The organism is Aureimonas fodinaquatilis (assembly GCF_008369445.1).
In the GTDB taxonomy this organism is placed as follows: Bacteria; Pseudomonadota; Alphaproteobacteria; order Rhizobiales; family Rhizobiaceae; genus Aureimonas; species Aureimonas fodinaquatilis.
This window is the reverse complement of sequence record NZ_VTWH01000003.1, coordinates 287855-400147: the sequence shown is the minus strand read 5'-3', so window position 1 is coordinate 400147 and position 112293 is coordinate 287855. Positions and strand designations below refer to the sequence as shown.

The following is a 112293-nucleotide window of genomic DNA, read 5'->3' as shown; positions in this document are numbered from 1 at the left end:
AAACGCCTTCCGTCAGCGTCAGCTTGCCGATGACAATGCCACCTGCCTGCTCAATGCGGGTAACGACAGTTGCGTTGTGCGGAGCGTGCCAGTCCGTGAAAACCGGGCTGCCAAGGCCGGTTTTGATCTCTGTTGTATAGATCGCATCCTTCAGGCCCAGCGGTATGCCGTGCAGCAATCCCCGCCACTGACCATTACAAATTTCCCGGGTTGCATTATGGGCTTGCACAAGCGCTCGATCGGCAGCAACAGTAGCAAAACTGTGCAGTTGACCATCCAGTTCAGCAATGCGGGACAGGTACGCTTCAACCACGGATACTGGCGTTATTGCTCCTGTTCGAATGGCTTCTGCGGTTTCAGTAAGGCTCATGCTTGCTAGTTGCGACATGCGAACCTCGATATCTGGCATGGTAAAAGCAATATTTTGTCTACCGGTATGTGAAAAGCATATACACAAAATATCATTGTGCATATGCTCACTCATGTAAGTCAGTGCAGCATTCATTCGAAAGTCCTGCCATCAACCCTGACGCCCGTAGAATGGGCGATGGCAGAGAGGAAATTGCAGCCGCATATCAAAACACAGGATCACAACCAGAATAGTGGAGACACGGAATTATGAGCCGACACAAATACTCCGCACTCACCATGGGCCTGACTCTGGCCCTGGGTATATTCGCCACAGATCTTGCTTCAGCCGCCGAAGCAGTCTCCGTCCGTTTGAAGTGGCTTCCGCAAGCCCAGTTTGCCGGGGTCTACATGGCTCAGGAAAAAGGCTTCTACAAAGATGCCGGGCTGGATGTCACCATCAATCCGGGCGGGCCCAACATTGCGCCGGAAACACTTGTGGCATCCGGCTCGGATACATTCGGCATCCTTGGTGGCACGGAAGTCATTCTGTTTTCCCGCGAAAAGGGCCTGCCGCTGGTGGCCGTTGGCATGTTGCAGCAGATTTCTCCGCACGCATTCGTTGCCTATGACGATAGCGGCATTGAATCTGTGCAGGACTTCAAGGGCAAGAGAGTTGCGACCTGGTTTGCAGGGCCGCAATACACGCTGTTTTCCATGCTGGCAGCGGAAGATGTTGATCAGGCCGACGTCGATATCGTTTCGCAACCATTTTCCATGCAGCCCTTTATCGAAAAGCAATTCGATGTGGCCATGGTCACAACCTACAACGAGCTGAACGTGCTGCGTGAAGGTGGTATCAACAATATCAGGCTGTTCTATCCGGGGGATTCCGGCGTCATTTCGCAGCAGGATGCAATAGCAACATCCGAACAGATGATCCGCGACAAGCCGGAAGTTGTGCAGGCGTTTGTTGAGGCAACCTTGAAGGGCTGGAAATATGCCTTTGAGAACAAGGAAGAAACCATCGATACCGTGCTGAAGTCTGGCACCGGGCTTGAGCGTCGCCATCAGGAACTGATGCTGGATGAACTGGAAAAGCTAATGGTGGTGCGCAGGGGCAAGGATGAAGGCCTCGGAGCCATTGACCTGGAAAGCATCTCCGCTGTGCAGGATAACCTTGTCGCGTTTGAAGGGTTGAAAGCCCCGGTAGACCTTTCAGCCGCGTTTGACACCAGCTTCTGGGAAAAAACACCGGCCGAAAGCAAGAAGGTTGCTGAATAAAATCCGCTGATCAATTGGAGAACAGCCGCATGGCTACTATTCACAAGTTGCATCAGCCCGACGAGCGAGGGCAAACGCCCTCGCTCCTGACACTTGAGGGTGTCTGGAAACGCTTCAAGGGCAAGGGGTCGGAAACCGTTGCCGTCAAAGACCTGAACCTGACCATCAGTCAGGGCGAGTTTGTGACGTTGATCGGACCTTCCGGCTGTGGAAAATCCACGCTGTTCAACATTATTGCCGGCCTGACCTCCCCGGACGATGACGGTGTCGTAACGCTGAACGGCAAGGCGCAGCGCGGTGACGACCTGCTGGGCAAGGTGTCTTTCATGCCGCAACGCGACCTGCTGTTTGCATGGCGCACCGTTCTGGACAACGCTGCACTGGCGCTGGAAGTTGAAGGTGTTCGCAAATCGGAAGCGCGCAAAAGGGCGCAGGCGCTGTTTCCGGAATTCGGGCTGGATGGGTTTCAAGACAAATATCCGCATGAATTGTCCGGTGGCATGCGCCAGCGCGTTGCCCTCATGCGCACATTCCTGTTCGAACGCGACCTGATTTTGCTGGACGAGCCGTTCGGCGCGCTGGATGCGCTGACGCGGATGATGATGCAGAAATGGCTGCTCGACATCTGGATGAGGCACAAGCGCACAGTTCTGTTCATCACCCATGACATTGATGAGGCAATTTTTCTGGGGGACAAAGTGGTGGTGATGACCGCCCGGCCCGGTACCGTGAAATCTGTCGAGACGATTTCACTTCCGCGCCCGCGAGACACCGACATTGTCACCACGCCGGAGTTTATGGACATCAAACGCCGCCTCCTGGCCAGCGTTGAAGAAGAAAGCATGAAGACCTTCAATGTTGCAGGTGCAACGTGAACGCGATGTCCACTCGTTATCATGCCATATTGGGTCTTGTGATTACGGCCTTGATCTGGGAGGCGAGTGTTCACCTGTTCCAGATATCTCCGCGCTATCTGCCCTCGCTTTACGCAATTTATCAGGACGGAGCCTCCGTCTCGACAGATCTGGCCCGAGGCCTGTTGCGCACTGCGATTGAAACTCTGCTTGGCTTTGCAACCGGTGCGGTTGTCGGCATTCTGTTCGGCATATTGTTCAATTATGTGCGGCTGGCCGAACGGTTGCTGCTGCCGATTTTCATCGTGTCCCAAACCATTCCGGTCATCGCATTCGGCGCTATTGTCGTCATCTGGTTTGGCAACAGCATCCTGTCGAAAGTCGTCATTTCTTTTTACCTGACGTTTTTTCCAGTGGCGCTCAGCACTTTGCGCGGCCTGCAATCCTGCGACGTTGCCAAAATCGACCTGATGCGCAGTTTCGGCGCATCCTATTGGACATTGTTCATCAAGCTGGCGCTGCCAACCGCGCTTCCTGCCATCATGGTCGGCCTTCGCGTCGGCATTTCCCTCAGTCTGGCCGGAGCTATTGTTGGTGAATGGTTTGGCGACACCGTTGGTCTTGGTGTCATGCTTCTGCAGGCGCTGTTTTTTGAACAGACGGTGCGTGTCTGGCTGCTGATCCTCGTTACCGGCTTTCTGGGCGCTGTTTTCTACGGGGCTATTTCCCTTGTTGAGAGAAAGATGGTCTGGTGGAACACAAACTGAGCCTTGAGCGGATTGTCATGCCGATAGCCTCGCTGCTGCTGGTTTTTGCCATCTGGCAGGCCGCCGTGATTGTGTTTGCTTTTCCGCCCTACATTCTGCCGCGCCCGCTCGACATCCTGTACAATATGGTGACGCGCTTTCATATCTTCTGGAATGCGGCGCTGGTTACGTTCTGGCAAGTGATTGCCGGTTTCGTTGCCGGGTCAATTGCAGGCGTTGCATTGGCACTCGTCATGTCTCTGGCACCGCGCCTGGAACGCACGGCAATGCCGGTTGTGGTGCTGATCAACTGCGTGCCGCCCATGGCCTTCATTCCTTTGGCCCTGATCTGGTTTGGTCTTGGGCCAAATTCCAAAATCGCCATGGCCGCGCTGGCAGTGGTTTTTCCGGTTTTGTACAATTGTCTTGCCGGTTTAAAGCGGGTGGATGAAGGCTCGGTCAATCTGTTGCGCAGCTTCGGGGCAAACCCTCTGACGGTTTTGTGGAAATTGCGGCTTCCCGCCGCTTTGCCATTGCTGGTCACCGGTCTTCGCATTGGCATGACGCGCAGCACCATCGCCGTCATTGTCACCGAGATGGTCGGGGCTTATTCCGGGCTTGGACAAATCATCTACAGGTCAACCGCCTTGCTTGAATATCTGGACGTCTGGTCCGCGGTGTTTGCGGCATCCATTGGCAGCCTGGTCCTTTATGCGCTGCTGACTGCGCTGGACAGCCGCCTGGTCTGGTGGAAGTAAAACGTGAAAAGGGCGGGCCCTCAACAGGCCCGCCCTTTAGCACATTCAGTTGCTGTTGGAGCTTAGCCGCGGCGAATTGCGCCGTTTTCCCAGCCTTCAAACTTGCCGGTGAAGAAATCAACATTCTTGAAACCGAGCAGAGACAGAACGGTGTAGGAATGTGTCAACTGCACGCCACCGCGGGTGAACAGAATGACCTGTTTGTCTGGTGTGATACCGGCTTCTTCATAAAGCTTCTTCAATTCTGACGGGTCTTTCAACACGCGGTTTTCGTCCAGCGTGCTATCCCAGAACACGTTAACGGATCCCGGAATCTGACCTGCATTGTAATCGGAAGGTGAGCGCACATCCAGAACCACGACCTCGGACCCGGCAGCCAGTTCCTTGACCTGATCAGCGGTCAGGAATCTTGGCCCTTCCGGCTCACCGGAGGAAACATCATCACCCGTGAATGTGTAATTGTTCAGGGCAAGAGACTGGCCCGCTTTTGGATCACGGCTCCACTCATCCCAGCTTTCATCGTAAATGCGAACATTCTCATAGCCCAGATTGCGCAGGGCGATGTAGTTGTTGGCCGCAGCAACGCCGCTGCCGCAATAGGAAAGAATTTCCTTCTGCTTGTCGATCCCGCGTGAAGCGAGCAGGCCATTGATCACATCTTCAGGCTTGACCTTTTTGTCTTCGGTCAGCAATTGCGAGGCAACAAGCGACTTGGCCCCGGGAATATGGCCATCCACAAAAGCATCAGACCCGCGACCGTCCACAATAACGGAATCGTCGGAGCGCAGCTTGGTTTCTACATAAGCCTTGTCAACGCGCACATCGTGCTTGTCGGTGATTTTGAAATCGCTTTTGACGATTTCCGCAGCATCGGTGGTCAGGTCGCCGTCATAGGCAGTAACACCGCCATCCAGCACGTGAATGTTTTTGAAGCCAGCATATTCCAGCGCAATGAAGGCGCGGCCCGGCAAGGATGTCGTGTCGTAGATCACAAGCGTTTCGCCATTTTTCAATCCGGCGTCGCTGATCACCTGTTCGATCACATCATCGGCTTGAAATTCGTTGCGAATGCCATCGCGTTCGGAAACGTTCAACCGCGACCATGGCAGATTGGTGGCTCCTGGAACGTGCCCTGCCTCATATGCGGTCTGTGCGCGAACGTCGACAACACGTGCGCCCTTGTCGACCAGCTCCTTGAACTGATCAGCATTGACGATGATGGGGTAGCCAGCCTCTTGAGCTGCCGCCTGAACGCCAATGAACGACATTGGTCCAGCTCCGCCGGAAACCGGCATGGCAAGAGAGAGTGCAAAAATTGAAAGTGCACTGGCTGTGAGCAGTCTGCTGCGTGAGGTGAGAGGCATATTCTACTCCTGAATCTATCTTGTCATAAACTCCCAAAACAGGAGGTTATGAACAATCAAACGGCTGCTAAAATTCAGTCTGGCAGGAGCAAAGAATTACGTTGCTGGCGCGATAGCCGGAAAATCAATTCGCAACGCCATATTCCCAGCCTGTCAAAGCGGCTTCCCAGCCCGGAAAGGCCTTGAACAGCGCAATTTGAATCGTGCGGTCTACGCCAAACCAGATGGCCAGCCCAACAAGCAGAATGGCAATGCCCAGAATTTGCTGGATGCGTGCACTGTTGCGCTTGAGAAAACCGACACGCCCGTACAATTGCTTACCGAATAGAACGAACAGACCCATGGTCAATGCAGACCCGAAGCTGAAGGCCAGGGCTGTGCTGGCAGAAGCAAGGGTGGATTGCTGGTTCAGAGCCAGGGTAATGACAGATGCCATGATTGGTCCGACACAGGGGGTCCAGGCCAGGCCAAGTCCTGCGCCGGTTACCAGACCACCCCAGAAGCCACTGGTAGCAGGCCCGGCAGATGCAAAGCGCCCGGCATGGCCTGACAGCGCCGCTTCAAACCGGATTTTCAATGCGGGCACTGCCAGAAGAATTCCCAGCAGAACGAAAATGATGGCAGCCGCAGTGCGGTGAATGTCTGGCGGAATGGCGAATTGGCGCACCAGAAGGCTCAACAACAGCGTAATACTGGTGAAGAACAGGGCAAAACCAACAATCAACCCCAGAGGGCGCAATCTGCCCGACAAAGCAGAGCTGGCCAGAATGACCGGCAGCAATGGCAGGACACAGGGTGAAAGAATTGTCACCACCCCGGCAACAAAAGCAAACAGAAGGCTCATTGCGCGCGGGTGTTTTCATTCAATCCGGCAACACCGCCGGCATTCCACAATTTTGCTGCGTCACCGGAAGAATCCAGAAGCACGAATGTGTCCTGGTAGGTCACACCATATTTTGCCTTAAGCGCAGTTTCCTGATCGTAGTCGGCGATAACCAGAGTGAGGTCTGGCTCAACCTCGGACCATTTCGTCGACAGCTCTGTCAGGGTGAGAATGCAGTTGGGGCACCATGTGGCGAAAAAGAAAACGACGGTCTTGCCCTCTGACGCCAGCGCGCCCAGGTCCTGGACATCCTCATACTTCACCAGCCTCGCCTGCGGCGCTTCGGCCTCTGCCCGCGCGGGGGCAACTGCGGAAAAGCTGGTGAGGGAGGTTGCCGAAGCAAGCGCTAATGCCAGCGCTGCTGTGCGAAGATGGGTGCGGATCACGGTTTTTCAGCCTTTTGCCGGTGAGTGACGCAACTTAACTTTGGTGGATCGCAAGCTGAAGGAATAAACGTCTACAAATAGTCGTCAGCCCGAATGATAATCTCAGCCCAGCGGCGAATCCGGCACGAATTTTGTTTCGAAAAACAGGCATCACGTGGGATAAGACGGGCTTTGAAAAAACAAAAATGAGCCGCCATGTCTTCCGTCATCGCCGGTACCCCGTCTGTCATAACCAAACCCGACCTTTCACCGCTGATGATCATCACGACGGTGATCATTGCCAGCGTTGCGGTTCTGACAGGGGTCGTCAGCTTTACGCAGTCTTTGTTGTTCTTAACCGGCGGCATGCTGGGCGTTGCGCTTTATCATGCCTCATTCGGCTTTACCGGCGGCTGGAAGCGGTTTGCCACGCAAGGTCGCAGCCGAAGCATGCGAGCGCAGTTCGCCATGATCGGTCTGACTGCGCTGGTGTTTATCCCGTTGATGAGTGGACTTTCCCCGTTTGACCGCAATTTTGCTGGCGCCTTTGCACCGGTCGGTGTCTCCGTTCTGCTTGGCTCCTTCATTTTCGGGCTTGGCATGCAACTGGGTGGCGGTTGTGGTTCCGGCACCCTGTTCACCGTTGGTGGGGGCAGCAGCCGCATGCTGATCACGCTGACCGGTTTTATCATCGGCGCCACTGTTGGCACCGCGCATCTGCCCTTCTGGCTGTCTCTGCCTTCGCTGCCAACGATCCGGCTTGGGCAGGTCTTTGGGCCAATTGGCGGACTGGCCCTTACCCTTGGCCTGATTGCGCTGGTCATCGGCGGTCTGGCCCTTCTGGAAAAGCGGCGGCACGGCAATGTTGAATCCGTATTCACCGGATTGTCAGATTTTCGGTCGGCCAATTTCCTTTATGGGCCGTGGCCGTTGATCATTGCAGCGGTTGTTCTTGCACTTGGCAACATTTTTACACTGTTCCTTGCCGGGCATCCGTGGTCGGTGACCTACGGGTTTGGCCTATGGGGTGCCAAGATTTTTCAGGCTGTGGGCATCGATGTGGCAAGCTGGCAGTTCTGGCAGGTTCCGGCACAGGCCCGCGCCTTAAGTCAGAGCGTTTTGTTTGATGTAACGTCGGTGATGAATTTTGGCATTATCCTCGGCGCAGCCCTGGCGGCGGCGCTGGCTGGCAAGTTTGCCGTGAAGGCAAAGGTGCCCGCGCTTTCCTACGCTGCTGCGATAATGGGTGGTTTGTTGATGGGTTATGGAGCGCGCCTGTCCTTCGGCTGCAACATCGGCGCCCTGTTCAGCGGTGTCGCATCCGGTAGCCTGCATGGTTGGGTCTGGTTCATCATGGCCTATATTGGTAGTCTTGCGGGCATTGGCTTGCGCCCGATATTCGGTCTGGATGGGTTTAAAAAGTCATGAGCAACAGAAACACCGTTTTATTCGGAGCATCATTGCTGGCGGCAATCGGTGCAGTTGCGGTTGACTATTCGGTCAGTGATGCGCCCAGGGCCGTTGCCGCGCAGGTTGAGGATGCAGCGCCATGCGCTGCCGCAACGCCATCCCCGGCCTCCGGCGCGCGAAATTACGACGATATTGCCAATGACTACAGTTCCGGCAGTGCACCTGCTCCGGCTCCTGCACCCATGCCTGCTGAAAATGATGCTAACCCCTGTTCTGCCGGAGTTTTATGAGTGAGCGAAGAGGCCAGACAACGCGCCGCACAGGAAATGGTCTATTGCGAGCAGATTCTGGCCAAGTCCGGGACGGGCATTCTGTTGCGCACATTACCGGCACAAGGACTGGTCACCTGGAAGCACTATCCCGAAAAGGATGTTTACGACGCGGCCAGCGGTGCGCAATGGTATTATCATTGCCATGATGACAGTGCCACGCTGGGAGAACACGGGCATTTTCACTGCTTTGTCCGCCCTGATGGCAAAGACAGCCCCGCCTGCCACCTGATCGCCGTCGGGGTGGATGGCAATGGCCGCCTGAAACGCCTGTTCACTGTAAATCAGTGGGTTACAGGCAGCCAGTGGTTCGATGCAGCAACCACAAATCCATTGCTGGAGCGGTTCAACGTCGAACTCGCAACACCGGACTATCTGGTCAATCGCTGGCTGACCGCGGTGCTGACCCGCTATGAGCCCGAAATCATCACGCTGAACCTGAGCCGCGACGAAGCCTTGCGCGCGACCGGGAAACCGTTGAGCGAAGTTCTGGAAGACCGCTCCCTTGAGGTTCTGTCCGAGCTTGTTCTTTAAAAAACCACTCCCACATTCTGACATCACGTAAAGATATGCACATTTCTTTATGTCATTCTTGACTCTTTGAAAAATCAGTGCGCATTCTGAACGCGTCATGGTTCTTTGCGGCTATCAAGCCGTGGAGCTAAGAGGGAAACCGGTGCGCCTTTGCAATGCCGGTGCTGCCCCCGCAACTGTAAGCGGTGAGCTTTCGTCCACCTGTGTCACTGGGAGTCAAATTCCGGGAAGACGGGCGAAAGTTGCGACCCGTGAGCCAGGAGACCTGCCTTGACAAACAGGTTCAACGGGCGGGGTGTCCCGGCGAGATAGCGTGCGACGGGTCCGACATTCGGGTCGTGCGCCTTTTCGTTTGCGCGCCCCAATGCCCCAACAGCATCGGGGATGCAATGACTGAAACACCTATCACCACCGCAACATTGGGCGTGCCGCGAATTGGTCGGCGCAGAGAGCTGAAGTTTGCGCTTGAAAGCTATTGGTCCGGAAAATCAACCAGCGAGGAATTGCTCGCCATTGCCAGATCGTTGCGCGCCGCCAACTGGCGGGAGCAGCGCGACAGGGGGATAAGCCGGATTCCGTCCAATGATTTCTCGCTCTATGATCATGTGCTGGACACGGCGGTCATGGTTGGGGCGGTTCCGCCGACTTACGGCTGGCATAGCGGGGAAGTTCCACTCGACACATATTTTGCCATGGCGCGGGGCGGTCAAATCGATACGGATCAGCATTGCTGTGGCAAGCCACATGGTCACGGCGTGGCTGCGCTGGAAATGACCAAATGGTTCGACACCAATTATCATTACATGGTGCCCGAATTTTCCGATGATCAGGCCTTTGCACTGACATCTAAAAAGCCGGTGGAGCATTTTCTGGAGGCCCGTGCACTTGGCATCCACACCCGCCCTGTCCTTCTTGGTCCGGTCAGTTTTCTGAAGCTGGGCAAATCCGTGGATGAGGGCTTCACGCCGCTTTCCCTGCTGCCAAAACTGCTTCCGATCTATGTGCAATTGCTGCAAAAACTGGCGGCAGCCGGAGCGGATTGGGTTCAGATTGATGAGCCGGCCCTGGTGCTTGATCTCATTCCCAATGAACGCAGCGCTTTTAGCTATGCTTATGAGGAACTGGCGAAAGCCGCGCCAGAGTTAAAAATCATGCTGGCGACTTATTTCGGCGCACCGGCCGACAATCTTACCACAGCCCTGTCGCTTCCGGTGGCGGGCTTCCATGCGGATCTGGTTCGCGCACCGGAACAGTTGGCTGATCTGTTGGACTGTGCACCGCATGATCTGGTGCTGTCTCTTGGTGTCATTGATGGGCGCAACATCTGGCGTGCAAACCTGAATTCCATTCTCGATCGTATACAGCCGATCATTGCCGAACGCGGCAGGGACAATGTGGAAATTGCCGCCGCCTCATCACTTCTGCATGTTCCAATCGATCTGGAGCTGGAAACCGACCTCGACGCAGATGTGCGCTCATGGCTGTCATTTGCCGTGCAGAAAATGGACGAGCTGACCATTCTGGCCAAGGCTCTTTCGCACGGTCGCCACACCGTATCTGCCGAATTGGCAGAGGCAGATGCGGTTGCGTCGGCTCGCCGCTCATCCTCAAAGACGCACAATCGGCAGGTGCAAGCCCGTTTGCAAAACATCGACCCAGCGCTTTTGAGGCGAAAGCAGAACTTTGCTGAACGCCAGAAGCAGCAAGACGCAAAACTGCAATTGCCGGCTTTTCCCACCACAACAATTGGCTCCTTTCCGCAGACATGGGAGGTCCGTAAGGCGCGCGCAGCGCATGCCAGGGGCGACTGGGATGACGCGGCTTATGAAGAGTTTCTCAAGCAGGAAACAAGAGCGGCGATTGTCTGGCAGGAAGAGATCGGCCTGGACGTTCTGGTGCACGGCGAATTCGAGCGCAACGACATGGTGCAGTATTTCGGCGAGCAGCTTTCCGGCTTTGCGTTCACCCGCCACGCCTGGGTGCAAAGTTATGGCTCGCGCTATGTGCGCCCGCCTGTCATTTTCGGTGATGTCGCCCGGATGCGACCCATGACTGTAAGCTGGTGGCGATATGCGCAATCGCAAACGAGCAAGCCCGTCAAAGGCATGCTGACCGGACCGGTTACAATTCTGAACTGGTCGTTTGTGCGGGACGATCTTCCGCGGAGCGCAGTTTGTCAGCAGATAGGGCTGGCCATTCGGGATGAGGTTGCGGATCTGGAACAGGCCGGCGCCAGCATCATACAGATTGACGAAGCCGCGCTGCGCGAAGGTCTGCCGTTGCGAAAAGCCGAGTGGAAGCCCTATCTCGACTGGGCGGTTGGTGCTTTCCGTCTGTGCTCCAGCGGCGTGGCTGATACAACGCAGATCCACACGCATATGTGCTATTCGGAGTTCAACCAGATCATCGACGCCATTGCGGACATGGACGCTGATGTCATTTCCATTGAAACGTCCCGCTCACGCATGGAACTGCTGGACGCGTTCAAAACCTACAGCTACCCAAATGAAATTGGACCTGGGGTTTATGACATCCACTCCCCGCGCGTGCCGGAAGTGGGAGAAATGACCAGTCTGCTGGAATTGGCACAACAGCACATTGCGCCGGCACAATTATGGGTCAATCCTGATTGCGGCCTGAAAACCCGCAGATGGGAAGAGGTTCGCCCTGCACTGGTCAACATGGTTGCGGCGGCGCGCCAATTGCGCAGCGTCTGCAACGCTTGATGGTGCGAGTGCAGCCGGACTATCTAACCCGGCTGCACAAACTTTTCTGCTGTAGTGGCGCGCAGATAGGCAACTGTTTCTGCCACTGTCACAACGTCCCCGTAACGCAAGTCAATATCGGTCAAATTAGCCTCATGCGCCGTTGGCGAACGATCACCCACTGCTTCCCTTACGATAATGGAGTGCAGATTGCGGTTGATTGCGCTTTCCGCGGTTGCGCGTATGCAACCGCTTGTGCTGCACCCGGTAATGATGAGTGTGTCCACACCACGCGCATTCAGATAGGCATCAAACGGAGTGCCCCAGAAAGCCGAAGCCCGCGCCTTCACAAACAATGGTTCATCGTTCCTTCGTTCCAGGCGTGGGTCCAGTTCCGCCATGCTGGCAGCGGTCGCAAGCGCCCTGGGACTGCTCATCTGCAACATTTTACGGCCAATTGGCCCCCTGACGTCCACCGGGTCCGGCTGCATTGTTGTAAAAAACACCGGGTGCCCGGCTTCTCGCGCTGCGGCTAGCACAGACAGTGTGTGTTCAAGCACGGGCTCAAGCCGGCAGGAACCCTGTTGCGAACTTTCGTCCAGCCATGAACGCGCAAGATCGATCACAACCAAAGCGGGGCGTTGGCCGAACCCGATCCGGCCGCCAAAGCCATGCAGCAAATAGCTGGGCCGCACTTCTGCTTCATAAGTCATGAGAATTGCCTCCTGTGCTGAATGTCACGGTTTGAGTGCGTAGACCTGAATTTCAACCCTGATGGCCGGGTTTGCCAGGCGCGCCTCCACGCAGGCCCGCACCGGCGCCTTGCCTTCCGGCAGCCATTTGTCCCAAACGGCATTCATGGCATCAAAATCTGATATGCTGGGAAGCCAGATATAAGCTGCGACAAGGTTGTTCTTGTCAGTTCCCGCATCGGCCAGCAGCCCGTCAATCTTCGTCAAAACGTCGCGCGTCTGGCCGATAATGTCGGCGGACAGATCGTCGGCCACCTCTCCGGCGGTGACGACCATAGTTCCACTCAGACTATATTCCACACAGCGCGACAAGCGGTGGGAGGTGTGGTGGCGTGTCAGCATGGTCTTTATCCTCTACTCTGTTGTTGGGCTTGCAGATCTATGCGGCGGCAGAGGGCCAGTGCTGCCAGTCTTGAACCACATGGCCCGGCGAAATCTCGGCGTAATGGCGCTGAGGCGGTTGAAAATCCGGGGGCCGGATCGGGCTTTTGATTTCCTCGTCCGAAAGCCCCAAGCGCATACGACGCTGGGTTGGGTCTGGCACAGGCACCGCAGATATAAGCCGCTTGGTGTATGGGTGTTGCGGATTCCCGAACACCGCATCACGTGGCCCGACTTCAACAATTTCACCCAGATACATTACCGCCACCCGGTGACTGACCCGCTCTACAATTGCCATGTCGTGAGAAATGAAAAGATAGGAAAGTCCCAGGCTTTCCTGCAAATCCAGCATCAGATTGATGATCTGCGCTTTGATGGATACGTCCAGAGCTGAAACCGATTCATCTGCCACGATCAATTGCGGATCCAGAACGAGTGAGCGTGCAATGCAGATGCGCTGGCGCTGACCACCGGAAAATTCGTGCGGAAAACGCCGGGCCATTTCTGGCTGCAAACCGACACGTTTCAATGCATCTGCCACTTTCTCCACCGCTTGTCTGGCTGTGCAGATATTATTGACCAGCAGCGGCTCGGCAACGGATTCGCCTACCCGCATGCGCGGGTTCAGGCTGGCCATCGGGTCCTGAAAAATCATTTGCATGGCGCGGCGGCGTTGCCGCAGCTCCTTGCCTTCCAGGCGGACAATTTCCGCGCCATCCATTTTGATGGAGCCGGACACCGGATCAACGAGCCGTACGATAGAACGACCGGTTGTGGACTTGCCGCAGCCGGATTCCCCTACCAGCGACAGGGTTTCGCCAGCACGCAGGTCAAAGGAAACATTCTCAACCGCATGCACCCGGCCGATCACTTTCTGCAAAAGGCCCCGGCGGATGTCGAACCGCGTTGTCAGGTTGCTGACCTGCAGAACTGGCGGTTTGTCATGTGCCACTGTATCAGGCAACGGCACGGCCGTTGAGCTCTTACCGCTCTCCGGGTCCACAATAGGAAAGCGCAGAGGTGAGGGTTTGCCGCTCATTGCCCCTAGCCGCGGAACGGCGGCCATAAGGGCACGTGTATAAGGGTGACTTGCCGCGGAGAATATTTTTTCCGTCGGTCCTGTTTCCACAACATCCCCGCGAAACATGACCACCACCTTGTCGGCGATTTCAGCAACCACCCCCATATCATGGGTGATAAACAGCACCGACATGCCCTCTTCCTCCTGAAGCATTCTGATAAGCTCAAGAATCTGGGCCTGGATAGTTACGTCCAGTGCGGTTGTCGGCTCATCAGCAATGAGCAATTTCGGACGGCAGGCCAGTGCCATTGCAATCATGACCCGTTGGCGCATGCCGCCTGACAGGCGATGCGGAAAATCTGCCAGTCGCTCCTTTGCCGATGGGATGCGCACCCGTTCCAGAAGGCGCAACGCTTCGGCTTCTGCGGCAGCTCGCGACATCCCGCGGTGGCGCACCAGCGCCTCACCAATTTGAAACCCGATCTTCAGCACCGGATTAAGACTGGTCATCGGCTCCTGAAAAATCATCGCCACGTCGCGGCCGCGCACTTGTTGCATGCTCTTATCGGGAAGTGCGAGGAGGTCGCGGCCTTCCAGTTCGACCTGCCCGGACAAGCGCCCCTGCCCTTGCTCAATCAAGCGCATGATCGACAGTGCAGTGACACTTTTGCCAGAGCCGGACTCGCCAACCAGCGCAACAGTTTCACGCGGGTTTACGTCAAAAGAGATTCCCTTGACCACTGACCGCCATTCACCGCCACTTAGAAACGAGGTGCGCAGTTCCCTGACAGCAAGAACCGGGCTTTCTGCCGCTATGGGCGCTTCAAGGTGAACAGACATCCAGATTTCCCTCACGACAGAGCACATTGATTTATGTTGCGGTGCAGCATAAAAATGCTGCACCCTTACGACAGCAGGGAAAGTGCCAATCCTGCATTCACACGCGCGGCCTTGATCAACTCATGAACGGGCACGAATTCACTGTTGGAATGGGCCACACCAATATGTCCCGGACCAAACACAATTGCAGGCGTGCCTTGCATGGCGTTAAAAAGTGCCGCATCTGACCAGTAAGGCACACCCTTTGGCACGGGCGGAATACCGACCTCTTGGGCGGCCAGCCTCAGGCATTCCGTCACCAGCGGGTGGGAAGGGTCTGTATCCAGCGGCGGATGCGAGTAAAGATCTTCACTGCCCGGAGTAAAAAACAGTTTTGCATCCAGGCTGGGATCGGCCGCACGCAACTCGTTCAGCAATGCTTCGAAGCCAGCCTCGATTTCCGCCAGTGTTTCTCCCGGAATTCGGCGCCGGTCCATGTAGATGGTGCAGATATCCGGCACCACTGCGCCAGCAGGCTTGTCGCCGGGTGCGCGGCGCACTGCCGTCACCATTTCATTGCGGGCATAGCCGATAACGGCTGAAACATTGACCGATGCTGCCCCCAACAGTTGGTGCAGGCGCTCATTGGTCCGCGGTATCAACCGCTCCTCAATGGCTGTGATAATGTTGGCAGCCTTGTAAATAGCGCTGACGCCGTTGGTCGGGCGACTGGAATGCGTTGGCACTCCTTCCACCTCGATGCGGTAATAGTCAAAGCCTTTGTGGGCAACGATCACGTCCAGATCACTGGGCTCCGCCACCACAACCATGTCCGCCTTCGGGCCATTGGCTATAACATCCAGGGAGCCTTCACTTGTGCCGTCTTCTTCGCCGACTACGCCGGTAAAGATCAAATCTCCGGCAAGCGGAACTCCAGCGCGCTTCAGCGCAATCATGGCATAATACTGCGCAGCGACACCCGCCTTCATGTCACATGCCCCTCGGGCAAACAAATTGCCACCCACTATGTGAGGTTCAAATGCACGCGGCATATCGCCCGGAGGCACTGTATCGATATGGCCGTTGAACATCAGAGTTGGGCCGCTGCCTGTTCCCGGTAGAACGGCAATGACATTGCAGCGCCCATCGCAGACATCCTTCAACTCAGCGTCGATCCCTTCACTGCGCAGGACATCGCGAATATGTGTGGCCACCGGCGTTTCATGCCCGGGTGCATTGCGGTGCGATTCAATGGCCAGAATATCGCTCGTCAGGCGTAGCAGTTCGTCTGCATCCAGATGCCGGGCAACAGCCTCTGGCAAAGCGCTGCCGGACTCATTTTTATCAGGCGAGAACATCAGACATTACCTTCTTGAAGCTGTGCGGCATTTAGCGGCCGGCAAGATGTGGATCGAAGTAATCGCGCAGCGCATCTCCCAGAATGTTGAAGGCGATGACGGCGAAAACGATGGCAAGGCAGGGGAACAGCACAAGTTCAGGATTGCTGAACATGTTGGGCATGCCATCCGCCACCAGATTGCCCCAGCTTGGCCATGGCAGCGGTACGCCAAGTCCCAGAAAGCTCAGGGTTGCTTCTGCCCGCAACGCCGTGGCTGTCCACAATGCACCGCTGACAATGGCTGTGCCTACGACGTTTGGCAGAATGTGCTTGAACATGATCCAGACATCGCGCGCACCAGCCGCGCGTGACGCTTCGACAAAGCTGCGCTGCATGATGACAAGCGCCTCGGCTTTGGCCAGCCGGATAAACCGGGGCACAAAGGACAAAGCCAGCGCGATGACAACGTTGAACGAGCCAGGCCCAAGCGAAACCAGAACCAGAATGCCAATGACAATTGTTGGAAATGCAAGAAGCAGACTGGCAAGCTCCGACAGAAGCGCATCCAGGATGCCGCCATGATAGGCTGCAAGAATTCCCAGTGCCACGCCAAGCACAAGGCTGATGATGACCGAGCTCAAGGCAATGAAGATCGAGGCGCGGCTGGCATAGAGAATTCGAGACAGCATGTCACGGCCGTACTCATCCGCACCCAGCCAATGAGCTGCAGAAGGTGCAGCGAAGCGGGCAAGAATATTCTGATCTATCGGATCATAAGGGGCCAACATTGGCCCGAACACCGCAACAAGCAAAAGCAAGCCGCAGCCTATGATGCCCACCATGGCAAGCGGATTGCCCAGCGCAGCTCGCAGTGCACTGGCAGTTCCACGAGTTTCAACCGGGGGCGCAACAGGAACATCAACCATGGCGACCCTCACATGCTCAGTTTGATACGAGGGTCTATCCAGACATACAGCAGATCGACCACAAAGTTCACGATAAGCGCTACAATCACGTAGACCAGAAGCACCGATTGCAGCAGCGTGTAGTCCCGCTGGGTGATGCCACCCAAAATCAGCCGACCGAAGCCGGGGCGGGAAAAAACAATTTCAATGGCAATGGAATCGCCAATCATGATGACTGTGTAGAGCCCCAGAAAGGTGACGATTGGCACCAGCGCGTTTCGCAGCACATGGCGGTAAAACACGGTGTTTTCCGAGAGTCCCTTGGCACGAGCCGTGCGGACAAAGTCCTCACTCATGAGATCCAGCACCGAGGCGCGAGTCAGCCGGGTCATATAGGCGGCCATTCCCAAACCTCCGGCAAGCGCCGGCAAAGTCCCATAATAGAGAAGGCTCCAGAAATCGTGGGCATCACCGCCCCCAACCAGCGGAAACCAGCCCAGCCAGACTGCGAACGGTATCATCAGAAGAATGCCGACAATAAAGCCTGGAATGACAAGACCGGTCAGAGACAAGGTCCTGGCAATCATGTCGATCATGGAATTGCGCCGTTTGGCAGCGGAAATACCAAGCGGAATGCCAATGCCGGAACCAATTACCAAAGCACCGATCACCACAACTGCAGTAAAGGGGGCAACCTGCCAGAGCAGTTCTGACACTGGTTTGCCAATAGCCATGGAAAGACCAAGGTCGCCCCGCAAGAGATCGCCCATAAACGAGAGATACTGCGAAATGACCGGCTGATCGAGGCCAAGCTGTCGCCGAATTAGCTCTGCGCCTTCGGCACTCATCTGCTGGCCCATCATGGCATCTGCCGCATCACCCGGGATGGTGCGCAGCGCAAAGAATATTGCGCTGACAGCCACCCACATGGTGATGAGCGCCCGCAATAGCCGACGGAAGAAAAATGAGAATCCACCTTGCATGGCTCAGCGCTTCAACCTTGGACGTCGGCAAGGTGTGAGTAGCGGTATTCAAGCGCCAGCGAGGATTTGAGATCGTAGCCCAGCGAAACTCGCTGGTTGCGCACCAGTGGCTGGCCAGTAAACACCGTTGGCACCAGCACGGCCTGTTCCGCAATATACAATTGCGCATCCTTCAGCAGTTCAGCACGCTCGTCCAGATCAGGGCTGTTGGAAATCTTGTTTAGCAACTCATCCAGTTCCGGGCTGGAAATCCCGGAAAAGTTGCGGGTAGCGCCAGTTTTGAAGGCTCGCTGCAATAATATCTCGGCGTTAGGGTAGGTAATGTCACCAAACAGGATCAGCGGGTTCGTATGCTGCACTATCTGGCTATGGTAAAAAGCGTGATCCACGCGGTTCAACTCAAGGTCAATTCCAACCCGCTTCAACTGATCCTGCATCAGCACCATCATCTGGCGGTAGTCATCGCGCTCGCTGATCACCATTGAAAGCTTGAGGCCATCGCCATGGCCGGCTTCAGCCAACAATTGTCTGCCCGCCTCCGGATCATAGCGGCGCCGCAATTCTTCCGGAAAGTCTTCTGCCGAAAGTGCACCGAAATAGGCCGGACCAACCATTGCAACCGAGGGCGTGGCGACATCCCCCAGAAGCGCCTGGAACTCATCGCCGTTAATGGCAAGACTGATTGCCCGGCGCACGCGTATATCATCCAGCGGAGCCTGCCGCGTGTTGATGTGGAGCCACCAGTTGATTTCCGGGCCTTTGCTGTCAATCAGAAAGCCCTGTTGCCCGAGACGAGCCAGAACCTGGCCGTCCAACGCGGCGCGCATGCTGTCGATTTCACCCGTGCGCATGGCAAGTTCACGTGCCGAGGAGCTGGGCATGAACCGGACGACCACCTCATCCAGCTTGGGCGTACCACCCCAGTAGTCATCATGGCGCACCATGACGATGCGGTCTTTGGGAACATATTCTTTAAACGCGAAAGGTCCGGTGCCTATAGGGTTCAGGCGCATCTCAGCCGCGCCACGCGCGTCAAAGGCTTTTTTGGAAAGCATCAGCCCCACGGATTCCGTGTCGCTTGCCAGATTTGCCAGAAAAAACGGATCCGCCGATTTCAGACTGATCACCACACCATACGGGCCATCAACCTCTACGGATTCCACGTTGTCATAGGCGGAAGCCCAAGGCGAAACATCCTTGTCACTATATCGATCCAGTGTGAACTTCACATCTTCCGAGGTGAATTCACCAAATTCGCCATGCCACTTAACTCCTTCACGGAGCTTGAAAGTATAAACATGGCCATCATCGGACACGGTCCAGCTTTCAGCCAGTGCAGGCACAAATTCGGTTGAAACCGTGCCGGGCGGATAGGCAACCAGCCCCTCCATGATAACCGGGTTGATAGGCGCTTCGGCCGACACCCATGCAAGTGTCGGATCAAGGGAGTTAATGTCACCGGCCGATACTGCGTGCGTAACCCGCTTTACGCCCTGCGCCTGCGCCTCTGAGATCAGGATTTTCAACTCACTGGATGCCCACGCAGCAATTCCCAGGATGCTTGCCCCAATGGCAAACTGACGACGCGTCACATTCGGCATGTCATTCCCCTTCCGTTTACCGCCAGCGATCCCGGCCCCCAAAAACGCTAACACGCTTGTGTAATTTTACAACGCAAAAATTACATTTTGTGCACGGCAATAATTTGGGCATATACAAAAACATATATTATTTCAGTATTTTACGTATTTAATTATGGTGTAAAATTACTAAATTCTTGAGCTTTTTGCCGTCCGTAAACGTATGGAATGATTGACCAACAGCATGTCCGCCAGCTAATACAGGCCAAAGAAAAAGCATGTCGCGGAGAATGAATGAGAGTCCCTGTCAGCATTTTGGATCGCATTCGCGATGGGCTGCGGTCTTTCAGCAAAGCCGAGCACCGCGTAGCTGAGGTCATCCTCCGCGACTCGGATACCGTGTCAAGGCTTGCTATCAAAGACCTGGCCGCGGCAGCCCAGACCAGCGAGCCAACTGTAATGCGCTTTGTACGTCGTCTGGGTTGCGACGGATTTCCCGATTTCAAGCGGCGGCTTTCGCAGGATGTGGCAATTGCCAGCATGTTTGTTTTTTCAGACGATGACGCGCCGCCGCAAAAGCCCGATGACGTTGCCTTCAAGGTTTACGACACCGCCGCACAAGCGTTGGCCTATGCCTATGCACAACGAGATTCCGCTGCGCTGGAAAAGGCCGCCAACGCCATTGACACCGCGGAACGAGTTTTTTGCATGGGGGTGGGCGGCAGCTCGGCCAATCTTGCTGCCGAGGCAGAAAACCGCCTGTTCCGCTATGATGTTCATGTCAGCACGATTGTGGACCCTTATCGCCAGAGAATGGCGGCAGGGCTGTGCACGGCGAAGGATGTGCTCGTAATTTTTTCCGTTACCGGGCGCCCGGCTTCATTGGTTGACAGTGCAGAGGCTGCGCGCGCCAACGGCGCAACGGTCATTACAATAACCCGTCCGCAATCTGACCTCGCGGCAATGTGCACAGTTTTACTTCCACTGGATATTCCAGATCATGAACGGCACGTTCAAATTCCACATCGCAGCCGTTACGGTCAGCTTTTCGTGCTGGATTGTCTTACAACAATGGTGGCGACCAGGAGACTGGAAAAGTCGGCACCCAAGCTGCGCCGCCTCCGGGCAATGCTGATTGCGCACCACGGCCCGACAAGCCAGCAGCCAATTGGCGACTGAGTATATAACGCAAAACGGCGGAGCTGAGCCCCGCCGCCGAAGGTTATGGACAAAAAGCCAGGTCAGGCCTTAGCTGCCGCCTTCCAGGCTGACATCTTCGAAGAAATAGTCCTGAACATTCTGCGGATCGGTTTTCAGACGACCGATCTGGTGCATGAACTGCGCGATCTTCAATGTCTGACGCGGTGTGGTGGTAATGGCCACACGAGGGTCGTCCAGCATCGCCTGAATATCTTCCACCGATTCCTGGCTGTTGGAAACGCGCTTGAAGGTCTCGGCTGCCGCGCGCTTGTCCGCATTGATGATCCCTGCCGCTTCGTTCAGCGCGCCAACAAAGGCTTTGTAAGCATTGGGGTTGGCGTCCCGGAACTGGCTTGTTGTAAAGGCAGCCACGTTGGTTGCCGGACCGCCAAGAATGTCATAGCTGCTGGTTACTGTGTGAACACCGTCAGCCTTTGCCTGTGCAAACTGAAACGGCAAAGCCGAGAAATGCGCCGTTATTACTCCGCCGCCAGACAGAAGCATGGATGTTGCTTCCGGATGCGGCAACGATACGGTCAACGGATCAAGCTGCTCATAATTCTCATCACCAAATTCCGCGGCAGCGGCCATTTGCAGCAGCAGAGCCTGATTTGAAACCTTGATCGTAGTCACTGCAATCTTGTCGTTTTCCTTGAAATCGGCAATCGACTTGACGTCCGGGTTGGTTGTCATCAGGTCCATTGGCATTTCAATAACTGCGCCAATGCCCCGCACCTCCCGCCGGGTTCCCTTTGTCCTGTCCCAAAGCGTCAGCAGTGAGGGCATGCCAGCGGATCCGAAGTCCAGATCGCCCGAAACAATTGCCTCATTCATTGCACCCGGGCCACCCAGTTGCACCCACTCAACCGTCACCGGAGAGCCAAGTGCTTCCGAGTGTTTTTCCACCAGTTTCTGATCTTCCATGATGATCAGCGGCAGGCTGCTGAGCCCATATTGCTGAGCAGCGCGGATTGTGCTGACTTCCGCACTCGCACCATGTGTCATCAGACCCAGCGCAGTTGCCGCCATCAAAATGGCGCGTCGATTCAGTTTCATAAAAATCTCCTCCCTTGCAGTCGTTTTCGTAATATTGCTGATTATTTTTGCATGCCCCAGCGCTGCACCGTCCGCGCCTCGATGAAGCGGAAGATGACGGACTCGACAAACAGGCCAATGAGAATAACGGTGAACAGCCCGGCAAAGACCTGCGAGGTCAAAAGCTCTGCGCGTGCCTCGAAAATATACCAGCCAAGGCCGCCGGAACGCGACGAAGCACCAAAAACCAGCTCCGCGGCGATCAATGTTCTCCAGGCGAAAGCCCAGCCAATTTTCAATCCTGTCAGAATAGCTGGAAAGGCTGCTGGCATGAGTATGTAAACCACGTAACGCACGCCATTCAGGCCGTAGTTGCGACCGGTCATACGTAGTGTTTCAGATACCGAGCGGAACCCGGAATTGGCGTTCAGCGAAACAGCCCACAGAACGGAGTGCACGATAACAAAGACCAGAGACGGCACACCGAGGCCGAACCAGATCAATGCCAGCGGCAAAAGAGCAATGGCAGGCAGTGGGTTGAACATAGCGGTCAGCGTGGACAGAAGGTCGGTTCCAATCCGGCTGGAAACCGCCAGAGTGGTAATGACAACAGCCAGCACCAGGCCGATGCCGTAGCCGATCAACAGAACCCGCAGCGACGTGACTGTGCGCGGAATCAAAACGCCGCCAATCAAGTCCTCCCAGAAGGTGCGGACCGTTTCGGTAAAGGTCGGGAACAAAAGTGGATTGTCCAGCCAGATGGCGTAAAGCTGCCATATAACGGCCAGCCCGACGAGAACCAGGACCCGCCGAAACACCGTGTTGTTCATCAGCCGTTCGGTCAGCGGCAGCGGCCGCGCAACATCGCCGATGCCACCGGCATCCGAGGCTTCAATTTCTATTTCCGGGCGGATGACAAGCCGGCCCTGCGGCGATGATGTCGCGCTCAATGGCCCGCTCCTGCCAGATTTGTCTCGTCTTCAAACAAGAAACCGTTGATTTTCTTCGACAATGCGCCAAACGCCGGGTCATCGCTGTTGGCATGGCTGAACTCATGCGCATTCAGCTCTGCACGCACCTGGCCGGGATGGGGTGAAAGAATGAGGATGCGTGAGCCAATGACGATGGCTTCCTCGATCGAATGGGTGACGAACAGAAGCGTGAACCCTATCTGATCCCAAAGCTCCAGAACCTCGTTTTGCATTTTGCGACGCGTCAAAGCGTCCAGCGCGGCAAATGGCTCATCCATCAGAAGAATGTCTGGCTCCATTGCCAGCGCACGGGCAATGGCAACGCGCATCTTCATGCCGCCTGACAGCATGTGCGGGTAAACATTCATGAATTTTCCGAGATTGACCTTATCGAGCGCTGAGCGTGCCCGATCGACCGATTCCGCCCTCGAATACTTACCGGTCACCCGCATGGGAAACAGAACATTCTGTAGCACCGTTTTCCAGGGCATGAGCTGCTCAAATTCCTGAAAAACCATCATCCGGTCAGAACCCGGACCGACAATTTCCTTGCCGCGGATTTTCATTGAGCCCTGCACTGGCGGGTGAAACCCGCCAACCGACTTGAGAAGCGTGGATTTGCCACAGCCCGACGGGCCCAGAATAACATAGCGGTCGGATTCATAGACATCGAACCCTACCCGATAAGTGGCCGTAACCAGATGTTCCGGCGTCTTGTACTGGATGGTGGCATTTTCAACCTGCAATAAAGGCTGCACTGCTGCTGCGCCATTGGCAGGTGCCGAGAAGCTTCTGGAAGGCACGGCGTTCATTGTTTCACCATGCACGACTGAATGCCTCCATCTGAAAGTAACTCCACGTTTCCCTCCCGTACCACTAGACAAACTCAAGGTGGTAGAGCTATAGACCTATCATACCAGTCGGTCAACCAATTGGCCGATGCATTTTGTGGCAGGTTCGGGAGAGCAGTTATGGGACTGGAAGTCGGCGGACAGGTTTTGGTGACGGAAGCGGAACTGACCGGGTTCTGCACCACCGTGCTGGAAAAACTGAAAGTGCCGCCACATGAAGCGGGCCGTATTGCCAGAAACCTGATTGAAGCGGACCTGCGCGGTGTGGGATCACACGGGGTTGTTCGTTTTCCCATCTATGTGCAGCGCATTGAGGATGGCGGCAGCAACCCCGCGCCGCAAGTTTCGCTTGCAAGGGAAACGCGCACGACTGCCGTTATGGATGGCGACAACGGCATGGGCCAGATTGTTGGCGAATATGCCATGGAACTGGCAATCGAAAAGGCACGTGACGGGGATTGCGCCTTTGTGTCCGTCAGAAACAGCAACCACTATGGCGCAGCGGCGTACTATGTCGAAATGGCAGCACGCCATGACATGATCGGTCTTTCCTTCACCATTGGCGGCATAAACCATATGACACCGTGGGGTGGCGCAGAGGCGATGCTTGGCAACAACCCGTTTGCGATTGCTTTTCCAACCGATCGGGATTTTCCGGTAGTTCTGGACATGGCGTGCAGCGTTGCCGCACGTGGCAAAATCATTGTGGCTGCCAAGGATGGCACGCCCATTCCGGGAGACTGGGCAAGCGACGCAAACGGCGTTCCCACAACGGACGCGGTCGAAGCGCTGAAAGGCTTTGTGCTGCCGATTGCAGGGCCCAAGGGCTATGCATTGACAATGACTGTCGGGCTTTTGAGCTCCATGCTGTCCGGGGCCGCTTTCGGCAGCGAGGTCACCCACATGTATGAACAGACGACAACACCGCAGAATGTCGGTCATTTGTTCGGAGTGCTGCCCATTTCCTCGTTTGAAGATGTTGATATATTCAAACAACGGATGGGCAAGGCAATTGAAGAAATGCACGGAGCGAGACGCGCTACCGGCGTTGACAGGATTTACGTGCCCGGAGAAAGAGAACACCTATCGTTACTTAGCCGACGCTCTTCCGGAATTCCCCTGAGCATGGCGGTCTTTGCCGAGCTCAAGGAGGTTGCGGAACGCTATCAGGTCAATCTGGAAGGCGCAGGCTACAAAGAGATTGCAGCTCAATAATATGACCGCACATCCAGTAGAGCCGATCCGTCGCAAAAAACTGTATGAGGAAATCGTCGAGCGTCTGGAACACCAGATGTTCAGCGGCGAGTTGCAACCTGGCAGCCTGCTGCCTTCCGAGCGCGAATTGATGGAGCGCTTTCAGGTTGGCCGGACGTCGGTGCGGGAGGCTCTGTTCGCGCTTCAGAGAATGGGTCTTATTGCCATTCGCAATGGTGAGCGCGCTTATGTGACGCGGCCATCCGCCATACGCCTTGTCAGCGAGCTTTCAGGCGCAGCGCGCCACATGCTGGCCGATGATGGTGGAGAAAAAGAATTCCAGGACGCCCGTATATTGCTGGAATCCGCCCTTGCCCGTGATGCCGCCCGCAATGCGAGCGCGGAAGACATCGCCATGCTGAAGCAGGCGCTTGAACAGAATGAAAGCGCCATCGGTGACCTTCCGCGTTTTGCAAACACCGATGTGGAGTTTCACCGCGCATTGGTCCGAACGAGCCGGAATTCGATATTCGAGGCGCTGCATGAGGCAGTTGCCGACTGGCTTTCTTCGCAGAGACTGACGTCGCTGAAAGCCGAAGGGTCAATGGCAGACGCATTCACCGCGCATGGGCGAATTTATGACGCCATTGCAAGCCGCGACCCCGACGAAGCCGAAAAGCAAATGGCAGCGCATTTGAAATCCGTTGCCCGATATTACTGGAATGCTAGGACAGGTGAGCAATGAGCCTTTACACAATACTGGTGGAGTTTGACATCAAGCCAGGGCACGAACACGAGTTCGCACAGCTTGTTACTGAAAATGCCCAAAAGTCGGTCGAGGTTGAACCGGGATGTCATCAGTTTGACGTCTGGACGTGCAGCCAGAATCCGCAGACATTCGTACTTTATGAGATCTACGAAAACGAAGCGGCTTTCAGGGACCACATGTCGGTCGAGCACTTCAAACTGTTTGATGCCGCAATAGGAGATATGGTTGCGGACAAGCGCGTCAGGCGCCTGCTGCCAACGGCTGATGCAGCGGCCTGACCCTCTGCCTTAGCCGGTAAAGCAACTGCCGATAGGTATGTCACCCGCCTGTCACACAACCTCTATATGTGCCAAACCAGTTCTTATGATTTGGCACATAAATGTTTTCAGCACCCCCGGCCATTGAGGCTCACAAGCTTTCACTTGCCTATTCCGGCAACACGGTCCTGCATGAAGTTGATGTAAGGCTGCATAAGGGCAAGGTGCTGGCGCTGCTCGGCCCATCCGGCTGCGGGAAAACCACCTTGCTGCGGTTGATTGCCGGGCTCATTGCCCCGACAAAGGGCCGGATTGAACTGGGCGGCAAGGTGGCCGCCGATGCCGCAACTGGCCAATTTATGCCGCCAGAGGCGCGCGGCCTTGGCATGGTGTTTCAGGACTACGCGTTGTGGCCGCATATGAGTGTGGCTGCCAATGTTGCGTTTCCCCTTGAAATGCGTGGTGTGGGCAAGGCCGAGCGCCAGCGCCGTGTTGCCAAAGCTCTGGACATGGTTGGCCTTTCCAGCATGGGCTTGCGCCGTCCGTCCGACATGTCGGGTGGACAGCAGCAACGCGTTGCCATTGCGCGAGCCATTGTTGCAGAACCACCTCTTGTGCTGTTTGACGAGCCACTCTCCAACCTTGACCGCGAGTTGCGGGAATCCATGGTTGGTGAACTGGCATCACTGGTCGCCTCTTTGGGGCTGACGGCGGTTTACGTAACCCATGATCAGGCAGAAGCCTTTGCGCTGGCAGACGAAGTCGCCATTATGCATCAATGCAGGATCGAGCAGATTGCCCCGCCCGAAGAGCTGATTTCCGCACCATCGACAGCCACTGTTGCCGGATTTCTGCGTCTGGGCTGTGTGGCGCCGGTGCGGCGCTGTGCCGATGGCTGGCAGCTTGACGGCACATCTGTGCTTCTGGCTGCAAATGGCGACCATGAACCTGGCGATGCAGCTTTTGCAACTGTTCTACTGGCAGCAAAGGCCATGCGTATTGGCGCAAAGGAAGGTGCCGCGTTGAAAGGGCAGGTCCTGCGTTCGCAGTTTCGTGGCGACGGCCACGCGGTAACGCTTCGCCTGCATGGCACGGATCTCGACATTCAGGTGACAAGCCCGCAACGGCTGCATCCGGGTGAAACCATTGGACTGACCATCAATCATGAAGAACTGCGCTGGTTTCCCGGTGTAGCAGCTTAATTTCACGAGGAGCATGACATGCGTATTCTGCCTTCCCTTCTGACGTTGGGACTGAGCCTTCTTGCCACAACGGCAATGGCTGACATAACCGTGTACACCGCAGGTCCAGGCGGCTTGATCGACAAGCTGGCAAGCGGCTTCACTGAAGAAACCGGCATCAAGGTTGAAGTGTTTCAGGCCACCACCGGCAAGGTCATGGCGCGGGTGGAAGCGGAAGCGGCCAACCCGGTTGTTGATGTGCTGATTTCCGCGTCCTGGGACACGGCGACAGATTTCGCCAATCGCGGCTGGCTTGTGCCTTACGCCAGCCCGAATGCCGCCACTGTTCCGGATTTCCTCAAAACTGAAACTGCTGTGGCACAGGGCGTTTCCGCTCTGGCTATTGCATGGAACCCGACATCCAACACGCCAAAGCCTGCCGAATGGGCAGATCTGGCCAAGCCGGAATATAAGGATCTGGTCAACCTGCCGGACCCTGCACAGTCAGGCGCAACATTTGAGCTGATTGCCGCCCTGCAGGCAGAAACCGGCTGGGAAATGTTTGAAAACCTGTCGGCCAATGGAGCCATTGTTGCCGGTGCCAATGCTGAAGCACTGAACCCTGTGCTGCAGGGTGCGAAAGCCGCGGTGTTCGGTGCGGTTGACTATATTTCATTGAGTGGCAAGGCCAAGGGTGAAACCATCGAGGTTATTTTCCCGGAAAGCGGAACCGTTATTGCGCCCCGCCCCGCCATGATCCTTAACTGGTCAAAGCAACAGGACGAAGCAAAGCAGTTCATCGACTACATGCTTTCCGATGCCGGGCAGAAGATTGTTGCCGACGCCTATCTGATGCCGGCCCGTTCCGACATTGCTGCCAACCGGCCGTTGATCGCCGATCTGAAAATCCTGCCAATTGACGCTGAAGCCGTTTATGGAAAGCGCAGCGAAACCCTGGCTGAATTTTCAAAGGCTTTGGGCAAGTAAAAGCGATGACGGCGAAGGCAGCGGAAGATCGGAACACTCTGGGCTGGCTGGCGATCAGCGGACTTGTTGTGGTTGTGGCAGTTCCATTTGCCTTCATTGTGCTGCAAGCGGTTTTTCCGCAATTGGGGCGCGGCTCGCTCGCCGCACCTTTTTCCCACCTGTTTTCAACGCTGGCCGATCCTGCCCTTCTGCGCATGGCGGGCAACAGCTTGGGGCTGGGCATAGCCGTGGCGGCGCTTTCAGCGCTCATCGCCTTGCCACTCGCTGTTCTGCGCGCGTTTTTCCGCGTGCCGTTTGCGCTGTTCTGGGATGTGGTGCTGCTGGTGCCCTTCATGATTCCGCCCTACATCGCCACTCTGGGCTGGATCATGTCGCTGCAACCGCGCGGCTATATGGAACAGTTGCTTGGCCTGCATCTGGCTTCTTTTCTGTTCTCGGTACCCGGCGTCGTCTTCATCATGGCGATGAACGGCTTTCCGCTGATTTACTTTGCCATGTCACGCACACTGGAAACTGTTGGCGCGCGCTATGCTGATGTTGGAAGGCTTTTCGGAGCGAAACCTCTGCGCGCCTTTTTCCGCATCACGCTGCCGCTTTCCATTCCGGGCCTGACCGCCAGCCTGTTGCTGGTCTTCGCGCTGGCGATTGAGGAATATGGCACCCCCGCCGCCCTTGGCAGCCGGTTCGGTTTCCAGGTGCTGGTCACCGGAATTGATAATCGTATTTCAGACTGGCCGATCGATCTGCCGGGCGCGGCCGTCATGTCTCTTCTGCTTGTGCTGATGTCGCTGGGTGCATTCATGTTGCAAAGGCGCATAGTGGCACGCGGCAATTACCAGACATTGGGCGGCAAACCCCAGGCACAGGCAAAAAAACCATTGGGCGTGTGGGCGGTGCCGGTCACACTGCTGTTCACGTTCATCGCCTTTCTGGCCACTGGCCTGCCGATGCTGGCCATTCTGGCCACCGCACTGTCGCGCACCATTTCCGGCGGACTATCGCCAGACAATTTGTCGTTGAACAACTTCGCCGCCATTCTGGACGACAGCGGTGGAGCGTTGCGCGCCTTGACCAATTCGCTGACGCTGGGCGTTGCCACTGCGCTGATTGCAGGGCTTCTGGGTGCAGTTTCCGCCTATGTGGTTGTGCGGTCGCGCTTCGGCGGGCGTGGTTTTCTGGATATTCTGTCAGCCCTGCCCAATGCCCTGCCCGGTGTCGTCGTCGCTGTCGGGCTGATCCTGGCGTGGAACCAGCCATTTTTGCCAATCACGCCCTACAATACGGCATTGATTTTGCTTTTGGCCTATGTGTGCATCCTGCTGCCGCAGCCGGTGCGGCACGCTACGGCGGCCTTTCAGCAGATTGGCGACAATCTGGATGCGGCGGCGCGGGTGTGCGGAGCAACACCGATTACGGTGTTTCGCCGTATCATGCTGCCTTTGATACTGCCCAGTCTGGCAACATCAATGCTTCTGGTGTTTGCCATAGCCTCGCGCGAGCTGGTGGCGTCACTGCTGGTGGCACCGGTGGGCATGATGACCACGGCCAGCTTTATCTGGCGGCAGTTTGAACAGGGCTCCGTGGGCATTGGCATGGCAATGGCGTTCATCACCATTCTTCTGACAACCATGCTGCCGCTGCTGCTTATGTCTGTTTTGCGACGAATGAGCGCGAATTAGTAAAGCGCTGCAAGCAAAAAATGTGTAACGGTTTTACGTCCGCCAATATCAATCAATAATGCGCGCGTATTCAATCATGAGTTCCATTCTGGACGTTCTTCGTCGTGAAATGCCAAGCCTGACGCGCACCGAGCGAATGATTGCGCTTGAACTCATGCGATCCTACCCTTCTGCCGGGCTGGAAACTGTTGCCGAATTTGCCAGGCGCGCAGGCACCAGCAGCCCATCGATTCTGCGCTTTGTCGCCAAGCTGAAATTCCGCTCTTACGCCGATTTTCAATCGCAACTTCGCGCCGAAGTGTCTCAGGTGCTGCAATCTCCGTTAAGCCGCTCATCGGCGATGCGTGGAAAAGAAAGCGTGGCGGAAGACAGTTTTGGCGCAGCGGCCGTGGGCAATATCTCGCGGGCGGTGGAGTTGCTGGATGCGGTGGATATGGATGCCGTTGTCAGCCTTGTGGCGGATGAGCGTCGGCCACTGTTTTTGATTGGCGGCCGGTTCAGCAAGGCCAATGCCTTATGGACTTATCAGCTGCTGCGCGACATTCGCGGCAATATACGGCTGGTGGAGGAAGAGCCCGCCAATTACGCGCATTCGCTTCTGGCAATCAACCGCACGTCGGTGCTGATTGCTTTCGACTATCGCCGATATCAGGAAGACATTGTTGCCTATGCCGCAGCAGCCAGGCAACGACGCGCCACGCTGATTGCGGTAACAGATGAGTGGCTTTCACCCATTGCTGCCCAGGCCGCGCATGTGTTTACGACACCAGTGGCCGCCCCCTCACTGTTTGACTCGACAATCGGCAGCCTTGTGCAAATGGAGGCTCTGATAGCGCGCACCGCCGAGGCGCTCGGCCAGAAAGCCGCAACGCGTATTGCCGCGGTTGAAGTTGAGCGCGAACGCTTCTCCGGTGATGTGCCCGCGAAGGCCAAGCCAGCCAAACGCAAAATCTGAAGCGTTTCAGGCGATCTTATCGTTCACCTGAACCAGAACTCATTCAGGGGTGCAGCAACTCGCTGACCAGTTCTTCCGTGGTGGCCAGTCGACAATAGCCTTTAAAAGCGGCCAGCGCATTGTCATGACGCGCCTGCGTATCGGTGGTGCAGGCATCGACCGGGCAGATCATGCGAAAGCCCCTGTCGGCCCCGTCGCGCACCGTATGGTCCACGCATTGGTCGGTCAGAAAACCTGTGGTGATGATCGTGTCTATGCCGATATTGCGCATGGCATATTCAAACACCGTGGAGTTAAACAGGCTGGACGAGGTCTTGGGCAGAATGATTTCATCACCCTGCGGTGCAAGAGCCGCAATTACCCTGGCTTCAGCGCTGCCCCGTGCAAAGTTGAAGCCGGTTTCCTTGTAATCAATGCTGCGGTCACGCCCGTCCAGCGTCAGGCTTTCTATGACGGTAAATACAATCTCCGCTCCGCCTGCCCGGCCAGCATCCAGAAGCCGCGAGATGTTCGGGATGACAAGATCACGCGCACTCTGGTGGAAATGCGGCCTTGTCTGAGCGGCGGCGTCGTTGAAAATGCCGTCCTGGACGTCAATGATCAGTATGGCAGTGCGGTGCGGATCAATCGCCGCACCGCGTCGCGGAAATGGCTGCTCCATCACGCCCTCGTCTGTTGATAGACCGACAGCGCCTGTGTCAGGCAGTCGGCCAAACGGGCGGCCCATTCTTCTGCTTCTGCCGGCGTACCGATGTAATCCTGCCGGATCTCGAACTCCACATACGGCAGGCCACGGGCATGCGCGTGCATCGGAATAGAATAGTCATTTTCAAGGCTGACGGCATAAGGCTCGTTCAACCCGACATTCAGATCACCGGCAGCTTCAAGCGCGGCCTGCACCGGCAGGCTGAATGCACCATCATCCGCCCACATCAGGGCGACTTCCCACGGCCGCGCCTGCTCACGCGCGCGCAATTTCGGAGTGTAGCTGTGCACGGAAACCACGATGGGTGGGCGACCGGCAGCCGTTGCCCGCTCAATCGCAGCTTCAATAGCCGCATGATACGGCACGTGAATTTCGTCTCTGCGCATGCGCCGGTCTTCTTCCGACAGATCCTGATTGCGCGGCACCAATGTGCCATCAGAAATTGGCGGAATGGAATCGAGAGCATGATCCTGCCGGTTGGTGTCGATCACCAGCCGTGAATAGCGCTGAAACAGCAAGGGCGCGTTGAGCCGCCCGGCAAGCGACAGCGCCACCGGCAGTGCACCAATATCAATACCGATATGCCGGTTCAGCTCATCATGCGGCAGGCCAAGGCCATCCAGTTTTTGTGGAACGGCATTGCCTGCATGATCGCAGATCAACAAAAATGGCGACTGGCTGTCGGCATTGATCTCGCCATAGGGGAACGGGTCAAGTGGTCCCAGAAGCTGCGGAAAAACCGGGGCGTTCATATCAATAAACCTCCGCATAACGCTGACAGAGCGTTGCAAGATCAAGTCCTTCAAGCATGGCGGCCTCACCGCGCTTATGCATGATGTATGCGGCAAACAAGTCTGCCCCCATCCACTCCCGCATGTCGCCACAACCTTCCATGGCATCCAGCGCCAACGGCAGCGAGCGCGGCAATTCGCGAAAACCCTTGGCTTCGCGCTCGGCTTGCGAAAGGTCGGCCGGGCTTCCCGCCGTTACCTGAGGCGCGCCCAGCTTCTGACGAATGCCGGCCAGCCCGGCATAGACCAGAATACCCAGTTGCAGATAAGGATTGCCCGCCGCATCTGCTGCGCGAAATTCCAGATTGTAGCGTTTGGCAACATCCACTTCGCCATGCTCAGGCACGGGGCACACGCGCAAGGTCGCCTCACGGTCGCGCACGCCCAGATTTGTCCAGTATGCGGACCAGCTGTTGGGCTTCAGCCGCTCGTAGGAAATGACGGCCGGTGCCGTTATGGCCACCAGCTCCGGCGAATATTTCAAAATGCCTGCAGCAAAGGCCGCGGTCACGGCACTCATGCCATGCGGACCGCTGGCATCATAAGTTGCCGGTTTGCCATCCGCATCGCGGAAGGAAAAGTGAATGTGCACGCCATTGCCAACAATTCCCGGCGTAACCACCGGTGAAAAGCTGGCTCGACCACCGAAATGCTCGGCTACAGCGCGGGTAATTTCCTTCAGCTTGACCGCACGGTCAGCGGCGACCAGACCCTCGGCCGGGTCAATGGTGATTTCAAACTGCCGCGGACCAAATTCCGGCAGCAGCGTGTCCGGCTCCAGCCCATTGGCGCGAATGGCCGCCAGCAATGTTTCGAAGAACGCTTCCGAGCCACGGAATGAGCCGATAGAGTAAGCATCGGAAACGCGCTCTTTTGCACCTGTGTAGTGAAATTCATGTTCAAATGCTGCAGTCAACGACAATCCGGTTTCCTGCTTCAGCGCTTCCAGCGCGTGGCGCAGGAAACTGCGCGGGCAGCAAGCCCATGGGGTGCCATCCAGATTGCGCACATCACCCAGAATGAAATGCTCACGCACGCCATTGCCCAGTTCCAGCACAACATCGCCTTGCGGGTCGGGCACCAGCTCCAGATCGCCAACCGCGCCCCAAGGGGTTGCAGGAATGCGCCCGAAGCAGTTGATCATGATGTTGGTTGGGGTCCAGCCGACGCCGTGCGCCCGGCGCTTTTCCAACTCGCCGGCAGGGAAACCCTTGCCACGAATCTGGTTGGCAATATCGGCATAGGCAATGTTGATAAACGGCTCGCGTTCCAGCGGCATGTCGCATACGCTCCTTGGCGCAATTCATAAAGGCCTGGGCAATTGAAGCCGGGCGGAGCGCCAGCGCCCCGCCCGCTCAGATATTGCTTACTGTGTTTCTTCCGGACGCCAGATCGACAGCACCTCGAACTCACCATTCTGCACGGCAATGATCGAGATTGGCTTCGGCGGAACCATGGTTTCGCGGCTGTAGGAAATTTCGCCGGTGACGGCCTTGAACTCACTGGTTGCTGCCAGCGCTTCACGCACGGCGGCATGGTCCACACTGCCAGCCTTTTCCACGGCATTGGCAATCAGCCCAACGGCATCATAACCCAGCGGTGCAAAAGCGTTTTCTGGCGGAGTGCCGAATTCCTGTTCGTAACCGGTAATGAACTCGCCCACTTCCGGGCGGTCATCTGCCAGATAGGTGTGGGTGGAGAAATAGACGTCATTGGCAAGATCGGGACCGGGAACCTCGGCAACCAGTGGCGTGTCGAAACCATCACCGGACAGGATTGGCAGATCCAGACCGGCTTCGCGGATCTGACGAACAGTTACGCCCGCTTCGCTTGGAATGGCCGAGATGAACACGGCGTCCGGCTGCGGATCAAGTGCCTTCAGGCGCGCAATCTGACCGGAAAAGTCGGTATCGCCCATCATGAAGGAAACGTCTTCCACAATGGTTTTGCCGCGATCTTCATAACGCTGCTTGAAAAATGTCGACAAGGCTTTGGTGAAGTCCATCGAGTTGTCGGTCCAGACCATGACATTGTCGAGCTTCAACTCATCAATGGCATAATCAGCAATGGCGAATGACTGATCATCATCGCCAAAGGCAGTCATGAACATGTGGTCGCCAACCCATTCAGGCAGTTTCGGGTGGGTTGCGCCGGAAGTTACGAAGGGAATGCCCGCGCTCTGGAATGTTGGAGCTGCGGCCATGACAAAGGTTGTGTCGCCAAAGCCGATACCAGCAACAACATCTGCCGAAACCGCTTCCTGAGCAGCCGTTGCCGTGGCCTGCTGGTCGGTGCGGGTATCATAGGCAACAATTTCGACCTGACGGCCCAGCAGGCCGCCAGCATCATTGATTTCCTTGGCCTTCAACTTGGCACCGTTTAACGCCGGAGCGTCGATGGACGACATGCCACCCGTCAGGTTGTACAAAGCGGCAATGCGGATGGGTCCATCCTGCGCAGTACCCGTGGTCGGCAGCGTCAGAACCAGCGCGGCGGCCACGGCAGAAAGGGCAACTCCGGATAGGAAGTAACGTCTTTTCATTGCATGCTCCTTGGTCGTTTGGGTTTCAGGAAAGAGAAAGGCTCGCCGCTGCCGAAAAGCCCTTTGGGCCGCAGCAGCATGACGGCAATCAGAATCAGGGCGATGGTGATCTGGATCAGGCCGTAGGCACCCAGCTCGCGCTCAACGGGCCGCATGACCTCGCCGACAACGCTGAGCAGAATGGCCGCAACAGCCGCGCCAATCAGGCTGCCACTGCCGCCAATGACAACCATTGCCACCAGCATGAAGGCCAGCGGAATGCCGAAGGAGGCAGGCGTCAGGTTGGTGACCAGATGCGCCCAGAGCGCGCCGCCGACACCGGCGAAAAAGGCCCCAAGCGCAAAGGCCTTCAACCGATAGCGGGCTCGGTCCACCCCAATGGCGGCGGCGGCCAGTTCATTTTCGCGAATGGCCATCATGGCCCGTCCGGGCGAGGCGGATTTGAGCCGCCACATCAACGCCAGCGCAACCAGCGCCCAGCCGTAAATCCATGGCAGCGTTGAAAGACGCGGAATACCTGAAATGCCGATGGCACCCCGGGTCACGCCATCGGCATTGTTGATGACAACCCGCACGATAACAATCAAACCAATGGTTGCGACCGCAAGATAGTGCCCACGCAAGCGCAGCACCGGAAAGCCGGACACAACCGCCAGCAAAGCGGCAACCAGACCACCGGCCAGCGTCGCCAGCAGAAAAGGCGCCTGCATGTCGGCAATCCAGACCGGCAGATCCGGCATCATCATGGCCTTGCGCGCCACCGGAAAGGTCAGAATGGCTGCCGTGTAGCCGCCCGCCATCATGAATGCCGGATGGCCGAGCGAAAACAGACCGGTCAGCCCGTTGGAAAAACTGAGGCTGGTTGCCAACAGAATATTGATACCGGCAAAGCCGACCATGGTCTGTTGAAACGGTGTCAGGAAAGATCCGGCCATAAAGGCCGCTGTCATGACAACAATGGCCAGTGCCAGAAAGGCCACGCGCACTGCTGGTTGCCCGATCATGCGCGCTCCTCCGTATTATGCCCCATCAGGCCGGAAGGCATAACAAGCAGCACCAGAATCAAAAGACCAAAGACAAAGGCGTCACGGTACGCGCCGTATTCCTGTGGCAGCAGGCCCACCAGCAGAACCTCAAGCAGGCCCAGCAGAAACCCGCCAAGAACCGCGCCCGTCAAGCTGCCAACGCCGCCAATCACCGCCGCAACAAAAGCTTTGAGACCCGGAATGAAACCCATCAGCGGGTCTACCTGACCATAGCGCCCACCCCAAAGCAGGCCCGCCAGCCCGGCCAGTGCGCCACCCACGGCAAAGGCCGACATGATAACGCGGTTGACTGGAATGCCCATCAGGCGCGCAGCCGTCAGGTTTTCCGAAGTGGCCCGCATTGCAATGCCCATTCTGGTGAAACGCACAAACAGCGTCAGCCCGATCAGACTCAAGGCCGTGGCGGCAAAAATGCCCAGATCCAGCGCCGAAACCCGTGCTCCGGCCAGTTCAAATCCGGTGCGCCATTCAGCAGGCAAGCGCAGGGCGCGCGGCTGAGCCGATAGCAGCATGATGCCAATGTTCTGGATGAGGATTGCCACCGCAAGCGAGGTGATGAAACCATTGACCTGCGGTGCGCCCCGTTGCGGGCGAAAAACCGTAACCTCGATCATCGCCGCAATGGCCGCACCTGCCAGCAATGTTGCCAGCACTGTGACCCACAAAGGCAGCCCCAACGCCATCAGGCAGAAAACCGCAGTGAACGCACCGATCATGACCACATCGCCATGGGCAAAATTGATCAACCGGACGATCGAGTAGATCATCGAAAAGCCAACAGCGACCAGCGCATACATGGACCCGAGAACCAGACCATTGACGATCTGCTGTACGACATAGGAGCTCATAGCGCACCCCCGTCATCCATTCCCAGATAGGCGGCCCGCACCTTCGGGTCGTCGATCAAGGCCTGTCCGGTTCCTTGCAGCACAAGTTCGCCATGTTCGATAACATAGGCGCGGTCGGCTATCTCCAGCGCCATCATGGCATTTTGCTCCACCAGCAGCACCGTCACACCCTCGGTCCGGATCGCCTCAATCACATCAAAGATCCGCTCGATCATCTGCGGTGCCAGTCCCAGTGACGGTTCATCCAGCATCAGCAAGCGGGGACACGACATCAATGCCCGGCTGATTGCCAGCATCATTTGTTCACCGCCGGAAAGATTGCCCGCCCGCAAATGTGCCCGCTCTTTCAGAATGGGAAACAGCGTGTGCACCCGCTCAAGATCATCGCGCACCCCGGCAGGGTCGCGCCGCAGAAACGCGCCCATTGCCAGATTTTCGGCAATGGAGAGGCTGGAAAAAATCTGCCGGCCTTCCGGGCAATGTGCCAGCCCCCGCGTAACAATCGCCTCGCTGGAAAGACGCTGAATGGCCTGTCCGTCGAAACGAACTTCGCCGCTGCGCGGGCGCAGCAAACCGCTGATCGTCATCAGGGTGGAGGTTTTGCCTGCACCATTGGCACCGATCAGCGCAACAATTTCGCCCTTGCCCACGCTCAGCGATACATCACTCAGCACCTGGGATGCACCACGCCAGACATTCAAGCCCTGCAACTCAAGCATGGGCGCGCTCCCGCCTTGTGCCCAGATAGGCTGTAACAACAGCTTCATTGGCACGAATGTCCGCCGGTGCGCCTTCGGCAATCAGCTTGCCGCGGTCCAGCACCTGAATCCGCTGGCAAAGCCGCATCACCAGCCGCATGTCATGTTCAACCAGAATGATCGAGATTTTCAGCCGCTCATGCAGCCCGGCGATCATGTCCACCAATGCCGCGGTTTCACTTGGGTTCATGCCCGCGGCAGGCTCGTCCAGCAGCAACACTTTCGGCTCTGTTGCCAAAGCCCTTGCAATCTCCAGTTTGCGCTGGTGGCCATAAGGCAAGGAACCTGCCTTATGGTCGGCGATATCCGCCAGCCCCACCTCGGCAAGCTGTCGGGCGGCAATTTCGTGAATGTCATTCTCGGCGCGGGCAGCAGATGGCAAACCGGCCATGGTTGCCAACCAGCCCGGCCCGCGGCGCATGGCACACCCGGCGGCGGCATTTTCCAGCACGGAAAGCTCTGGAAACAGCCTGATGTTCTGAAATGTCCGCGCAATTCCGGCGCGTGCATACTCTTCAGGCTTTTTGCCGGTCAGTTGGACGCCTTCTGAAAGAACCTGGCCATCTGTTGGCTTCAGCACCCCGGTCAACAGGTTGAAGGCTGTGGTTTTGCCGGCACCATTAGGGCCGATCAGGCCCAGCAATTCCCCGGGACCAACCGTTACGCTGTAATCGGTAAGCGCCGTTACGCCGCCAAAGCGCCGGGTCAGGGAGCGACCTTCCAGCAAAGGAGTTGCACTTGGTTGCAAACAACCTCCAATTAAAAAAATCATTGATTCATTTCTGGATCAATGATTACAAAAAATTACAAACAGTGCAATTCTGTACCAATTGATTTTTTCGGGAAAATGCATCCATGGTTGATCCAGCACAACAGCGGCATGACATAGAAGCAAGTGGCGCCAACTACCGCGAACGCGCGGTGGTGCCGGCCAGAACGGCAGTTCTTTCCATTGACATGCAGCAAATGGAGGTTGGCGTCGCAGAGCGGCAAGAGGCCCGGATTTCCGGCACGCGGCAGAACAGGCACGCTGCTTTTTATGAACGTGTGGAAAACACCGTTATTCCCGCTCAGCAAAAGGTTCTGCAGGCCGCCAGAGCGTCAGGAATCGAAGTCATTTTTACTGTGATTGAAAGCCTGACCGCAGATGGGCGAGACCGCAGCCTTGATCACAAGATCTCGCATCTTCACGCGGCCAAGGGCTCGTTTGATGCACAGGTCATTCCCGAAGTCGGGCCGGCGGCAGATGACATCATCATTCCCAAAACCTCATCGGGCATCTTCAATTCCACCAATATTGATTATGTCCTGCGCAATCTCGGCGTGGAATATCTGGTCATCATGGGCGTCGTGACCGATCAGTGTGTGGAATCCGCCGTGCGCGACGCGGCCGACCGGGGCTTTCTGGTAACCCTGATTGAAGATGGCTGCGCCGCCTATTCCGACAGGAACCACAATGATTGCATGGAGGCCATGGACGGCCACTATTCCCGTGTCCGCAGCGCGGATGAGTTTGTGGCCGAACTGGCTGCGCTGAAGACGTAAATCACTCTGACTGAAGCACCACCAGCGGCTCGTAATGGTGCGGCTGGCGCATCAGCACAAGGTCTTTTCGCCGAACCACATTGGTGGGATAGGGCCCACCAATGTGCCCCGTGTCGATCGTTGCCACGGCCAATGGCGCGTTGGCCGCGGCGATGGATTCCGTGCGTGGAAAGGCAAAGGTGTCCGGACCGAAGATGCCGCTATGCCCGGCAAAACCCTTTTCCTCGTCCAGAACATTGGCGAAGACAAAGTAGCAATTGTTTTCCCCCGCCCGCACCCGGTACTGGTGCCAGTGATAGGGGTCTGCTCCTGTTGGAATGGGAGCCGGCTGCTGCACGGCCGTTCCCGCATGCGCCAGATGAAAGCGCTGACGTATGGCCGATGGGCAGGCAATCAGGTCTGCGCCACGCAGCGCCAATGTGCGCCCCGCTTCGGGAAAGCTGGCGTCAAAGCCAATCAGCAGGCCCACGCGCGCAAAAGGCAGGTCAACAATTTTCCACTCACTGCCTGCTGTTGCCCACCGCTCATCCTCCTCGTTCAGGTGGATCTTGCGATAGATCGCCAATACGCCGGATGGTCCGGTCAAAACCGCACTGTTGTAAAACCTGTCGCCCTCTTTTTCGGCAAAGCCAGCCACAAGATACAGGCCACTGGAAACCGCCAGTTCGGTCAGGCGCACCAGTTCCGGGCCATCCGCTGCCAGCGCCTGTTTTGCAGGGTCCTGCAATCCGGTCAAAGCGCCCTCCGGCAGAACCAGCAGTTCTGCTCCTTTGGTCCGCGCCTGCTCTGCCAGTTCAGTCATGGCTGCCAGATTGTCGTCAAGGTTGGCGGTTGGCGCAAACTGGCCAGCGGCCACTTTGGCCTCCCGCCCCTCCGGCAATGGCTGGTGGTCATAGAGCTTGAAGAAATCACGCGGGTTCCACGCAAAAGTGTTGGTCATCAGCTCGGCATAAAGCTCCGGGCGCCGCCGCTTCTGAATGTTTTCTCCCCAGACTTGTCTCTGCCGGGCTTTCTCAGGGTCAATTTCCGCCAGCGCCATGCCATCGCCGGAATCCACCACAGCCAGAATTTCGGCATCCGGGCCAATCACACAGCTTCCGCCGGAAAACTGCACCCCACGTTCCAGCCCCCAACGGTTGCCTTCCACCAGATAGCAGGAATTTTCGAAGGCCCGGTTGATCCAGTATGGCGCAGGCGTGCGTTCTGCCAGCCAGTTGGAAATATGGCAGATAACATCTGCTCCGCCCAAGGCCACCAGCCGCGCGGTTTCAACGAAGTGAATATCCATGCAGACTAGGAGCGCAATGCGCCCGATAGGCGTTTCAAAAACCTGATGCCCCAAATTGCCACAGGCCGACCATTTCGGTTCGGCAATATAGGGGTGGGTTTTGCGGTGGGTGCCGATAATGCCATCCGGGCCGATCAGCACTGCCGAATTGTAGTAAAGATTGCTTGCGGGATCGACCTCCGGCATGCCGATGACGATGTAGCAGCCATACTTCCTGGCTAGGTCCTGAAACCGGCCCGTGCTCGGCCCCGGCACGGTTTCAACAAAGGGTTCCACCTCTGCCCGGTCGTACCAGCAATAGCCGGTCGTGCCCATTTCCGGAGTAACAATCAGCTTGGCACCTGCCTGCGCCGCCTTTTCACAAAGCGCCAGAAGGCCGGTGATGTTGCGCTCTTTTTCGCCCATCAATGGTTCAAATTGAATGGCAGCCGCTGTGTATTTTTCCAGCATCATGTTCACTCCGAAAATGAAGTCGTTTCTGTTATCGCGGGCTGCCCGCAATGGATTTCAGAATGGATGCACCCAGCGTGTATTTTGGATCCACCATGTTGCCCAGCCGGATGCGCCCACACTGCGTCAGCAGCATGTAGGCGTCGATTTCATCAAAACCGAAATCAGCAGCCAGCCAGCGGATCAGTTCGCGATAGGCCCCGCGCGCGGCATCTTCCATCGGGCGGGAAGAGCCAACCGTCATATAGAACGTGTCATTTTCCAGCCGGGGTGAGCGTATGGTCCAGCCCTTGATCAAATCCACCTGCACCGTGGTAACGGTCGGATGTTCCACCGCCACGCCGCACAATTCGCCATCGCCCTGCGCAGCGTGGCAATCGCCCAGAAACAGGTAGGCTCCTTCGGTGTTGACCGGCAGATAGACGACCGCGCCCGGCGCAACATCCGGCAGATCCATGTTGCCGCCGTAGTAATCCGGAACCAGAGAGGAAATGGCCTCGATCTCCGGCGCAGTGCCAATCGTGCCGATGAATGGTTCGTAAGGCAGGGTGATGCGGTCGTTCCAGACGATGCCTTCGTCCTTGTCCACATTCAGCTTGCGCACTTTTTCAGGCAATGGTGCGGTCAACAGCGCAGTATCCGCGGTTGGCACCAGACCGCCAAATTCCGGCATGATGACGGTGGTACCGCGCGGTTGCGGTCCGCGTGGCACAACACTGTGAATATAAACTGCCAGGCAGTCACCCTTCTGGGCACCGTTGATATAGATCGGGCCGTTCTGCGGATTCAGGTAGGGAAAATTCAGAATCTCGCTCGGCTTGTCGGTTTCATTCTGAATGGCACCCTCAAACGCATCATGCGTTTCAGCCACGATCACCGCACCCGGATCAACCCGCAGCACCGGCTCGGAAAAGGCGCTGTAGACATAGTGATACTTGCCCTGCTCCGCCTCGGTGATGCTGTGGGTCTGGCCTGCCTTGCCGCCCGCTACGCCTTTGCGCGCCATAATGGATTGTTCTAGCCAGCTCACGATAGAGCCTCCCTGCTTGTTGAAAGTAAGTTCAAACCGCCAGAAACCGGCGCACCGCGCTTCGGTCTTCCAGCACATCCGGCATGATTTCCTGGGTGATCCGCCCCTTGTCCATGACATAGCAACGCTGCGCCATTGAGCGGATCATCTCGATATTCTGCTCGACGAAAACCACAGTCACGCCTGTCGTCCGGTTCAGCTCAACCATGATGCGGGAAATGTCCTGCACAATGTTGGGCTGAATGCCTTCTGATGGCTCGTCGAGCAAAATCAGTTCCGGCGACCCCATCAACACCCGGCCTATGGCCAGTTGCTGCTGCTGGCCACCGGACATTGTCCCGGCGCGTTGGTCGCGCCGTTCGGCCAGGATGGGAAAATAGGAAAAGATCTGGTCGATCAGTTGCGCGGATGCCGTCTTGCCGCTGATAGACTGGCCAACCAGAAGATTTTCCATGACTGTCATTCGCGGGAAAACATCCCGGCCCTGCGGCACATAGCCAATGCCCAGACGCGCACGGTGATGTGCCTTCATCTGGTCCATTGCCTTGCCTGAAAACACCACAGAACCCTGAACGGAAGGCAAAAGCCCGATCAGGCATTTCATCAAGGTGGATTTGCCAACGCCGTTGCGGCCGATCACGGCAACAATTTCGCCTTTGCGAATGTCCATGTCGACACCCTGCAAAACCGGTTTTCCACCATAGCCCGACCAGAGGCCAACCGTGTTGAGGTGAACTTCGTTACGCATGTGCCTCTCCCAGATAGATGGCCGTCACGCGTTCATCCGCCACGATCTCGTCGATTGTGCCCTGTGCGAAAATTTTGCCGAAATGCAGAACTGTCACCCGCTGGGCGATCTGCCGAACAAAGGCCATGTCGTGCTCCACCGCCAGAACGGTAACGCCCTGCCGGTTCAGTTCCTGCACCATCTCGCCGGTGGCAAAGGTTTCATCCGGTGTCATGCCGGCTGTTGGTTCATCCAGCAGCAACAAGCGCGGCTTCAGGCCAATTGCCATGCCGATTTCCAGCCATTGCTTCTGGCCATGGCTCAGATTGCCGGCAAGTTGCCGCTGTGCCTCGGTCAGCTTCAGAAACTCAAGCAGCCGATCGATCTCTTCATCCAGCCGGGAAACAGGATAGTGGTCCTGCAGGGCAATTGTCAGGTTGTGGCGCACGCTCAGTGCCTTGAAGATGCCAGGCACCTGAAATTTGACGCTGATACCCTTGCCGATCCGCTGAAATGGCTTGGCATGGGTAATGTCTTCGCCAGCGTAAAGAATGGTGCCGCTGGTCGGCAGGTGCTCACCCAGAATGAGCCGGAAAAACGTGCTTTTTCCCGCCCCGTTGGGGCCGATCAGGCAATGGATTTCGCCCTGTTCCAGCGTGAAATCCACATTGCCGGTCACATGCAGACCACCAAACCATTTGTTGAGTTCGCGTGTTTCCAGAATAGCCATTACAGCCCCTCCCGCGCAGCATTGCGCCGGCGTAACCGGCCGGACATGAGAGATGCCAGCCCGTAGATCAGGCCATTTGGTGCAACCAGAACGGTGATCACCAGCAGAAGACCCATCACGATCAGTGCATACTGGCTGCCATAGACTGTGAGTGCCTGAAAGCCGAACAGAACCACCAGCGTGCCAACCAGGGTTGTGGTCAGGTCGCTGCGCCCGCCTACGGCCACCCACACAATCGGCAAGGCAGCGGCAGTCATGCCCATGGAAGCAGGGGTAATGTAGTTGCCCCATGAGGTGTAGAGAACACCGGAAACACCCGCCAGCGAAGAGCCGATCACAAAAGCGGCGAGTTGATATTTGCGAATGTCATAGCCAAGCATTTCTGCCCGCTCAGGATTTTCGCGAATGGCCACCAGTACGTTGCCAAAGCGGGAATTCACCAGAATGCGCAACGCCAGGTAAACCACCACCAGCAAAGCCAGCGTGAAGTAATAGAGCTGAACATCCGGAAACAACACGATGTCGCCGCCCGGCCATGGAATCGTCAGTGACGGCATGCCGCCCATTCCGTTGAAACCGTTCAGCCGCGCTTCGCCAATTCGCCATTGCGGTCCGGCGGTCTGCGCCATGAAACGCTCCAGCACCAGCGTAACGGACAAAGTAACGATGCCCAGAAACACCCCGCTGATGCGGCCAAAAAACAGGAAGTAGCCAAGTATGGCCGCAAACAATGCCGAAACGCCAACCGCGGCAACAAAGGAAAACAGCGTCAGGCCGTAGGCGTCACCCAGATTGATCGTCAGCACGCCATAGGCATAGGCGGCAACGCCGAAAAACGCGGTCTGGCCAAACGACAATGCACCGCCATAGCCCCAGATCAGGCTCAGACCCAATGCCATGAATATCCAGTTGAAGAAGTAGACATTGTTGCCGACATCATACCCATCGGCAAAAGACGGATAGGCAATGGCTGCGGCGATGACCAACGCAAAGACTGACCAGAACCCCGGACCGCGACCCAATGTCTGCGGCCCTTCCAGCAATGTCAGCCAGCGCGGCTTGGAAGAAGTTGAAGACACGGGTCAGGCCCTTTCACGCAATATCCATCCGGAAATCCCGCGTGGCAGGATGCGGATGACAATAATGACAGAGATCAGCATGCCGATCTGGCCGGCCAGTTGCCCTTGCCATGAGGTCAGGGCGGCTTTGATGATGCCCAGAATGGCGGCAGCAGGCGCAGTACCCAGGAAGATGTCGGCACCGCCAACAACAACAGTCACAAAGGCCTCGACGACAAAAGCACCGCCCATGGTTGGCACCAGCGTCATGGTTGGCGCATAAAGCCCACCGGCCAGTCCGGCCAACGCCGCGCCCAGACCAAATGTCAGGCTGTAGATCAGGCTGGTGTTAACGCCCGTCGCCTCGGCAATATGCGGCACCTGAATTGTCGCGCGGGACAAAAGGCCAAACCGCGTTTTGGTAAAGACCAGCCACAGGGCCGCCAGGGTGGCGAGGGCCGCAACCATCAACACGACGCGGTAGGTGGAATAGGAATAGGCCCCGACGGTAAAGCTTCCCAGCGGTGTTCCCGTGCCGGGCATGGTAGAGCCGAGCAAAATCAGCGTGCCCTGGGTTGCCATCATCGAGATGCCCCACGTGGCAACAATCGTATCCAGCGGCCTGTGGTAGAGATGGCGGATAACCAGCCGCTCCAGCACCATGCCCACCAGACCGGCAACCAGCGCGCCCAGCAGGATGGCCAGCGGCAGCGGCAGGCCCATTCGGGCAGCACTGGCGGAAACATAGGCTCCACACAGAATGAATTCACCATGGGCAAGATTGATGACGCCCATCATGCCGAAAATGACCGCCAGCCCGCAGGCAGACAACACCAGAAAGGCGAAAGCATCACCGGCCTGATATATAAAAGTAAAGGCCGCATAAAGCACTTCCATCGGGAAGCACCTCCTTTGTTCTTGGATTTCTGGCAGGATGAATGGCTGCCGGAACCGTGCCCCGGCAGCCTTCCTTTAGCCGATCAGCGCGCTGGTGGCGGGCTGGAAGGCGTGTATTGTGCGCTCGGGTCGTCCAGCGTCAGGTCGCAGCCAGCCTCACCCAGCCAATAGGGCTTGCTGTCTTCCCACACCGTCGGGAAGCTGATCGAGTGATCGTCATTGACCTTGGCCAGATAAATTGTGTGCGACATGTGCTGGCTTTTCGGATCCAGGCACACATTGCCGGATGGGCCGTCGAAGCAGACATCACCCTCTGCGATTACCTTGCGCAGATCTTCCAGCTTGGTTGACCCATCGGCCCGCTCGACCATCTGCTTGTACAGGTTCAGCGCAATGTAGGAGTTTGCAGCTTCCTGATTGATGTATGGCTCATTGGGGAATTTGGCGCGGAATTTTTCCACAAATGCCTTGCTGGCCGGAGTGTCCACCTCTTCAATATAGTTGGTGGTCACAAACATGTTGGCCAGCGATGGCGGGGTGAAGCGCTTGTGCTCATAACCCTGCCCGACATTGACCGAAGATGCCATTGGCAGGTTCAGGTTGGCGGCGGCAGCCTGCTCATAGTAAGATGCCTGTGCAGTGCCTACCAGCAGAGTGACCACAACATCCGGCTTGGCTTGCTGGATGTTCTGAATGGTTTGGGAAAACTGGGATACACCCAGCGGGATGAACTCTTCACCCACCATTTTGCCGCCGTTTTCCTCGGCAATCTTGCGCACCCACTCGGCAGAAATCTGGCCGAAATTGTAGTCGGCGGCAATCGTGTAGATGTTCGGGCCATATTCCTTGATCATCCAGGGAATCAAGGTCGAAAACTGCTGCTCCGGCACAGCGCCGGTAACAATCATATTGGCATCGCAAACGCCGCCTTCATACTGGTTGTTATAGAAGGCCAGCCCGTCGAACTGGTTGACGATCGGGCGGTATGCTTCACGCGAGGCAGATGAGAAGCCGGCAAAGACCGCGTCCACCTTATCGCGCTGGAACACGCGGCGCATGAACTCCTGATACCGCGTATTGTCGGACTGAGTGTCGTAGACCACCAGCTCCAGAGGCCGCCCGGCAATACCACCGGCGGCATTGATTTCCTCTGCAGCCAGTTCAATGGCGTGGACCTTGACCGCGGTTGCCGCAGCAAAATCTCCCGACTGATCTTCCAGAACACCCAGCTTGATGGCTTCCTGAGCCAGGCCGGCGCTGGACGTAGCCAAAATTAGGGCGAGCGCTGTCATGGCGCTTTTTGCGCAATTCTTCATTGAAGTACCCCTGAATTTGAATGGTTCGGATCTTAGAGCGCCTCACGCGATCTCACGATCGTCTGCAACGCCCTACTGCTTGCTTTGTGCATTGCCCTGGTGTCGAAGCGATCAGGCCTCAACGGGAAATGCGTCAGTCCGCGATGGCCTGCCGGCCTGCAATCAGAGCTTTTCCGCTTTCCTCACAATCGCGAAAAAGTTCACCGCGGTCATGCTTCGCCGTGCTCCGTTGAACGACGTATTCACAGTAGGTTTCCAGACTGACGCGTGATCGCATGCTTTCCCTGCGCAGCAAGGCGAAGGCAGCGTCATCATCAATCCGGTTCATGCGCATTGTATGCGTCACCGCCTTGATGACATGGCGGCGTCTGCGGCGACGGCTTTCAAGCTCGTCGATTGCGGCCAGATAGGCCGACCGCCGGGCATACTCGTTGACACCAAGGTAAAGAGAGGAAAACACCGTACCGGCGTGAACCGGCTTGGAAAGAAACGCAGTTGCCCCGACTTCCATCAATGCACGCAGGCGGCTTGGCGCCTCCACGCCAACCAGCCCGATGACGGGCACGGGCGGGTGGCAGCCAGGGCCGCCGAAGCTGATGTGCCGCAGCATGCTCAGATCGCCATCAACGAACAGAATGTCCCGCGCAACATCAAATTCCGGCAAGCGGCCAGTATCATCCAGCACCAGATGCTGCACCTCCAGCCCAAGCCGAGGCAAGGTGACAGACAGTGTTTCCAGCGCACGGCCATCCAGCGAGGCAATGCACCCGCGCCGTTGGCTGAAATTCTGCACCGGACGGATCAATGTCATGTCACAATCCTCAGAACAGGGCGGCCGGACGTTGGCGCAAGTGTTGGTGTACTGTGAACAAGATAGGGGTCCGGCGCTACCGGTGCCGCCGCTTCAACCAGAATATCAAACTGGCCGTCCATTCGGGAACGGCCGATGCGTGGCGTCAGAAACGCGTGCAATGTCTCCTGATCCAGCCAGACATCACCCTGCGGAGCAGCAATTTTCTGCCCCGATGCGCAGGCGCGCACATGCATGATTTCATCAGTTCCGGCCCGGTGTAAAGCCTCCGCCAGAAGACGTACGGCGATAAAGGCGGCCTCAGCCTCGGCCGAAACACAAGGCTCGCCCGAAAAAGCCAGATTGTAGTCTTCAACAAAGCTCTGGTTGCGGCTGGTCGAAATGGAGGCGAAATAAACACTGGAGCTCAGATGCCCATCAATGGCGCCAGGACCGATGGCGGCCAGTTCGGGTTCAGAAAGATTGCAGCTTGCAACCGGAAAACGGCTGACCTGATCTATCCCCCGCCGCTGGCAGGCACTGCGAAACTGCCGGAAAAAGGCATAAGCGGAATCGCCAATCAGCGAGTTGAGAATGAAATCCGGTTGGGTCTGGAATATGGCATCGATAATCCGATCCATATCCACTTCACCCACCGGCAGATAATGCTCTGCCACCACACAACCGCCCCGCCCGGTCAACTCTTCACGCAGAACGCGGTTGCTTTCCCATGCCCAGATGTAGTTGGAGCCGATGCAAAAGCCGCGATTGCCGACGTGCTGCATCAGGTAATCAACCATCGGCACAATATGATGGTTGGCCACTGCGCCAGTGTAGATAACGTTGGACGCGCTTTCGAACCCCTCATAGTGGGCCGGGTACCACAGAAGCGCATCACGCTTTTCAAGGGTGGGAATAACCTCCTTGCGGCTAGATGACGTGTAGCAGCCGACAATGTGCCGTGCACCGCGTGCCAGAATGGCCTCGACCGCAGGCACATAGGCGGTCAGATCTCCTCCCGGATTTGCCTCGATGGGCTCCAGACGAAAATCGAACTCCTGGCTGCTGTTAATCTGCTCGCACGCCAGAATGGCGCCATTGCGCATAGTCCGGGCAACATCGCCGTACGAGCCGGTCGATGAAAACAATATACCGATAGGATAGCGTTTGGTTGTCATAAACGATCCTGAACGACAAAAACCCTCCATCAGCAGTGACTGCTGGGAGGCCCCGGTGCCCGAATTTGGAATGATTACTGCATGACGCATATTTGAGCATCGTTGCTCCGCGCTTAACAATTAAGCTGAACGGGAATTGGGTTCTTGTCAAGCGGAAACGCACGCACAAATTCACGACAGCCTTGTGACCCGGCAATTGCGTGCGACCATTTCAGCCGCAACCGATAATTTGAAACAAAATCATGAAGATCAACCAGCGTTATGTGGCATTTGCTCTTGACGCGGCACGCCATCATGCTGAATCCAGACACACGGTCGCATCTGCACTGCCCAAGCATTGCCCGGTGAAACGGAATTGTCCAACGGCGCGATAATGTGACGAAACAGTGAGTTAGAGCGTGACAGATGATCGAAGGATTGACTGGATCGGTCTTCAGGAGGAATCATGATTATCTCGGCTCCCACGGATTTTCGTGAAGCAGCGCGACGTCGAATACCGCCATTTCTGTTTCATTATGCCGACGGCGGGGCTTATTCCGAGCATACGCTGCGGCACAATGTTTCGGATCTTTCGGAAATTGCGCTGAAGCAGCGGGTTTTGCGCAATGTCGCCAGTCTGAACCTTGAAACGGAGCTGTTCGGCCGCAAAATGGCAATGCCGGTGGCAATAGCGCCGATCGGGCTGGCCGGAATGTACGCACGCCGGGGCGAGGTGCAGGGCGCAAAGGCCGCGTATAAAAAGGGAATTCCTTTTACGCTTTCGACGGTTTCGCTTTGCCCCATTGAAGAGGTGCAGAAAGAATCGCCCGCGCCTTTATGGTTTCAGCTTTATGTCCTCAAAGATCGCGGCTTCATGAAAAGCGTGCTGGAGCGGGCCAAGGCCGTCGGTATCACAACGCTGATTTTTACGGTGGACATGCCAACGCCCGGCGCGCGCTATCGCGACGCGCATGCAGGTCTTTCCGGCCCCAACTCCAATCTTCGCCGCATGTGGCAAGCTGTTCAGCACCCTGCATGGGCGTGGGATGTCGGCGTCAACGGTCGCCCTCACGACCTGGGCAATGTGTCGAAATATCTTGGAAAGCCAACTGGGCTGGATGATTATATTGGCTGGCTTGCAGCCAATTTTGATGCATCGATCAGCTGGAAGGATCTGGAGTGGATCCGCGATTTCTGGGGTGGGCCGATGATCATCAAGGGCATACTGGACCCGGATGATGCACGCGATGCAGTCAAGTTCGGCGCAGACGGGATCGTCGTTTCCAACCACGGCGGCAGACAACTTGATGGCGTTTTGTCTTCTGCCAGGGCCCTGCCCGCAATTGCAGACGCGGTTAAAGGCGATCTGAAAATTCTGGCTGATTCGGGCATAAGATCCGGCCTGGATGTTGTGCGGATGATTGCGCTGGGTGCCGATGCGGCGCTTCTGGGCCGCGCCTTTGTCTACGCACTTGCCGCCGGTGGAGAAGCAGGCGTTTCGCATCTTCTGGATCTTTTTGAAAAAGAAATGCGGGTGGCAATGACGTTGACGGGTGTTCAGACCATTGGAGAAATCAACTGCGACTGTTTGGTTTGAACCACCTTCAGCATTCTTCGACAGTCGTGCGTCTTCGGCTGTCGAACAGTTTGTCAATCAAAGCGGTCATTGTGACAGGTCACCAGCCACAGATATTTAATCCATGCTTTGGCAAATAACGGAACATCACGATGAACGTCAGTTTTCCCCGCAGTTCTGATCACAATATCGATCCGGACATTCTGGCACGCTGGTCGCCACGATCCTTCGACAATGAGGAAATCAGCGAACAACAGCTTTTCAACATTCTGGAAGCCGGGCGCTGGGCACCATCGGCCTTCAACGCTCAGCCATGGCATTTTATCTATGCTCGGCGTGGCACAGAAAACTGGCAGAGCTTCGTTGACCTGTTGACGCCTTCCAATCAGGGCTGGGCAAAAAATGCTGCCGCACTGGTTTTTCTGGTTTCCAACACCACGCGGCGGGATGCTGCCAGCGGCGAAGACCTGCCACTGTACAGCCACTCGTTCGATGCCGGTGCAGCATGGGGCCTTATTGCCCTTCAGGCGACAAAGCTGGGCTGGCACGCCCATGGCATGACCGGTCTGAATTTTGACAAGGCGCGAGCCGAGCTTGAAATTCCAGATGGTTTTCGTATTGAGGCTGCGTTTGCGATTGGCCGGAAAGCCGACAAGAGCCTTTTGCCGGAAGCTTTGCAGCCACGTGAAGCACCCAGTCCGCGCAAACCGCTTGGTGAAATCATCTCCGAAGGCCGGTTTTCAATTGCTGATTAAAATGTGTTCATAAAACTCACCTTTTGGTTTATCTGCGTTTGATGCAGTGCACATAGCTGCACAGTATTTAAGCGTGGGGATGCAAAATTGGTCACAATTGACGAAAAGCTCGAACCCGTTCTGAACCAGGTGCTGCAAAGAAATGCAGGTGATCTGGAATTTCATCAGGCGGTCCGGGAGGTTCTTGAAAGTCTGGGCCGGGTGATTGCCAAACACCCGAAATATCTCGACAGTTCGCTGATTGAGCGCATTTGCGAGCCGGAACGGCAGATCATCTTCCGCATTCCCTGGGTGGATGATCAGGGAACTGTGCAGATCAATCGTGGCTTTCGGGTGCAGTTCAATTCAGCGCTCGGACCTTACAAAGGCGGCATTCGTTTTCACCCCTCGGTGAACATCGGAATTATCAAGTTTCTGGGCTTTGAACAGATTTTCAAGAATGCGCTGACCGGCATGCCGATCGGTGGCGGCAAAGGCGGGTCGGACTTCAATCCGCGTGGCCGCTCCAATGGCGAAATCATGAGATTCTGCCAGTCCTTCATGACCGAAATGTTCCGGCATATCGGGGAATATACCGACGTGCCTGCCGGGGACATAGGCGTCGGTGGCCGCGAGATCGGTTACATGTTCGGTCAGTACAAGCGGCTGACCAACCGCTATGAGGCAGGCGTCCTGACCGGCAAAGCCCTGTTCTATGGTGGCTCACGCGCACGCACAGAAGCGACGGGCTACGGTGCCACCTATTTTGTCGAGCGAATGCTGGCCACAAAGTCTGATGCATTTGAGGGCAAGCGCGTTGTGGTTTCCGGCTCAGGAAACGTCGCGATTTATACAATGGAAAAAATTCTGGAATTTGGCGGCAAGATCGTGGCCTGCTCGGATTCCAACGGCTATATCGTCGACGAAGACGGCATTGACCTTGCTCTGATCAAGGAGATCAAGGAAATCCGCCGGGACCGGATCAGCACCTATAAGCAGCTGAAAGGCAACGGTGCCCGCTATATCGAACAAGGTTCGATCTGGGATGTGCCGTGCGATGTGGCCATGCCGTCTGCAACGCAGAATGAGTTGACGGGCAAGGATGCGCGCACGCTGGTTAAAAATGGCGTGATTGCAGTGGGCGAAGGGGCGAATATGCCATCAACGCCGGACGCGGTGCGCATTTTCCAGGAATCGCAGGTTCTGTTTGCGCCAAGCAAAGCGGCCAATGCGGGTGGAGTGGCAACCTCTGCGCTTGAAATGCAGCAAAATGCATCCCGTGATAGCTGGACTTTTGAACAGACGGAAAGCCGCCTTGCCACGATCATGCACAATATTCATGACCGTTGCGCCGAAACCGCCGAGGAATATGGCTCCCCCGGCGACTATGTGCTTGGTGCGAATATTGCCGGCTTCGTGCGTGTGGCCGAGGCCATGGACGCGCTGGGCGTGATCTGAGTTTACTGCCGCCACAGACCCGCAATCATGCGGGTCTGTTTCGCACCGGCAGTTTCCAGCGCGGGCGGATGAAATGGCAGGTGTAGCCATTGGGTATCCGCTCCAGATAATCCTGGTGCTCTGGCTCCGCCTGCCAGAACGGCCCATCCGGAGCCAGTTCGGTGACGACCCTTCCGGGCCACAGGCCAGACTCGTTCACATCCGCGATTGTATCTTCTGCAACGGCTTTTTGCTCGTCACTGGTATAGAATATGGCTGAGCGATAGCTGGTGCCAACGTCATTGCCCTGCCGATCCTCTGTTGACGGATCGTGAATCTGGAAAAAGAACTCAAGAATCTGCCGATAGCTGATGCGGGCAGGATCGAACACAATTTCAATCGCTTCCGCGTGCGTGCCGTGGTTGCGATAGGTGGCGTTCGGCACATCACCGCCGGTATAGCCGACACGGGTGGAAACCACGCCATCATAACGGCGAAACAAATCCTGCATGCCCCAGAAACAACCGCCAGCAAGCACAGCCCGTTCGGTGCTCATGTTACGTCCTCGACTTGTGGGAGGTAGTCGCCATAGCCCTCTGCCTGCATGTCATCGCGGTGGACGAAGCGCAGCGAGGCCGAATTGATGCAATAGCGAAGGCCGCCACGGTCCACCGGTCCATCCGGAAACACATGGCCAAGGTGGCTGTCACCATGCACCGAGCGCACTTCGGTGCGGATCATGCCATGGCTGCCATCGCTCAGTTCAGCCACATTTTGTGGCTCAATCGGTTTGGTGAAACTTGGCCAGCCGCAGCCCGACTCATATTTGTCGGACGAGGCAAACAACGGTTCCCCGGACACAATATCAACGTAGATTCCAGGGGCCTTGTTGCTCAGATAGCCGCCAGTGCCCGGCCGTTCGGTGCCACTTTGCTGCGTGACATAAAATTGCTCCGGCGTCAGCCGGGACAGAGCCTCTTGGGTCTTGCGATATGTCGTCATCGGTCCTGCTCCATTGGCTTACAGCTTTGCTGTTTCACACAATTGGTGCCTCCGGGCGCAAAATACCAGTGCAGCCGGTCATGTACCGGTGGTCAAAGTCACCGATCGCAAATGCGCACGCATCGCGGCCTCGGCTGCTTCAGGATCGCGGTCGCTGATTGCCTTGGCTATTTCAAAATGCTGTTCAATAAGTTCGTCGCGCAGGGCTTCCGAATATGTCCGTGCCCGCAGGCCAGTCCACTTCTGGGCCACACGCACCGTCTGTATCAGCTCAAACAGCGAATGGAACAGGCTGTTGTGTACGCTGTCGGCAATCTTGGCATGAAACGCGCTGTCCCAGCGCTCATATTGCATGCTGGTTTTTGCAGAAGCGCCTTTTTCAACCAGCCGCTTCATCTGGTCTATATCGGAGGGTGTAGCGCGCATGGCCGACAGTTTGGCCAGCGCAGGCTCCAGTTCGCGCCGAACCTCCATAATTTCGGCCGGGCTGGTGTGCTGGGAAAGGGAAACGGCCCTGGTTGAAACCGGGCTTGTGGGGCGAATGAACGTACCTTGACCCTGACGACGAAAAACCAGCCCCTCTGCCTGAAGCGCATCAAGCGCCGCGCGCACTGTTCTTCGCCCGACACTGTAGCGTTCCATCAACTCCCGCTCGGGAGGCAGTTGCCCTTCACGCACGAGTGCGCGGTCCTCGCTTTCAATAGCGGTTCGCAAACCCTCCAGAAAATGAAGTTCGTTCTGATCACTCATAGCCAGATCGATTTATAAAGATCGTAGAACATCCGCAATGATGTGATGCCCAGAAAAATGGCAAAACACAATTGCAGGCGTTTGCGTGGAATCGTATGCGCGATACGCGCACCCACAGGCGCCATTGCCATCGTCAGCGGGATAAACGCCAGAAGCGCAGCCAGATTCAGATAACCGAGGGAAAAAGGCGGCAGATCGCTTTGTCCCAGGCCCGTGTAAATATAGCCGAGGGTGCCGGGAATGGCGATGATGAAGCCAATGGCCGCAGCAGTGCCGACCGCCCGTCGGATGTCAAAGCCATAGGCTGTCAGGATCGGCACGCTGAGGGTGCCACCCCCAATGCCCATCAGGGCAGAAATGCCGCCGACGAACAGGCCAAACCCGCTTTTGACCGCCGTATTGGGAAAACCATCGCGCGGCTTGGCGTCATCGCCAACCAGAAACATTCGCAGGGAGACCACAAGAGCCACTGCGGCAAACACTGCCGTCATCAACCGGCCGTCAGCATAACCGCCCAGGGCAGTGCCCAGCACAACGCCGATAAAGATCGGGACGCCCCAGCTTTTCAACAGATCCGTATCAATGGCGCCACGCCGATAGTGGCTGCGCACGGAAACCGCGGAAGTGGCAATGATGGTTGCCAGCGAAGTGGCCACAGCAACTTTCATCCGCAATCCGGGTTCGACATCAAACAGCGCCAGCAACTGATAGAGCACCGGCACAATAATGATGCCGCCGCCAACGCCGAGCAGACCGGCAAGCAACCCGCCGACACTGCTTGCCAGAATGATGGCCGCCACAAAGCCGATAATCGCCGTGGCGTCGCCTTCAAGAACTCCCATAAATCCCCCACGCCCAATCGGGCTAATACGAACCAATTGAGGATTAACACCATATTGGTTCAAATCTCCAGACGGTTTTTTGGATTTTTTTCCATCACTGCAATTTGTTCGGCAAAGGGCCTCCTCACCCGGTGATCGGCAATCGCCATTACCGGACCACGCCAAGGCGAGATTCCGCCGCCGCACGCTTCAACCCCGACAAGTTAAGTTGTTCCGGTTTGATTTTCTCAGTTGACAGCATAGCGATTGCATGAATTATCTACTGATAAATAAATTGACCCGGCTTTGATCCAGACCGGCTCATGAACAATAATTTCGCAGGAAACCATGAACCAATATGTCTTTGGTTCAGAAAAATTTGGCTCTGGGGAGGATAAGTTCTTATGCAATTCGCAAAACTTCTGACCGCAACGGCATTGGTTGCCTCTATCGGCTGGGCTGTCCCGGCCGCCGCAGAACCAGTCAATATTCGCATCGGCTGGTCGACAATGCCGGGCCATATGATCCCGGTGCTGTATCTCAAACCGGAAATTCTCCAACATTATGGCACCAGCTATACTGTAGAGCCGGTACGCTTCCGTGGCTCATCGCCACAGATCACCGCCATGGCGGCTGGCGAAATTGACATGGGCGCCTTTGGCGCACTGGTTCTGGCTCTGGCAGTCAACAATGCCCGCCAGGACGTCAAAGTGGTGGCCGACATTATCCAGGACGGTATTGACGGCAAGCACTCGGAAACATTCATGGTGCGTGCCGACTCCGGCATTGAAACCGTTGAGGATCTGAAGGGCAAGCGCGTCGGTTCCAACGCTATCGGCTCAGCTTCCGACACGGCCATGCGCGCCATGTTTGCCAAACACGATATGCAGGACAAGCGCGATTTCACGATCGTTGAAGTGGCCTTCCCAAACATCCCGCCAATGCTGGATGAAGCCAAGATCGACATGGGCCCTGTTTTGCAGCCAATGTCCAGCGCACTGACGGAATCGGGCAACTACCGCACTCTTTTCACAGCCAAGGACGCTCTTGGGCCATCCCAGTTGGTGTTCCTGGCCGCCAAGACGGACTTTCTGGAAGCGAACCGCGATCAGTTGAATGACTTCTTTGAAGATCACGTCCGCGCTGTGCGTTGGTTCACCGATCCTGAAAACCGCGAGGAAGCAGTTCAGATCATTGCAACCTTCATGCAGCAATCTCCGGACACGCTGACGCATCTGTTCACCGAACGCGATTACTTCCGCGATCCGTTCATGATCCCCAACATCGAAAACCTGCAGAACGGGGTCGACGTTGCGGTTGAACTGGGCCTTGCACCAACCGGCCTGACGGTTTCGCCGGACTATGTAGACCTGAGCTTCGTTGAAGAGGCCAAGCGTCGCATTGAGGCTGACCCTCAATGACCGCAGTTGATAACCTGGCCGGATCGGCCAACACCACAGGGGCTGCATCCGCAAATGCGGCCCCAGGTATCCGCATCGACGATGTTACACACACCTATGGTCGTGGTGACAGTTCGGTTCTGGCGCTCAACCGCATCAATCTCGACATCGCGGAAACGGAGTTCCATGCGCTTCTCGGCCCCTCCGGCTGCGGAAAAAGCACCCTTCTCTACCTGATCGGCGGCTTTATTCCCGTTCAACAGGGCACCATTTCCACCCCGCGCGGTGTGGTGCGTCAGCCCGGCCCGGACCGCGCAATCGTGTTCCAGAACTTTGCGCTGTTTCCCTGGAAAACCGTTCGTGAAAACGTGCTGTATGGTTTGAAGAAAATTGGCCTGAGGCGCGAGGAAGCCGAACAAAGGGCGCAGGAATTCATCTCTCTTGTTCACCTGAACGGATTTGAAAATTCCTATCCCTCGCAGCTTTCCGGCGGCATGCAGCAGCGCGCAGCCATCGCACGCACCCTTGCAGTGGATCCGAAAACGCTGCTGATGGACGAGCCGTTTGGCGCACTGGATGCGCAAACCCGGCGCGTTATGCAGGAAGAGTTGCGGGCAATCTGGGGTCGCACGCGCAAAACCGTGGTTTTTGTAACCCACGATGTGCAGGAAGCTGTGTTTCTGGCAGATCGCATTTCCATCATGAGCTCGCGCCCCGGCCGCATTGAACACGTCATTGATGTGCCACTGCCCAAAGACCGCGGCGAGGAAATACTGGAAAATCGCGAGTTCATTCAATTGAGCGAGCACATCTGGCGGCTGGTGCGAGAGCAGGCCATTGCTGCAACCCGGGGGCACTGACATGTCCGGTATCAACCCCGCCGACCGCAAGGGCTTTCTGCTCTTTGACGCAGCACAAAAGGTTTCCCGGCTGCTGCCTCTGGTTATTCTGGCGGCGGTCTGGGAGTTGTTGGGTGCTACAGGGCTGATCTCGCGCCAGATGCTGCCAAGCCTTGGCCTGATCTTTTCCGAATTTGTTACAATGCTGTTCAACGGCGATCTGCTTTACAACACCTATCGCTCTCTCAGCCGCGCTGGCAGTGGTTTGGTCTGCGCAATTGTCGTGGGCGTTCTGGCGGGCCTGTTGATGGCCAACTTCCGGACAACCCGGCTGCTGCTCAATCCCATTATCCAGATTTTTTACCCCATGCCAAAATCGGCGTTGATCCCGGTGGTGATGATCTGGCTGGGGCTTGGCGACTCGTCCAAAATCCTCTTGATTTTTCTGGGCTGCCTGCTGCCGGTTGTTGTTGGCACCTATAATGGTGCGCGTGGTGTCAACCCATTTCTGATCTGGTCGGCGCGCAGTCTCGGCGCATCGCAATTTCAGGTCCTCTACGAAATCACTCTGCCTGCCGCCATGCCGGAAATTCTCAATGGCTGCCGCACAGCGCTGGCATTCTCGTTCATTCTCATGGTCAGCTCTGAATTCCTCATCGCCACCGACGGCGTCGGTTACATGATCTCATCACTGGGCGACGGTGGAATTTACCCGGCCATGTTCGCTGTTATTCTTTTTGTTGCCGCCATCGGCTTCGTTGCTGACCGCATCTACACGATGTTTGTCAAACGCCAGTTGCGCTGGAGGGACGCGTGATGACCTCACAATCCGCCGTGACATCCGCCCCGGACAAAACGAAACCGCAGGCTCCACGCAAACGCTTTACCACCACCCAGATTGTCGACATCGGCGTTCAGACCAGCGTCATAGTTGTTCTGTGCCTTGCCTGGCAGCTCGGCGCAAAAATGGGTGCCATCAACCCGTTTTTGCTGCCTGCTCTTTCTGATGTGCTGGGCCGCATCTGGTCGGACATGATGTCTGGCGCAGTGTTCGTCGATCTTGCCCTGACGCTCTACCGTACCTTGTCCGGCTTCTTCATCGCCGCCATTCTGGGCATACCCATCGGCATCCTCATGTCTCGGGTCGCTGTCTTCCGCTGGTTTTTTGACCCGCTGATTTCAGTCGGCTTTCCAATGCCCAAAATTGCCTTTCTGCCGATTTTCATTTTGTGGTTCGATATCTACGACACATCGAAAATCATCATGGTCACGTTTTCCTGCTTCTTCCCGATTGTTGCCGCAACCTATGCCGGTGCCGTCGGGCAGGACAAATGGCCATTGTGGTCGGCGCGCTCTTTTGGTGCAACAGAGCTGCAAACGCTTTGGGAAGTGCGGCTTCCGGCTGCCATGCCGCAAATTCTGACAGGTCTGCAGGTTGCATTGCCCGTGGGTATGATCACCACCATTGTCACAGAAATGCTGATGGGCGGGCGCGGCATTGGCGGCTCGATGATCATGGCCGGACGTTTTGCCGACTCTGTCGGGGTTTTTGCCGGAATTCTTGAGATCGTTTTCCTCGGCTTCGTCGTTGTGCGTGGTCTGGAAGCCGTGCGCAGGCGTCTCCTGATCTGGCATCCGGAAACACGCAAATGACGGCATTTTTCGCTTCTGCCGCAGAAATTGAGGTTGCCTTTGGCGCTTCTGAAGGCGGAAGCGGATATGCGGCGCTGGACCATTGCCGGCCCAATCAGCCCTTGCGGCTGAATGAGATGAACGTGGCGCTGCCAAGAGAAGGATCGCCGATTGGCAGCGGTCCATTGGCAGGGCTGATGCTTGCAGCTCTGCAACGCCTTTGCGACCCCTGGGACAAAAACGCGCTACGGTTTCTGGAACGGTATTTCCGGTTTCTGGAGCAGCAGTTGGACATGAACAAAGAGCGTGTTGCGCAGCATCTGGCGCCCTTCGGCGGGCTCTACAGGCCAGAACACGTGCTGTTTTCAGCCCCTGCGCCGCTGCCTCGGGCAAGAATCCGCCTTGGCGGGCTGCAGGATATTCATCTGCCGTTTCTGTTCTGGCAGGGAGCAATGCCGGTTGCGGTGTTTCTGCAACCGTTGCGGGTGACACCGAAACGCGCCCGCGCCGATGCGGAAAGGCTGGATCAGGCTGGTATTCGCCATATCAGCCTGGCGGCAACAGACATGCAGGACGACGAGACGCTGTTCAACACGGTTCTCGGCGCGCCGGTTATGGATTTTTTTGAAAGTGAACCTGTGCCAAACGGCCCGCGATCTCGCAGCTTCGTACCATTTTAAGGGTCATTTGGCTCGTGTTTGGATCATCTACCAGGAGTTCTCAGAGTGTCATCGGAATTGATCTATGGAATGCGTTTGATTGGCCACGACCTTCTCGACGGTTGGGGTGGCATTGGCGAGGGCATGTCAATACAAACCGCTTCTGATGGCCGCCGTATCATGTGGCTGGCACATGAAGGACCACCTAAGAACTTTACCGGCGTGGATGTCACGGATCCATCCAGGCCGCGCGTTGTTGTCCAGACCGATATAGCCAACAATCACACGCGTTCCAACTCTCTGGAAACCTGCGGCAACCTGATGGCGGTTGCCTATCAGACACTGGAGCCCGGCCAGCAGCCGGCAGGCATTGAGATTTTTGACATTACCGTGCCGGAATCTCCCCGTTCCATCAGCTATTTCGACTGCTCCGGGCCATATTCGCGCGGGGTGCACCAGCTTTGGTTTGTTGATGGTGAATATATTCACTTTGCCGGCGGGGCGGCAGATTTCACGCCCAAGAACCAGCTTGATGACCAGCCCTATCGTATTCTGGATGTGCGCGACCCGACCCGCCCGGTCGAAGTCGGACGCTGGTGGATGCCCGGCACCATGGTTGGCGATCCGGAGCCGGAGCCAAAGAGATTGGCGATCGATACCGGCTTTCGCGCGCACAACACCAATGTCTATCCGGAGCGGCCGGACCGCGCCTATTTGGCCTATATTGATGGCGGCGGCATGATCATGGACATTTCAGACATGTCCTCGCCGAAGGTCATTTCTTCCTTCAACCCCAATCCGCCTTTCCCCGGCTTTACGCACACCGTCATGCCGCTGTTCAGCCGTGATCTTCTGGTGTTCACGCATGAATGCGTGCTGGATGATGGCGAAGACTGGCCAAAGCTGACCTGGATCGTTGATGCGCGCGACGAAACCAACCTCGTGCCGCTTTCCATTCTGCCAATGCCGGATGTTGAAGACTACGCAAAGCGCGGCGGGCGCTTTGGCTGCCACAATGTCCATGAAAATCCGCCGCGAGACGAGGCGTTCAAGTCGGATACCCTGCTGTTCTCATCGCTGTTCAACGGCGGTGTGCGCGTGCACGACCTTTCTGATCCGACGCAACCACGCGAAGTTGCAGCTTTCGTACCGGAAGGCCCGGCCGGATCGCGGGTTCCATCCATTCAGATCAACGATGTTTATGTCGATGAAAATGCCATCGTCTATGCAGCCGACCGGCATACCGGCGGCCTGTACATTCTTGAACTTGATATCTGATTTGCATTCTAAAAGGAGGAAATTTCCATGAGCAGTGTCAAAGAAACCAAAAACAAGGGCGCAACCAAGGGCGGCGCGGACGGCTATATTTTTCAGCTTGCCGAATTGGACAAGATTGATGCCGGCACAGGCTACTCCACCGCATTTGGCGCGGTGGTAGAGGGTGAAAGAACCCAGGTTGGCCTGATGAACAAGGCGCGCGGCACCGGTGCACGCCCGCACTCGCACCCCAATGAGCAGTGGAACTACGTGGTCAAGGGTCGCCTGCGGGTGAATATTGAAGGGCAGGAAGAGCGGATCGTTGGTCCGGGCACCCTGCTCTACTTCCCGCCAAACCATGTGCACTCCACCGTGGCATTGCCGGACGAAGACGTGGTGTTTTTCGTGGTGAAGGACCTTTCACACGGCATCGTGGGCAAGGCAGCCGACGGCACCATGGCCGGCCCGCATTACGACAAGGGATTTGAACCAAAAAGCTGATCATTTTCAGCCAGTGCACATGACTTTGCAAAGAAGCATGCGCACTGGCCAACAAGGGAGGACATTGCAATGAATTCGCTGCGCACTTTTACCAAGCTTGCCTTGACGGCAACATTCATGACTGCCGGCCTTGCTCAGGTGTCGGCTCAGGAAACCTACCCCAACAAGCCGGTTGAACTGGTCTGCTCCACATCGCCCGGTTCAACCGCGGCACAATGGTGCCAGATGCTGGCGCAGGTTCTTTCACAGAAAGACGCGCTGGGCGTGCCGGTCAACGTGGCTTTCAAGGGCGCGGGCTCTGGCAATGAAGCCGGCGTTTACGTGGCCGGGCGCGACAATGACGGCTACACAATCCTGCACGCCAATGCGAGCTGGAGCGGCTATATGAACCTGCCGACATTTGAACGTTCGGTGGATGATTTCGAGTTCCTCGCCCGGATTGAAAAGTTCATTTACGCGCTTGGCACACACTCGCAGCAACCTTACCAGACATTCGACGATGTGGTGGCTGCCGCCAAGGAAAAGCCGGGCACCATTGCGGTTGCCGGCAACAAGATCGGCTCGATCCATCATAAGCACATCCTGTCGGTCTTCAGTGCGGCCGACGCAGAAGCCGTTCACATTCCCTATGAGGGATCAGGCGACGCCGTGCGTGACGTTCTGGGTCAGCACGTGCCGGTGGGCCTTGGATCAATCGGCCAGTTGCAGCCGCATGTGGAGGCTGGAACAATTCGTCCTCTGGTGGTTCTGAACGAGGAAAGAGTTGCCGCTTTTCCCGACGTGCCAACACCGGCAGAGCTTGGCTATGACTACCCGATCAGCCACCAGTGGCAGGGCATTTTCATGAAGGCGGGCACACCTGAAGAGGTGAAAGACAAGATTCGCGCGGCTTTGACCATGGTGGTCGAAAGCCCGGAATATGCCGAATATCTGAAGAACAGCCCGCATGTTGAAAAGAACTTCGAGACTGACGGGGCTGCGCTGAAGAGTTCATTCGAAGCCGAGCTTGAAGACTATCAGGAATTCATGAAAGCCAACGGCATTCTCTAACTCGCATCTGACAGCAATCGATATTGCCTGCCCCGAGGAACTCATTCGGGGCGGGCGATATCTCGCCAGCTTTTGTTCCTGAAAGGCATGATCCATGCTGAATATTCGCAGCTCAACAGCGGATCTGATAACATCTGTCATACTGCTCATCGCGGTTGCGCTGTTGATCAATCACACCTTCTCCATGCCGCCGTCCCCCGTTCGCGGATACCCGGGCGCGGCGTTCTTTCCACGTCTGGCGTTGATTGGAACCGGCATATTCACCGTGCTGTGGATCGGCCTTATCATCAGGGCGCGGCTGGGCGGCAAGGATCTGCTCGGCAATGACACGCATTTTGTCTTCGAGTATCGCGACTACATCATCTCGATCGTGTCGGTCGTGGTCTACATGTTCGCGCTGGACATCATTGGTTTCGAGATATCGACCTTTGTCTTCCTGCTGGCCCTGCTGATCACCCGGGTCAGTCCGATCTGGGCATTTGTCTCTGCCTTCATCGCAACATTGGTTCTGTACGGAACATTCGTGCTTCTGCTCAATGTTTCGCTGCCGATGCTGTTCCTACCCCGTTATGTAAGCTTCTAAGGCAAGGACACCGCCCCGATGTCGATGATCCTCGATAATTTCATTCCGGCGATGGCCATTGTCATGAGCCCGACAAACATGTTCATCATGATTGTCGGGGTTATTGTCGGCACTCTGCTTGGCGCACTTCCCGGCTTTGGTGCAGCGCAGGCGCTGGCACTGATGTTTCCTTTCACCTTCGGCATGGACCCGATCTCCGGTGTTCTGTTCTTCATCGCCATTTATGCTGCGGCGGAATATGGCGGCTCCATTCCGGCCATTCTGATACGAACGCCCGGCACCACGGCAGCGGCCATTACCGTTCTGGATGGCTACCCGATGGCGCGTCAGGGGCTGGCTGGCCGAGCTCTGAAAATTTCGCTTTATACCGGCGTTTTTGGCAGCCTGTTCAGCAGTTTTGCCTTTTTGTTCGGCGCATCAGGCCTGGCCTGGGTGGGCCTGCAGTTCGGCCCTACGGAAATGTTTGCGGTTGGAATTTTCGGCCTGGCAATCATTGGCAGCTTTTTCGGCAACGACCCGGTCAAAGGCTTTGTCGCCACCGGCATCGGCTTGTTTCTGGCGACGATCGGCTCCTCCGGCTTCAGCGGAACCCGCTTCACATTTGGTCAGGCATCCTTGCTGGATGGCATGCCGCTGATTGTTGTGATCATCGGCATCATGGCCATGCCGGAGGCTTTCCGGCTGATGATGGCGCGCAAGGGTGATGACCCGGAACTGGACAAGACGTTGAACCAGTCCGCACCCGGCAACAAGGTCAACTGGACGGATATGCGCAATCTTCTGCCGACCATGTGGCGCGGCACAATTGTCGGCACATTGATCGGCGCCATCCCCGGCCCCGGCGCAACAGTTGCCTCGCTGGTTGCCTATAATGAGGAAAAGCGCTGGTCCAAACATCCGCCGGAAAAATTCGGCACCGGCCTTGATGAAGGCGTGGCAGCGCCGGAAACCGCCAACAACGCCATTGTTGCCGGTTCGCTCATTCCATCGCTGGCGCTGGGTATTCCGGGTTCCGGTGCGATTGCCATTCTTCTCGGCCTGTTGATCAGCCGTGGTATCGTTCCCGGTCCATTGCTCTTCACTCAGGGCGGACCACTGGTCATGTCCGTGTTCATCGGCCTGATCATTTCGGCAATTCTGATGCTGTTCGTCGGTATTGCCGGCATTCGCGCCTTCGTGCAGGTGGCGCGCATTCCGCGCTACGTTCTGGCACCCTTTGTCATGATCACGCTGATCATCGGCACCTATTCCTACCAGAACTATTCCGCACATGTGATCATCGCACTGGTGATCGGCGCGGGCGCTTACTGGCTGGAAAAACTGCGTGTACCGGTCATTCCGATTGTTCTGGCCTTTGTTATGGGTCCGATTGTTGAATCGAACCTGAACCGGGCAATGGTGATCAATGGCGGCGACCTGACATTCATCTTCACCCGACCTATCGCAATGGGCATCATCATACTGGCCATTGTAACCGCGGTGTTCAGCTTCCTGCGCTCACGTCCGACAAAGGCTGCTGAAGCATGAAATGGCAGGATGCATCCGCCCGCAACGAAAGCTCGGAAGGGGAACGCCCAAGCATTGGCGTAACCCTTCTGACGGGTTTTCTGGGCAGCGGTAAAACAACCTTGCTCAACCATCTGCTCAAAGATCCGACGCTGACCGATACTGCCGTCATCATCAACGAGTTCGGCGATATCGCCATTGACCACATGCTGGTGGAAAGCTCGATCGAAAATGCGGTTGTGCTGCAGAATGGCTGTATCTGCTGCACAGTGCGCGGCGATCTGGTGGACACACTGACCGATTTGTTCGCCAAGCGCGAACGGGGGCTGGTGCCTCAGTTCACCAGGGTTGCAATTGAAACCACCGGTCTGGCGGACCCTTCGCCGATCATTCGCACCTTCACCTCGGAAAAGCTGGTGCGGGAACGGTTTCATCTCGAAGCGGTGGTAGCCACCGTGGATTGCGTCAACGGTCAGCAGCAGCTTGTCGATTTTGAAGAAGCCCGGCGGCAGGTTGCGCTGGCAGATGTGCTGATACTGACCAAATCCGACATCGCTCCGCCGCAAGCCAGCCGGGCATTGGCAAGCAGCATTGGCGACATCAACCCTGCTGCCACTGTTCTGACCGTAACCAATGGCCAGCTTTCGGCCAGCGAACTTGCGGATGCCGTTCCGCCCAGACCAACCAGCACCGAAACTGTCAGCCGCTGGCTGAAGGCTGAAGCTTTTGACCAGCCTGCGGCTGGCGCAAGCAATCATCGCGGCGAAATTTCCACATTTTCCATTGTGGTGGATGAACCATTGACCATGGAAGCGTTGCGGCGCTGGCTGGCTTCCATAACCTCGCTGCGCGGCGCAGATCTTTTGCGGATGAAAGGGCTGATAGCCATCAGTGGCCAGTCCGGGCCGATGGTGGTTCATGCGGTGCAGCATGTGGTGCACCCGCCCGTGCAACTTCAGCAATGGCCGACAGACGATAAACGCACGAAGATCGTATTCATCACCCGCAACCTGCCGCAGGAAGGACTTCGTCGCAGCTTCCTGGCGCTGACCGGCGGTTAGAGTGTTTCACCACCATCCTGTCATAGTGCAGTGCACATAAAGCCTAGCGGGGGCAATATGTTCGTGATATTCCACCAGTCTCATCTTTGCAATCGGGAGGATTGTCAATGAAACTCTATTCGGACGCGCAATCTGCGCTCGCCGGTCTTTTACACGACGACATGGTCATCATGGCCGGGGGCTTTGGACTCTGCGGAATTCCTGAAGTTCTGATTGGCGCTATTCGCGACTCCGGTGTTAAAGGCCTGACCGTCATTTCCAACAATGCGGGCGTTGACGGCATTGGCCTTGGCATTCTGCTGGAAACCAAGCAGGTTGTGAAAATGGTTTCGTCCTATGTCGGCGAAAACAAGATGTTTGCCCAGCAGTTTCTGGCTGGTGAGCTGGAGGTTGAGTTCAACCCGCAAGGCACACTGGCAGAGCGTATTCGCGCGGGCGGTGCAGGCATTCCGGCATTCTACACCAAGACCGGTTTTGGCACGCTGATTGCAGAGGGTAAGGAAACCCGCCAGTTCAATGGCGAAAACTATGTTATGGAAACCGGACTGTTTGCTGATCTTGCCGTCGTGCACGCCTTCAAGGGCGACGCGGAAGGCAACCTGGTTTACCGCAAAACCGCCCGCAACTTTAACCCGATGATGGCAACAGCGGCCAAGGTTACGGTTGCTCAGGTCGAGAACCTCGTGAATGCAGGCGAGATTGACGGCGACCATGTGCACACCCCGGGCATTTTCGTTAACCGGATGATCCACGTTCCGAATGCGCAGAAGCGTATCGAGCAGCGCACTGTCCGCAAACACCTGGAAACCGCTGGAGAAACAGTCTGATGGCCTGGACACGCGATCAAATGGCCGAACGCGCCGCCAAGGAATTGCGCGATGGCTTTTATGTCAATCTGGGAATTGGCATTCCGACACTGGTTTCAAACTACATTCCGACCGGCATGACTGTGCAGCTGCAAAGCGAAAACGGCATGCTGGGCATGGGGCCGTTTCCCTATGAGGGGGAAGAAGACGCCGACCTGATCAATGCCGGCAAGCAGACCATCACCGAACTGCCGTCCACCAGCTTTTTTTCCTCGGCAGACAGCTTCGGCATGATCCGCGGTGGCCACATGGACCTGTCGATTCTGGGGGCCATGGAAGTGGCGCAGAATGGCGATCTGGCCAACTGGATGATACCGGGCAAAATGGTCAAGGGCATGGGCGGCGCCATGGACCTTGTGGCTGGCGTCAAACGGGTTGTGGTGGTGATGGAGCATGTTGCCAAGGGCAAGGATGGTTCTGTTTCACCCAAGATCCTGAAGGATTGCACTCTGCCGCTGACCGGCGCCAAGGTGGTGGATCTGGTCATCACCGACATGGGTGTGTTTTCAATCGACAAGGCAGGCGGCGGCGGAATGACGCTGATTGAGCTGGCCGATGGCGTGTCCGTAGATGACATTCGTGCTGCAACTCAGGCAGATTTTGCCATTGATTTGAAATAGCCGATCACCGGTGGAGCGATTTGATGTTTTTCGCTCCACCAACGGTTGACCGCGCCGCGGGAACAGTGCAGTTTATCAATCGATAAACTAGTCAGACCGGCGGTTGACGACATGGTTTGAAATCCGGGGAAGCGGTTTTCAGACCGGCTTGGTAAGGCGGCAAATCAAGGCAGTTTCGTTTATCGCAAACTGCGCCGTTTGATATACCAGCCAGCAGCGCATGCGCGCATGTCCGCCGCCACAGCGGAGGCAGAGCATGACGACATCGCGCCTGGAAGATCTGGATGAGGCAAATCTTTCGCCAGCCCAGAAGGTGATCTACGATCAAATTCTTTCCGGCCCCAGAGGCATTGTGGAAGGGCCGTTGCGCGTGTGGCTGAAAAGCCCGAAGCTGGCGGACAAGGCACAGGCGCTTGGCGCGTTCTGTCGATATGATACAAATCTGCCGCCAAGACTGAGCGAGCTGGCCATTATCACCACCGGCGCAGTCTGGAGGGCGGGTTTTGAATGGGCCGTTCACGCCCCTATCGCTATCAAGGCCGGCGTTTCACCGCAGATAGCCGAGGCAATTCGCCTGGGTCAGGAACCGCAGTTCGAAGCGGAAGATGAAGCCGCTGTCTATGCATTCAGCCGGGAGCTGCATGAAAACAGGGGCGTCAGTGACGCGACATACCAGCGCTGCGTTGCGGCTTTGGGCGAAGAGGTGACCGTCGAACTGGTGGGTATTCTGGGTTACTACACGTTCATTTCCATGACCATCAACGCCTTTCACGTGCCGCTGCCAGCAGGGGCAAGCGACCCGTTTCCGGCGAAGTAAATCCGGATTGCGCAGCATTTCTGGCCGGGACAGAACCAAAAACAAAGAGTTAGAGCGTTTCAGTTGATCGGAGGATCTGCTGAAGCTCTCTGGAAAAACAGACAATAAGTGGAGGAACACACTATGGACATCAAGGTTGGCAAAGACGCCGTTGCCAAGGCATCTGAAGACCTATCCAACTGGGGCCGTTGGGGCCCGGAAGACCAGATCGGCACATTAAACCTTGTAGAGCCTCACCACATTGCAGAGGCGGCAAAACTGGCCAAAACCGGCCGAGTTTTTGCGCTGGGCATTCCTCTGGATTCCAACGGGCCGCAGAATGGCCTGTTCGGTGGCCGCTTCAACCCAATTCACCAGATGCTGGCAACCGGCACCGACGCCGTTGCCGGTAATCAGGACTGGAACAAGCTGCGCTATGCCGACGACACGTTGAACCTGTGTGTACAGGGTGCGACTCACTGGGATGCGCTGGGTCACATCTTCTACGAAGACAAAGCCTATAACGGCCATGATGCGAAGAAGATCGACTCTCGCGGACTGTCGGTTCTGGGTATCGAGCATTCCAAAAACAAAATGGTCGGCCGCGGTGTGCTTCTGGACATTGCACGCTTCAGAGGCGTGGATTCCTTGCAGGACGGTGAAAGCATTTCCAATGACGAACTGGATGCGTGCGCGGAAAAGCAGGGTGTGACAATCGGCCGTGGTGACTTTGTCATCATCCGCACCGGCCATATGGAACGCTGCCTTGAGCAGGGCGAATGGGGCGGCTATGCCGGTGGTGATGCGCCGGGCGTTAAGTTCGAAAACTGCTATTGGTGCCACGAAAAGGAAATCGCGGCGATCTGTTCGGACACCTGGGGTGTTGAAGTTCGCCCGAATGAAACAACGGAAATCAATCAGCCCTGGCACTGGGTTGTTATCCCCGCAATGGGCCTTTGCATGGGCGAAATCTTCTATCTCAAGGATCTGGCGGACGATTGCGCCAAGGATGGAATTTATGAATTCTTCTTCTGCGGCCCGCCATTGATCATCAGTGGCGGCACCGGGTCACCGATCAACCCGCAGGCCATCAAGTAGTTTTTCTTGCAGGGCAGTTTCGTCAATGACAGCGGAACTGCCCTTCCCCTTTCTCTGCAATTTTGGAGCCAAACAATGGTGAATGCGGCGATCATAGGGCTCGGCTGGTGGGGGCGCACTCTTGTGCAGTCCGTCCAGGGCGAGAGCAGCGACATACATTTTATTGCAGGAGCCACAGGCCGAAAAGAACGGGCCGTGGATTTCGCGGCGGAACAGAAACTGCAACTTCATGACAGTCTGGAAGAAGTGCTGCAAAACCCGGATGTGGAGGCCGTTGTGTTGGCAACGCCGCATTTGCAGCACGCGGATCAGATCATTGCCGCGGCCAGAGCAGGCAAACATGTGTTTGTGGAAAAACCATTCACCATGGACAAGGAGTCCGCGCAGCGTGCGGTGCAGGCCGTGGAAGAAGCAGGTGTAACACTCGGCCTTGGGCACAATCGCCGGTTTCACCCGCATATGGAAACGCTGAAGAACAAGGTGGACCACCACGAGTTCGGCACCCTGCTTCATTGCGAGGGCACCATGACCTCGCCTTCCGGTCTAGCGCTTCCGAAAGAATCCTGGCGGGTCAACCCCAAGCAATCACCCGCTGGCGGTCTGGCTGGTCTGGGCATTCATATGGTTGACAGCATGATCGCGCTTCTTGGCCCGGTTGAGTCGGTCGTCTGCCAGAGCGTCCACCGTGCCGTTCCATCGGGTGCGGATGATACAACTTCCATATTGCTGCGCTTTCAAAGCGGCGCTACCGGTGTCGTTTCATGCATGACGGCAACGCCGCCAAGCTATCGGTTCACGCTTTATGGCTCGAAAGCCATGGCGGAGATCACCTCGCCGGGGCTGGACAATCTGACGTTCACGCCGCTGGCACCGGATGGCACATTCAAGCCGGAACTGGTGGATCGTTCCAACAAGCCAGGCGTCAACACCTTGCGGCTGGAACTGGAAGAATTTGCCCGCGCTTCGCGTGGGGAAGGAAACTTCCGTATTTCGCATTCCGACATGATTGCCGGCGCCGCAGCGTTCGAAGCCATCGCGCAAGCCGCGGTGGAAGGTGGCCGGGTTCAGGTCAAGTAAGCACCCTGCATCAAGTTAAATAACCGGAGTGCCTTCACAAGCGATATTGGCTGTGAAGGCGCTCCGACTTGAATTTCAGGTCAGGACAGCGACGAATTATCGATCACGAACCGATACTTCACGTCGCCTTTCAGCATTCGATCGTAAGCTTCGTTAACCTCGTCGGCGCGTATCATTTCAATATCGGCAACAATTCCGTGCTCAGCGCAGAAATCAAGCATTTCCTGCGTTTCAGGAATGCCGCCGATCATTGAGCCCGCAATCGAGCGGCGCTTCATGATCAGATTGAAAACGTTGGGTGAAGGGTGAGGAGTCGCCGGAGCGCCAACCAGAGTCAGCGTGCCATCACGCTTCAAAAGCACCAGAAACGCATCAAGATCATGCGGCGCCGCAACAGTGTTGACGATCAGGTCAAAACTCTGCCGATGAGCCGCCATTTCGGCGGAATTTCGCGAGACGACGACTTCGTCAGCGCCGAGTTGCTTGGCTTCCTCGCGCTTGGAGTCAGATGTGGTGAAGGCGACGACATGCGCGCCCATGGCATGCGCCAGCTTGATGCCCATATGGCCAAGGCCGCCGATACCCACGATGCCGACTTTCTTGCCGGGCCCGGCGTTCCAGTGGCGAAGCGGCGAATAGGTTGTGATCCCCGCGCAGAGCAGCGGCGCAACGGCCGCAAGCTGGTCTTCATCGTGTTTGATGTGAAGCACATAGTGCTCATGAACAACAATGGTTTGAGAATAGCCGCCGAGCGTATGTCCGGGCGCATCAGGCGTTGGGCCGTTATAGGTTCCCACCATATGGTCGCAGTAGTTTTCCAGCCCGTCGTCGCACTGGTAGCAATGGCGACAACTGTCTACGATACAGCCGACCCCGACCAGATCGCCTGTCTTGAAACGCGTAACCGCGCCTCCGACCGCGCTGACGCGCCCCACGATTTCATGACCGGGAACGCAGGGATAAAGCGTTCCAGCCCATTCACCGCGTGCCTGATGCAGGTCCGAGTGGCAGACGCCGCAATAGGCTATGTCGATCCGCACATCGTCCGGGCCGGGTTGCCGGCGCTCGATCTCCAGCCGTTTGAGCGGCTCGTCAAAAGCAAGATTGCCAAAAGCTATGGTCATCGGATTTCCTTTGCAGATCTGAACAATTGGCGTTCAAGGAATTGCGAAAGTTCACTAACTATTTTTCGCTGTTGAATTTTCAACCACATGAAGGTTTCACCACCTTCATGCCAGATGCTGGTTGCACAAGCCGGCCAGCCGATAGAATTTGAACGTCTTTATGATCGTAATGATCAACGTGTCAGTGCCTTCAATTATAAGCAGTTCCTCAGGCTCGGCACCAGCAACAAAAATTGCCGGTTGAATGGCGCTGTGTCCTGACCATCGCTCGCCATAGCCAGCTGAAACCTCCGGTCATCGTGGAAACCCTGATTTACACGGTGACCGAGCACAAATCAGCCATCGGAAGGCTCGTGGATCGGGCATCTGTTGAAACCTTCGCGGAACGCTGCCGAATGTTCATACGGCGCTTTGCGCGCGCGATTGATGTTCCCCAATGGCCGGTGGGCTTCAAGCCCTGTCCAGACGCTGAACCGCATTTGCTCGTCCACCTGTAGAACCCTGGCCTCTTCCCATGTGTTCTGTATCGGCGCACGCAGCGTCGCGACCGCAATGAACGGGGCCTCCTCCTCTTTCCACTCTACTGTCGGATCTTCAACCGGCTGCTTTTCAAGGTCGCGACAAAGCTGCACGCAAAACTCCCACTCTGCTGTCAGGTGCCGCATGTCTGCTTGTACAGAGTCCCGGATGGCGTCAGGAATGCCCTTGGTTTCAATTTCCCTTCCCTCAAGATCAATCAGATCTGGTGAAAGCGGCCTCAGGCCGAACTTGGCTATGTAATCGCCATAGCGAAAAGGCGTGACGCTGTAATAAGTTTCGCCAAGCGGATGAACATTCGGAGCGCCACCCATCGACTGGATCGTCGAGTTGGAAATTCCAACTGATTCGAGCGCCTTGTTTACACCCTGCAGCACGGTTGAAACGACCTTCTTCGTGCCTTCCAGTCGGTCAGTCGTTTTGGCAAGCATCTTGAGGCTGCCGAGGAACTTTTTCGCGGTTTTTGCCTGAAAGACCGGTCCGTTGACCATCACGAAATCCTGCGTTGCACCTGCGGCGTCCGGCAGACGCTCTCCAGAAACTCCAACCACTTTCAATGCAAGGCCGCGTGGAAGCGAAATGGCATCTGGAAGAATGTCGCCAGCATTTGTCGAAAGCCGCATGTAGGCATCGTAGACTCCGGGCTTCGCAAACAGACCTTGAGCCAGTTCTGGCGGCAGGTCGCCCCGCACGGTAAACGTGGCTTCCAGAATTCCATGAGCCTTCGCATGTACGGAGCGAACGGCGTGGCCATAATCCATGGCTGTCGTCTGGAGGATGACGTCGAATGCCTCGTTGATTTCAGTGATAGTTTGCTGTTCGTCTGATTGGAGGATTTCGACGTCGGGAGAATATCGGACAGGCGCAATCATCGGCATCGAAAACTCCGCTTTTTCTGGCAATACAGCTCAATGATTGTTCCACCTATAGGTTCCGGCCAAGATTTACTCAGCACGCGAGCAATTGACGTGGTGCTGAAACGACAAGGACCTCCCCTCGCGATGAGAGGAAGTCCCTGGCAAAACTCGTCTTTGGCTGCGGTGCTTAGTCTGCCTTCGCAGCTTCGCGGTACCACTCGGCAATTTGTTCACCCGTCATCCAGGCGACCTTATCGTGCCCCAGAATGTGATCGACAAGCTTTTCAAAATAGCCGATCCGGTGCGGAACGCCGGTCAGGTACGGGTGCAGGCTGATGGCCATGACCCGCACATTGTCCTCCCCATCCGCATAGAGCCGGTCAAACTGGTCGATACAGCGCTTCATGAAAGCATCAGACGGCAATTGCTGCACGGCGTGAACAACAATGTCATTGGTTTCCACGCTGTAGGGAACGGACAGCATTGGCCCGTGTCGCGTGGCAAGCTCGCAAGGCAGGTCGTCCACCACCCAGTTCGCGACATATTCAATGCCAGCCTCACGCAGAAGGTGCAGCGTTTCCTCAGTTTCTGTAAGGCCCGGGCTTTCCCAGCCCACCGGTTGTTTGCCGGTGAAGCCACGAATGGTTTCAACGGTTTTGAAAATCTGCTCCCGCTCATCCTCCAGGTGGTGCATGGGGCGCTGGACAAAGCCATGCCCCATGAACTCCCAGCCAGCCTCCAGCGCCGCCTGTGCAATGCGTGGATATGAGTTGATGATGTTGCCATTCAACGCCATGGTGACCGGCAGCTTGCGCTTTTGCAGTGCCTCGAAAATCCGCCAGAAACCGACCCGCATTCCATATTCATGCCAGGCCCAGTTTGCCAGGTCCGGCATCAATGGTTCGCCCATTGGTGCCGGCAGAACCTTGCGAGGCATCGGCCGCTCGATCGCCCATTCCTCAACATTGACGATGAACCAGACTGCGACACGCGCGCCATTGGGCAGTTGCAGTTTGGGCCTGTCTACGAATGCCTGATAAGGCACGCGCTCACTCATACGCATAAGGGACCTCGTATTTTGGCAGGAAATGGAGCCGCGAAAACGCCTCCCGTTTTCAGGTGACAGCCTTATTTTGAAATGCCGAGCAACTTTGCCGTTGTCAGCCCGGCTACCTTGGACATTTCTTCGCTGGTCAGATTTTCCGAGCTTAGAATATGTCCGACAGGATCATAATCGGCCATGTCGTAGGGATAATCTGTTCCCATCACGATCTTATCGGCACCATACAATTTTACAAGGTATTCAAGCTGATGCGGCGTAAAAACTACGCTGTCAAAATAAACCTTCCGCAGATATTCGCTCGGCGGCTTCGGCAACTTTGCGTGGCTGTCCTGCCGGGCACCCCAGGCATGATCAATACGGCCTGAATATGCCGGAAGAAACCCGCCACCATGCACCGCCAGAATTCGCAAATTCGGATAACGCTCCAGGACACCGTTGAAGATGATGTGATGCAGTGCAATCGTTGTTTCCAGCGGATTGCCGATCACGTTGGAGAAGTAATAATTCCTGAAACGCTCGCCATGTGAAAAGCCGTTCGGGTGAATAATCACCAGACAGCCCAGTTCTTCGGCCTTTTTCCAGAAGGCTTCAAACCTGGCATCACCAATTTCTTCGCCCTGCACATTGGTCAGAACCTGAACGCCCTTCAGGCCCAGCTCTTTGACACAACGCTCCAGTTCTTTCGCCGCTTCTGCGGGGTCCTGCAGCGCCACCGTGCCAATGCCGGCAAACCGGTCCGGGCGGCGCGCAACAAAGGCCGCAACACCGTCATTGACCAGCTGGCTGGCTTTGATCGCATGCTCGACCGGCAATGTGTAATAGCATTGAAACGGCGGCGGCGCGACGACCTGAAAATCGATGCGCATCTTGTCCAGCACCGCAAGGCGATCTTCCAGATCAACCATCGAGTTGCCACGGTCCTGATCCTGCTTGTGATTGATCGACCGGGTTTCATCATTGGAAAATTTGACCATTGCAATGTCAGCAATGTTCAGGTGCGGCGCAGCGTAGGCCGCGGCCTCCGGCACAGAAATATGAGCGTGGATATCGATCGTTATTGTATCTGGCCGGTTGGTTCCCGGGCCGGGCTTGCGGCCTGCGGTTGGGCCGTACCGGTTCAGATCGCTGCCCAGCTCGCTTGTATCGATCACCGAGTGCTTCATTATCTTTTCCTGATTTCATGAAAATGGGAAGAGAGGGAGAGGCGACGAGCGCCTCTCGTTTTGAGTTCGGCAGGCTGGCCAATTACATATTGGCATCTCTCCAGGCCTTGATCTCGGCTTCCACTTCTGCGTGGTCCCAATCATTGGCAGATGCAATGAACCGGTCATCCAGAAAGGTTGCCGGATCAATTTCGGCGTCGATTGCGCCCTGCTTGACCATTGGCGGCTGAACTTTTTTCCAGACTTCCGGCTGCAGATCGCCAGAGAGTTCTGTCACTGAAACGTTCATTGGTATGGACGCATCCAGAAACTCACGCCCGAACTTTTCGTTTTCCCACTCTTCAGGCACTGCGGCTTTTGAAACGGCAGCAACGAAATCCGGGTCCACTTCTGCCGCATACATGCCTTTTGACCAGGCGCGGAAAAAGCCTTCCAGTGGCTTCTGCAGCTCTTCCAGCCGGGCTGTTGCCCCGACAAACGAGTTGGCAGGCGTGTCTTCCACCTCTTCAGGCGTGATCAGCCGTATGGCCAGGCCATGGGCCTGAACAGCCAGCCAATCCGGCACAGCACCGGCAATTGCCGAAACAGTCTGGTTTTGAATGGCATTTGCCAGAGTCGGGCCGCCCTCGCCCACAACAACCGTCGTCACATCATCCAGTGTCAGCCCTACGGCATCAAGCGAAATGCCCAACGTCACACGGTCGCGGTCCGACACCAGGCCCACAGTCGTGCCCTTCAACTCGGCAACGTTCTGATAGGGGCTGTCACCCGCAACGGCAATGCCTTCCGGCGCGCGCTGCATGCCTTCATACAGCACCTTCATGTCCACACCCGCGGCGGCCGCCTGAAAGGTTTGCGGCGCGTCCAGCATGGCAAGATCGGCCTGACCATTCTGAATGAAGGCCACATAGGGAATTGTGGTAGACGATGGCAGAAGGTTGACGGCAACGCCCTCTTCTTCAAAATATCCAAGCGCCTCACCCACCAGAAGCGGGTAAAAGTTGCTGGAGCGCGGCAGCGGCATCAAGATGTTCAGCGTCGTAACATCCTGCGCGACTGCGGTTCCAGCCGGCAAGGCAATGGTGGCGGCAAGCAGGTATTTCACAAGTGTTTTCATTGTTTCCTCCTTATTTGCACAGTGTTGTTGTTTGACGTCACAGCCTGTTTGCGTGCCCAGGCTTTGGCCTTTCGGCGAGCCCGTGCGGCCATACGGCTGTCGCTGCGCCAGAACACGAAACGGTCGTCCAGAAATTCCATCAGAAAGAACAGAAGCAGGCCCATCAGCGACATGCTGAGCAATGTTGCGATGGCGGCTCCCATGTTCAGCGCAAACGAATAGCGCTGCATCAGCACGCCCACACCCTCGGTAGCCTGAGCGAATTCAGCAACAATGGCACCCACCAGCGCTGTCGTCATGCCGATTTTCAAACCGGCAAACACCACGGGCAGAGCATCTGGAATGCGCAGCTTGATAAAGGTCTGGTAGGATGTTGCCCCGAGTGAGCGGAACATCTCGTTGCGATCAGGATCGCTTCGCATCAAACCGGTGAGCGTGTTCACGAACACCGGGAAAAACGAGATAATTGCCGCCAGTGCGATTTTTGAGCTGATGCCGAAGCCAAACCAGGCAATGACGATTGGCGTCAATGCCAGGCCCGGCGTCACATTCAGCACAATGGCATAGGGTGCAACATAGCGCCGAAAATTTTCACTCAGCGCAGATCCGACCGCCAGCGAAATTCCGACCATGGCTCCAATCAGAAACCCGGCAACCGCTTCATAAAGCGTTACGAAGAAATGCCGGTAGATTGAGCCATTGACGAAGTAAAGCGTGATGATCGACTTCAGAACCGTCGACGGCCGCGGCACCAGAAACTCATTCAGCAGACCGAAGGCTCCCGCCGCCTCCCACGCGCCGATGAGTGCGCTGAAGAGCAGTATGTGCGGCAAAAAACCGAAAAACAGCATTGAAACACGCGGCGGCCGGGCAGGAATTCGGCCAGATGTCAGATCACTCATCGTCTTGCCCTCCCTGTTGCTGCACGCTTTTTCCACGCGGCGGCGCGGCGAGCGCTGATCTGGGAAGCGCGGGCATCGTCTCGCCAGAACACGATGGCCCTGTCGATCGCTTCCATGGATCGGAAAATCAGAAAGCCGATGGCCGTCAAAGTCAGCAGGCAGGCAAATGCCGAAGGCATGTTGAGCGAGGCGGTGTAGGTCTTCAGAAGAACACCCATTCCCTCATTTGCGGAAATGAATTCGGCCACCAGTGCGCCGCTCAAGGCGGACGCCATGGCCAGACGCAAGCCGGCCATGATGACCGGCATGGAATCGGGCAACATCAGCTTGGAAAAGATCTGCCATTTGTTTGCTCTCAGGGAGCGGAACATCTGGTGCGCCTCACTATCGACATTCAGCATGCCGCTCAGCGTGTTCATGAAGGGCGCGAAGAAGCAGACCAGCATGACGATGGCGATTTTTGAACCCCAGCCGAAGCCCAGCCAGGCAATGATCAAAGGCCCCATCGCAATGCGTGGAGTGGCCTCGATCAGAATGATGTAAGGCTTGAACAGACGGCGCACCGTTTCGTTCATGCCGACGATGACCGCCAGCCCGATACCCAGCACGGAGCCTGCCAGAAAGCCTGCAAACACCTCGCCCAACGTGATGCCGAGGTGGAAGTAGATATTGCCCTGCGTGATATACAGGCGATAAAATGCTGCCAGAATTGCGGTCGGTGCCGGCAGGGTCAGCGAACCGACAAGCCCGGTGCGGGCGGCCAGTTCCCAGACCACCAGCAGCGTAACGAAAATTGCCAGATGGTTCGGCCATCGCCTGACAGTCGCCTTGTCGGCCGCGCGGGCTGGCCCCACATGCAGGGTGGTTTCAACCGCGGTCATCAGTGCCCTCCCAGAACGTCGCGCACTTGCGAAACCAGCGCGTTGAACTCAGGAGATTGCTGTAAGGAAAGCTCCCGGGGGCGCGCCAGGGGTATGTCAATCATTGCCGCAAGGCGGCCAGGGCGCGGGGTCATGACCATGACCCGGTCTGCCAGAAAAATGGCCTCGGCAATGTTGTGTGTGACGAAGAACGTGGTTTTGCGCACTTCGGCCACCACCCGCAGCAGCTCCACATTCAGCCGCTCGCGGGTGAACTCGTCCAGCGCCCCAAAGGGTTCGTCGAGCAGCAGAATATCGGCGCCAGTGTGCAGCAGCCTTGCCAGTGCCACACGCTGCTGCATGCCGCCCGAAAGCTGCCGGGGGAACGAAAACTCAAAATCACGCAGCCCCACCATGCCTAGAAGGTCCATAGCCTCCTGCCAGTCATGATCATTCGGCTTGCGGTGCATCTCCGTTGGCAGCAGCACATTCTCTACGGCTGTGCGCCATTCCAGAAGCGTTGCCTTCTGGAACATCATGCCAATATCGGTGCGGGGTTTGACGACCTCCTCACCACGCACCTGCAAACTGCCACCGCTTTTGGGTATCAGCCCGGCCAGGATGCGCAAAAGAGTGGATTTGCCGCAGCCGGATGGCCCGACAAGCGATATGAACTCGCCTTCATGGATTTCAAAATCGGCTCCTTCCAGCGCGACAACGGCACCGTCGCCAAAGCTTTTGGAAAGATTTCTCCCCTGTATGAAGGCATTCCGCCCGCTTTGGGCAGAAGTCTCAGGCCGATCAATCAAGATTGCATTCATCCGCAGCCTCCCGGATTAACCGGCACAGCTTTTCCTGCACACGAAAGCGCGTTTCGTGTGGTGTGCCGGCAATGACTGTTTCCTTTTCTGGGCTGCCCTCTCCGGGGCATTGCCCGATGCGCATGACACCCGCTGCGTCCGTATTCCGGTGCTAAGCGGTCATTTCCACATCATTTCAGACCATGAGAACTGGAATATCAGACTCCGAAGGTTTTGCAAAGTTCTGAAACTTACGGTGTATTTCAAACCACAGCCGTTCAGGCGATAATGGCCCGGCTTTCCAATGCCCGCATAACCTGACCGCGGGATTTTTCAACATGCTTGCGAGCCAACCGGGCAGCTTTGCTGGCATTGCGCGCCTGCAGCGCATCAATGATATCGCAATGGTCAGCCAGCGGCTCTCCGAACGTGACTCCGTTGGTCAATGCCGTCAGAGAAACGATACAGATCCGATCGTAAAACTCCATCACCCGCTGGCACTCTTCCGCCAGCCGGTTGTTTTTTGAAAGCTTTGCCAGATAGGTGTGAAACTCGCGATTATACGCCGCAAAGTCGGCCTTTGAGCAGCAGCTTTTCATTTCACGGAACCGGTCAAGTTCCTTCAATTCCTCATCGGTGCAGACTTCAACAATCAACCGCACCGCGCCTGCGTCCAGAATGGCACGCAATTCCAGTATATCCTGGGCGTCCTTCAGCGATATAGGGCGGACGCGATGGCCGCGACGCGGCTCAATTTCCACCAGCCCTTCAAACTCAAGCTTTTGCAGTGCATCGCGGATCGGGGATTTGGAAACCCCGAACCGTTTTGCCAGATTGGCTTCCCGCAGTTCCATGCCTGGCATCAGTGAACAGGAGAGGATTTCCCCCCGCACCTGCTCAAAGACTTTATTTCGGATCAGGCTCATGGAACATCACCTCTGATATTCCAAGACACTGCCTGTAAAATATCACCAGGTCAAGTTTGCTTTTGAAAATATTCGCAAGGCCGAACCTTAAGCTGGCTTGATCGTCACCGGCTGCCCTGAGGCTGCGGAAACGGCGATGGCCTCAAGAATGGCAATATTGCCAACTTTTTCAATGTCAGTGAAGATATAGTCTCCCTGACCCTTAACAGCATCAGCGAAGGAATCCAGATTCTCGCGCACGCTGTCTGTCCAGTCATATTGCGTGATCTTCGGCTCCTCGCCTGTCACCTGTACCGTTAACGTAGACGGGCCGGGTGTGTCGGGGTGGGTATCATTGCGAAATTCCACCCATGCTTTTGTGCCAAAAACGGTGAAGCGCAAATAGAGCGGTGTGTAAAGAACGGCGTTCAAATAGGCGGTGACGCCGTTTTCAAAGCGCAGCAACACAGAAACCACATCGCCATTTTCCGAATTCAGAACACGATTGGCCGTGAGCGCGTAAACTTCCTGTGCCGGCCCAAAAAGATTCACATAGGCATCACTCAGGTGAATGCCCATGGCGGTCATGCCAGCCGCCGGGCTTTCCTTCGAAGAGCGCCGCCAGTCATTTTGCGGGACATTGATCAGCTTGTCGTGGCTGAAATTGGATTCCGCATGCATGATCGTGCCCAGCTCTCCAGAGCGGACCAGTCGCCGCACTTCCTGCATGGCGCGCTCAAACCGCCGCTCATGGCCGATGCCCAGCAGAACGCCGGCCTTCCGGCATGCGTCCACAGAGCGTTGTGCTTCAGCCCGGGTCAATGCCAGCGGTTTTTCACAGAAGACATGCTTGCCAGCCTTTGCAGCAGCTTCAACCTGTGTCGTGTGCAGGCTGTTTGGCGTGCAAAGAATAACGCAGTCAATATTCGGGTCGGCCAGCACACGCTCATAGTCACTGTGCAGCTCCAGGCCGTTTTCTCTTGCATAGTCTTCATGCTTTGCAGGGTCGACGTCCACTGCGGTTACAATCTGCATCCGGTCGGAATGCGCCATGCGCGTTATGATCGTCCGCCCCCACCAGCCCAGTCCGACAATTGCCGCTTTCAACATGGCGCATTTCCTCCCTTTTTTATCACTCAGCTGCCGTGGCGTATTCAACATTGCGTCGGCCATAGCGCCGCACCCGCACATTTGCCTGTTCCGCATGACCGGCAAAGCCTTCCAGCATGCACAGGCGCGAGCAATATTCTCCAACCATTGCGCTGGCTTCGTCGGTCAGCACTTTCTGATAGGTGCAGGTTTTCAGGAATTTTCCGACCCATAAACCGCCGGTATACCGCGCGGCCTTGCGTGTTGGCAGCGTGTGGTTGGTGCCAATCACCTTGTCGCCATAGGCAACATTGGTGCGCGCCCCCAGAAACAAGGCACCGTAATTGGTCATATTGTTCAGGAAAAAGTCCGGGTCACGCGTCATCACCTGCACATGCTCGGATGCGATGCGGTCTGCCTCGCTCAGCATTTCGGCTTCGTCCTTGCAGACAATCACCTCGCCGAAATCTTCCCATGCCTGGCGCGCAATTTCCCGAGTGGGCAGTATTTCCAGGAGACGCTCAATCTCGGCCATGGTTTCGCGTGCCAGCTTTTCCGAGTTGGTCAACAGCACTGCGGGCGAAGTCGGGCCGTGCTCTGCCTGCCCGAGCAGGTCAGTGGCGCAGATTTCTGCATCCACACTGTCATCTGCGATCACCAGCGTTTCCGTGGGACCGGCAAACAGATCTATGCCAACCCGGCCATAAAGCTGGCGCTTGGCCTCGGCCACAAAGGCGTTGCCAGGACCAACCAGCATATCGACACCGGCAATCGTTTCCGTGCCAATGGCCATGGCCGCAATTGCTTGAACACCGCCCAGAACCAGAATTTCGTCGGCTCCGGCAAGATGCATGGCTGCGACAATGGCCGGATGTGGCGCGCCCTTATAGGGCGGGGCGGACGCAACCACGCGCTTGACCCCTGCAACCTTGGCAGTCAGCACGCTCATATGCGCTGAGGCAACCATGGGATATTTGCCGCCGGGCACATAACAGCCAACTGCGTTGACGGGAATGTGGCGGTGACCCAACACCACGCCAGGCAGTGTCTCCACCTCTACATCCTGCATCGACGCGCGCTGTGCCTCTGCAAAGCGGCGCACCTGCGCCTGCGCAAATTTTATGTCTTCCAGATCTCGCGGGGAAACCTGCGACATTGCCTTTTGTATATCCTCATCCGACAGCCGGAAGCTCTCCGGCGACCAGTTGTCGAACTCACGTGACAGGCGGGCTACGGCCTTGTCGCCGTCTCGCTCCACTTCCGCCAGAATTTCTTCCACCTTGCTGCGCACGCCAGCGTCAGCCTCGGCGCGTGCAGCAGCGTCACGACCGTGTTTCAGTTGTATTGCCATCAGCCAGTTCCTCCACAATCCTTAAAATTCTCAGTCGAAACGCGCTCGCCACCCATAACGGGCTGGCGCACAGTCTTCCGCAGCGAAACGAAGAAAAACCTCCCGCGTCGCGGCCGGATCACGAACCACGACACATTCTTGTTTATCGAGTGAAAAACAACGCAATCGCGATGTCAACCCGACTTAGGGCTTGTCACGCGTCAAATAATGATTTTATTTATCACTTGATAATTTTTTGGGAGGAAAATATGCCAGCTACAGGATTGAACCATCTGTCGATACCCACCAGCAACCTGGAAAAAAGCGTTGCGTTCTATCGCGAGTATTTTCAGATGGAGCCGATTCCCACCTACAATTTCGGATTTCGCACGCAGTATATGCGCTGCGGCAACCAGCAGGTTCACGTGTTTGAACTGCCGGAAACCGAAACCCGTTATCAGCACTTTGCCATGAATGTGGATGACTTTATGGCCGTGTATGAGAAGGCCAGCAAGGCAGGTCTTCTGGACACAACCTTCGGCAACCCGGTCAATGAAATGCCCGATGGCTCGGTGCAGATGTATCTGCGCGATCCGGGCGGCAATCTGGTGGAAGTGGACTGGCCAGATGCCAGAACCCTGGACCAGACAAAAATTCCCGAGTGGAAGAAACTGTCCGAACGCCACGAGCAGGTCGGCGAAAACCTTCAGGCCACTCTCTATCACACCGGGCGCTGACAGTTCCGCCGGATTAGCCGGTCTGTGAAGCCAGAATGTGCATCTGCCAGCGGAAAATTATGGGAGGCATGAAATGACAAGCCAAGCAACTGCCCGGTCGCAAGGGTCTAGCAGCCCGCCGGATTACAAGGAATTGCAGGGGCGAGCCAACGAACTCGTTCCCACGCTTATGGAAAGAGCCGCGCATGTTGAAGAATTGCGCCAGCTCTCACCGGAAAATGTGGCCGACCTTCACTCGACCGGTCTTTTCCGAATGCTGCAACCGCGGGCAATTGGCGGCTCGGAAAGCCCCTATCAATCCCTGATCACCATCGGCGCAATTCTGGCGCGCGGATGTGCGTCCACCGCATGGAACCTGACCAATATTTCCAGCCATCACTGGATGCTCGCAATGTTTCCGGAAGCGGCCCAAAACCGCATCTGGGATGAGGATCCGGATGCGCTGATCGGGTCGTCGTTCATATTTCCGGCGGGCAAGGTCAAACGCGCGCCGGGCGGTTATCTGCTTTCGGGTCGCTGGCCGTTCTCCTCCGGGGTGGATGTCTGTGAATGGAACATGCTGAGCGGCATTCTGCGCGAAGAAGGCAAGGCACCGGATTACCGGGTGTTTCTCGTCCACCGCTCAGCCTATGAGATCATCGACACATGGCACACCACGGGGCTTAAAGGCACCGGGTCAAAAGATGTGGCGATCGATGAGGTTTTTGTACCGGAAGAAATGACCGTATCGGCTGCCGACCTGAAAGGTGGCCCGACGCCCGGCTCTCACATCCACGCCTCGCCGCTTTACCGCATCCCGGTTTTTGCATTGTTTCCGGCCATTCTTTCCGGCGTCGGGCTGGGCAATGCCGAGGCCGCACTGGACGAATACACGGATCGCTCTTCCACCCGCTCATCCAGCTATACCGGCCTGAAGCTGGGCGAGTTGCAGAGCACCCATATCCGCATCGGCGTTTCCGGGGCCAGACTGGCCGCCTCGAGACGCACGATGTTGGACATCTGCGACACAGCCACGTACAACGCGGAAAAAGGTTCTATAGAGGATATCCAGACCAAGCTGGCCTATCGCCGAGACCTCGCTTACGCAACCACGCTGTGCACGGATGTGGTGGACGAGGTTGTTACGGCAAGCGGCGGCGCAGCACTTTATCTTTCCAATCCCCTGCAACGGCGCTTTCGTGATGGGCATGGCGTGGCCGCACACATCGCTTTCAGCCTCGACGCGGCCACGGCGGCTTTTGGCCGTGTTGCGGTGGGTATGGACACGGATAATTTCACTGTCTAGAGCATTTTTTGCAGGAACAGCAGAGTCTCAAAGGCAATAAAGAAATAAAAATCATAAAGTTAGCGCGTTTCAGAAGATCGAGAGATCAACTGAAACGCGCTGAAGTCCGGGTGCATGGAGTGGGTATGCGATTGAAGAAAAGCGAGGCGACTGTTCAGCCAATGGCAAAATCCACTGGTAAGGCTCCCCGCGCGCGCGCGCGCATAAAGCCCGAAGAGCGCTATCAGGAGTTTGTGAGAAATGCCGTGGAGCTGTTTGCTGAGGTCGGGTTTGATGCAGGCACACGTGAACTTGCACAACGCCTGCATGTTACCCAACCGCTGCTTTATCGGTATTTTCCTTCCAAGGAGCATTTGATCGCTGCCGTTTACAAGGAGATCTACCTTGATCGCTGGAAAGCAGAATGGGAAACCATGCTCAGCGGCAGGGATCTGCCGCTGAGCGAGAGGCTGCAGAACTTCTACGAAGACTACACCGACACGATTTTCACGCCCGAATGGCTGCGCATCTACATGTTTGCCGGTCTGCGCGGAGTGGACATCAACAGCCGCTACGTTGCCAATGTTGAGAACCTTATTCTTGTGCCAATTGTGCGAGAGGTGCGGCACGAATTGGGGCTGACAACGGACAGCCCGCCTGCCCCGGCAGAGACGGAGCTGTTCTGGACGTTGCATGGCGGGATTTTTTACTATGGCGTGCGCAAAGTGGTTTACGGGCTGCCAATCGCGCTCGACAAATCGCAGGTTATCGCCAATGCGCTCCGAACCTTTCTGGCCGGAGCGCATGAAGTGTTTAACAGTCCTGCGAGCGCTGGACCGGGTCCGGCCTGACTTTTTGTTCTGTCGCATTATCCTGCCGCCGGAAACGGAACCCTTTCAACGAGATGGGCTTTATTGAGCCGTCCAGCCACCATCAATCGCCAGGCTTTCCCCGGTGATCAGCCCGGCCTGCCTTGACGCCAGGAACACCACCGCCGCCGCCACATCCTGCGCGGTTGCCAGCTTGCCCATCGGTATTCGATCCAGCACGAAGCGCGAAAATTCCGGATCGCTGAACATGGTTTTGGTCATTGGCGTTTCAACAAAGGTGGGTGCCACGGAAACCACCCGCACGCCACTGGGTGCAAGTTCCACCGCCATGGCCTTTGTCAGCCCTTCAACCGCGTGCTTTGACAGGCAGTAAACCGTTCTGCGCGGAGAACCAACCCGCCCCATCTGGGAAGACATGTTGATGATGACACCGCTGCCCTGCGCACTCATACGCCGTGCGGCGGCCTGCGCCGTTTTGAAAACCGATCGCACATTCAGATCCAGCATCCAGTCCAGCGTGGCATCATCCACATCCACCATCGGCATTGGCTTGTTGCCGCCAGCATTGTTGACCAGAATATCCAGCCGCTCCATCGCTTCGATCTGCGCGTAAAATGCCGTGTCCAACACGTCGGCAACCAGCGGCTGGATTTGCCCGGCGCCTTCCTGCGCCAGACTTTCCAGATCATCTGCCGTGCGCGCAACGGCAACAACGCTGGCTCCGGCCTCGGCCAATGCCAGTGCAATTGCGCGACCAAGCCCACGGCCCGCCCCGGTGACCAGTGCCGTTTGCCCGTCCAGAGAAATTTTCACAGTTACCCCCCAGTATCCGCCTTCAGTCCGGCTGCAGCAATTGCTTCAACCGCGCATTCCTCGTCCATGTCGGATGTATCACCACTGACGCCAACCGCTCCGATAATGCGCCCTTGCGCATTGCGCACAAGCACCCCGCCCGGAACAGGTATCAACCGCCCTTGCGAGGCGCTGGCGATGGCCGTGAAAAAGCCCTGCGCGCTGGGTGCCCGTTGTGCCAGCACCCGGCTGGGCAGGCCCATGCCCAGCGCACCCCACGCTTTGCCATAAGCAATTTCACATCGCAGAATGCCGCTGCCGTCGCCGCGCTTCATCACGACCACATGGCCACCGGCGTCCAGCACCGCCACAGTCAGCGGCTGGGCGCTCCGGGCTTTGCCCGCTGCAAGCACGCCATCTGCAATCTGATCCGACGTCGACAAATCCAGACTGGTCATTTTTTCCCCTTTGCTGCTGGCTGAGCCATATGCTGAAGAACACCGAACAGCGACGCCGTGTCCTCCTTGTCCCTTCCTTCTGCCAATGCTGCAACATAGTAAGGCAGGCTGGCAGACATCAGCGGTGTCGGGCAGCGTACATCCCGGGCATGGTCAAGAATGAGGGTCAGATCCTTCATATAGACATCCATTTTCATGGTCGCCGGTTCGTAGGTGTCTGCCACCATCAGCGGCCCTCGCACCTCGAACATGCGCGAAGAACCAGCCCCAGACGCGACGGCTTCATAAACCATCTGCAGGTCCAGCCCGGATTTCTGCGCCAGCAGAAATGCCTCCGCCGCGGCAAGATTGTGAATGGTCACCAGAAGATTGGCGATGAACTTCAGTTTGATACCCGCGCCGAATGGACCGACAAAACGCACCTCCCGCGAGAAGCTGTTGAAAACCGGCCGAGCCCGCTCCACTGCCGCTTCGTCACCGCTGGCGTAAATGACCAGATCGCCCTTCGCCGCCTGTGCACCCGTGCCGCTGACCGGGCAATCCAGCACAACCACGCCATTGGGTGCCAGCGCGTCACGCACCTTTTCCTTGGCATCGAGCGGCAATGTGCCCATCTCGCACACAATGGCTCCGGCTTTCAGCCCGGCGACAAGGCCGTCATTGCCCAGCACTGCGGCGTCCAACGCCTTGAGAGACGCCAGAGCCACCAGCACGATGTCGCATTTTGCGCCCAGCTCCGCCGGAGAACTGCAAACAACCCCGCCCATTGCAGAAAATGCCGCCAGAGAGTCCGGCGACACGTCAAATCCATAAACCTCATGCTCTGACCGGCACAGGAAGCTGGCATAGGCCGAACCCATTATGCCCAGGCCGACAATGCCGACCCGAATCTTACCGTTCTGGCTCATGATTGACCTGCAACCTTGGCCGCATCTGTCAGCCAGCCCTGAATGGCCGCATTGAACGCCTGCGGATCTTCCATATTCGGTACATGGGCCAGATCCGGCAGAACGATGAGCCGGCCATTGGGTGTGACATCGGCCATCTGCGCCATGGCCTGACGGGGCGCGCCAGTATCTTCCGCACCAACCAGATACAGAACAGGAGCACGCAGCCCACCGAGATGGCGCAGGTAATCCAGGCCTTTCAGGGCCTTTGCACAACCGGCATAGCCCACCGTGTCAGTCTGCAAAATCATATCTTCTGCAAGCGACACGGCCTGAGGGCGGTTTTTATGTCCCTGCGGCGTAAACCAGCGCTCCAGAGTGCCAGACACAATGCTCTGCATGCCGCCCTTTTCAATTGCGGCAATGCGCTGATCCCAGGAATCGACAAAAGGCTGTGGCGCATCGGCACGAGCGTCGCAAACAATCATCGAGCCAACCCGGTCCGGATGCGCCAGCGCCAGACCCAGCGCGGTCATGCCGCCCAGAGACAACGAAAGAACATCAGCCCGCGCTGCACCATAATGGTCGAGAATTGCGACCATGTCGGAAACGAGCAGGTCAAAACTATATGGGCCAGGCGTAGCCGGGCTGTGGCCGTGGCCGCGAGTGTCATAGCGGATAACACGGTGGGTGCGCGTCAGGGTCGCGATCTGATCGTCCCACATGCGGCTGTCGGCCGCCAGCGAGTTGGACAGGATCAGCCACGGACGGCCTTCCTCACCATCCAGATAGGTTGCCAGATGGGTGTCACCCACATTCACGGGAATTGCCGTCATTGCGCTGCTTCCTCCTGCCGCTCACCCGTTGCCGAATTGACCATCGGCAGAACTTTTTCAGCCAGAAGGCGCATCGATTTCTTCGCCAGCGCCGGGTCTTTCCAGTCGTGTCCCGCATAAAGCAATGTGCCAAACGGCCCCACGGTTTCACGGAATGACAAAAGCTGATCGGCAACCATCTCGGGTGTGCCATGGATAACCAGACGGTCGAGAACATAGTCCAGCGTCACCGCCTCGTCGGGCATGGACTGGTCTTCCTTGAACAGGTTGGAACGGCCGTTTTTCACCAGTTTGGTCAATAGCTGGTTGTAGTAAAACACATAGGGGCTGCCCGGGTCTCTGGCATAGCTGCGCGCAGTCTCTGCATCATCGGCCACAAAGATGCTTTTCGCCACGCGCCAATTGCTGAAATCAACCGGCCGCCCGCCCTGCTTGCAACCTTCCGCATAGGCATCCTTGTGAGTGGCCACCCAGCGCGGCATCAGGAAGTTTGCCGAAATCGGATCCCAGCCGCGTGCAGCGGCCGCTGTCACGCCTTTGGAAAATGGTGCTACCGCCGTGACAACAATGGGCGGGTGTGGCTGCTGCAAAGGCTTGCCGACGATGCCCTGCCCAATGTCCGGGAGAATGGTGCGTTCTGTCGTGACGTTCCAGAACTGCCCCTTGAGGTTGTAGGGCGCCTCCTTGGACCAGATGTCCAGAACCATATTGATGGATTCCAGGAACATGGCGTTGCGATCATTGTCGAGCACCCCGAAAATTTCAGAGTCCGACAACAAACCGCCTGGGCTGATGCCAAAGTTCAGGCGGCCTTCCAGAAGGTGGTCCAGCATGGCAATCTGGCCGGCAACGGCCGCCGGGTGTGTGTTGGGCAGGTTCACTGTGCCGGTGCCCAGGCGCATCTGTTTGACGCGTCCGGCCAGAGTGGCCAGGAACAACATGCAGGATGTGATGTTTTCTGCCTGGTCGGTAACATGTTCACCCACATAAGCTTCGGCAAAGCCCAGCTCATCTGCCAGCAGAAACGCTTCCTGATCCTCCCGAAGAGTTTCGCTCCAGTCCCGATCCAGAGGATGGATCGGCATGGTGAAAAAACCCAGCTTCATTGTCTTTGTTCCTCGAACGGTTTTCGGAACAAGCTACCGGGCCGGCTGGCGTTAGAATAAACGATAGTTTCTGATATGCGCTATCTTGTTTAGTGATTGCCCGGTAATTCACCCAGGTGCTGGCGCCAGAGCTCCTGCCCCTTGCGAAACTCTTCTTCCAGCCGCTCCAGAAACAAAGCCGCAGCCGGGGGCAGTGCTCTTTTTGCCGGCTCAATCGTCATATATTCCACCCGCAAGGGCGGGTTCAGAATGGGGTGCAAGGTTCGATACTGACCATCCAGATCGTTCAGGCATATGGTTGCCGGCAGAATGGTCATCCAGTCCGAATTGGCCGTAAATTCCAGCGTGGCGATCATCGCATCCATATCCATGATCGTCTGGATTTTCAGACCATGCAGCGCTGCAAACTGTTCAAACCTGTCGCGGCGGGCATTACCCGGTGCGGGCAAAGCCAGCTTCAGCGGCCCAAGCGCAGCAAAATCGGCCGGGCTGAGATGCGGCATGCCTTGCGATACGGATGCGACCAGCATCTCTGTTTCGATGCCCAGATACTTGCTCCGCAACCCTTCCCGGTGAGCAGAGCAAGGCACAATGGCAAAATCCACATGGCCCGCGGCCACTTCTTCCATCAACACCGCACTGTAGGATTCCACCACCTGCATTTCCACATTGGGAAAGGAACGCATGAAGTCTGCCAGAACGGGCGCCAGAATGCCGCGTGTGAATGTTGGCATCAGCCCTACGCGAATGTGGCCGCCAATATCGCCTGCCATGGCCTTGAGTTCGGAGCGGGCTTCTTCCAGATCCCGCAGAATGGTGACCGCCCGTGCATACAGCCGCCTGCCGGCCAGAGTGGGCGTAACCCCGCGAACCGAGCGATCAAACAGACTGATACCCACGGAATCTTCAAGGTTCTGGATTTGCATCGACAGGCCGGACTGCGTGGCATTCAGCCGCCGCCCTGCCTTGTTGAACGAGCCTTCTTCATAAACGCCGACAAAGGCGGTAAGCTGGCGCAAATTCATCATATCAGCAAACCTGATCGCAATATTAAAATATTATCGTTACCGCTGAATATCCCGGAAGGCTATTATTTTTTACAAGGTAGACTGAAGCGCGACTGCGTTTCACCAGACAGTGAAAATTCTGTACGGAGATTTGGCTATGGATGCGCGTGAGTACCGTTCAATTCTGGGCCGTTTTGTTACGGGTGTCACGGTGATGACGGTGCAGACAGCCGATGGCCAGCGCGCCGGTGTTACGGCCAATTCCTTCAACACCGTTTCGCTGGACCCGCCGCTGATTTTGTGGAGCCTTGCGCTTAAGGCACCGAGCCTGACGCTGTTTCGCCAGAGTGACCATTTCGGCGTGAACATACTGGCAGAGCATCAACAGGACGTAGCCATGAGCTTTGCCCGGCCAGCAGAAGACAAATTTGCCGGGGTGGATACCCTTCATGGCGACCACGGCATGCCGCTGATTTCCGGCGCGATGGCACATCTGGAATGCCGGGTGGCACACCGCTATCCCGGGGGCGACCATGAAATTATTGTCGGTGAAATTCTGCGCATGACCAGTTCTGAAGCAACACCGCTTGTGTTCCATGCCGGCAATTTTGCCAAAGTTGCCTGATGCTATCTGATTAAGATGGCGATGACCGCCAGAATGGCCGAAAACAGGATCATCGCCCGCACAAACAGCGCCAGTCCTGCTGCCAGATCGGCAGCGTCAGGATCTGGCGCTTTTTCGTTAATCCATGGTTCATCCACCCGATGGCTGGCATAAACACGCGGCCCGGACAGGCGCACATTCAGCGCACCCGCCATGGCAGCCTCCGGCCAACCGGCATTGGGCGAGCGGTGCCCCGGCGCATCGCGCCACATAACGGACAGGCTGGTGCCGGGTCTGCGCGACATGGCAGCGAACAGAAGGCCCGTCAGCCGAGCCGGTATTAGATTCACCAGATCATCCAGCCGCGCCGCCGCCCAGCCAAATTGCTCATGCCGTGGGGTGCGGTGGCCAATCATCGAATCCAGCGTGTTGATGGCCTTATAGGCGGCAATTCCCGGCAGCCCCAGCAATACGCCCCAAAACACCGGTGCAACAATGCCGTCCGAGGTGTTTTCCGCAAGGCTTTCCAGTGCCGCGCGGGCAATGCCCGCCTGATCCAGCCCGGATGGGTCGCGCCCGACAATCATTGCCACAGTGCCGCGCGCCGCGCCCAGATCATCCACCGCCAATGGACGCCACACCGCCGCCACATGTTCGTAGAGCGAGCGGAGCGCCACAAGCGGCCATGCCAGTATGCCCAGAAGCAACACGCCAGCCCAGCCACCGGGCAGCAGTTCCTGCAGCAAAAACCCCGCGGCGGCGCTGGCACCGACAATGGCTATAGTGGCAACAAGCCCGGCCAGACGTCGCCAGTGTCCGTGGCGCGCATGGTTCATATGTTTGTCCGCCAGGGTAACAACCCGCCCCAGCCATGTGACAGGATGGCCGATGGCGGCGAACAGCCGGTTTGGCCAACCCAGCAGCGCATCCACCAACATGGCAACCAGCAGCGACAAAGCAAACATCAGGCCGCACCACCATGATTCACATAGCCTATGGACCAGACAGGCTGGCCCGCAGCATCAAGGCTGGCTCGCAGCAATGTGCAGGACAGAGGCGCAACCTCAAAGCCCATGGCCAATGCGGGTCCGCCAAGCGCCGCGGCCAACGCCGCCCGCACCGTGCCGGCATGCGCAACAATGACCAGCCTGCCCGTGGCTCTGCCGATATGCTCGTGCAGCACCGGTTCCACCCGCAAGCACATGTCAGCAAAGCTTTCCCCGGCCGGCGGGCAGAAACTGGCCAGTTCCGCCGATGACCGCACGCCGATATCCGGCATTTGCGACAGGGCCATGCCCTCCCAGGCACCAAAGCTTTGTTCCCACAGGCGCGCGTCGGTTTGATAAGTGCGATCAGGAAAAAGCGCATCCGCTGTTTGCCTGCAGCGCAAGGCCGGGCTTGCCAAGAGATGTTGCGGGTCGCCGATAAACTGCGCAAGTTGCAACAGACTGGCGGCATCCGGCATTTGCGCCGGACTGTCCAGACGCCCGGTCACGAATCCGGCCTGTTGCACCGGCGCGTGGCGAATGAGCAGAATTTCGGTTGTTGAGGGCAACAGGCGCTTGTCCTTGCGTTTCAATTCAGGGCAGAACAACTTCCTGTACCAAAACCGCCCGGGATAAAAGGCGCAATATGGCAATTACTCTGATTACCGGCGGCGCACGCTCCGGCAAAAGCCTTTATGCAGAAAAGCTGGCGCTTGGCGGCGCTAGCGGGTCGCCGGTCTACATTGCCACCGCGCAGCCTCCGGAGGCTTGGGGCGATAGTGAAATGTCTGCCCGTATTGCCTCACATCAGGCACGGCGAGACACACGGTGGCGCAATTATGAAGAACCGCTGGACCTGACCGGCATATTGCAAAAGACCGATGGCGAAGGCGCAAGGCTGGTCGATTGCCTGACACTTTGGCTGGCCAATCTGATGGAGGCGGAGCGCGATTGGCGGCAGGAGGGGCGAAACTTGGCCGATTGCCTGAAAAATCAGACGTCAGCAGTTGTTCTGGTGACCAATGAGGTGGGTCTTGGCATTGTGCCGGACAACGCACTGGCCCGCCGCTTCTGTGATTCAGCCGGTGCGCTGAACCAGATGATTGCCAGTGCCGCCGACGAAGTTTACCTGATGGTTTCCGGACTGCCACTGAAAGTGAAATAATGCAGAACCAGCTTGCAAACCGGCTGACGCAGATAAGGCTGGCGATTGGCTTTCTATCCCGCCTGCCAGTCGGGCGATTTTCCACCGCACCGGGCGCGCTGCCACCCCTGGGCGCCACTTTGTGGGCTTTTCCGCTGGCCGGGGCTCTGATTGCGCTGCTGCCAGCCGCCATTTTTGCACTGTTTTATGATCTTGCCACGCCGTGGCTGGCAGGGTTGCTGGCCACAGGCCTGTTTATGGCGGTAACGGGCGCATTGCACGAAGACGGGCTGGCCGACACAGCCGACGGTTTCGGTGGTGGCAAAACCACAGAGGCCAAGCTGGACATCATGCATGACAGCCGCATTGGCAGCTATGGCGTGCTGGCTCTGATCATCATAACGGGGCTGCGCATTGCGGGGCCGGCCGCAGCGCCTGATGCAGAGACAGGCGTCTATGCGTTGATTTGCCTGGCTGCAGCCAGCCGCGCGCCCATGGTGTGGATGCTGTATGCCCAGCCAAATGCCCGCGCCGACGGCCTGGCCTCGGCAATAAGCATTGGCAGAAACACCGTGGCCTTTGCTGCGCTGACCGCCTTGATCGCATTGTTGATGCTGCCCGCAACATGGCTGCTTATTCTTGTGCTTCTGGCGGTCACCGTCGGGTTCAGCCTGCTGTCCGGGCAGCAGATCAAAGGCCGCACTGGCGATACGCTCGGTGCCAGTCAGCAGCTTTGCGAGGCCTCTCTCTGGGTGGTGCTTGCCAGCATCTGGGCGGCATAATGCGCGATCATGGCGGCAATATCGATCATGCAACAGAGTTGTATGGTGGCGAGCGGTCGGAGTGGATCGACCTTTCCACCGGAATCAACCGCCTGCCATGGCCTGTACCAACCATATCTCCGCATGCATGGACTGATTTGCCCGCCCGCACAGCCATGAATGGCCTGCATGCGGCTGCCCGCACCGCATGGCAGGTGCCGGAAAGCACCGGAATTCTGGCAGTTGCCGGTGCACAGGCGGCAATTCAACTGATACCTCGCCTGCGTGCGCCCGGCGCGGCGCGCGTGCTTGCCCCCACCTATAACGAACATGCCGCGGCATTGCAGGCCGGTGGCTGGAGGGTTGAAGACGTTGCCAGCCTCGAAACGCTGGCCGGAGCGGATCTGGCCATTGTTGTAAACCCCAACAATCCAGACGGGCGCTGCCACAGCGCGGCGGTTCTTGCACAACTGGCCGATGCTGTTGGCCTGCTGGTGGTCGATGAAAGCTTTGCCGATGCCCGGCTAGAGCACTCGCTGGCGCAGATGGTTGACTGCCCCAACCTGATTGTTCTGCGCTCTTTCGGCAAATTTTACGGCTTGGCAGGGGTGAGGCTGGGCTTTGTGCTAGCATCGCCACCAGACATCAAACTCCTGGCCGGCATGCTTGGTCCATGGCCGGTTTCCGGCATGGCTATTGAAATCGGCACACAGGCGCTGGCCGACAGAGATTGGGCCACGCGCACCATTTCGCGCCTGCAAGAGGATGCGGCAAGGTTGGACAGGCTTGCATCACAAGCGGGCTGGCAGATTGTCGGCGGCACAGAGCTGTTTCGTCTTTACACGATGCCAGATGCCGCTGCGGCCAAAGCCTCCCTGGCGAGACGACACATCTGGACCCGCAGTTTTGCCTATAACCAGACATGGCTGCGCATGGGCCTGCCGGGATGCGAAGGCGAATGGGCAAGAGTGGAAAGTGCGTTCAAGGTGCTTTAACTTCTGCTCGCAGCAAGCGCCAGCAGTGCATCAATGTTCAGATGCTTTTCCAGATGCGCGGCCAGCCGGTCCAACACCGACTCAACTGCCAGTGCATAGGATAGCGTTCCACCCTGCACGCCAAAGCCAGACAGAAAAGCGGCGCGAAACGCATCGCTCGCAAACATGCCGTGCAGATAACTGCCGAAGACAAGCCCATTGGCTGACATAGCTCCCTCACCCCGCCCGTCAACACTGGCAAAAGGCCGTGCGCAATCCGGCCCCTGTGTCTGGCCAATATGAATTTCATAGGCTTGCATATTCGCACCGCTGGCGGCATGCCGCGCCTGCACAAGGCCCAGCCGCTTCTGCGGTTTCATAATGGTTTCAACGTCCAGAAGCCCCAGCCCCGGCGTTTCGCCCGCTGCTCCCTCAATTCCCAACGGGTCGCGCACCACTCGGCCCAGCATCTGGTAGCCGCCGCAAATGCCAAGCACTTTGCCCCCGCGCCGCACATGCGCGGCAATGTCCACGTCCCAGCCCTGTGCCCGCAAAAACGCCAGATCGCCGCGTGTGGACTTGCTGCCGGGAAGGATGATCAGATCGACGTCGCCGGGCACCGCAATGCCGGGACGCACCATAACCAGTTCAACATTGTCTTCCAGCTTGAGCGGATCAAGATCGTCAAAATTGGCAATGCGCGACAGCACAAGACAGGCAATTTTGAAACCGGATTTTCGCGGTGTTCCGGCAATATCCAGCGCATCCTCTGCCGGAAGCTGCGCCGCATCGGCAAAAAACGGAACGGTGCCAAAGCCGCGCCAGCCGGTTTGCTGTTCGATCATTCGATAACCATCATCAAACAAGGCCGGATCCCCCCGGAACTTGTTGACGATGAAGCCACCGATCATTGCTTCATCGGCAGGGTCCAGCACATGGCGTGTGCCCACCATCTGCGCAATGACTCCACCGCGGTCAATGTCGCCCACCAGCACCACCGGCACATTTGCAGCACGCGCAAAGCCCATATTGGCAATATCACCCGCACGCAGGTTAATTTCCGCCGGGCTTCCCGCGCCTTCAACCAAAACCAGATCGGCTTTTTGCGACAGGCGATGGAAACTCTGCTGCACATAGTGCATCAGTTGCGGCTTGAGCGTGGAATATTCACGCGCCCGCACGGTGGCAAACCGTTTGCCTTGCACGATCACCTGCGAACCAGTGTCGGTTTCAGGCTTCAGCAAAACCGGATTCATATCCACCAAAGGCAAGACACCACAGGCCAGTGCCTGTAGCGCCTGTGCCCGGCCAATTTCCCCACCATCCGCGGTCACCGCGGCATTGTTGGACATGTTCTGCGGCTTGAACGGCACAACATGCAGGCCCCGCAGCCGCGCGGCGCGGCACAGCCCGGCCACCAGCACGGACTTGCCAACATTCGAACCTGTGCCCTGAACCATCAATGCCCGCGCCAATGCTTAAAACTCCACACCGGCTTGCGCTTTTACGCCAGCGCGAAACGGGTGTTTGACCAGCGTCATTTCCGTTACCAGATCGGCCAGTTCCAACAGTTCCGGCTTTGCGTTGCGCCCGGTCAGTACAACATGCGTCATTGGCGGCTTTTCCTGCGCCAGAAATTCAACCACTTCCTCCACACTCAGATAGTCGTAACGCAGCGCAATATTGATCTCGTCCAGAACAACCATGCGGTTGCGCTCATCCAGAATCATCGTCCTGGCCATTTCCCAGGCCGCTCTTGCCGCGGCAATGTCCCGTGCCTTGTCCTGCGTTTCCCAGGTGAAACCTTCGCCCATGGCATAAAACCGGCAAAGCTGGCTGAAATTCTGTTCCAGCAAAGTGCGCTCGCCCGTGCTCCACGCGCCTTTGATAAACTGCACCACCGCACAGGGCATTTCATGCGCAATGCACCGCATGACCATACCGAATGCCGACGAGCTTTTGCCCTTGCCATTGCCTGTGTGCACGATAATCAGGCCTTTTTCGCCGGATTTTCCTTCCATCATCCGGTCACGCGCCGCCTTGATTTTCATCATCTTTGCCGTGTGGCGGGCGGCTTCGCTTTCCGAAACAGGCGGATTGCCGGACATTGACTGCTCCATTGCTGGTGGTGGCGCTTGACAACACAACGCCTTCTGGCAGAGGTATCGCACATTGGTTCCTGTTTTTGACAGGCTAAGAGGGAATGCGACAGAGGGAAACCTCAAAGCGCAGCCGCCCCCGCGACCGTGACCGGAAAGGCAGCCCAAGCCACTGGCATAATGCCGGGAAGGTGGGCCCGCCGTTGGAAAGCATTTTTCCTGAATCCGCAAGCCGGGAGACCTGCCAGTGCAATGATTACGGGCGGACGGGGTTCTCCGCGACCGGAACGGGTACACATCTGCCCTTCTGGCGCCTGCCCTCCGCATGGTTTGGAAAGGCGCATCAATGTCCGGGGTAACGCTGTACGTTTGCACGACATGCAGCCGAAGCAATCCGCGCTATGGCGACTCGCCGCGCGCGGGCAAAATTCTGCACGAGCGTCTGTCCGAGGAGCAATTGCCGGAGGGAGTCGCGCTTGTTGGCGTCGAATGCCTTTCCGCCTGCTCCCGAAGCTGCTCTGTCGCGCTGACCGCGCCGGGCCGCTGGACCTATGTTTACGGCGATCTTGACCCGGACATTCACGTTGCTGCCATTCTGGATGGCGCAGCCCGCTACAGTGCCACGGACGATGGGCTGGTGCCCTGGCGTGAACGGCCGGAAATTTTTCGCAAACAATCTGTTGCCCGCATTCCCCCGCAGGAGTCCTGAAATGTCTGATCTGTCCAAAATTCCCGTCACCGTCATTACCGGCTTTCTCGGCTCCGGCAAAACCACGCTGATCCGCCACTTGATGGCTAACCCACAGGGCAAAAGACTGGCGGTGCTGGTCAATGAGTTTGGCTCTGTCGGCGTGGACGGCGATATTCTGAAATCCTGCGCCGATGAAAACTGCCCGGTGGAAAACATTGTTGAACTGGCCAATGGCTGCATCTGCTGCACAGTGGCGGATGATTTTATTCCGACAATCGAGGCATTGATGGCTTTGCCACAGCGCCCGGATCATATCCTGATTGAAACCTCTGGCCTGGCACTGCCCAAGCCCCTGCTGAAAGCTTTTGACTGGCCGGCAATACGCTCCAGAATAACCGTGGACGGGGTGATTGCGCTGGCCGATGCCGAAGCCGTGGCCAATGGCCGGTTTGCACCAGATGTTGCGGCGGTGGATGCTCAGCGTGCGGCAGACGAAAGCCTTGACCACGAAACCCCGCTTTCCGAGGTGTTTGAAGACCAGATAAGCTGCGCCGACATTGTGCTTTTGACCAAGGCTGACCTGGCTGACGTCGGGCAGATGGAAAGCGCCCGTGCCTATATCGAGGCGGAAGCGCCGCGCAAACTGCCAATTCTGGAAATAACCGATGGGCAGATTGATCCACGCGTCATTCTTGGCCTGAACGCAGCGGCCGAAGATGACCTGGAGGCCCGCCCCTCGCACCATGACGGGGCCGACGATCATGAGCATGAAGATTTTGACTCGATGGTCGTGGAACTGCCGGAAATTGCCGATGTTGAAGCCTTGAAAGCCGCCATTGAACGGCTGGCGCGCGAGCAGGATATTCTGCGGGTAAAGGGGTATATTGCGGTTGCCGGAAAGCCCATGCGCCTTCTGGTGCAGGCTGTAGGTGACCGGGTGCGCACCCAGTTTGACCGGCCATGGGGAGAGACACCGCGCGCCAGCCGGCTTGTGGTGATTGCCGAGCATGACGCCATTCAGCCGGAGGCAATTCGCGCCACTCTGGGAGCGTAACAGGAAAAACGATGCACGTCATTTTCCGCGAAAGCCACGGACTGGAAGAGGCCGACACACCGCAGGATCTGGGGCAGGATGCCGCTGATCTGGTGGTGCTTTCGTTTTCCGACAGCGACCTGGGGGCTTTTGCGGCAGGTTGGCAACGGGCGGCGGGTAGCCTGCCAAGTTTGCGGCTGGCCAATCTGGCCAGTCTGCGTCACCCCCTGTCTGTTGACACCTATGTCGAGCGCACACTGCGCGGCGCCAAAGGCGTGTTGGTGCGGGTGATTGGCGGCGAGCAATACTGGTCTTACGGGCTGGCCAGCCTGCATGCGTTGGCGCGTGAAAAGAAAATTGCGCTTGCCTGCTTGCCAGCCGGTGGCAATGACGATTCACGACTGGATGCTTTGTCGACGCTGCCAGTCTCGACACTTCGGCGGCTGACCGCCTTGTGTGATGCCGGTGGCCCGGTTGCGGCACAGGCCGCACTGGCGCAGATGGCACTTGCCTCTGGCCTCTATGCGCAGCCGGTTGCCGGGGCCAAGACCATGCCCGACTGGGGCTGGTACGATCCGGATGCGGGTGTTATGGCGCAAGCGCAACAAAGCACTGCGCCTTTCGTTCCCGTGGTGTTTTACAGATCCTACCTGACCGCCGCTGACCTGGCCCCGATAGATGCATTGATTGCGGCTTTGCGGCAAAGGGGCTTTGCCTGTGCCGGACTTTTTGCGCCCTCGTTGAAATTTGCACAGTCTGGCGAAGTTGCGGCTGTGCTGAAAAATGCCGGCTGCGCCGCCATTGTCAACGCTACAGCATTTTCCGCCCGTTTGGAGAATGGCGCGTCACCGCTGGATAGCGCCGGGTGTCCGGTGTTTCAGGTGGCTCTTTCCACGGCTGGTCGGCAGGAATGGGCCAGATCCGAGCGGGGACTTTCGCCCGCGGATCTGGCCATGCATGTGGTGCTGCCGGAGGTGGATGGACGTGTGTTCACTGGCGTTGTCAGCTTTAAGGCGCAAACCGCGCGTGACGATGATCTGCAGTACAGCCGCCAGATCCATCAGCCCGACCCACAGCAGATTGCCGATGTGGCCACACGCGTCGCTGCCTGGCATCAGTTGCAGTCCACTCCACCAGCCGACAAACGTCTGGCACTGATACTTTCAACCTATCCCGGAAAAGCGCACCAGATTGCCCATGCCGTAGGACTGGATGCGCTGGCGTCTGCCAATGCAATTCTGGGCGATCTGTCGAATGCTGGTTACGCAACAGAACCATATGAGGAGCTGGCCGCCGCGCTGTCAGCCAAAAAAATACACTGGCCGTTGAAGCAGTATCTGGCAGCGCTGGCGACATTGCCGGAAAGCTTGCAGCAGGATTTGCAGCAGGCATGGGGAGCGCCCGAAAACGACCGAGATTGTGCCGATGGCGGCCTTTACTTCCACGCCTGCCAGCAAGGCAATGCGCTTGTAGCCCTGCAGCCGGAGCGCGGCGAGGTTGCATGCCGTGATGCAACCTATCACGACCTTTCACGAACGCCGCGCCATGCCTATGTGGCGTTTTACCTGTGGCTGCGCGCCCGCCAGACCCATGCCTGTGTTCACATTGGCGCACATGGCACGCTGGAGTGGCTGCCCGGCAAAGCTGTGGCCCTGTCGCCCGATTGCTGGCCGCAGGCGCTGACCGGCCCGATGCCGGTGATCTATCCGTTTATCGTCAACGATCCGGGAGAGGCCGCACAGGCACGCCGGCGCATTGGCGCTGTGACACTGGGCCACCTGCCCCCGCCAATGACCCACTCTGCTGTGCCGGATGGCCTGCAGCAGTTGGAAACCCTGCTGGATGAATATTCCACCGCCGACGGGTTGGACCCGGCCAGACGCGACCGGCTGGTGGCGGATATTCGCGCGCAGGCGGCGGAGCAAGGCGTGGAAGCCGACCTTGGCCTTGCGCCGGACAGCTCGGCGGCAGAAGCGATTGTGCGCATTGACCGCTTTGTCTGCGATATCAAGGAAAGCCAGTTTGGTGATGGCCTGCATGTCTATGGGCGCGGCGACTGCGGTGAAGCGGAGCGTGAAGGGCTGATTCAGGCGCTTGACGGCAAGCGCGTTGCCGCCGGGCCTTCCGGCTCACCCTATCGTGGACGAAGCGACGTTTTGCCAACCGGGCGCAACCTGTACACCACAGACCCGCGCGCCGTGCCCTCCCGCGCGGCGCATGCACAAGGTGTCAAGCTGGCGGAAGAACTGCTTCGCCGCCATTTGCAAGACCACGGCGACTGGCCACACGGGCTGGTGGTCGACCTTTGGGGCTCTGCCACCATGCGCACCGCTGGTGAGGAATTTGCCATGGCCCTGCATCTGGCCGGGGCTGCGCCGCGCTGGGATACAGCCAGCAGCCGGGTGAGCGGCTTTGAAATTCTGCCGCTGGCCCTGCTGGGGCGGCCACGCATAGCCGTAACTTTGCGGGTTTCCGGCCTGTTCCGCGATGTGTTTCCCGGCCTTGGTCAATTGTTTGAATCCGTTGCTGCCGCGCTGGCGGCACGAGATGAAGGACCGGATGAAAACCCCTACTCCACTGCCATGCCACGGGTGTTTGGTCCACGCCCCGGGCAATATGGCCTTGGCATGGGTGCTCATCTGGACGATTTTTCACCGCAAGCGCGCCTTGCGGCGGGTGAGGCATGGATCAACAATTCGCAATGGGCTGTTGGGCAGACAGATGCGCAGCCGGACCGTGCCGCGCTTGAAGCACAAATGCGCAGTGCCGACAGCTTTGTGCACGTTCAGGACCTTGCAGAAAGTGATTTGCTGCTGGCCGCCGACTATGCGGCGCACGAAGCCGGTTTTGCCGCAGCCATGCAGACGCTTGGCAAACATGCCCCCGCTCTCTACCACCTTGACAGCCGCGACCCGGAAAAACCCCGCGCGCGCACCCTTACGGAAGAAATTGCCCGGACCGTGCGCGCCAGAGCCGCCAACCCCGAATGGGCCAGTGGCATGATGCGGCATGGCTTTCGTGGCGCAGCGGAAATTGCTGCAACACTGGAGCATCTGGCAGCATTTGCGCATCTTGCCGGTGTGGTGCCGGAGCATTTGTTTGATATCTACCATGATGCAACGCTTGGCCGCGCCGAGCTTTATGCATTTATGGAGCAGGAAAACCCTGTAGCTCTGAACGCGATGAAAGATTGCTTCACACGGCTGATCGCGGCAGGATTGTGGAACAGCCGCCGCAACTCGGTTCTGGCAGGGCTGTCGCAAATGCGGGATTGCCTATGAGCAATTACGAAATCAAGGGCTGGTGTCCCGGTGCCTTGCGGCCCATGCTGTCGGGCGATGGCGCAATTGTGCGCATTCGCCCAAATGCTGGCAGATTAACCGCAGCTCAGCTTGCGGTGATTGCGCGTTTGGCTGAAACCAGCGGCAATGGCACGGCAGAACTTTCCAACCGCGGCAATATTCAACTGCGCGGCATTGCCGACGGGGCTGTGGCCACCGTGCAGGCAGCACTGGCCGCAGCCGGTTTGCTGGACCAGAACCTCGAACAGGAAGCACGCCGCAACATTGTGGTGACACCCTTTGAAGACAGCGCAGCGGATCTGGCCTTGCAGCTTGAGCAGGAATTGCAGCACGCACCCGCCTTGCCGGGCAAATTCGGCTTTGCAATCGACACCGGGCACGTGCGGGTGCTGGCAGATGTCAGCGCGGACATCAGGCTCGAACGGGCAGACACCGGTGAATTGCTGTTGCGGGCGGATGGTTGCGCCCTTGGCGTTCCGGTTGCTGCCGAGCATGCTGCGCAAAGGGCGGTGCAATTGGCCGCCTGGTTTGCGCAAAGTGGCGGCAAGCGCATGAAGCAGCATCTTGCCGAAGGGCATGCGCTGCCACAGGAATTTGCGCCGCAGCGATTGCCGGTCAACAGCGCTGCCGCGTTGCAGCCCGGCCCCGTTGGCAATGGCTTTCTGATCGGCTTTGCCTTTGGCGTCATGGACATGACGGCGCTGAACGCCCTTGTTGCCTGCCAGACCGCCATTCGCACGACACCGTGGCGTATGGTTCTGGTGGAAGGGCCATGCAACGTGCTGGCCATTCCGGGCGCGGTGTTGAATGCGGATGAGCCGTTGATGCGGGTGGATGCGTGTGTCGGTGCACCCGGATGCCAGCAGGCGAATGGCGAAACCCGGCAACTCGCCCGCGCGCTTGCGCCTTATCTGCCAGCAGGCCAGCGTCTGCATGTTTCCGGCTGCGCAAAAGGTTGCGCGCAGACCGGTTATGCCGCACACACGCTGCTGGCGACAAACTCCGGCTATGCGCTGTTTGACGGGCGTGGCTTTTCCACCCCTCCCGACCGGACGCTGACCCGCCAGCAGATTCTTGCCAATCCCTCCCGCCTGTTCGAGAACCGCTAATGCCGCATATTTATGAAACTGACGGAGCGGCCATCTACCGCCAGTCCTTTGCCACGATACGCAGTGAGGCGGAGCTTTCCGGCTTCACCCCGGATGAAGAACCGGTGGTGGTGCGAATGATCCATGCAGCGGGCCTGGTAGGGCTGGAAGCCGATATTCGCTTTACCAGCGGAATGGCCGTTGCCGCACGCGCGGCGCTGCGGGCTGGCGCACCCATTCTGTGCGACGCGCATATGGTGAGTGAGGGCATTACCCGCACCCGGCTGCCCGCCAGCAACCCCGTTATCTGCACCTTGCGCGATGCCAAGGTGCCGGAATTGGCGCGCCAGATGGCAAACACCCGGTCCGCGGCAGCACTGGAGCTATGGCGGCCGCACCTTGCGGGCGCGGTTGTGGCGATTGGCAATGCGCCCACCGCGCTGTTTCATCTGCTTAACATGCTGGAAGACCCTGCCTGTCCACGCCCTGCCGCCATTATTGGCTGTCCGGTTGGCTTTGTCGGCGCGGCGGAATCCAAGGCAGCCCTTATGGCCAATCCGCCAGTGCCGGCATTGGTGGTGCTCGGGCGGCTTGGCGGCAGTGCTATTACCGTGGCCGCTGTCAACGCACTTGCCAGTCTGGAGGAATAGATGAGCCGTATCATCTGTGTCGGGCTTGGCCCCGGCGATCCGGACCTGATGAGTGTCAAGGCCGCGCGGCTTTTGGGCAGCGTTGTGCAAGTGGCCTATTTTCGCAAGGCGGGGCGGCGCGGTCAGGCCCGGCAGATTGTGGAAGGGTTGCTGGCCCCCGGAGCAGCGGAATTCCCGATGGAATACCCCGTCACCACCGAGCTGGATGTTTCCGACCCGGCCTATAATGCGGCCCTGGCGCGGTTCTATGATGAGTGGACCACGAAGCTGGTGCAACTGACCAGAAATGGCGACGTGATCGTGCTGTGCGAGGGTGACCCGTTTCTCTACGGCTCGTTCATGCATTTGCACAGCCGCCTGCAGGGCCTTGTGCCGGTGGAAGTTGTGCCCGGAATTACAGGCATGTCCGGCTGCTGGACGGCCACCGGCCAGCCCGTTGTCTGGGGTGATGATGTTCTGTCGGTTCTGCCCGGCACCCTGCCTGAGCAGGAACTGGCCAAACGCGCCATGGGCAATGATGCGCTGGTTTTCATGAAAATTGGCCGAAACCTTGCCAAAATTCGCCGTGTGTTGGCAGAAAGCGGCAGGGCAGAAGCGGCATGGCTGGTAGAACACGGCACAATGCCCAACCAGAAAATTGCCCGGCTGGTGGATGTGGATGACGAGGCCTGCCCGTATTTCGCAATCATCATCGTGCATGGGCAGGGCCGCCGACCGGAAATTGTGGCATGACCGGCAGTTTGAAAATTGTGGGCCTTGGCCCCGGCAGCGCCGATTTGCTGACGCCGGAGGTGGTTGCCGCCGTGGACAATGCCACCGATGTTCTGGGCTATGTGCCCTATGTTGCGCGCGTTGCCCCAAGGCCAGGCCTGACGTTGCATCCATCCGACAACCGGGTGGAGCTTGACCGGGCAAACCACGCGCTGCAGATCGCCGCCAGTGGCGGGCATTCCGTGCTGGTGTCATCGGGCGATCCGGGCGTTTTTGCCATGGCATCTGCCGTGTTTGAAGCGTTAGAGCATGGTCCGGCGGAATGGCTGAAACTGGATGTGCAGGTGCTGCCCGGCATAACCGCCATGCTGGCCGCTGCCGCACGTCTTGGCGCGCCTTTGGGACATGATTTCTGCGCCATCAACCTGTCAGATAATCTCAAGCCGTGGGAACTGGTCGAACGACGGGTGCGACTTGCAGCCGAGGCGGATTTTGCCATGGCGTTTTACAATCCTCGCTCCGCATCACGCCCGCATCAATTTGCCCGCATTCTTGAGCTGTTGAGCGAATGCTGCGAGCCGGAAAGGCTGATCAGCTTTGCCCGCGCCGTTACCACGCCGGAAGAGCGGCTTGCCACGGTGGCACTGGCGGATGCCACGCCCGATATGGCTGATATGCGCACCGTGGTTCTGGTTGGCAATTCTGCAACCCGGCGCATTGGTCGCTGGGTCTATACGCCAAGATCTGCACTATGAAGCCATTGCAACGCCGCATCAACAGTATTGACGACGGCCCGGTCCGGCAGAATGGGTCGCGCGATCATGATGACCGGCAGGGCCAACTGGCGCGCCGCCAGAACCTTTGCCACAGCACCCGCGCCCCCGGCATTTTTGGCGACAAGGCGGGTTATGCCGTGGCTGCGCAGAAGCGCAGCATCGCCTTCCACATCAAACGGACCACGCGCCACAACCACATGGGCATTTGCCAAGGGCATTTCGCCTGCCCACGGGTCAACCACCCGCAAAAGATAGTGATGCTGCGGGCGACCAGCGAAATCAGCCAGATTCTGCCGCCCGATGGCAAGGAAAACCCGTTCCGCCGGCCCACTCAAGGCGGCAACGGCACCAGCCACATCTTGCACAACCTGCCATTGATCTTCCAGCTCCGGCGCCCACGCAGGCCGTTCCAGCGCCAGCAATGGCACCCCGGTAACCCTGGCCGCAGCAATGGCATTTCTGCTCATCTGAGCGGCAAACGGGTGAGTGGCATCGACAATGCCGCGAATTTTGTTTTCAATCAGAAATTCGACCAGCCCGTCCACGCCGCCAAAGCCGCCAATGCGGGTTGGCAATGGCTGGCTGGCCGGAGCGTCGGTGCGTCCGGCATAGGAAAAAATACCCGGCAGACCGGCTGCCGCCATGGCGCGGGCCAGAGCCGCCGCCTCTGCCGTGCCGCCCAGCACCAGCGTGCCTGCCTGTTTGTAAGAGGTCACGATGCCCACTGATCCCTGGCTTGCCATAATCGGCCTTGGCGAAGATGGACCGGATGGGCTGAATGATGCAAGCCGTAAGGCACTTGCCGGGGCGGAGGTGATTTTCGGCGCGCCCCGCCATCTGGCATTGATTGGAGCGGATGCGCGTGGCCAGGCCTGGCCAGAGCCATTTGCGCTGGAGCCGCTGCTGGCGCTGCGCGGTCGCCCGGTTGCCGCGCTGGTTTCCGGCGACCCGTTCTGGCATGGCGCAGGTGGCAGTCTTGCCGCACATCTGCAACCGCATGAATGGCGGGCCTTTCCAGTCGCGTCCAGCTTTTCACTGGCGGCGGCGAGGTTGGGTTGGCGGCTGGAAGATGTGTGCTGCCTCGGGCTGCACGCCGCGCCCTTTGAGCGACTTGTGCCGCATCTGGCCGACAAGCAGCGCCTCATCTGCCTTGTGCGCGATGGTGCGGCCCCGGCGGCGCTGGCGCAATGGTTGGTGGACCATCAGTTTGGCAATTCCACGCTGCATGTTCTGGAACGGTTGGGCGGGCCAGATGAGCGTATGAGCCGGTGCACGGCCGCCGGTTTCGATGTTTCAAACGTTTCCGCACCGGTCTGCGTCGCCGTTGAGCTGCATGGAGCGAACGGATTTTTGCTTACCCCCGGCAGGCCGGATGACGAGTTTGCGCATGACGGGCAGATCACCCGTAGCGCCATTCGCGCTGTGACGCTGGCCGCACTGGCACCACGTGCCGGACAGGTCCTGTGGGATCTGGGCGCGGGCTCAGGCTCCATTTCAGTGGAATGGTGCCTTGCTCACCAGGCCAACCGCGCCCACGCCGTGGAGCTGAAGCCAGAGCGGATCGTCAATATTGCCGCCAATTCCCGCGCTTTCGCGCTGGAAGAGCGATTGCACATCCACAGCGGTTCAAGCCCATTAATGTTAACAGCCTTACCTCCTGCGGACGCTGTGTTTGTTGGCGGCGGGTTAAGCGAAGAACTGCTGGCGCTTTTGTGGGCCAATACGTCCACCGGCACGCGAATAGTTGTCAATTCGGTCACACTGGAAAGCGACGCCCTGTTGACGCAACAGGCAGGCAGGTTCGGCGGCGGCCTCTGCCGGTTTGCAATGTCCAGCGCCGAACCACTGGGCAATCTGCGCGGCTGGAAGGCCGCACGTCCCATTACGCAATGGATTGTGGTTCGATGATTGCGCTGGGTCTGGGTTTTCGCAGTCAGGCGGATGAAACCGCCCTGTTGGCGGCCTTTGAAGCAGCCGTTTCCAACCGTTGCCAGCCTGACGCCTTGGCCACTGTTGCCAGCAAAGCTTCTGCGCCGGCACTGCTGGCGCTGGCAAACCGGCTGCAATTGCCCGTTCTGGCAATTGACGAGGCGCAACTTTGCGCACAAAACACACCAACACAATCGCCGTTTGTCCGGCAAAGGTTCAACACTGGCAGCGTTGCGGAAGCCGCAGCCCTTGCAGCGGCTGGCCCCGGCGCAAAACTTATTGTCAGGCGCGTGGTTGCTGCAAGCGGCATGGCAACCGCCGCCATTGCGGAAAGCCCATCATGACCGTGCATTTTATTGGCGCTGGCCCCGGCGCACCCGATCTTCTGACATTGCGGGGCCGCGACCTGATAGCGGCTTGCCGGGTTTGCCTTTATGCCGGTTCGCTGGTGCCGGAAGCCGTGCTGGCACATTGCCCGCCCGGCGCAAAAATCATCAACACCGCCTCTATGGATCTGGACCAGATCTGCCTTGAAATTGCCGCCGCTCATGCCGATGGCCATGACATTGCCAGGCTGCATTCGGGCGACCTTTCCGTATGGTCGGCCATGGGCGAGCAATTGCGCCGCCTGCGCACAATGGGCATTCCGTATGATGTGACGCCCGGGGTGCCATCCTTTGCTGCTGCCGCTGCGGCGCTTGGTGCAGAACTGACACTGCCCGGCATTGCGCAGAGCGTGGTGCTGACCCGCACCTCCGGGCGCGCTTCCGCCATGCCGGAAGGCGAAAACCTGGCCGCCTTTGCCGCAACCGGTGCTGTGCTGGCCATTCACCTTTCGGTTCACGTGCTGGACAAGGTGATTGCCGAGCTGATGCCGCATTATGGACCAGACTGCCCGGTGGCCATTGTCTGGCGGGCAAGCTGGCCGGATCAGCGCATCGTGCGGGCAACGCTGGCAACGCTGCAACTGGATGCAGACATGGCAGCGCAGCGCACGGCGCTCATTCTGGTTGGCCGTACGCTGGATGCGGAAGACTTTGCCGAAAGCCGCCTTTATGCCGGAGATTATGACCGGCGCTTTCGCCCGGTTGGCACCAGCCCGCGTTTTCCGGAGGGTGAGTGATGTTGCCACCCGGACTGATGATATCCGCCCCCGCTTCCGGCACGGGAAAAACCACCCTGATGCTGGGTCTGGCACGGGCTTTCACCCGGCAGGGGCTGGTTGTGCAGCCCTTCAAATCCGGGCCGGATTACATTGACCCGGCTTTTCACACGGCCGCCGTTTCCAATGGCCGAACCTCGGTCAATCTGGACAGTTGGGCCATGCAGAGTGGCAGACTGGCGCATTTGTTATCCCGCGCCGGAGGCGCAGACATTGTGCTGGCCGAGGGGTCTATGGGCCTGTTTGACGGTGTGGCGCGAGCGGGAGAAACAGGCGTTGGTGCCAGTGCCGATATCGCCGCACTGACCGGCTGGCCGGTGGTTCTGGTGGTTGATGTTTCCGGGCAGGCGCAAACCGCCGCTGCGGTTGCACGCGGCTTTGCCGGGTTTCGCCCCGGCGTGAAACTGGCAGGCGTGGTTTTGAACCGGGTCGCCAGCCCCCGCCATGAAAAGCTGGCCAGAGCCGGTATGGCAGAGGCAGGCATCCATGTTTTCGGCGCATTGCCGCGTCGCGCTTCCATTGAGGTGCCGGAGCGGCATCTGGGCCTTGTGCAGGCCGAAGAACACGCCGCGCTTTTGCCCCTGATCAACGAGGCTGCGGATTTTGTTGAGGCGCATCTGGATATGGAAGGCATTCGCCAAGCCGCGCAAAGCCTTGGCAACGTTGTTTCACAGACAAAACTCTGCCCGCCGCCGGGGCAGCGGATTGCACTTGCCCGTGATGCCGCATTTTCCTTCACCTATCCGCATATTCTGGAAGACTGGCGCGCGCAGGGGGCGGAGATTATGACGTTCTCTCCCCTCAACGATCAGGCCCCGGACGCGAGCGCAGATTGCTGCTGGCTGCCCGGTGGTTACCCGGAGTTGCATGCAGAAAGACTAGCCAGCGCCTCAGCTTTTCGCAGTGCTTTGCATGAATTCGGCCAGACCCGGCCCGTGCATGGCGAATGTGGAGGCTATATGGTGCTGGGCGCGGGCTTGATTGACGCACAGGGCGTACGCCATGAAATGGTGGGGCTTCTGGGGCTGGTAACATCCTACGAAAAGCGCAAAATGCATCTTGGCTACCGCTCTGCGCAATTGCTGGCAGCAATGCCGGGTTTTGCCGCCGAAACGCGGCTGCGCGGCCATGAATTTCACTATTCCACCATCATCGAACAGCCGGATCTGCCGCTGGCGCATGTGGTGGATGCTGAAGGCACAGCCGTACCGGAAACCGGTTCACGCCGTGGGCATGTATCCGGCACGTTTTTTCACCTGATCGCCGAGGCGTCATGAGCGGATTTGTCAGCTTTGTTTCTGCAGGGCCGGGTGATCCGGAATTGCTGACGCTCAAGGCAGTGGCGCGTCTGGCGGCTGCAGATGCCGTGTTGTTTGATGATCTTGCTTCCGGGCCTATTCTGGCGCATGCGCACAAGGATGCTGATCTGGTGGCCGTGGGAAAGCGGGCGGGTCAGCCTTCGCCCAGGCAAAGCCATGTCAGCCAATTGCTGGTGGATTATGCGCGCACCGGCGCTAAAGTAGTGCGGCTTAAGTCCGGCGATGCGGGGCTGTTCGGCAGGCTGGAAGAAGAAATCATTGCACTGCGCGCTGCCGGAATTGAATTTGAAATCATTCCGGGTGTTACATCGGCACTGGCTGCAGCAGCCGCAGCCGCAATTCCGCTGACAAGGCGCATGACCGCGCGGCGGGTACAGTTTGTCACCGGCCACGACACCAAAGGCACATTGCCGGACGACATGGACATTCAGGCACTGGCAGACCCCACCGCCACCACAGTGGTTTTCATGGGTCAGCGCACATTTGCACAATTTGTGCAGCGGCTTGTTGCTGCAGGTTTGCCGCCGGAAACCCCGGCCATGCTGGCCAAAAATATTTCCCGCCCCGACCAGCACATCAGCCGATGGCAGATATCCGGCTTGGCCACTCACCTGGCGCAGGCCAACAACGCCGACCCGGCATTGATAGTGTATGGCCCGTTAATGGACGCGCAGGATGATTGAGCTGGACCTGATCGGCATTGGCACAGGCAACCCCGACCATTTAACCTTGCAGGCCATCAAGGCGTTGAATGCTGCCGATGTGGTGGTGATACCGCGCAAGGGCAATGACAAGGCCGATCTGGCTGATCTTCGACGGGACATCTGCACATCGGTGCTGAGCGGCAGCACAAGAATTGTTGAGTTCGACATGCCGGTTCGCAATCCGGCCATTGCTGATTATCAGGAGCGGGTAGCTGCGTGGCATGCCGCAATTGCCGCTCTGTGGGCGCAGACGATTGAAACGGCTGTTGGCGCGCAAGGCCGCGTTGCCCTGCTGATCTGGGGTGACCCAGGCCTATATGACAGCAGCCTGCGTATTGCCGCTCAGCTTGATGTCCGCATCAATGTCATCCCCGGCATTACCTCGCTTCAGGCATTGGGCGCAGCGCATGGCATTCCCATCAACGATGTTGGCGCACCGTTTCTGGTGACCACCGGCCGCCAGTTGCGCGACCATGGCTGGCCGCAAGGGGTGGATACGGTGATTGTGATGCTGGATGGCGAATGTTCGTTTCAACACATCGCGCCGGGTGGCATCAGCATATGGTGGGGGGCCTATGTTGGCATGCAGCAGGAGATTACCCTCTCCGGCCCGCTTGCCACCATGGCTGCGACCATTATGACCACAAGGCAGGCAGCCCGTGCGCAACATGGCTGGATTATGGACATTTACCTGATGCGCAGGACCGCAGGTCCAGAGATCGCTTGACCAAGGCAGGCGGTTTGGCGTCAAATCTGTCATGACCTTTCCATTCGACAACAGTTACAGCCGCCTGCCGGACCGCTTCTTTCAGCGCATTGCACCCACTGTCGTGTCCGGCCCGCAATTGATCAGGCTGAACGAGCCCCTGGCGCGCGAGCTTGGCCTTGATCCGGAATTTCTGCGCAGCCCTGCCGGTGTGGAGATTCTGGCTGGCAACCAGATTGCCGAGGGCTCAGACCCGATTGCGCTTGCTTATGCCGGGCATCAATTCGGCAATTTCGTGCCGCAACTGGGCGATGGGCGGGCCATTCTTCTGGGTGAGCTTGTATCGGCAGACGGTCAGCGCCGCGATATCCAGTTGAAAGGTCCCGGGCGCACCGCCTTTTCCCGTCAGGGAGATGGGCGTGCCGCGCTGGGGCCGGTGCTGCGCGAATATATCGTCAGCGAGGCCATGGCCGCACTGGGCATAGCAACCACGCGCTCACTGGCCGCCGTCAGTACCGGGGAAAAGGTGTGGCGCGAAACGGTTCAGCCCGGCGCGGTTCTGACTCGCATTGCCGCAAGCCACGTGCGCATTGGCACATTTCAGTTTTTTGCCGCACGTGGCGATGTGGAAGGGCTGCGCATTCTGACCGATCATGTCATTGCCCGGCATTACCCCGAAGCTGCCCGGTCTGATACGCCGGAACTGGAATTGCTACGCGCGGTGGCCAAAGCACAGGCGCGGTTGATCGCACAATGGATGCTGATCGGCTTTATCCACGGCGTCATGAACACCGATAACGTGACCATTTCAGGTGAAACGCTGGATTATGGGCCATGCGCATTCATGGACCGGTTTAACCCGGCAACCGTGTTCAGCTCGATTGATCACGCAGGGCGCTACGCCTATGGCAACCAGCCGGCAATAGGCCTTTGGAATCTGGTGCGACTGGCGGAATGCCTTCTGCCACTCATCGCGGATGAAACCGAAAGGGCTGTTCCCCTGGCACAGGCAGTGCTGGAAGAATTCGACCGCGAGTTTGAAACCGCGTTTCTGGCTGGAATGCGGAAAAAACTGGGTCTTGCCAGCGAAGAGGCTGAAGACAAGGAACTGGTGAACGGGCTGTTCGCTGCCATGTATCAGGGCAAGGCAGATTTTACCCTGACATTTCGCCGTCTTGGCGAAGGTCTGGATAATCCCGCGGGTGAAATATCGCTGAAGGAATTGTTTTCTGATTCCGCGCCGCTGGAAATCTGGCTGGCACAGTGGCGGCAACGATTGGAACGCGATGCCTTGCCCCCTGCCCACCGGGGTGAGGCAATGCGGCTGACAAACCCGCTCTATATTGCCAGAAACCATCTGGTGGAAGCGGCATTGACCGCTGCGGCAACAGACAACGACTTCAACCGGTTCAACGAACTGGTTGATGTACTTGCACAGCCCTTTACCGAACAGCCGGGCAAGGAAATTTACACCCGCCCGCCTGAGCCGCATGAGCAGGTTTTGCAAACATTCTGCGGCACCTGATCACTAGCCGGCAAATCAAACAGGCGCGTGTCTGTAGCGCATGAGGCGATGTGGATGTAGAACTGCCTCAGTTCAGTCTGGGGCCGGATGCCATGATGCCTGAGTCGCTGGTGCGCCGAAATATTGTTGTGTTAACCGCAGCGCAGTCATTGGGTGCCGCAAGCCCGCCAATTGTCATTTCGCTAGGCGGGCTTGTCGGGCAAAAGCTGACGTCAGACCCGGCTCTGGTTACCTTGCCGGTCAGCCTTTTCAATCTGGGCCTGGCTATCGGTACCTTGCCTGCCGCCTTCCTGATGCGGCAGATTGGCCGACGCAATGCCTATCTTTTCGGTGCCGTGCTGGGTGCGCTCAGCGGTGTGGTGGCCATGGCTGGCATATTTGCCGCCAGCTTCCAGTTGTTTTGCCTTGGCACCTTCGTGGCCGGTTTTTACGCCTCATATGTGCAGAGTTATCGCTTTGCTGCCGCCGACGGTGCGGAAGGGCCAATGAAAGCAAAGGCCATCTCCTGGGTCATGATCGGCGGGCTGATAGCCGCAATCATCGGCCCGCAAATGGTTATCTGGACGCGAGACCTTATTCCAAACGCGGAATTTGCCGCCAGCTTTGCCGGACAGGCGCTTCTGGCCATGCTGGCTTTGCCGGTGCTGCTTCTGCTGCGTGCGCCCCGCCCTGAAAAAGCTGCCACGGCAGCAGCCGATACCGGGCGGCCATTGACTGAGATCATGCGGTCGCCTCGCTTCATGCTGGCGGTTGCCGCAGGCGTCGTTTCCTATGGACTGATGACGTTTGTCATGACGGCGGCACCCATCGCCATGGTGGGGCACGGCCACTCTGTCAGCAGCGCGGCACTGGGCATTCAATGGCACGTGCTGGCCATGTTTGCCCCCAGCTTCTTCACCGGTCACCTGATCACCCGGTTTGGCAAGGAAAAAATCGCCGCCGTGGGCCTGTTGCTGATAGGTTTTTCGGCCATCTGGGCCCTGTCCGGTATGGCGCTCATGAACTTCTGGGCGTCTCTGGTCCTGCTGGGTATCGGCTGGAACTTCGGCTTTATCGGCGCAACGGCCATGATAACCGACTGC

General features: G+C 57.4%; 115 protein-coding genes and 2 riboswitches (2 of these 117 only partly in view). Of the genes, 58 read left to right on the top strand and 57 right to left on the bottom strand.

Annotated elements, in window-relative coordinates; translation table 11 throughout:
* A protein-coding gene (locus tag FPY71_RS14065; protein ID WP_246160553.1) for an amidase crosses the window boundary here: on the bottom strand, positions 1-370 show its beginning. Its footprint begins 1019 nt before the window's first position; 370 of the gene's 1389 nt are visible here — the first part of the coding sequence; it begins with the start codon at positions 368-370; the stop codon falls past the left edge of the window.
* 248 nt (positions 371-618) lie between these two features.
* Between FPY71_RS14065 and FPY71_RS14060 the strand changes: the two genes are divergently transcribed.
* The 4 genes from FPY71_RS14060 to FPY71_RS14045 are packed head-to-tail and all read left to right on the top strand — an operon-like array spanning position 619 to position 3990.
* Positions 619-1632, top strand: coding sequence for an ABC transporter substrate-binding protein (locus FPY71_RS14060; protein ID WP_149300924.1), 1014 nt, complete (start codon positions 619-621; stop codon positions 1630-1632).
* A 29-nt stretch (positions 1633-1661) separates the two neighbouring features.
* On the top strand, positions 1662-2507 hold the full coding sequence (locus FPY71_RS14055) for an ABC transporter ATP-binding protein (protein WP_149300923.1): 846 nt from the start codon (positions 1662-1664) through the stop codon (positions 2505-2507).
* A gap of 5 nt (positions 2508-2512) precedes the next feature.
* The gene (locus FPY71_RS14050; RefSeq protein ID WP_149300922.1) at positions 2513-3253 is read left to right on the top strand and encodes an ABC transporter permease; all 741 of its coding nucleotides are present in this window, start codon (positions 2513-2515) and stop codon (positions 3251-3253) included.
* Entirely contained in the window at positions 3238-3990 is a 753-nt protein-coding gene (locus tag FPY71_RS14045) for an ABC transporter permease (RefSeq protein ID WP_149300921.1), read from the top strand. The genes FPY71_RS14050 and FPY71_RS14045 overlap by 16 nt, the downstream gene beginning before the upstream one ends.
* Before the next feature lie 62 nt (positions 3991-4052).
* On the opposite strand, the gene FPY71_RS14040 is transcribed toward FPY71_RS14045, so the two are convergent.
* The 3 genes from FPY71_RS14040 to FPY71_RS14030 all read right to left on the bottom strand — a co-directional run bounded on the left by FPY71_RS14040 (position 4053) and on the right by FPY71_RS14030 (position 6623).
* Complete coding sequence (locus FPY71_RS14040) at positions 4053-5354, bottom strand: sulfurtransferase (protein ID WP_149300920.1); 1302 nt, start codon at positions 5352-5354, stop codon at positions 4053-4055.
* Between the two features lie 124 nt (positions 5355-5478).
* Positions 5479-6198 (bottom strand): cytochrome c biogenesis CcdA family protein, encoded by a 720-nt coding sequence (locus tag FPY71_RS14035; protein ID WP_149300919.1) that lies wholly within the window; start codon positions 6196-6198, stop codon positions 5479-5481.
* Entirely contained in the window at positions 6195-6623 is a 429-nt protein-coding gene (locus tag FPY71_RS14030; protein ID WP_149300918.1) for a TlpA family protein disulfide reductase, read from the bottom strand. Before FPY71_RS14030 ends, FPY71_RS14035 begins: the two co-directional genes overlap by 4 nt.
* 195 nt (positions 6624-6818) lie before the next feature.
* On the opposite strand from FPY71_RS14030, the gene FPY71_RS14025 reads away from it, so the two are divergent.
* The 4 genes from FPY71_RS14025 (at position 6819) to metE (ending at position 11601) form a co-directional block, all read left to right on the top strand.
* Positions 6819-8030 carry a YeeE/YedE family protein gene (locus FPY71_RS14025; protein WP_149300917.1) on the top strand — a complete coding sequence of 404 codons (1212 nt, stop codon included), beginning with the start codon at positions 6819-6821 and terminating at the stop codon, positions 8028-8030.
* Positions 8027-8302, top strand: coding sequence for a hypothetical protein (locus FPY71_RS14020; protein ID WP_149300916.1), 276 nt, complete (start codon positions 8027-8029; stop codon positions 8300-8302). Before FPY71_RS14025 ends, FPY71_RS14020 begins: the two co-directional genes overlap by 4 nt.
* Positions 8303-8875, top strand: a complete 573-nt coding sequence (locus FPY71_RS14015) for a DUF6969 family protein (protein WP_149300915.1) — start codon at positions 8303-8305, stop codon at positions 8873-8875.
* A gap of 81 nt (positions 8876-8956) precedes the next feature.
* Positions 8957-9162, top strand: a riboswitch (cobalamin riboswitch).
* 102 nt (positions 9163-9264) lie between these two features.
* A complete protein-coding gene (gene metE, locus FPY71_RS14010; RefSeq protein WP_149300914.1) occupies positions 9265-11601 on the top strand; it encodes a 5-methyltetrahydropteroyltriglutamate--homocysteine S-methyltransferase in 2337 nt (778 codons plus the stop codon).
* Positions 11602-11624: 23 nt separating this feature from the next.
* On the opposite strand, the gene FPY71_RS14005 is transcribed toward metE, so the two are convergent.
* The 7 genes from FPY71_RS14005 to FPY71_RS13975 form a co-directional block, all read right to left on the bottom strand.
* On the bottom strand, positions 11625-12293 hold the full coding sequence (locus FPY71_RS14005; RefSeq protein WP_149300913.1) for an isochorismatase family protein: 669 nt from the start codon (positions 12291-12293) through the stop codon (positions 11625-11627).
* A gap of 24 nt (positions 12294-12317) precedes the next feature.
* Entirely contained in the window at positions 12318-12674 is a 357-nt protein-coding gene (locus FPY71_RS14000) for a RidA family protein (protein WP_149300912.1), read from the bottom strand.
* A gap of 37 nt (positions 12675-12711) precedes the next feature.
* Positions 12712-14574 (bottom strand): ABC transporter ATP-binding protein, encoded by a 1863-nt coding sequence (locus FPY71_RS13995; RefSeq protein ID WP_246160551.1) that lies wholly within the window; start codon positions 14572-14574, stop codon positions 12712-12714.
* Between the two features lie 65 nt (positions 14575-14639).
* A complete protein-coding gene (locus FPY71_RS13990) occupies positions 14640-15911 on the bottom strand; it encodes a M20 family metallopeptidase (protein WP_149300910.1) in 1272 nt (423 codons plus the stop codon).
* Positions 15912-15942: 31 nt separating this feature from the next.
* On the bottom strand, positions 15943-16818 hold the full coding sequence (locus FPY71_RS13985; RefSeq protein ID WP_149300909.1) for an ABC transporter permease: 876 nt from the start codon (positions 16816-16818) through the stop codon (positions 15943-15945).
* 8 nt (positions 16819-16826) lie between these two features.
* A complete protein-coding gene (locus FPY71_RS13980) occupies positions 16827-17780 on the bottom strand; it encodes an ABC transporter permease (RefSeq protein ID WP_149300908.1) in 954 nt (317 codons plus the stop codon).
* An 11-nt stretch (positions 17781-17791) separates the two neighbouring features.
* Positions 17792-19381, bottom strand: coding sequence for an ABC transporter substrate-binding protein (locus FPY71_RS13975; RefSeq protein WP_149300907.1), 1590 nt, complete (start codon positions 19379-19381; stop codon positions 17792-17794).
* A gap of 273 nt (positions 19382-19654) precedes the next feature.
* Between FPY71_RS13975 and FPY71_RS13970 the strand changes: the two genes are divergently transcribed.
* Entirely contained in the window at positions 19655-20539 is an 885-nt protein-coding gene (locus FPY71_RS13970; protein WP_149300906.1) for a MurR/RpiR family transcriptional regulator, read from the top strand.
* 69 nt (positions 20540-20608) lie between these two features.
* Here the strand turns inward: FPY71_RS13970 and FPY71_RS13965 are convergent, their stop codons facing one another.
* From FPY71_RS13965 to FPY71_RS13955, 3 genes are read right to left on the bottom strand one after another with little or no spacing between them, the layout of a single operon-like run.
* Positions 20609-21616 (bottom strand): ABC transporter substrate-binding protein, encoded by a 1008-nt coding sequence (locus FPY71_RS13965; protein WP_246160549.1) that lies wholly within the window; start codon positions 21614-21616, stop codon positions 20609-20611.
* A gap of 41 nt (positions 21617-21657) precedes the next feature.
* The gene (locus FPY71_RS13960) at positions 21658-22545 is read right to left on the bottom strand and encodes an ABC transporter permease (protein WP_425457888.1); all 888 of its coding nucleotides are present in this window, start codon (positions 22543-22545) and stop codon (positions 21658-21660) included.
* The gene (locus tag FPY71_RS13955; protein WP_149301118.1) at positions 22542-23378 is read right to left on the bottom strand and encodes an ABC transporter ATP-binding protein; all 837 of its coding nucleotides are present in this window, start codon (positions 23376-23378) and stop codon (positions 22542-22544) included. The genes FPY71_RS13960 and FPY71_RS13955 overlap by 4 nt, the downstream gene beginning before the upstream one ends.
* A 159-nt stretch (positions 23379-23537) precedes the next feature.
* On the opposite strand from FPY71_RS13955, the gene FPY71_RS13950 reads away from it, so the two are divergent.
* The 7 genes from FPY71_RS13950 to FPY71_RS13920 all read left to right on the top strand — a co-directional run bounded on the left by FPY71_RS13950 (position 23538) and on the right by FPY71_RS13920 (position 30439).
* Entirely contained in the window at positions 23538-24632 is a 1095-nt protein-coding gene (locus tag FPY71_RS13950) for an Ldh family oxidoreductase (RefSeq protein ID WP_149300905.1), read from the top strand.
* A gap of 1 nt (position 24633) precedes the next feature.
* Positions 24634-25356, top strand: a complete 723-nt coding sequence (gene nanR / locus FPY71_RS13945; RefSeq protein ID WP_149300904.1) for a transcriptional regulator NanR — start codon at positions 24634-24636, stop codon at positions 25354-25356.
* A complete protein-coding gene (locus FPY71_RS13940) occupies positions 25353-25658 on the top strand; it encodes a putative quinol monooxygenase (RefSeq protein ID WP_149300903.1) in 306 nt (101 codons plus the stop codon). The genes nanR and FPY71_RS13940 overlap by 4 nt, the downstream gene beginning before the upstream one ends.
* A 101-nt stretch (positions 25659-25759) precedes the next feature.
* On the top strand, positions 25760-26839 hold the full coding sequence (locus tag FPY71_RS13935; RefSeq protein WP_149300902.1) for an ABC transporter ATP-binding protein: 1080 nt from the start codon (positions 25760-25762) through the stop codon (positions 26837-26839).
* Positions 26840-26857: 18 nt separating this feature from the next.
* Positions 26858-27805 carry an ABC transporter substrate-binding protein gene (locus FPY71_RS13930; protein WP_149300901.1) on the top strand — a complete coding sequence of 316 codons (948 nt, stop codon included), beginning with the start codon at positions 26858-26860 and terminating at the stop codon, positions 27803-27805.
* A 5-nt stretch (positions 27806-27810) separates the two neighbouring features.
* On the top strand, positions 27811-29484 hold the full coding sequence (locus FPY71_RS13925; protein ID WP_149300900.1) for an ABC transporter permease: 1674 nt from the start codon (positions 27811-27813) through the stop codon (positions 29482-29484).
* 76 nt (positions 29485-29560) lie between these two features.
* Positions 29561-30439, top strand: a complete 879-nt coding sequence (locus FPY71_RS13920) for a MurR/RpiR family transcriptional regulator (RefSeq protein ID WP_188052351.1) — start codon at positions 29561-29563, stop codon at positions 30437-30439.
* A gap of 43 nt (positions 30440-30482) precedes the next feature.
* Here FPY71_RS13920 and FPY71_RS13915 read toward each other — a convergent pair whose 3' ends face one another.
* From FPY71_RS13915 to FPY71_RS13880, 8 genes are all read right to left on the bottom strand, one after another.
* A complete protein-coding gene (locus FPY71_RS13915) occupies positions 30483-31100 on the bottom strand; it encodes a cysteine hydrolase family protein (protein ID WP_149300898.1) in 618 nt (205 codons plus the stop codon).
* A complete protein-coding gene (locus FPY71_RS13910; protein WP_188052350.1) occupies positions 31100-31897 on the bottom strand; it encodes an N-formylglutamate amidohydrolase in 798 nt (265 codons plus the stop codon). The genes FPY71_RS13915 and FPY71_RS13910 overlap by 1 nt, the downstream gene beginning before the upstream one ends.
* A gap of 1 nt (position 31898) precedes the next feature.
* Positions 31899-33215, bottom strand: a complete 1317-nt coding sequence (locus FPY71_RS13905) for a type I glutamate--ammonia ligase (RefSeq protein ID WP_149300896.1) — start codon at positions 33213-33215, stop codon at positions 31899-31901.
* A gap of 87 nt (positions 33216-33302) precedes the next feature.
* Entirely contained in the window at positions 33303-34478 is a 1176-nt protein-coding gene (locus FPY71_RS13900; RefSeq protein WP_149300895.1) for an ABC transporter substrate-binding protein, read from the bottom strand.
* The gene (locus FPY71_RS13895; RefSeq protein WP_149300894.1) at positions 34475-35482 is read right to left on the bottom strand and encodes a branched-chain amino acid ABC transporter permease; all 1008 of its coding nucleotides are present in this window, start codon (positions 35480-35482) and stop codon (positions 34475-34477) included. Before FPY71_RS13895 ends, FPY71_RS13900 begins: the two co-directional genes overlap by 4 nt.
* Positions 35479-36372: a branched-chain amino acid ABC transporter permease gene (locus tag FPY71_RS13890; protein WP_149300893.1), complete on the bottom strand. Its 894-nt coding sequence runs from the start codon at positions 36370-36372 to the stop codon at positions 35479-35481. The genes FPY71_RS13895 and FPY71_RS13890 overlap by 4 nt, the downstream gene beginning before the upstream one ends.
* On the bottom strand, positions 36369-37091 hold the full coding sequence (locus FPY71_RS13885) for an ABC transporter ATP-binding protein (protein WP_149300892.1): 723 nt from the start codon (positions 37089-37091) through the stop codon (positions 36369-36371). Before FPY71_RS13885 ends, FPY71_RS13890 begins: the two co-directional genes overlap by 4 nt.
* On the bottom strand, positions 37084-37878 hold the full coding sequence (locus tag FPY71_RS13880) for an ABC transporter ATP-binding protein (RefSeq protein WP_246160547.1): 795 nt from the start codon (positions 37876-37878) through the stop codon (positions 37084-37086). Before FPY71_RS13880 ends, FPY71_RS13885 begins: the two co-directional genes overlap by 8 nt.
* 107 nt (positions 37879-37985) lie before the next feature.
* Here FPY71_RS13880 and FPY71_RS13875 point away from each other — a divergent pair, with 107 nt between their 5' ends.
* Complete coding sequence (locus FPY71_RS13875) at positions 37986-38675, top strand: cysteine hydrolase family protein (RefSeq protein ID WP_149300890.1); 690 nt, start codon at positions 37986-37988, stop codon at positions 38673-38675.
* 1 nt (position 38676) lies between these two features.
* Here the strand turns inward: FPY71_RS13875 and FPY71_RS13870 are convergent, their stop codons facing one another.
* From FPY71_RS13870 to FPY71_RS13830, 9 genes are all read right to left on the bottom strand, one after another.
* Positions 38677-40413: a nitrilase-related carbon-nitrogen hydrolase gene (locus FPY71_RS13870; protein WP_149300889.1), complete on the bottom strand. Its 1737-nt coding sequence runs from the start codon at positions 40411-40413 to the stop codon at positions 38677-38679.
* Between the two features lie 31 nt (positions 40414-40444).
* Positions 40445-41419: an acetamidase/formamidase family protein gene (locus FPY71_RS13865; RefSeq protein ID WP_425457896.1), complete on the bottom strand. Its 975-nt coding sequence runs from the start codon at positions 41417-41419 to the stop codon at positions 40445-40447.
* A 55-nt stretch (positions 41420-41474) separates the two neighbouring features.
* Complete coding sequence (locus FPY71_RS13860) at positions 41475-42191, bottom strand: ABC transporter ATP-binding protein (protein WP_149300887.1); 717 nt, start codon at positions 42189-42191, stop codon at positions 41475-41477.
* On the bottom strand, positions 42184-42900 hold the full coding sequence (locus FPY71_RS13855) for an ABC transporter ATP-binding protein (RefSeq protein WP_149300886.1): 717 nt from the start codon (positions 42898-42900) through the stop codon (positions 42184-42186). The genes FPY71_RS13860 and FPY71_RS13855 overlap by 8 nt, the downstream gene beginning before the upstream one ends.
* Positions 42900-43979, bottom strand: coding sequence for a branched-chain amino acid ABC transporter permease (locus FPY71_RS13850; protein WP_246160545.1), 1080 nt, complete (start codon positions 43977-43979; stop codon positions 42900-42902). The genes FPY71_RS13855 and FPY71_RS13850 overlap by 1 nt, the downstream gene beginning before the upstream one ends.
* A 3-nt stretch (positions 43980-43982) precedes the next feature.
* Positions 43983-44855 carry an ABC transporter permease subunit gene (locus FPY71_RS13845; RefSeq protein ID WP_149300885.1) on the bottom strand — a complete coding sequence of 291 codons (873 nt, stop codon included), beginning with the start codon at positions 44853-44855 and terminating at the stop codon, positions 43983-43985.
* An 83-nt stretch (positions 44856-44938) separates the two neighbouring features.
* Positions 44939-46147 (bottom strand): urea ABC transporter substrate-binding protein, encoded by a 1209-nt coding sequence (locus FPY71_RS13840; protein ID WP_246160543.1) that lies wholly within the window; start codon positions 46145-46147, stop codon positions 44939-44941.
* Between the two features lie 157 nt (positions 46148-46304).
* The gene (locus FPY71_RS13835; protein WP_149300883.1) at positions 46305-46982 is read right to left on the bottom strand and encodes an ANTAR domain-containing response regulator; all 678 of its coding nucleotides are present in this window, start codon (positions 46980-46982) and stop codon (positions 46305-46307) included.
* Positions 46979-48139, bottom strand: a complete 1161-nt coding sequence (locus FPY71_RS13830) for a transporter substrate-binding domain-containing protein (protein WP_149300882.1) — start codon at positions 48137-48139, stop codon at positions 46979-46981. Before FPY71_RS13830 ends, FPY71_RS13835 begins: the two co-directional genes overlap by 4 nt.
* A gap of 445 nt (positions 48140-48584) precedes the next feature.
* On the opposite strand from FPY71_RS13830, the gene lldD reads away from it, so the two are divergent.
* The 3 genes from lldD (at position 48585) to gdhA (ending at position 51886) form a co-directional block, all read left to right on the top strand.
* A complete protein-coding gene (lldD, locus tag FPY71_RS13825) occupies positions 48585-49715 on the top strand; it encodes an FMN-dependent L-lactate dehydrogenase LldD (protein ID WP_149300881.1) in 1131 nt (376 codons plus the stop codon).
* 131 nt (positions 49716-49846) lie between these two features.
* Positions 49847-50449, top strand: coding sequence for a nitroreductase family protein (locus FPY71_RS13820; RefSeq protein ID WP_149300880.1), 603 nt, complete (start codon positions 49847-49849; stop codon positions 50447-50449).
* A gap of 87 nt (positions 50450-50536) precedes the next feature.
* Entirely contained in the window at positions 50537-51886 is a 1350-nt protein-coding gene (gene gdhA / locus FPY71_RS13815; RefSeq protein ID WP_149300879.1) for an NADP-specific glutamate dehydrogenase, read from the top strand.
* A 25-nt stretch (positions 51887-51911) separates the two neighbouring features.
* Here gdhA and msrA read toward each other — a convergent pair whose 3' ends face one another.
* The 4 genes from msrA to FPY71_RS13795 form a co-directional block, all read right to left on the bottom strand.
* The gene (gene msrA, locus FPY71_RS13810; protein WP_149300878.1) at positions 51912-52421 is read right to left on the bottom strand and encodes a peptide-methionine (S)-S-oxide reductase MsrA; all 510 of its coding nucleotides are present in this window, start codon (positions 52419-52421) and stop codon (positions 51912-51914) included.
* Positions 52418-52867: a peptide-methionine (R)-S-oxide reductase MsrB gene (msrB, locus tag FPY71_RS13805; RefSeq protein WP_149300877.1), complete on the bottom strand. Its 450-nt coding sequence runs from the start codon at positions 52865-52867 to the stop codon at positions 52418-52420. The genes msrA and msrB overlap by 4 nt, the downstream gene beginning before the upstream one ends.
* A gap of 78 nt (positions 52868-52945) precedes the next feature.
* On the bottom strand, positions 52946-53617 hold the full coding sequence (locus FPY71_RS13800; protein WP_149300876.1) for a FadR/GntR family transcriptional regulator: 672 nt from the start codon (positions 53615-53617) through the stop codon (positions 52946-52948).
* Positions 53614-54459, bottom strand: coding sequence for a sulfite exporter TauE/SafE family protein (locus FPY71_RS13795; RefSeq protein ID WP_149300875.1), 846 nt, complete (start codon positions 54457-54459; stop codon positions 53614-53616). The genes FPY71_RS13800 and FPY71_RS13795 overlap by 4 nt, the downstream gene beginning before the upstream one ends.
* Positions 54460-54842: 383 nt before the next feature.
* Between FPY71_RS13795 and FPY71_RS13790 the strand changes: the two genes are divergently transcribed.
* The 16 genes from FPY71_RS13790 (at position 54843) to FPY71_RS13715 (ending at position 69383) form a co-directional block, all read left to right on the top strand.
* Positions 54843-55859, top strand: a complete 1017-nt coding sequence (locus FPY71_RS13790; protein WP_149300874.1) for an ABC transporter substrate-binding protein — start codon at positions 54843-54845, stop codon at positions 55857-55859.
* Entirely contained in the window at positions 55856-56698 is an 843-nt protein-coding gene (locus FPY71_RS13785; protein WP_149300873.1) for an ABC transporter ATP-binding protein, read from the top strand. Before FPY71_RS13790 ends, FPY71_RS13785 begins: the two co-directional genes overlap by 4 nt.
* Position 56699: 1 nt before the next feature.
* A complete protein-coding gene (locus FPY71_RS13780; protein ID WP_149300872.1) occupies positions 56700-57494 on the top strand; it encodes an ABC transporter permease in 795 nt (264 codons plus the stop codon).
* On the top strand, positions 57494-58330 hold the full coding sequence (locus FPY71_RS13775) for an ABC transporter permease (protein WP_149300871.1): 837 nt from the start codon (positions 57494-57496) through the stop codon (positions 58328-58330). Before FPY71_RS13780 ends, FPY71_RS13775 begins: the two co-directional genes overlap by 1 nt.
* A complete protein-coding gene (locus FPY71_RS13770) occupies positions 58327-58989 on the top strand; it encodes a hypothetical protein (protein WP_149300870.1) in 663 nt (220 codons plus the stop codon). Before FPY71_RS13775 ends, FPY71_RS13770 begins: the two co-directional genes overlap by 4 nt.
* Before the next feature lie 45 nt (positions 58990-59034).
* Positions 59035-60246, top strand: coding sequence for an LVIVD repeat-containing protein (locus FPY71_RS13765; RefSeq protein WP_246160541.1), 1212 nt, complete (start codon positions 59035-59037; stop codon positions 60244-60246).
* Positions 60247-60273: 27 nt separating this feature from the next.
* Positions 60274-60726: a cupin domain-containing protein gene (locus FPY71_RS13760; RefSeq protein WP_149300869.1), complete on the top strand. Its 453-nt coding sequence runs from the start codon at positions 60274-60276 to the stop codon at positions 60724-60726.
* Positions 60727-60795: 69 nt separating this feature from the next.
* The gene (locus tag FPY71_RS13755) at positions 60796-61776 is read left to right on the top strand and encodes a Bug family tripartite tricarboxylate transporter substrate binding protein (RefSeq protein WP_149300868.1); all 981 of its coding nucleotides are present in this window, start codon (positions 60796-60798) and stop codon (positions 61774-61776) included.
* 94 nt (positions 61777-61870) lie between these two features.
* Positions 61871-62359, top strand: coding sequence for a tripartite tricarboxylate transporter TctB family protein (locus tag FPY71_RS13750; RefSeq protein ID WP_149300867.1), 489 nt, complete (start codon positions 61871-61873; stop codon positions 62357-62359).
* Between the two features lie 18 nt (positions 62360-62377).
* Positions 62378-63886: a tripartite tricarboxylate transporter permease gene (locus FPY71_RS13745; protein ID WP_149300866.1), complete on the top strand. Its 1509-nt coding sequence runs from the start codon at positions 62378-62380 to the stop codon at positions 63884-63886.
* On the top strand, positions 63883-64926 hold the full coding sequence (locus FPY71_RS13740; RefSeq protein WP_149300865.1) for a CobW family GTP-binding protein: 1044 nt from the start codon (positions 63883-63885) through the stop codon (positions 64924-64926). The genes FPY71_RS13745 and FPY71_RS13740 overlap by 4 nt, the downstream gene beginning before the upstream one ends.
* Positions 64927-65033: 107 nt before the next feature.
* On the top strand, positions 65034-65753 hold the full coding sequence (locus FPY71_RS13735) for a CoA transferase subunit A (protein WP_149300864.1): 720 nt from the start codon (positions 65034-65036) through the stop codon (positions 65751-65753).
* A complete protein-coding gene (locus FPY71_RS13730; RefSeq protein ID WP_149300863.1) occupies positions 65753-66412 on the top strand; it encodes a 3-oxoacid CoA-transferase subunit B in 660 nt (219 codons plus the stop codon). The genes FPY71_RS13735 and FPY71_RS13730 overlap by 1 nt, the downstream gene beginning before the upstream one ends.
* A gap of 256 nt (positions 66413-66668) precedes the next feature.
* Complete coding sequence (locus FPY71_RS13725; RefSeq protein WP_149300862.1) at positions 66669-67229, top strand: carboxymuconolactone decarboxylase family protein; 561 nt, start codon at positions 66669-66671, stop codon at positions 67227-67229.
* Positions 67230-67352: 123 nt separating this feature from the next.
* Positions 67353-68306 carry a cyclase family protein gene (locus FPY71_RS13720; RefSeq protein ID WP_188052349.1) on the top strand — a complete coding sequence of 318 codons (954 nt, stop codon included), beginning with the start codon at positions 67353-67355 and terminating at the stop codon, positions 68304-68306.
* 75 nt (positions 68307-68381) lie between these two features.
* On the top strand, positions 68382-69383 hold the full coding sequence (locus FPY71_RS13715) for a Gfo/Idh/MocA family protein (protein ID WP_149300861.1): 1002 nt from the start codon (positions 68382-68384) through the stop codon (positions 69381-69383).
* A gap of 80 nt (positions 69384-69463) precedes the next feature.
* Here the strand turns inward: FPY71_RS13715 and FPY71_RS13710 are convergent, their stop codons facing one another.
* From FPY71_RS13710 to hisD, 11 genes are all read right to left on the bottom strand, one after another.
* On the bottom strand, positions 69464-70507 hold the full coding sequence (locus FPY71_RS13710; RefSeq protein ID WP_149300860.1) for an NAD(P)-dependent alcohol dehydrogenase: 1044 nt from the start codon (positions 70505-70507) through the stop codon (positions 69464-69466).
* A gap of 335 nt (positions 70508-70842) precedes the next feature.
* Positions 70843-71922, bottom strand: a complete 1080-nt coding sequence (locus FPY71_RS13705; RefSeq protein ID WP_425457887.1) for a catalase family protein — start codon at positions 71920-71922, stop codon at positions 70843-70845.
* Between the two features lie 166 nt (positions 71923-72088).
* Complete coding sequence (locus tag FPY71_RS13700) at positions 72089-72964, bottom strand: polysaccharide deacetylase family protein (protein WP_149300859.1); 876 nt, start codon at positions 72962-72964, stop codon at positions 72089-72091.
* A 65-nt stretch (positions 72965-73029) separates the two neighbouring features.
* Complete coding sequence (locus FPY71_RS13695) at positions 73030-74127, bottom strand: amidohydrolase family protein (protein WP_149300858.1); 1098 nt, start codon at positions 74125-74127, stop codon at positions 73030-73032.
* A gap of 82 nt (positions 74128-74209) precedes the next feature.
* Entirely contained in the window at positions 74210-75244 is a 1035-nt protein-coding gene (locus FPY71_RS13690) for an ABC transporter substrate-binding protein (RefSeq protein ID WP_149300857.1), read from the bottom strand.
* Positions 75241-76146, bottom strand: coding sequence for an ABC transporter permease (locus tag FPY71_RS13685; protein WP_149300856.1), 906 nt, complete (start codon positions 76144-76146; stop codon positions 75241-75243). Before FPY71_RS13685 ends, FPY71_RS13690 begins: the two co-directional genes overlap by 4 nt.
* Positions 76143-77027: an ABC transporter permease gene (locus tag FPY71_RS13680; protein WP_149300855.1), complete on the bottom strand. Its 885-nt coding sequence runs from the start codon at positions 77025-77027 to the stop codon at positions 76143-76145. Before FPY71_RS13680 ends, FPY71_RS13685 begins: the two co-directional genes overlap by 4 nt.
* Positions 77027-77827, bottom strand: a complete 801-nt coding sequence (locus FPY71_RS13675) for an ABC transporter ATP-binding protein (RefSeq protein ID WP_149300854.1) — start codon at positions 77825-77827, stop codon at positions 77027-77029. Before FPY71_RS13675 ends, FPY71_RS13680 begins: the two co-directional genes overlap by 1 nt.
* A gap of 257 nt (positions 77828-78084) precedes the next feature.
* Positions 78085-78732, bottom strand: a complete 648-nt coding sequence (locus FPY71_RS13670; protein WP_149300853.1) for a GntR family transcriptional regulator — start codon at positions 78730-78732, stop codon at positions 78085-78087.
* Between the two features lie 87 nt (positions 78733-78819).
* Positions 78820-79821 carry a Gfo/Idh/MocA family protein gene (locus tag FPY71_RS13665; RefSeq protein ID WP_188052348.1) on the bottom strand — a complete coding sequence of 334 codons (1002 nt, stop codon included), beginning with the start codon at positions 79819-79821 and terminating at the stop codon, positions 78820-78822.
* 22 nt (positions 79822-79843) lie between these two features.
* Entirely contained in the window at positions 79844-81151 is a 1308-nt protein-coding gene (gene hisD / locus FPY71_RS13660) for a histidinol dehydrogenase (protein ID WP_149300851.1), read from the bottom strand.
* 248 nt (positions 81152-81399) lie between these two features.
* Here hisD and FPY71_RS13655 point away from each other — a divergent pair, with 248 nt between their 5' ends.
* The 3 genes from FPY71_RS13655 (at position 81400) to FPY71_RS13645 (ending at position 83982) form a co-directional block, all read left to right on the top strand.
* Complete coding sequence (locus FPY71_RS13655) at positions 81400-81867, top strand: VOC family protein (protein ID WP_149300850.1); 468 nt, start codon at positions 81400-81402, stop codon at positions 81865-81867.
* A gap of 73 nt (positions 81868-81940) precedes the next feature.
* Positions 81941-83152, top strand: coding sequence for an acyl-CoA dehydrogenase family protein (locus FPY71_RS13650; RefSeq protein ID WP_149300849.1), 1212 nt, complete (start codon positions 81941-81943; stop codon positions 83150-83152).
* Positions 83153-83277: 125 nt separating this feature from the next.
* Positions 83278-83982 carry a TetR/AcrR family transcriptional regulator gene (locus tag FPY71_RS13645; RefSeq protein WP_246160540.1) on the top strand — a complete coding sequence of 235 codons (705 nt, stop codon included), beginning with the start codon at positions 83278-83280 and terminating at the stop codon, positions 83980-83982.
* A gap of 60 nt (positions 83983-84042) precedes the next feature.
* Here the strand turns inward: FPY71_RS13645 and FPY71_RS13640 are convergent, their stop codons facing one another.
* The 6 genes from FPY71_RS13640 to FPY71_RS13615 form a co-directional block, all read right to left on the bottom strand.
* On the bottom strand, positions 84043-84774 hold the full coding sequence (locus tag FPY71_RS13640; protein ID WP_149300848.1) for an SDR family NAD(P)-dependent oxidoreductase: 732 nt from the start codon (positions 84772-84774) through the stop codon (positions 84043-84045).
* Positions 84775-84776: 2 nt separating this feature from the next.
* Positions 84777-85211: a GlcG/HbpS family heme-binding protein gene (locus FPY71_RS13635; protein ID WP_149300847.1), complete on the bottom strand. Its 435-nt coding sequence runs from the start codon at positions 85209-85211 to the stop codon at positions 84777-84779.
* Positions 85208-86119, bottom strand: a complete 912-nt coding sequence (locus FPY71_RS13630) for an NAD(P)-dependent oxidoreductase (RefSeq protein ID WP_149300846.1) — start codon at positions 86117-86119, stop codon at positions 85208-85210. The genes FPY71_RS13635 and FPY71_RS13630 overlap by 4 nt, the downstream gene beginning before the upstream one ends.
* Positions 86116-86934: an alpha/beta fold hydrolase gene (locus FPY71_RS13625; RefSeq protein WP_149300845.1), complete on the bottom strand. Its 819-nt coding sequence runs from the start codon at positions 86932-86934 to the stop codon at positions 86116-86118. The genes FPY71_RS13630 and FPY71_RS13625 overlap by 4 nt, the downstream gene beginning before the upstream one ends.
* A complete protein-coding gene (locus FPY71_RS13620) occupies positions 86931-88040 on the bottom strand; it encodes an LLM class flavin-dependent oxidoreductase (protein WP_149300844.1) in 1110 nt (369 codons plus the stop codon). Before FPY71_RS13620 ends, FPY71_RS13625 begins: the two co-directional genes overlap by 4 nt.
* Before the next feature lie 89 nt (positions 88041-88129).
* Positions 88130-89068: a LysR family transcriptional regulator gene (locus FPY71_RS13615; RefSeq protein WP_149300843.1), complete on the bottom strand. Its 939-nt coding sequence runs from the start codon at positions 89066-89068 to the stop codon at positions 88130-88132.
* A 136-nt stretch (positions 89069-89204) separates the two neighbouring features.
* On the opposite strand from FPY71_RS13615, the gene FPY71_RS13610 reads away from it, so the two are divergent.
* Entirely contained in the window at positions 89205-89672 is a 468-nt protein-coding gene (locus tag FPY71_RS13610) for a flavin reductase family protein (protein WP_149300842.1), read from the top strand.
* A gap of 2 nt (positions 89673-89674) precedes the next feature.
* Here the strand turns inward: FPY71_RS13610 and cbiB are convergent, their stop codons facing one another.
* Together cbiB and FPY71_RS13600 are read right to left on the bottom strand one after the other, a co-directional pair.
* A complete protein-coding gene (cbiB, locus tag FPY71_RS13605; protein WP_149300841.1) occupies positions 89675-90619 on the bottom strand; it encodes an adenosylcobinamide-phosphate synthase CbiB in 945 nt (314 codons plus the stop codon).
* A complete protein-coding gene (locus tag FPY71_RS13600) occupies positions 90616-91206 on the bottom strand; it encodes a histidine phosphatase family protein (RefSeq protein WP_210246297.1) in 591 nt (196 codons plus the stop codon). The genes cbiB and FPY71_RS13600 overlap by 4 nt, the downstream gene beginning before the upstream one ends.
* A 77-nt stretch (positions 91207-91283) precedes the next feature.
* Between FPY71_RS13600 and cobU the strand changes: the two genes are divergently transcribed.
* The 3 genes from cobU to cobD are packed head-to-tail and all read left to right on the top strand — an operon-like array spanning position 91284 to position 93537.
* Entirely contained in the window at positions 91284-91802 is a 519-nt protein-coding gene (cobU, locus tag FPY71_RS13595) for a bifunctional adenosylcobinamide kinase/adenosylcobinamide-phosphate guanylyltransferase (RefSeq protein ID WP_149300840.1), read from the top strand.
* Positions 91802-92563, top strand: a complete 762-nt coding sequence (locus tag FPY71_RS13590; RefSeq protein ID WP_149300839.1) for an adenosylcobinamide-GDP ribazoletransferase — start codon at positions 91802-91804, stop codon at positions 92561-92563. Before cobU ends, FPY71_RS13590 begins: the two co-directional genes overlap by 1 nt.
* The gene (gene cobD, locus FPY71_RS13585; protein ID WP_149300838.1) at positions 92563-93537 is read left to right on the top strand and encodes a threonine-phosphate decarboxylase CobD; all 975 of its coding nucleotides are present in this window, start codon (positions 92563-92565) and stop codon (positions 93535-93537) included. Before FPY71_RS13590 ends, cobD begins: the two co-directional genes overlap by 1 nt.
* On the opposite strand, the gene FPY71_RS13580 is transcribed toward cobD, so the two are convergent.
* Both FPY71_RS13580 and cobO read right to left on the bottom strand, forming a co-directional pair.
* A complete protein-coding gene (locus FPY71_RS13580; protein WP_149300837.1) occupies positions 93534-94991 on the bottom strand; it encodes a cobyric acid synthase in 1458 nt (485 codons plus the stop codon). The two genes, cobD and FPY71_RS13580, sit on opposite strands and share 4 nt — an antisense overlap.
* Before the next feature lie 3 nt (positions 94992-94994).
* Entirely contained in the window at positions 94995-95624 is a 630-nt protein-coding gene (gene cobO, locus FPY71_RS13575) for a cob(I)yrinic acid a,c-diamide adenosyltransferase (RefSeq protein WP_149300836.1), read from the bottom strand.
* Positions 95625-95672: 48 nt separating this feature from the next.
* Positions 95673-95878: riboswitch (cobalamin riboswitch) on the top strand.
* 83 nt (positions 95879-95961) lie between these two features.
* Between cobO and FPY71_RS13570 the strand changes: the two genes are divergently transcribed.
* The 7 genes from FPY71_RS13570 to cobJ are packed head-to-tail and all read left to right on the top strand — an operon-like array spanning position 95962 to position 103845.
* Positions 95962-96324: a DUF1636 family protein gene (locus FPY71_RS13570; RefSeq protein WP_149300835.1), complete on the top strand. Its 363-nt coding sequence runs from the start codon at positions 95962-95964 to the stop codon at positions 96322-96324.
* 1 nt (position 96325) lies between these two features.
* The gene (cobW, locus tag FPY71_RS13565) at positions 96326-97360 is read left to right on the top strand and encodes a cobalamin biosynthesis protein CobW (protein ID WP_149300834.1); all 1035 of its coding nucleotides are present in this window, start codon (positions 96326-96328) and stop codon (positions 97358-97360) included.
* Positions 97361-97371: 11 nt separating this feature from the next.
* Entirely contained in the window at positions 97372-100620 is a 3249-nt protein-coding gene (gene cobN / locus FPY71_RS13560; protein WP_149300833.1) for a cobaltochelatase subunit CobN, read from the top strand.
* Entirely contained in the window at positions 100617-101750 is a 1134-nt protein-coding gene (locus FPY71_RS13555; protein WP_210246296.1) for a precorrin-3B synthase, read from the top strand. Before cobN ends, FPY71_RS13555 begins: the two co-directional genes overlap by 4 nt.
* On the top strand, positions 101750-102379 hold the full coding sequence (locus FPY71_RS13550; RefSeq protein ID WP_149300832.1) for a precorrin-8X methylmutase: 630 nt from the start codon (positions 101750-101752) through the stop codon (positions 102377-102379). Before FPY71_RS13555 ends, FPY71_RS13550 begins: the two co-directional genes overlap by 1 nt.
* The gene (locus tag FPY71_RS13545) at positions 102380-103111 is read left to right on the top strand and encodes a precorrin-2 C(20)-methyltransferase (RefSeq protein ID WP_149300831.1); all 732 of its coding nucleotides are present in this window, start codon (positions 102380-102382) and stop codon (positions 103109-103111) included.
* Positions 103108-103845 (top strand): precorrin-3B C(17)-methyltransferase, encoded by a 738-nt coding sequence (cobJ, locus tag FPY71_RS13540; protein ID WP_149300830.1) that lies wholly within the window; start codon positions 103108-103110, stop codon positions 103843-103845. Before FPY71_RS13545 ends, cobJ begins: the two co-directional genes overlap by 4 nt.
* Here the strand turns inward: cobJ and FPY71_RS13535 are convergent.
* Complete coding sequence (locus FPY71_RS13535) at positions 103821-104609, bottom strand: cobalt-precorrin-6A reductase (RefSeq protein WP_149300829.1); 789 nt, start codon at positions 104607-104609, stop codon at positions 103821-103823. The genes cobJ and FPY71_RS13535 overlap by 25 nt on opposite strands.
* Between FPY71_RS13535 and cbiE the strand changes: the two genes are divergently transcribed.
* From cbiE to FPY71_RS13495, 8 genes are all read left to right on the top strand, one after another.
* A complete protein-coding gene (gene cbiE, locus FPY71_RS13530) occupies positions 104584-105774 on the top strand; it encodes a precorrin-6y C5,15-methyltransferase (decarboxylating) subunit CbiE (RefSeq protein ID WP_149300828.1) in 1191 nt (396 codons plus the stop codon). The genes FPY71_RS13535 and cbiE overlap by 26 nt on opposite strands.
* The gene (locus FPY71_RS13525) at positions 105771-106139 is read left to right on the top strand and encodes a cobalamin biosynthesis protein (RefSeq protein WP_149300827.1); all 369 of its coding nucleotides are present in this window, start codon (positions 105771-105773) and stop codon (positions 106137-106139) included. Before cbiE ends, FPY71_RS13525 begins: the two co-directional genes overlap by 4 nt.
* The gene (gene cobM, locus FPY71_RS13520) at positions 106136-106918 is read left to right on the top strand and encodes a precorrin-4 C(11)-methyltransferase (protein ID WP_149300826.1); all 783 of its coding nucleotides are present in this window, start codon (positions 106136-106138) and stop codon (positions 106916-106918) included. The genes FPY71_RS13525 and cobM overlap by 4 nt, the downstream gene beginning before the upstream one ends.
* Positions 106918-108234 (top strand): cobyrinic acid a,c-diamide synthase CobB, encoded by a 1317-nt coding sequence (locus FPY71_RS13515; RefSeq protein ID WP_149300825.1) that lies wholly within the window; start codon positions 106918-106920, stop codon positions 108232-108234. The genes cobM and FPY71_RS13515 overlap by 1 nt, the downstream gene beginning before the upstream one ends.
* Entirely contained in the window at positions 108231-108959 is a 729-nt protein-coding gene (gene cobA / locus FPY71_RS13510; protein ID WP_149300824.1) for a uroporphyrinogen-III C-methyltransferase, read from the top strand. Before FPY71_RS13515 ends, cobA begins: the two co-directional genes overlap by 4 nt.
* Positions 108952-109707, top strand: a complete 756-nt coding sequence (gene cobF / locus FPY71_RS13505) for a precorrin-6A synthase (deacetylating) (RefSeq protein WP_149300823.1) — start codon at positions 108952-108954, stop codon at positions 109705-109707. The genes cobA and cobF overlap by 8 nt, the downstream gene beginning before the upstream one ends.
* Before the next feature lie 31 nt (positions 109708-109738).
* Positions 109739-111211 (top strand): protein adenylyltransferase SelO, encoded by a 1473-nt coding sequence (locus FPY71_RS13500; RefSeq protein WP_149300822.1) that lies wholly within the window; start codon positions 109739-109741, stop codon positions 111209-111211.
* A 92-nt stretch (positions 111212-111303) separates the two neighbouring features.
* Positions 111304-112293 carry the 5' portion of an MFS transporter gene (locus tag FPY71_RS13495; RefSeq protein WP_149301110.1) on the top strand. The gene runs 210 nt beyond the window's last position, so only the first 990 of its 1200 coding nucleotides appear in the window; the start codon lies at positions 111304-111306; its stop codon lies beyond the right edge, outside the window.

Bases quoted from the DNA above. Each gene is read 5' to 3' on its own strand.
- FPY71_RS14060 (WP_149300924.1), top strand. From the start codon at position 619: ATGAGCCGACACAAATACTCCGCACTCACCATGGGCCTGACTCTGGCC.
- FPY71_RS14055 (WP_149300923.1), top strand. From the start codon at position 1,662: ATGGCTACTATTCACAAGTTGCATCAGCCCGACGAGCGAGGGCAAACG.
- FPY71_RS14050 (WP_149300922.1), top strand. From the start codon at position 2,513: ATGTCCACTCGTTATCATGCCATATTGGGTCTTGTGATTACGGCCTTG.
- FPY71_RS14040 (WP_149300920.1), bottom strand. From the start codon at position 5,354: ATGCCTCTCACCTCACGCAGCAGACTGCTCACAGCCAGTGCACTTTCA.
- FPY71_RS14035 (WP_149300919.1), bottom strand. From the start codon at position 6,198: ATGAGCCTTCTGTTTGCTTTTGTTGCCGGGGTGGTGACAATTCTTTCA.
- FPY71_RS14025 (WP_149300917.1), top strand. From the start codon at position 6,819: ATGTCTTCCGTCATCGCCGGTACCCCGTCTGTCATAACCAAACCCGAC.
- FPY71_RS14020 (WP_149300916.1), top strand. From the start codon at position 8,027: ATGAGCAACAGAAACACCGTTTTATTCGGAGCATCATTGCTGGCGGCA.
- metE (WP_149300914.1), top strand. From the start codon at position 9,265: ATGACTGAAACACCTATCACCACCGCAACATTGGGCGTGCCGCGAATT.
- FPY71_RS14005 (WP_149300913.1), bottom strand. From the start codon at position 12,293: ATGACTTATGAAGCAGAAGTGCGGCCCAGCTATTTGCTGCATGGCTTT.
- FPY71_RS14000 (WP_149300912.1), bottom strand. From the start codon at position 12,674: ATGCTGACACGCCACCACACCTCCCACCGCTTGTCGCGCTGTGTGGAA.
- FPY71_RS13995 (WP_246160551.1), bottom strand. From the start codon at position 14,574: ATGTCTGTTCACCTTGAAGCGCCCATAGCGGCAGAAAGCCCGGTTCTT.
- FPY71_RS13990 (WP_149300910.1), bottom strand. From the start codon at position 15,911: ATGTTCTCGCCTGATAAAAATGAGTCCGGCAGCGCTTTGCCAGAGGCT.
- FPY71_RS13985 (WP_149300909.1), bottom strand. From the start codon at position 16,818: ATGGTTGATGTTCCTGTTGCGCCCCCGGTTGAAACTCGTGGAACTGCC.
- FPY71_RS13980 (WP_149300908.1), bottom strand. From the start codon at position 17,780: ATGCAAGGTGGATTCTCATTTTTCTTCCGTCGGCTATTGCGGGCGCTC.
- FPY71_RS13975 (WP_149300907.1), bottom strand. From the start codon at position 19,381: ATGCCGAATGTGACGCGTCGTCAGTTTGCCATTGGGGCAAGCATCCTG.
- FPY71_RS13970 (WP_149300906.1), top strand. From the start codon at position 19,655: ATGAGAGTCCCTGTCAGCATTTTGGATCGCATTCGCGATGGGCTGCGG.
- FPY71_RS13965 (WP_246160549.1), bottom strand. From the start codon at position 21,616: ATGAAACTGAATCGACGCGCCATTTTGATGGCGGCAACTGCGCTGGGT.
- FPY71_RS13955 (WP_149301118.1), bottom strand. From the start codon at position 23,378: ATGAACGCCGTGCCTTCCAGAAGCTTCTCGGCACCTGCCAATGGCGCA.
- FPY71_RS13950 (WP_149300905.1), top strand. From the start codon at position 23,538: ATGGGACTGGAAGTCGGCGGACAGGTTTTGGTGACGGAAGCGGAACTG.
- nanR (WP_149300904.1), top strand. From the start codon at position 24,634: ATGACCGCACATCCAGTAGAGCCGATCCGTCGCAAAAAACTGTATGAG.
- FPY71_RS13940 (WP_149300903.1), top strand. From the start codon at position 25,353: ATGAGCCTTTACACAATACTGGTGGAGTTTGACATCAAGCCAGGGCAC.
- FPY71_RS13935 (WP_149300902.1), top strand. From the start codon at position 25,760: ATGTTTTCAGCACCCCCGGCCATTGAGGCTCACAAGCTTTCACTTGCC.
- FPY71_RS13930 (WP_149300901.1), top strand. From the start codon at position 26,858: ATGCGTATTCTGCCTTCCCTTCTGACGTTGGGACTGAGCCTTCTTGCC.
- FPY71_RS13925 (WP_149300900.1), top strand. From the start codon at position 27,811: ATGACGGCGAAGGCAGCGGAAGATCGGAACACTCTGGGCTGGCTGGCG.
- FPY71_RS13920 (WP_188052351.1), top strand. From the start codon at position 29,561: ATGAGTTCCATTCTGGACGTTCTTCGTCGTGAAATGCCAAGCCTGACG.
- FPY71_RS13915 (WP_149300898.1), bottom strand. From the start codon at position 31,100: ATGGAGCAGCCATTTCCGCGACGCGGTGCGGCGATTGATCCGCACCGC.
- FPY71_RS13910 (WP_188052350.1), bottom strand. From the start codon at position 31,897: ATGAACGCCCCGGTTTTTCCGCAGCTTCTGGGACCACTTGACCCGTTC.
- FPY71_RS13905 (WP_149300896.1), bottom strand. From the start codon at position 33,215: ATGCCGCTGGAACGCGAGCCGTTTATCAACATTGCCTATGCCGATATT.
- FPY71_RS13900 (WP_149300895.1), bottom strand. From the start codon at position 34,478: ATGAAAAGACGTTACTTCCTATCCGGAGTTGCCCTTTCTGCCGTGGCC.
- FPY71_RS13895 (WP_149300894.1), bottom strand. From the start codon at position 35,482: ATGATCGGGCAACCAGCAGTGCGCGTGGCCTTTCTGGCACTGGCCATT.
- FPY71_RS13890 (WP_149300893.1), bottom strand. From the start codon at position 36,372: ATGAGCTCCTATGTCGTACAGCAGATCGTCAATGGTCTGGTTCTCGGG.
- FPY71_RS13885 (WP_149300892.1), bottom strand. From the start codon at position 37,091: ATGCTTGAGTTGCAGGGCTTGAATGTCTGGCGTGGTGCATCCCAGGTG.
- FPY71_RS13875 (WP_149300890.1), top strand. From the start codon at position 37,986: ATGGTTGATCCAGCACAACAGCGGCATGACATAGAAGCAAGTGGCGCC.
- FPY71_RS13870 (WP_149300889.1), bottom strand. From the start codon at position 40,413: ATGCTGGAAAAATACACAGCGGCTGCCATTCAATTTGAACCATTGATG.
- FPY71_RS13865 (WP_425457896.1), bottom strand. From the start codon at position 41,419: ATGGCGCGCAAAGGCGTAGCGGGCGGCAAGGCAGGCCAGACCCACAGC.
- FPY71_RS13860 (WP_149300887.1), bottom strand. From the start codon at position 42,191: ATGCGTAACGAAGTTCACCTCAACACGGTTGGCCTCTGGTCGGGCTAT.
- FPY71_RS13855 (WP_149300886.1), bottom strand. From the start codon at position 42,900: ATGGCTATTCTGGAAACACGCGAACTCAACAAATGGTTTGGTGGTCTG.
- FPY71_RS13845 (WP_149300885.1), bottom strand. From the start codon at position 44,855: ATGGAAGTGCTTTATGCGGCCTTTACTTTTATATATCAGGCCGGTGAT.
- FPY71_RS13840 (WP_246160543.1), bottom strand. From the start codon at position 46,147: ATGACAGCGCTCGCCCTAATTTTGGCTACGTCCAGCGCCGGCCTGGCT.
- FPY71_RS13835 (WP_149300883.1), bottom strand. From the start codon at position 46,982: ATGACATTGATCCGTCCGGTGCAGAATTTCAGCCAACGGCGCGGGTGC.
- FPY71_RS13830 (WP_149300882.1), bottom strand. From the start codon at position 48,139: ATGACAACCAAACGCTATCCTATCGGTATATTGTTTTCATCGACCGGC.
- lldD (WP_149300881.1), top strand. From the start codon at position 48,585: ATGATTATCTCGGCTCCCACGGATTTTCGTGAAGCAGCGCGACGTCGA.
- FPY71_RS13820 (WP_149300880.1), top strand. From the start codon at position 49,847: ATGAACGTCAGTTTTCCCCGCAGTTCTGATCACAATATCGATCCGGAC.
- msrA (WP_149300878.1), bottom strand. From the start codon at position 52,421: ATGAGCACCGAACGGGCTGTGCTTGCTGGCGGTTGTTTCTGGGGCATG.
- msrB (WP_149300877.1), bottom strand. From the start codon at position 52,867: ATGACGACATATCGCAAGACCCAAGAGGCTCTGTCCCGGCTGACGCCG.
- FPY71_RS13800 (WP_149300876.1), bottom strand. From the start codon at position 53,617: ATGAGTGATCAGAACGAACTTCATTTTCTGGAGGGTTTGCGAACCGCT.
- FPY71_RS13795 (WP_149300875.1), bottom strand. From the start codon at position 54,459: ATGGGAGTTCTTGAAGGCGACGCCACGGCGATTATCGGCTTTGTGGCG.
- FPY71_RS13790 (WP_149300874.1), top strand. From the start codon at position 54,843: ATGCAATTCGCAAAACTTCTGACCGCAACGGCATTGGTTGCCTCTATC.
- FPY71_RS13785 (WP_149300873.1), top strand. From the start codon at position 55,856: ATGACCGCAGTTGATAACCTGGCCGGATCGGCCAACACCACAGGGGCT.
- FPY71_RS13780 (WP_149300872.1), top strand. From the start codon at position 56,700: ATGTCCGGTATCAACCCCGCCGACCGCAAGGGCTTTCTGCTCTTTGAC.
- FPY71_RS13775 (WP_149300871.1), top strand. From the start codon at position 57,494: ATGACCTCACAATCCGCCGTGACATCCGCCCCGGACAAAACGAAACCG.
- FPY71_RS13770 (WP_149300870.1), top strand. From the start codon at position 58,327: ATGACGGCATTTTTCGCTTCTGCCGCAGAAATTGAGGTTGCCTTTGGC.
- FPY71_RS13760 (WP_149300869.1), top strand. From the start codon at position 60,274: ATGAGCAGTGTCAAAGAAACCAAAAACAAGGGCGCAACCAAGGGCGGC.
- FPY71_RS13755 (WP_149300868.1), top strand. From the start codon at position 60,796: ATGAATTCGCTGCGCACTTTTACCAAGCTTGCCTTGACGGCAACATTC.
- FPY71_RS13750 (WP_149300867.1), top strand. From the start codon at position 61,871: ATGCTGAATATTCGCAGCTCAACAGCGGATCTGATAACATCTGTCATA.
- FPY71_RS13745 (WP_149300866.1), top strand. From the start codon at position 62,378: ATGTCGATGATCCTCGATAATTTCATTCCGGCGATGGCCATTGTCATG.
- FPY71_RS13740 (WP_149300865.1), top strand. From the start codon at position 63,883: ATGAAATGGCAGGATGCATCCGCCCGCAACGAAAGCTCGGAAGGGGAA.
- FPY71_RS13735 (WP_149300864.1), top strand. From the start codon at position 65,034: ATGAAACTCTATTCGGACGCGCAATCTGCGCTCGCCGGTCTTTTACAC.
- FPY71_RS13730 (WP_149300863.1), top strand. From the start codon at position 65,753: ATGGCCTGGACACGCGATCAAATGGCCGAACGCGCCGCCAAGGAATTG.
- FPY71_RS13725 (WP_149300862.1), top strand. From the start codon at position 66,669: ATGACGACATCGCGCCTGGAAGATCTGGATGAGGCAAATCTTTCGCCA.
- FPY71_RS13720 (WP_188052349.1), top strand. From the start codon at position 67,353: ATGGACATCAAGGTTGGCAAAGACGCCGTTGCCAAGGCATCTGAAGAC.
- FPY71_RS13715 (WP_149300861.1), top strand. From the start codon at position 68,382: ATGGTGAATGCGGCGATCATAGGGCTCGGCTGGTGGGGGCGCACTCTT.
- FPY71_RS13710 (WP_149300860.1), bottom strand. From the start codon at position 70,507: ATGACCATAGCTTTTGGCAATCTTGCTTTTGACGAGCCGCTCAAACGG.
- FPY71_RS13705 (WP_425457887.1), bottom strand. From the start codon at position 71,922: ATGCCGATGATTGCGCCTGTCCGATATTCTCCCGACGTCGAAATCCTC.
- FPY71_RS13700 (WP_149300859.1), bottom strand. From the start codon at position 72,964: ATGCGTATGAGTGAGCGCGTGCCTTATCAGGCATTCGTAGACAGGCCC.
- FPY71_RS13695 (WP_149300858.1), bottom strand. From the start codon at position 74,127: ATGAAGCACTCGGTGATCGATACAAGCGAGCTGGGCAGCGATCTGAAC.
- FPY71_RS13690 (WP_149300857.1), bottom strand. From the start codon at position 75,244: ATGAAAACACTTGTGAAATACCTGCTTGCCGCCACCATTGCCTTGCCG.
- FPY71_RS13685 (WP_149300856.1), bottom strand. From the start codon at position 76,146: ATGAGTGATCTGACATCTGGCCGAATTCCTGCCCGGCCGCCGCGTGTT.
- FPY71_RS13680 (WP_149300855.1), bottom strand. From the start codon at position 77,027: ATGACCGCGGTTGAAACCACCCTGCATGTGGGGCCAGCCCGCGCGGCC.
- FPY71_RS13675 (WP_149300854.1), bottom strand. From the start codon at position 77,827: ATGAATGCAATCTTGATTGATCGGCCTGAGACTTCTGCCCAAAGCGGG.
- FPY71_RS13670 (WP_149300853.1), bottom strand. From the start codon at position 78,732: ATGAGCCTGATCCGAAATAAAGTCTTTGAGCAGGTGCGGGGGGAAATC.
- FPY71_RS13665 (WP_188052348.1), bottom strand. From the start codon at position 79,821: ATGTTGAAAGCGGCAATTGTCGGACTGGGCTGGTGGGGGCGGACGATC.
- hisD (WP_149300851.1), bottom strand. From the start codon at position 81,151: ATGGCAATACAACTGAAACACGGTCGTGACGCTGCTGCACGCGCCGAG.
- FPY71_RS13655 (WP_149300850.1), top strand. From the start codon at position 81,400: ATGCCAGCTACAGGATTGAACCATCTGTCGATACCCACCAGCAACCTG.
- FPY71_RS13650 (WP_149300849.1), top strand. From the start codon at position 81,941: ATGACAAGCCAAGCAACTGCCCGGTCGCAAGGGTCTAGCAGCCCGCCG.
- FPY71_RS13645 (WP_246160540.1), top strand. From the start codon at position 83,278: ATGCGATTGAAGAAAAGCGAGGCGACTGTTCAGCCAATGGCAAAATCC.
- FPY71_RS13635 (WP_149300847.1), bottom strand. From the start codon at position 85,211: ATGACCAGTCTGGATTTGTCGACGTCGGATCAGATTGCAGATGGCGTG.
- FPY71_RS13630 (WP_149300846.1), bottom strand. From the start codon at position 86,119: ATGAGCCAGAACGGTAAGATTCGGGTCGGCATTGTCGGCCTGGGCATA.
- FPY71_RS13625 (WP_149300845.1), bottom strand. From the start codon at position 86,934: ATGACGGCAATTCCCGTGAATGTGGGTGACACCCATCTGGCAACCTAT.
- FPY71_RS13620 (WP_149300844.1), bottom strand. From the start codon at position 88,040: ATGAAGCTGGGTTTTTTCACCATGCCGATCCATCCTCTGGATCGGGAC.
- FPY71_RS13615 (WP_149300843.1), bottom strand. From the start codon at position 89,068: ATGATGAATTTGCGCCAGCTTACCGCCTTTGTCGGCGTTTATGAAGAA.
- FPY71_RS13610 (WP_149300842.1), top strand. From the start codon at position 89,205: ATGGATGCGCGTGAGTACCGTTCAATTCTGGGCCGTTTTGTTACGGGT.
- cobU (WP_149300840.1), top strand. From the start codon at position 91,284: ATGGCAATTACTCTGATTACCGGCGGCGCACGCTCCGGCAAAAGCCTT.
- FPY71_RS13590 (WP_149300839.1), top strand. From the start codon at position 91,802: ATGCAGAACCAGCTTGCAAACCGGCTGACGCAGATAAGGCTGGCGATT.
- cobD (WP_149300838.1), top strand. From the start codon at position 92,563: ATGCGCGATCATGGCGGCAATATCGATCATGCAACAGAGTTGTATGGT.
- cobO (WP_149300836.1), bottom strand. From the start codon at position 95,624: ATGTCCGGCAATCCGCCTGTTTCGGAAAGCGAAGCCGCCCGCCACACG.
- FPY71_RS13570 (WP_149300835.1), top strand. From the start codon at position 95,962: ATGTCCGGGGTAACGCTGTACGTTTGCACGACATGCAGCCGAAGCAAT.
- cobW (WP_149300834.1), top strand. From the start codon at position 96,326: ATGTCTGATCTGTCCAAAATTCCCGTCACCGTCATTACCGGCTTTCTC.
- cobN (WP_149300833.1), top strand. From the start codon at position 97,372: ATGCACGTCATTTTCCGCGAAAGCCACGGACTGGAAGAGGCCGACACA.
- FPY71_RS13555 (WP_210246296.1), top strand. From the start codon at position 100,617: ATGAGCAATTACGAAATCAAGGGCTGGTGTCCCGGTGCCTTGCGGCCC.
- FPY71_RS13550 (WP_149300832.1), top strand. From the start codon at position 101,750: ATGCCGCATATTTATGAAACTGACGGAGCGGCCATCTACCGCCAGTCC.
- FPY71_RS13545 (WP_149300831.1), top strand. From the start codon at position 102,380: ATGAGCCGTATCATCTGTGTCGGGCTTGGCCCCGGCGATCCGGACCTG.
- cobJ (WP_149300830.1), top strand. From the start codon at position 103,108: ATGACCGGCAGTTTGAAAATTGTGGGCCTTGGCCCCGGCAGCGCCGAT.
- cbiE (WP_149300828.1), top strand. From the start codon at position 104,584: ATGCCCACTGATCCCTGGCTTGCCATAATCGGCCTTGGCGAAGATGGA.
- FPY71_RS13535 (WP_149300829.1), bottom strand. From the start codon at position 104,609: ATGGCAAGCCAGGGATCAGTGGGCATCGTGACCTCTTACAAACAGGCA.
- FPY71_RS13525 (WP_149300827.1), top strand. From the start codon at position 105,771: ATGATTGCGCTGGGTCTGGGTTTTCGCAGTCAGGCGGATGAAACCGCC.
- cobM (WP_149300826.1), top strand. From the start codon at position 106,136: ATGACCGTGCATTTTATTGGCGCTGGCCCCGGCGCACCCGATCTTCTG.
- FPY71_RS13515 (WP_149300825.1), top strand. From the start codon at position 106,918: ATGTTGCCACCCGGACTGATGATATCCGCCCCCGCTTCCGGCACGGGA.
- cobA (WP_149300824.1), top strand. From the start codon at position 108,231: ATGAGCGGATTTGTCAGCTTTGTTTCTGCAGGGCCGGGTGATCCGGAA.
- cobF (WP_149300823.1), top strand. From the start codon at position 108,952: ATGATTGAGCTGGACCTGATCGGCATTGGCACAGGCAACCCCGACCAT.
- FPY71_RS13500 (WP_149300822.1), top strand. From the start codon at position 109,739: ATGACCTTTCCATTCGACAACAGTTACAGCCGCCTGCCGGACCGCTTC.